Origin of the sequence: Bradyrhizobium sp. SSBR45G, assembly GCF_030159255.1 — a bacterium.
GTDB lineage: Bacteria > Pseudomonadota > Alphaproteobacteria > Rhizobiales > Xanthobacteraceae > Bradyrhizobium.
On sequence record NZ_BSCT01000032.1, the window covers coordinates 1 to 103517 of the forward strand.

Sequence of the window (103517 nt, forward strand, 5' to 3'; positions counted from 1 at the left end):
GAATCCACGCCATGCGCCTTGTCCACTCATTCTAAACCGGACAGCCGTGGGCTTGTCCCGGCCATCCACGTCGTCCGGCGGACCTGGATGGACCCGGATGCCCGGGCCTTCGCCGCGCCGAAGCGGCCTCGGCCGCGCAGGCGGGACAAGCCCGGGTATGACGAGTCATAAATGCGAAGGCACCCTCGTTGCACGAGTTCTGGCCATGAGCCGAAAATTCTCCTTTCGTTTTTCCAGAATCCGTGCTCTACTGCGTCCATCCTGCCTCACCGATGAGGGGCGTGCGCGCGGTCGTCACGAGACGCGGGGCAGGGAGGCGGTGGCCGTGACGGGTCGCAGCGTGGCTTTGCTGCGCCGACGAACGATCCGATGCGGACGGTCAAGCCGTGTGGTCCTGGCCTCCCGACGCTGAGGCCAAGCCGGTGGTGTCTGATGACACGCTGGCGACGGGGGCAAGACAGCCGGTCCCCGGGGAGAGCACGGAGCAGCCGTAAGCCCATCGCGCAGGGAATGCCGGATGATCGGCTGAACCTGTGGTACCTGCCGCCTGCATTTTTTTCCGCAGGCGGGCCATGGGTGAGGCCTTCACCCGGCATTCCCTGCGCCCTCACGTCTTCGAGGGTGTTCCATCCGGCAAGACTCGGGCTCAACCGGCCGCGGGAACGCGAGCGCATGGCGATGCGACGCCGCGATACCCATAACACGGCCGCCGTGCCGACTGCGCGATCATGCCATGCCAAAAAATGGGCGTGTGGGACGCCTGCGCATCACCTAGGCTCCGTGCAGCTTCTCCATGGGACGGCGCACATGACGACTATTGCGGACTACCAGATCTTCGAGGCCGGCGACGTCGTGCTGCAATCGGGCGTGATGGTCCCGTCGTTGCGGCTCGCCTACAAGACCTATGGTACGCTGAATGCGGCCAAGGACAACGTGATCCTCTATCCGACCTCGTTCGGCGCCCAGCATTATGACACCGAATGGCTGATCACACCGGGCGGCGCGCTCGATCCCGAACGCTACTTCATCATCATCCCGAACCTGTTCGGCAACGGCCTGTCGTCATCGCCGTCGAACACGCCGCGAAGCGACGCACCGTTCCCGGCGATCAGCTATCACGACGCGGTCGCGGTGCAGCGCCGGCTGCTCGAAGAGCAGTTCGGCATCAGCCGGATCGCGCTGGTCTATGGCTGGTCGATGGGCGGCATGCAGGCCTATCACTGGGCCGCCTGCCATCCCGACATGGTGGAGCGCGCCGCTGTCGTCTGCGGCAGTGCGCGCTGCTCGCCCTACAATCACGTCTTCCTCGATGCGGTGAAAGCGGCAGTGATGGCCGATCCGGCGTACCGCGACGGCCGCTTCGTCGAGAAGCCGGTCGCCGGCCTGCGCGCGATGGGGCGCATCTATGCCGGCTGGGCGATGTCCTATGAGTTCTATCGCGACGAGGCCTGGCGCGAGCAGGGCTTTGCCTCGCAGGAGGACTATCTCGCCGGCGTCTGGGACTTAGCCTTCGCGCATCGCGACGCCGACAATCTGCTGGCGCAGATCGCGATCTGGCAGAGCGGCGACATCAGCAGATGTGCCGCGTTCGGCGGCGATCTCGACCGCGCGCTCAGTGCCATCACCGCGCGCATGCTGCTGATGCCCGGGCGGACCGATCGCTATTTCGACTGGCGCGACAACGAGCGGGAGCTGCCCAGGCTCGTCAACGCCCGCTCCGCGGAGTTGCGGCCGATCCCGTCCATCCATGGTCACCGCGCAGGCAATCCGATCCGCATTCCGGCGGATCGCGACTTCATCAATTCCAACGTCTCGACCCTCCTCCAGAGCTAAGGTCCTGAGCCCGATCTGACCGATGTGCCCACTGACGAGTTCGCGCCCCGTCCGAAGCTGCTGACGCCGGTCACGCTGCAGGCCCTGTGCAGGCGCTCGAACCTGCAGGGTGCACTGCGCGCGCTCGCTCACTACGGCGCGATCGCCGCCGTGGGCACGCTGATCGGGCTGATCGCGTCCGCCTACGGCGTGCCGTGGGCGCTGCCCTTGATGCTGCCGCAAGGCGTGCTCGTCGCCTTCCTGTTCATGGCCGTGCATGAGACCGCGCACAAGACGGCGTTCGACAGTCGCGCACCCAACATCGCCGTCGGCACCCTCTCCGGCTTCCTCATCGGACTGCCGTACGAGTATTACTGCCTGTTCCACTGGGAGCATCACCGCCACACCCAGGATCCCGAGCGAGACCCGGAGCTGATCGTCGGCCCCAAGCCGCGGTCGGAGACGCAGCTCGCGATCGCCTATTCCGGCCTCGTCCAGGTGGCCGGCCGGCTCCGCCTGCTGCTGAAACACGCGATCACCGGCGAGGTGACAGTGCCTTGGGTCCCCGCCGGCCGCCGCGCCACCATCGTGCGCGAGGCACGCGCCTATGCGGCCGGCTATGCCGTGCTGCTGCTCGGCTCACTCGCGATGCACAGCGCGCTGCTGTTGTGGGTCTGGGTGCTGCCGCTGCTGCTCGGCCAGTTGATCCTGCGGCCCTATCTCTACGCCGAGCACACCGGCTGCGACCACGCCAAGAGCGCCTTCCACAACACCCGCACCACCTTCACCACCCGCGCCGTGCATTGGCTGACCTGGAACATGCCCTATCACGTCGAGCACCACGCTTATCCGGCGGTGCCGTTTCATGCGCTACCGAAGTTGCATGAGATCGTGGATGGCGAGATCAAGCACCGCGGGCAGGGCTACATCGAAGTGACGCGGCAGACGCGCGCGTGGTTTCGCGCGCAGTGGGAGGGGACGAAGTTCTGAAGCAGATGAGTTCGCTTGCCAGCTATCGCCGCGCAGACGGTGCACCCTCTCCCCTTGCGGGAGAGGGTGGCATAATCGAGCAAAGCTCGATCATGCCGGGTGAGGGGTTTGTCTCCGCAGAGATGGTGCATCTGTGGAGACAAACCCCTCACCCGAGTAAGCATGACGCTGGCATCGGCGAGGCCCTCTCCCGCAAGGGGAGAGGGCGCAGTCATCAGCACTGTGCGCACGCGGCCACGGATGCGGCGCCCGCTCACCGCCACCGCTCGCGCATGCGCGCACCCAAATCGATGCGCGGCCCCGGGCTGGCGTACGCCGCGCCAGGCTGCAGCCGCGGCCAACTCGTGCGCTCGAACAGCGGCACCAGGGCTTCGGGAATGAACCGCGTCCGCGAGGCATAGACATGACGATCGCCGCGCACCGGCTGGCCATGGACGAAGAAGCGCTGCGGCACCAGCAGGTGCAGATCGTCCTTGGCGCGGGTCATCGCGACATAGAGCAGCCGGCGCTCCTCCTCCAGCTCGGCGCTCGTGCCGGCGCCGAGATCGGACGGCATGCAGCCGTCGACGACGTTGAGCACGTGAACCGAATTCCACTCCATGCCCTTGGCGGAGTGGATGGTGGAAAGGATCAGATAGTCCTCGTCGAGCAAGGGCACGCCGGCCTGGTCGGAGGTCGCGTCGGGCGGATCGAGCGTCAGCTCGGTGAGAAAGCGCTCGCGCGAGGGATAGCCGCTGGCGATCTGCTCCAGTTGCAGCAGATCGGCGCTGCGGACCTCCGCGTCCTCGTGGACGCGCTCGAGATGCGGCTGGTACCAGTGCCTGACCCGCTCGATATCTGCAGGCCAGTCGGAGACGCGCAACTGCTCCAGCGTGCGCACGAACGCCGTCCAGTCGTCACCCGCTCGCGCCGGCGCTTGCTGCGCGCACAGGGCCGCGATCGGATCGGCGTGATCGCTGACGGCATCGAGCAGGCGCTGCGCCGACGCCGGTCCGATGCCGGGGATCAGATGCAGCACGCGGAAGCCGGCGATGCGGTCGCGCGGATTCTCGATGAAGCGCAGGCAGGCCAGCACGTCCTTGACATGGGCGGCATCGAGGAACTTCAGCCCGCCGAACTTCACGAACGGAATGTTGCGGCGTGTCAGCTCGACCTCCAGCGGCCCGCTATGCGACGACGTCCGGAACAGCACCGCCTGCTGCTTCAGCACGATGCCTTCCTCGCGCCTGGCCAGCACCTGCTCGACGATGTAGCGGGCCTGGTCGGCCTCGTCGCCGATGGTCACGAGCCGCGGCTTGCGGGAGCTCGTGCGATCCGTCCACAAATTCTTGGTGAAGCGCTCGCGCGCCAGCCCGATCACGCCATTGGCCGCCGAGAGGATCGGCTGCGTCGAACGGTAGTTGCGGTCGAGCGTGACGATGTCGGCGCGCGGGCTGAACTGATCGGGAAATTCCAGGATGTTGCGCACGGTCGCAGCGCGGAACGCGTAGATCGACTGCGCATCGTCGCCGACGACAGTGAGTCCGGTCCCGTTCGGCTTCAGGCCCAGCAGGATCTGCGACTGCAGCCGGTTCGTGTCCTGATATTCGTCGACCAGCACGTGATCGAAGCGATCGCCGATCTCGCGCGCGATGGTCGCGTCCGCCATCATCTGCGCCCAGTACAGCAGCAGGTCGTCGTAGTCGAGCACGGCATTGGCCTGCTTGGCCTCGACATAGGCTGCGAACAGCCCCTTCAGCTCGCCGACCCATTCCGCGCACCACGGAAAATGCCGCACCAGCGCCTCGTCGAGCGGCATGTCGGCATTGACGCAGCGCGAGTAGATCGCAAGGCAGGTTCCCTTTGTCGGGAAGCGCTTCTGCATGTTGGACAGGCCGCGCTCGTGCCGCACCAAATTCATCAGGTCGGCGGAATCCTCGCGATCATGGATCGTGAACACAGGATCGAGGCCGACGCGCTCGGCATAGTCGCGCAGCATGCGTGCGCCGAGTCCGTGAAACGTGCCCGCCCAGCTCAGCCCCGCGGTGATCGCTTCGGCCTGGCTGCCCAGCACCTTGCGCGCGATGCGCTCGACGCGCCGGCTCATCTCGCTCGCGGCGCGGCGCGAGAACGTCATCAGCAGCAGGCGGCGCGGATCGGCGCCGTTGACCAGCAGATGCGCGACGCGATGCGCCAGCGTGTTGGTCTTGCCGGAGCCGGCGCCGGCGATGATCAGGAGCGGCGGCCCAGGTGCGGCGCACGCACCGCCATGCTCGACGGCGCGGCGCTGCTCCGGATTGAGATCGTCGAGATATGTCGCCGTCGTGGCCTGCACGAATCGTCCCTCAGCCTGCAAGAATCGGCGATTTGCTTCGCTTGCGCAACGACATGGCTCGCTCGCTGCAGCGTTTTACATGATTCGCAACCGGTCTTTTTTGCCACGGTTGCCCACAGAGCGTCAGCCTGCCGCTTGCGCCGGCGCGCGCGGACTCCTATCCAATCAGCCCCGTCACGAATCTCGGAAGAACACCGTGCCGAATTTTGCGTCCATCATCGCCGCTGAACTCTCCGTCAGGGATGCCCAGGTCCAGGCCGCGATCGACCTGCTCGATGGAGGTTCGACCGTTCCGTTCATCGCGCGCTACCGCAAGGAAGCCACGGGGATGCTCGATGACACCCAACTGCGCACGCTCGAGGAGCGGCTGCGGTACTTGCGCGAGATGGATGCACGGCGCACCGCGATCATCGAGAGCATCAAGTCGCAGGGCAAGATGACGCCGGAGATCGAGCTGGCGCTCGCCACTGCCGATACCAAGGCGCGGCTCGAAGACATCTACCTGCCGTTCAAGGAGAAGCGCCGCACCAAGGCGCAGATCGCCAAGGAAGCCGGGCTCGAACCGTTGGCCGATATGCTCATCGGCGATCCGATGAAGAACCCGGAAGACGAAGCGAAGGCGTTCATCAAGAAGGATGGCGACAATCCGGTCAAGGACGTCAAGGCGGCGCTCGAAGGCGCGCGGGCCATCCTGGTCGAGCGCTTTGCCGAGCACGCCGATCTGCTCGGTTCGCTGCGCGAGGAGATGTGGAGCCGCGGCGCCGTCAAATCGTCGGTGCGCCACGGCAAGAAGACCGAGGGCGCCAAGTTCGCCGACTATTTCGATTTCTCCGAGCCCTTCAACAAGCTGCCCTCGCACCGCATCCTGGCGATGCTGCGCGGCGAGAAGGAAGAGGTGCTGCAGCTCGATTTCGGCGATGGCGAGCCGGAGGATTCGAAGGATCCGTCGCTCTATGAGAACCGCATCGCGGTGACGTTCGGCATCTCGCGCCAGGGCCGCCCCTCCGATCAGTTCCTGTCCGACTCTGTGCGCTGGGCCTGGCGCACCCGCATCAAGACCTCGCTCGCACTCGATATCCGCATGCGGCTGTGGCAGGAGGCGGAGAAGGAGGCGGTGCGCGTGTTTGCCACCAATCTGCGTGACCTGCTGCTGGCGGCGCCGGCCGGTGGCCGCGCCACGCTCGGGCTCGATCCCGGCTTCCGTACCGGCGTCAAGGTCGCTGTCATCGACCGCACCGGCAAGTTCGTCGACCACGCCACGATCTATCCGCACGAGCCGCAGCGGCAGTGGAACGAGAGCATGCTGACCCTGGCGCAGCTCTGCATCAAGCATCGCATCGAGCTGGTGGCGATCGGCAACGGCACGGCCTCGCGCGAGACCGAGAAGCTGGTCAACGATTTGGTGAAGCTGAAGCCGGATCTCAAGCTGACCAAGGCGATCGTGTCGGAAGCGGGCGCGTCGGTGTATTCGGCCTCGGAGTTCGCCGCGAAGGAATTCCCCAATCTCGACGTCTCGATCCGCGGCGCGGTCTCGATCGCCCGCCGCCTGCAGGATCCGCTCGGCGAACTCGTCAAGGTGCCGCCGGCCTCGATCGGCGTCGGCCAGTATCAGCACGACCTCAATCAGTACGAGCTGGCGCGCGCGCTCGATGCCACCGTCGAGGACTGCGTCAACGCGGTCGGCGTCGATCTCAATACCGCCTCGGCGCCGCTGCTGGCGCGCGTGTCGGGCATCGGCGAGAGCCTGGCGCAGAACATCGTTGCGCATCGCGATGCCAACGGTCCGTTCCCGAGCCGCGACAAGCTCAAGGAGGTGCCGCGGCTCGGACCGAAGGCGTTCGAGCAGTGCGCCGGCTTCCTGCGCATCCGCGACGGCGACAATCCGCTCGACGCCTCCGGCGTGCATCCCGAGGCCTATCCGGTCGTGAAGAAGATTCTCGAGACGACCAAGAGCGACATCAAGGTGCTGATCGGCGACAGCAAGACCTTGAAGACGCTGAACCCGGCGAAGTTCGCCGACGAGCGCTTCGGCGTGCCGACCGTCACCGACATCATCAAGGAGCTGGACAAGCCCGGCCGCGATCCGCGTCCGGAGTTCAAGACCGCGACCTTCCAGGAGGGCGTCGAGAAGATCACTCATCTCAAGCCCGGCATGATCCTGGAGGCGACCATCACCAACGTCGCCGCGTTCGGCGCCTTCGCCGATATCGGCGTGCATCAGGACGGCCTGATCCACATCTCGGCGATGTCCGAGAAGCGCATCAACGATCCGCGCGAGGTGGTGAAGCCGGGCCAGGTCGTGAAGGTGAAGGTGCTCGACGTCGACGTGCCGCGCAACCGCATCTCGCTGACCTTGCGCCTGTCTGATCCGCTCCCTGCCAAGGGCGAGAAGCGCACCAGCGCGCGGCCGCCGGCGGCGCGCAGCATGACCACGCGCGAGGAGAAACCGTCGGGCGGAGGCGCGTTTGCCGCCGCGATGGCGAAGGCCGCGGAGCGGCGGAAAGGCGCCTGAGGCGCGGCGCTCGATCCTGACGACAATTGCCCGCCGCGGGAGGCCATTCCGCGGCGTCGCGCCAAAAAAGACGCAGGCATCTTCCGGCTTGCCCTCGCGTCGCCTACCTTGAGCGGCAAGCGCCGCGCGAGGATGTGAGATGGCGAACCGCACCGTGATCATCGCCGGGGCCACCGGCCTTGTCGGACGAGAGCTTCTTCGCGGCCTGCTCGCGGATCCGACCGTGCAGCAGGTGCACGTCGTCGGCCGCCGGACGCCGCCTGTCGCCTCGCCGAAGCTGACGGCCCACGTCGTCGACTTCACCGCGTTGCCGCCCCTGCCGCCGGCCGATGAGCTGTATCTGGCGTTGGGAACCACGATCAAGGTCGCCGGCAGCCAGGCCGCCTTCCGCGCCATCGATCACCACGCCAACCTCGCCGTCGCCAAGGCCGCGCTGGCGAGCGGCACCAAGCGCACCGGCCTGGTCAGCGCCATGGGCGCCGATGCGACATCGAGCGTCTTCTACAGCCGCGTGAAGGGCGAGCTCGAGGCCGAATTGAGCGCACTGCCCTTTACCGGCCTCGTGATCGCGCGGCCGTCGTTGCTCGTCGGTAGCCGGGCGGAGCTGGGACAGCCAAGCCGGCCGGGCGAGGAGTGGGGCAACACGCTCAACAACATCCTCGGCTTCCTGATCCCCGCCAACTACAAGCCGATGAAGGCTGCCGACGTGGCGCATGCGCTGCTGTCCAGCGTTCCGTCGGCCATCGGGATCAAGGTTCTGAGTCGGGCGCGATGCGCCGGTGATCCCAGGCGTGGCTCTTGCGCAAGCTCCGTGTGACTTCCATTTATCAGAAGCCGCGCGCAGGCACTGAACGTCGACCTTTATGGTGAGCTTGGTGGTCCCGTAGTCTTACGGCCTGTGCCCGGCTCAGCCAAATACGTCGTCTCGTGACGCGAGAGCGAAGCAAGCCGAACTCGTTGTCTAACATGGGATAATGTTGAAAGCGGAGAAGCGGAGCTGAGTCCGCCTTTTAACATCTTAACCATATCTCCCTGTTAGGACTGATCGGAGAAGAACGGGCTCGGGACCTCATGCGCAGACAGCTTCGAGAGATTTTCTTCGTGGGATTGATCGCGGCTGCGTTGCCCGGCTTGCATCGGGTCGACGCATCACCACGCATGGTCTCGTTGGTGTTCAACTCCCAGCCGCAGAACCCGCAACAGATCGGGGCCGATGAGTTCCGCACCAGGCTGCGGACCCTCGCCGGCAAGCGGCTCATCATCGACGAACGCGCCGGCAATTCGTTCGGCAGCGAGGCGGCCATCCTGGCGGCAACCCGCACCGGAGCGGTCGATATCGCGGTCGTGTCAGGCGGCATCGCGAGCGCCGTCGTCCCCGAGCTCGGCGTCTTCGACATTCCCTTCCTGTTTCGCGACACCGCGCATGCCAAGGCCGTCGCCACGGGACCCGTCGCTGCCGCAATAGGCGCCAAATTCGCCGACAAAGGCCTGGTGCTGCTGGCCTTGGGAAAGCAGGGATTCCGCAACCTCACCAATTCGAAGCGGCCGGTGCGCAGCGTCGATGACGTCAGGGGTCTGAAGATCCGCGTCATCCCCAATCCGGTCTACCAGATGACGTTCAAGGCGCTGGGCGCTGACGTGCTGCCGATGGACTTTCCGCTGGTCTACGCCGCGCTCAAGGACGGGCGTCTTGACGGCCAGGAGAATCCCGTCGCGACCATCGCCGCCAACCGGTTCGAGGAAGTTCAGAAGTACCTCACCCTCACCGGCCATTTCTTCGCCCCGATCGCCTTCGTTGCCAATCGGGCGATGTTCGAGCAGCTCGATGCGAGCGAGCGCGAAGCACTGATCTCCGCTGCAAAGGCTGCAGCGGAGGTGACGTGGCAGGCGCAGCTCGATGCCCAGAAGCTCGATGAGCTGCGGAAGGGCGGGATGGAGGTCATCGAGACATTCGATCGCAAGACATTCGTCGACGCGGTCAAGCCGCTCGATCCGGAATTCGAAAAGCGCTTCGGCAAGGAGCTGCTCGCCAGCATCAGGTCCACGCCGTGAACAGTCGGGCAATCTCATGAGACTCTCTTCGTTGATGTCGTGGATCGGCATCCGTCCGCGGATCTTCGGCGGCTTTGCGCTGATCCTGAGCTTTCTGGTGCTGCTTGGCGGCTTCGCCATGATCCAGGTGGATCGTATCGGTGGAACGGCGGACGAACTCATCACCAGCGCTGCTGGCGATGCCGGCATGTCGCAGGTCAGAGCTGCGCTGCTCACCGCCAATGGCGCGGTGGAGAAGTTCATCCGGACCTGGAGCGTGGGTGACAAGGATGCGGCGGGCAAGGCCATCGACGCGGTTGCCGGGCTCGCCGACGAGGTCGAGAAGCAGTCGGGCAAGCTGAAGGTCATCGCTGACAGTGCAGGACCGGTGCGGAGCGCACTCGGGAACTATCGCGCGTCGTTCGTGGCTGCTGCCGCAGCCGTCGACGGCCTGCGTGCGGCCTCGACCAAGACCGAGACGCTCGGTGCCGTAGCCGGCGTCAACGTCGGTGGGATTCAGGTCGTTCTGGCCAATGGTGCCGGGCGCGAGCCTCTGCTCAACCCGCTGCGCCTCGCCAGCGTCGTGGACGCGCTCCGCATCGCGGTGATGCGCTACACCAGCACGTTGTCTCCGAACGATGCCGAGGACGCCAGGCTCACCTTCGCGTATGCGAAGCTCGCGCTCGCCGATACCGAGGCCGAACTGGCCGGTGTCGACGATGCCAAGCTGAAGGCCCTGGTCGCGGCCCTGAAGGACGCAGTGATGGCTGATGGTGCGGCGCTCGACGAGGTCATCAAGGTGGCGGCTGATCTGCGGGCCAAGCAGAACGAACTCGCCAAGGCCAGCGCATCGATCGAGGCGCAGGTCGGTCAGATCAACCGGCAGCTCGATGCGGCCCGCAAGGAGCAGGGGGCGAGGACGGGAGTGGCGGTTCAGGAGACGAGGCAGACCATCATCATCACGGCGGCGGGGGCGGTCGTGCTGGGCGCCGCGCTGGCGTGGCTGATCGGTGCCAGCGTGTCTGGCCCGATCCGCAGCATGACGGAACGCATGCAGTCGCTGGCCGCCGGCGAGCTTGAGCAGCCGATTCCTGGCGGCGAGCAGCGCAATGAGATTGGCCGGATGGCGCGTGCGGTCGATGTGTTTCGCGACAATGCGCTCGCCGTGCGCCGCATGGAGCAGGAGGCGGCCGCGCAGCGGGACGCCGCAGAAGCGGAACGCGCGCGCATGATGGCGAATCTCGCCGGCCGTTTCGAACAGGGCATGCAGGGCGTGATCACCGGCGTCGGCGGTCGCGCGAGTGAGATGGGGCAAAGCGCAAAGGAGCTCGCGCGCGTTGCCGAGCGCGGCCGCGGATTGGCGGAGGCGGTGGCGAGCCGCGCCGAGCAGGCGTCCGTCAACGTCCAGACCGTCGCGGCGTCGACCCAGGAACTCGCGGCGTCGATTCGCGAGATATCGTCGCAGGTGCAGCGTTCGGTCGCGGTGTCGACGCGCGCCACGCAGGAGACCGAGCGGACCTCGGAGCTGATCAACGGTCTGTCGAGCTCGGCCGAAAGGATCGGCACCATCGTGCAACTGATCCAGGCGATCGCAAGCCAGACCAATCTGCTGGCGCTCAATGCCACGATCGAGGCCGCGCGCGCAGGTGAGGCCGGCAGGGGCTTCGCGATCGTGGCGAGCGAAGTGAAGAGTCTCGCCTCTCAGACCGCGCAGGCCACCGAACAGATATCCAGCCAGATCGCAACCATTCAAAGCGCCACTGAAGAGACGGTGGGAGCGATCGCGCAGTTCGGCACGACAGTGCGCGAGATCGCCGAGATCTCCAACGCCATTGCGGCCGCGGTCGAGCAGCAGGGCGCCGCGACCACCGAGATCGCCCGCAACGTCGAGCAGGCAGCCAGCGGAACGGCCGCGGTGACGCAGGAGATCGGCGATGTCCGCACCGTCGCCGGACAGACCGATGCCGGGGCGGAAGCTGCGCTGGCGGCTGCTGCGGCATTGCAACAGCAGGCGGCATCGCTGAAGAACAATGTCGATGATTTCCTGCAGACGATTCGGACCGCCGCTTGAGCGAACGAGGCGGAGATCATCGTGGCGCTCGGTTGACGCCGAGGGCGGCCGGCCCGCATGCTGAGGCATGACCGAGCAAGCGCCACGTTCTCTCACCCTTCCCGTCGATGGTGCGGGCATGGTGTCCGCACTGTTGCTGGCGCCGCCAGGCGCCCGCGCCGGCTTCGTGTTCGCTCATGGGGCGGGCGCCGGCATGACACACGCCTTCATGAATCAGGCCGCTGCAAGTCTCGCTGCCCGCCGCATCGCAACGCTGCGCTTCCAGTTTCCCTACATGGAAAAGGGCAGCCGGCGTCCCGATCCCCCCGCGCTCGCGCAGGCCGCGGTGCGGGCTGCCGTGGCGGAGGCCGCGCGGCTCTGGCCGGGTCTGCCGCTGATCGCCGGCGGCAAATCGTTCGGGGCGCGGATGACGTCACAGGCCCAGAGCCTGGTCCCGCTGCCAGGCGTGGTGGGACTGGCCTTCCTCGGCTTTCCGCTGCACCCTGCCGGCAAGCCCGCGGTGACGCGGGCCGATCATCTCGATGCGATCGGGCTGCCGATGCTGTTTCTGCAGGGCACGCGCGACAAGCTGGCGGAGCTCGAGCTGCTCGAACCGGTCGTGAGGCGGCTGGGACGCCGCGCGACGCTGCATCTCATCCCGCATGCCGACCATGCCTTCCACGTGCCCGCGCGCTCCGGCCGAAATGATGAAGCCGTCATGGACGAACTGACGCAGACATTTTCATCCTGGGTCGACACCCTGACCCGACCCATCGGGACGGCCTGAACGTTCGCACCGGCAGATTGGTCCGACCCTGGGACGGCCGTTGCGAAAAATTCGAATGAGAACAAAAAAAGAACTTCCAATAAATCTCAGGTTGAGACATCATCGGGTGGAGAGTCCGAGATGGTGAGGCGTTCGTTGAAGTCCTGGGGATCAGGTTTGCATATTGTTGGACACCTCGCGCAGGCCCCGCAGATCGAGGATGCAGCGATGACATATCGTCTCCCCAGCGCATCTCATGTCCGGGCAAAATCCTGCCGGCGCTCAGAAGGTCTTCAATTCCGGCGTAGACCTGAAGCGTAACCGACCAACCCAGTTCCCGAGGGATCGATGAGAAGGATCGTTTCATTTCTTTCGCTGTTGGTTCTGATCCCGGCAAGCCTCGTCGCGAGACCGGCCCATGCTGACGATGGCTTCAAGGGCATCGATACCTTGCATGGGACATGCAAGAAGCTCGCGGTTGCGGGGAAGGAGCGGACGTCGGATTGCAGGGGCGTCTTGCTCAACACCCGCTACGCCGACCAGCGCACCGGATTTTACTTCGTGACGACCGACGGAGCCATGATCACCTTTTCAAGTCCCGGAGAACTCAGCCAGCGGGAGTCAAAGGTCGCGGGGGCCTATCCGGTCGATATGATGATCCTCAAGATTGAGGGGGATGTTCGCAGAGTGGCCGCAAAAGGAATGTGCCACACGTCGAAGCTGACCATCGCAACTGCGAAACTCAACTGCCTCGCCGATAGCGAGCTCGGCCGGTTCGAAGGAGAGTTCGTGCCGGGGACCAAGCCGCCGGGCTCGTAGGCCGCGATCTCCTCAAAGATTTGCCGCGACATCCGATTCGAAATATTGCAACAAGTCTGCGTCACCATCGGGCGGCGAGCTCGCGGTGGACGGGTCTTGGAGAGATGGATGTTCCGGAATGTAAACCTGGTCGCGAACCTGGTGCTGGCTACTCTTTTGTGTCTTGCGTCGGTCCCCGCCGCGCAAGCCGAGGACGCCAAGCTGCGGATCGGCGTTCTCAGGTTGTCGTCGTCCGCGCCGGTCTTCATTGCCCTGGACAAGGGCTATTTCCATGAGGCCGGCCTGAACGTCGAGCTGAAGTTCTTCGATGCCGCGCAACCGATCGCTGTCGCGACCGCCACCGGCGATGTCGATGTCGGCGTTACCGCATTCACGGCAGGGCTCTACAACCTCGCAGGCAAGGGAGCCTTGAAGATCATCGCGGGCATGAGCCGCGATCGCCCCGGCTTTCCGCTGATCGGCTACTTCGCCAGCAACAAGGCCTACGAGGCTGGTCTCAAGACACCGAAGGACATCGCAGGCAAGCGCGTGGCGATGACCCAGGTCGGGTCGAGCTTTCACTATTCGGTCGGGCTGCTTGCCGACAAATACGGCTTCAAGCTCGCCGACGTGAAGATCGTGCCGCTGCAGTCGATGTCCAACATGGCCGCAGCGATCAAGGGCGAGACCGTCGACGCCGCGCTGATGCCGGTCTCGGTCGCCCGAAAGCTGATGGAGGAGGGCGCCGTCAAGCACCTCGGCTGGGTCGGCGACGAGACGCCCTGGCAAGTCACCGGCGCGTTCGCCGGGCCAAAGACCTTGGCCAACACGGCGGTCGTGACGAAGCTGCTGGCGTCGCTGCAGCGGGCTGAGCGCGAGTATCATGACGTGGTCCTCGCCTCAGTGAAGGACGGCAATGCCGCCATCAATGACAACACTAAGCCGCTGCTCGAAATCATCGCCAAATACACCAACCTGCCGGTCGACCAGGTGGTCGGCAACTGCGCCTATATCGATCCCGACGGCAAGCTCGACGTTGCTAACATCGACAGCCAGGTCAAATGGCTGCAGGCGCAGGGTTTCGCCGATCCGGGCTATGACGCGGCGGCGATCATCGCGAGAGATTTTGTGAAGCCGGATTGAACTGGAGCGACGCGGAACTGCTGCGGATCGTATGACATGGACCTGATCGCCGAGACCATCAGCCACCGGTTCGACGCGCTCGACGTGCTCGATGGCGTGTCGTTCACGGCCGGTGCCGGCGAGGTCGTCGCCATCGTCGGCCCGTCCGGCTGCGGCAAGAGCACGCTGCTGGCCATCCTCGGTGGCCTGCTGCAGCCGAGCACAGGTCAGGCGCTGCTGCGCGGCGCGCCGCCGGCCGGCAGCCTGAATCCGCTGACCTTCGTGTTCCAGGATTTCGCGCTGCTGCCCTGGGCAAGCGTCGCGGACAATGTCGCCTTGCCGCTCCTGCACACGTCGCTGTCGGCGCAGCAGCGGGCTGCGGCCGTCGACGATGCCTTGCGGCGCACCGGACTCGTCGACTTTCGCATGGCCTATCCGAAGCAATTGTCCGGCGGCATGCGCCAGCGCGTCGGCATTGCGCGCGCGCTCGTCGTCCGGCCAGCGATGCTGCTGATGGACGAGCCGCTGTCGGCGCTGGATTCGCAGACCCGCGAACTCCTGATGGAGGATTTCGTCGACCTGCTTGCGGATGGCGCCATGGGCGCTGTCTACGTCACGCACAATCTGGAGGAGGCCGTCAGGCTCGCCGATCGCATCGTCGTGCTGTCCCGCCGCCCCGGCCGCATCCGGAAGGTCGTCACTGTCCCGGCGACGCGGCGCGCCCGCGGTGATCAGGCCATGCGCGCGCAATTGCTGGATCTTCAGAACGAGCTGTGGGCGCTGATCCGGACCGAGGCGATCGATGCCGAGCGCGAGGTCCAGCATGCTTGATCGCACGCCGAATGACGCGCATCGCAGCGTCGGTGACGCCGAGACCAAGCCGGTGCGCTTCCGCGGCGGCGGCTTCACGCCGGTCGCAAGCCGCTGGGCGGGCCTGCTCGCGCTCGCCGCGGCGCTCGGGCTGTGGCAGCTGATCGGCAGCCTCGCGCTGGTCAATTCGCTGTTCCTGCCGACGCCGCTCGGGATCGTCAGCGCGCTCATTCGGCTCGCCGAGAGTGGCGCGCTGTGGCAGCACGTCTCGGCGTCGCTGCTGCGCATCCTCTCGGGCTGGGCACTCGGCACGGCCTCCGGCATCGTCGTCGGCTTTGCCATCGGCCTGTGGCGCATCGCCCGCAGCATCGGCATCACCTTCGTCTCGGCGCTGTTCCCGATCCCGAAGATCGCCGTGCTGCCGCTGCTCATTCTCTGGCTCGGCATCGGCGAGCAGCCGAAGATCGCGACCATCGCGCTCGGTGTGTTCTTCTCGACCACGATCTCGGTCTATAGCGGCGTCGACGCCGTGCCGCGCAATTTGATCCGCATGGCGCAGAGCTTTGACGTGCCGTTCCCGACCATCGTGCGCAAGGTCATCTGGCCCGGCGCGCTGCCGTCGATCCTGGCCGGCTTTCGCATCACCGCGTCGGTGGCGCTGATGCTGGTGGTCTCGGCGGAGATGATCGGTGCCGAGACCGGTATTGGCACCTTCGTGCTGCAGGCCGGCAACCTGATGCAGACCGATCAGCTGATGGCCGGCATCCTGGTGCTGTCGCTGTTCGGCCTCGCCGTCGGCCGGCTGATCAGCCTGCTCGAAGCGCGGCTCCTGCACTGGCGCTGAACGCTTCACGCGTTGCCGCGATCTTCGCGGAACAGATCGAGCTTGTCCTGCACCGGACGATCCGAGAATGAGAACAGCACCGCATCCTCCTCGGCCTCGTGGCTCACCCATTGCCAGCTCGGCACGACGAACAGGTCGCGCGGCCCCCATTCGAAAATCTGGTCGCCGATGCGGCTGCGCCCCTTGCCCTCGATCGCCGTGAACACCGTGGCATCCGTCGAGCGATAGCGCGCGGTCTTGAAGCCCTTCGGCAGCAACTGGATGAAAGTGCCGATCGTCGGCATCGCGAAGTCGCCGGTCTCCGGATTGGAGAACTTCAGCTTCAGCCCATGGCACGCATCCCATTCCTCGCTCCGCTTGGCGCTCTCCAGCGCCTCGCGGGTGTAGGCATAGGGATAGTTGAAGATCGGCGATGTCCGCGATCTGCGCTTCGCATCGACCGGCAGCAGATTGTGGCCGTAGCGGGCGAAGCTGTCGCCCGGGGGGCGCGCGACCTTCTGCTGATCCTCCTGCGAGCCTTGCGCGAACGAGGCGTCGAGGAACTGCACCAAGGGAATGTCGAGGCCGTCGAGCCAGAACATCGGCTCGGAGGTTTCGTTGCCGTGATCATGCCAGGTCATCGATGGCGTGATGATGAAATCACCGGGCTCCATCAGCGTGCGCTCGCCGTCGACGGTCGTGAACGCGCCCTTGCCTTCGAGCACGAAGCGCAGCGCCGACTGGCTGTGGCGATGGGCCGGCGCGATGTCGCCGGGGATCACCATCTGGATGCCCGCATAGAGCGAGGTGGTGACCTTGGACTGCCCGCGCAGGCCCGGGTTCTCCAGGATCAGCACGCGCCGCTCGGCCTCCTTCGCCGTGATCAGCCGCCCGGCCTCGATCATGTAGTCGCGGATCGCCGCGAACTGCCACAGATGCGGCCGGCAGGCGCTCCTCGGCTCGGGCGTGATCAGATCGCTCATGACCGTCCACAGCGCGGTCATGTTCTCGCCGTCGATCTTCTTGTAGAACGCCTCGCGTTCCGGGGTCGAAACTGCGGCCATGCTCGCCTCCCTCGATCAGATGTCGTTATTGATTGACAGTATACTGTCAAATTGATTACCGTCAAACGCAACCAGAAATGTCATAATGGGAGGAGTGCCATGATGAAGCTGCACGGCTATTTTCGCAGCAGCGCGTCCTATCGCGTCAGGATCGCCCTCAACCTCAAGGGTCTCACGGCTGCTCATCTGCCGCATCATCTCCGCAAGGGCGAGCAGCGCGCGCCCGCTTATCTCTCCCTCAATCCCCAGGGTCTCGTTCCCGCCCTCGAGGATGATGGCGGTGTGGTGCTGATCCAGTCGCTCGCCATCATCGAATGGCTCGACGAGACCCACCCCGAGCCGCCGCTGCTGCCGACGGACCCGCTGCGCCGCGCGCAAATTCGGGCTTTCGCTCAAGTCTTGGCCTGCGACACCCATCCGGTCCAGAACCTGAAGGTGCTGGCGCGGCTGCGCGAGCTCGGACTGCCCGAGGACAAGGTCACCGCCTGGGCGGGATGGGCCAATCGTGAAGGCCTCGCGGCCTGCGAAACGCTGATCAAGCATGAGCCCGGCCCGTTCTGCTTCGGCGCGGCGCCGACCCTGGCCGATCTCTGTCTTGTGCCGCAGCTCGGCAATGCGCGCCGCTTCGGCGTCGATGTCGGGGCATTTCCGCGGCTGCTGCAGGCGGAAGCCGCCGCCAAGGCGCTGCCGGCATTTGCCGATGCTGCTCCGGAGCGTCAGCCCGATGCCGAGTAAGCCGTCTGACGTCACGATGGACGCGGTCTACACCAAGCCCGGCTATCTGTTCCGGCGGATGCAGCAGATCGCGGTCTCGATCTTCATCGAGGAATGCCGGGAGTTCGACCTGACGCCGGTGCAATACGCCGCGCTGGTCGCGATCCGGACCCATACCGGCATCGATGCCACGCGCCTGTCGGCCGTGATCGCCTTCGATCGCTCCACCCTCGGCAGCGTGATCGAGCGGCTCGAGGCGAAGGGGTATGTCGAGCGCAAGCCGTCGACCGACGACAAGCGCGTCAAGCTGCTCTATCTGACCAAGGCGGGCGCTATCCTGTTGCGCAATATTATGCCGTTTGTCGATCGGGCGCAGGCGCGCATGCTGGCGCCGCTGAAGCCGGCCGACCGAAAAACGCTGACGGCCCTGCTGTCGCAACTCGTCGACCTCAACAACGAGGTGTCGCGCGTGCCGCTGCGCGCCGAGGACGCGCTGGAGCATCTCGGCAAGACCGGCTGAGCGCAGCTGTTTGCGAAGGCTCCTCCGACGGCGTTTGCTCATAGCCGCATCACCGCCTGACGGTCGATCTTGCCGGTGCCTGTCTTCGGCAGCTCGTCGATGAATACAATCTCACGCGGATATTTGTAAGGCAGCAGCTTCGCCTTCACGTAGTCCTGAAGCGCCTTGGTCATGGCCGGCTCGTCATGGGATCGGCCGTTGGCCACCACGACGGCCTTGAGGCTCATGCGGCGGTCCGGCAGCTCATGTGCGAACACGGCGCATTCCCTGATATCAGGGTGTTCCGCAAGGCAGAGCTCGACCTCCAGCGGATAAACCCATTGCCCGGAGATCTTGACGAGGTCATCGGCGCGGCCGCGGAAGAAATGAAAGCCGTCGGCATCGCGGACGAAGCGGTCGCCGGTGTAGATCCAGCCGCCATCGCGGATCGTCTCGGCGGTCTTGTCCGGACGGTTCCAGTACAGTGGCGTGTTGGAGTCGCCGCGGACCCAGAGAATGCCTTCCTCCCCGGTCGCAACCTCGCGCCCCTCGCTGTCGCGCAGCGCGATCTCGTAGCCCGGCACGCGCAGGCCGGCCGCGCCGAGCTTCTTGCGGTCCTCGAGGTTGGACAGATAGACATGCAGCACCTCGGTCGAGCCGAGTCCTTCGACGATCTCCAATCCGGTGAGACTCTTCCAGCCGTTGAAGACTTCGGCCGATAGCACCTCGGCTGCGGAGACCGACAGGCGCAGCGATGAGAAATCCGCCTGTTTCGCCCCGTCGGCCTTTGTCAGCGCCGTGTAGAGCGTCGGCAGGCCGAAGAACACGGTGGGGCGGAAGCGGCTGATGGCATCGAAGATCGCCGCCGGCTTCGGCTGGCCCGGCAGCAGCAGCGTCGTTGCGCCGGCGGTGAACGGAAAGGTGATGGCGTTGCCGAAGCCGTAGGCGAAGAAGATCTTCGGCACCGAGAAGCAGATGTCGTCCGGCGTCAGCCGCAGCACGTTCCTTGCGAACGCCTGCTCGCTATAGGCCATGTCGTGCTGCAGATGGACGATACCCTTGGGGCGGCCGGTCGAGCCCGACGAGTACATCCAAAACGCCATCTCGTTGCGATGGGTGTCGGCCTCCGCCAACTCCGCGACGAAGTTGACCAGCCATTGATCGACGGCGACCGTCGATGGCGCCGCTGTTGCCGGCGCCTCGCCGTTGACGACGATGAGCGTCTGCAGCGCCGTCGCCGCGCAGGCCTGCGCGTCGAACCGTCCGGCAAACTCCGCATCCGCGACCGCAACCTTGGCGCCGGAATCGGCGAGATAGAACTGCAGCAGGTCCGGCGGCGTCAGCGTGTTGATCAGCAGCGGCACGAAGCCCGCGCGCACCGCGCCGAAGAACGCGGCCGGATAGGCCGGCGTGTCATCGAGGAACAGCAGGACGCGGTCACCGCGGGTGAGGCCGAGCGATGCGAAGCCGTTGCCCCAGCGACAGGCATCCGCGCACAGCTCGGCATAGCTGCGCTGGCCGGCCGGGCCGATCAGTGCCGGCTTGCTCGCATTGCCGTTGGCGAGATTGTCAAACAGCACACGGCTGGCGTTGTAGCGCGCCGGAATCGCAAAGCCGATTTCGCGCGCACCGGCACTGTCGGAAGGAACCTGATCGGCAATCTCTGTCGTCATGCCCGGTCTCCTTTCGTCCGAGATGCCTCGTAGCGCGCCATGAACTGCGGCGCCATCGCGCGCAGCCGGGTGTCGTCGATGCGGCCCGAGCGCGTGATGTAGCTGTAGGCAAACTCCATCAGCCCGAGCTTCATATGAGCCGGGAACGCCTCGTACCAGTCGGCGCTGGTGCGGGCGGCGGTGACCAGCTTCTTGACGATCGGCTGCCGCTCCGCCTGATAGCGCGCAAGTCCGTCGGAGAGGTTGCTTTCGCTGTCGAGCGCCTTGGCGAGCGCGATCGCATCCTCGATCGCCAGTCGCGTGCCCGAGCCGATCGAGAAGTGAGCCGTATGTAGCGCATCGCCGATCAGCACCATGTTGCGGTGCCACCAATGCTCGTTCCAGACCCAGGGGAAATTGCGCCACACCGACCGGTTCGAGACCAGCGAATGGCCATCGAGCGTGTCGGCGAACACCTGCTCGCAGATCCGCCGGGACTCGTCGACCGACATCTCGGCAAAGCCATAGGCATGCCAGGTCGCGCGATCGCATTCGACCAGGAAGGTGCTCATATCAGGCGCGTAGCGATAGTGATGCGCGTTGAGGGTGCCGCGGTCGGTCGTGACGAAGGTCTGCGACAGCGTGGCAAACGTTTTCGACGTGCCGTACCAGGCAAACTTGTTGCTGGAGTAGGAGACGGAGAAGCCGAAATCGCCCTCGAAGCTGCGCCGTACCAGCGAGTTGAGCCCGTCAGCGGCGACGATGAGATCGTAGCCTGCGAGCTGATCGAGCGATTGGATGGTGGTACCGTAGCGGGCGATGACCTCGACGCTCTCCGCGCGCGCCTGCAGCAACTTCAGCAACTCGAGCCGCCCAATCGCGGAAAAGCCGACGCCGTCGATCTCGACGCTTTCACCGTGCAGGTTGAGCGTGATGTTGCGCCAGCTTTCCATGTGCGGCGCGATCGCGTCGACAGTGTCGGGATCGTCGGCACGCAGGAAGTCCAGAGCCTGGTCGGAGAACACGACGCCGAAGCCCCAGGTCGCGCCGGCCGGGTTCTGCTCGAACAGGTCGACCACCGCGGCGGGGTGCCGCTTCTTCCAGAGATAGGCGAAATACAGCCCGCCAGGGCCGCCGCCGAGCACGGCGATACGCAAGGGCGATCTCCCAATTGACAGTATACTGTTTATTTTGGACGGACACTAATCCCTCGGGATGGAACGCGCCAGCAGAATCTGCGTGTGTGCGGTGGCCCACCAAACGGGACGGCGGCGGAACTCCACGTGTCGCTCGGCCGGTCCGGCCTGAAACGCTGTTCGGTCATCCGGACCTTGGGGGGCATCCGCTGTCTGCCTGCCGACGGATACGGTCTCCGTCGGCGGACGGTCGCGCTGCCGGTTCTTCATGCAAATATGCGCGCGGAATGTAGTCACTTGCCTGCGTTGTGCGCTGCAGGCCGATGCCATGGAGGCTCATATCGGAAACCCGCATCCCGGCTGGCTGCGACATGTTGCGCACTTGTCAAAATCTGCCAAACTCAACTCAGCCGGGAGTTCTGCTTGGGGGTGACGGATGTCGAACAGGTTCACGCAATATATCCTGATTGCGATGGTGCTTGGAATCGTGATGGGGACGTTGATCTTCAACCTCATGCCCGATAGCCGGGCAGAGCTTGCCGCCGACATCAACCTGATCGCCATGCTGTTCCTGCGCCTGATCAAGATGATCATCGCGCCTCTCGTGTTTGCGACCCTGGTCGGCGGCATCGCCCATATGGGATCGGGCGCCAAGCTCGGGCGCATCTTCGCCAAGACGATGGGATGGTTCCTGAGCGCCTCCTTCGTGTCGCTCCTGCTGGGCCTCGTGATGGTCAATCTGCTCCAGCCCGGCGCGAATTTTCCTGGGACGCTGCCGGACAAGGCTCAGTCGACCGGGCTGCCGGTCTCTGCGTTCTCGGTCGAGAAATTCCTGACGCACCTCATTCCGACCTCCATCGCGGATGCGATGGCGCAGAACGAGATCCTGCAGATCGTGATCTTCGCGGTGTTCTTCTCGATCGCGATGGGGGCGCTGCCGGAGCGATCGAAGGCACTGCTGCAGCTGATCGACGATATCGGCCACATCATGCTGAAGGTGACGAGCTACGTCATGCTGTTCGCGCCGCTCGCGGTGTGGGCCGCCATCACGGCGACGGTCGCCAAGAACGGTCTCGGGGTGCTCTGGAAGCTCATCGTCTTCATGGGTGGCTTCTATCTGTCGCTGCTGATCCTGTGGGCCATCCTGGTGGTGGTCGGCTTCGTTGTCATCGGGCCGCGTTACAGCCATCTGCTGAAGTTGATCCGCGAGCCGCTGATGATCGCGTTCTCGACGGCGAGCTCGGAAGCGGCCTACCCGAAGACACTCGAAGGCCTGAACCGCTTCGGCGCCTCGAAGCGGATTTCGAGCTTCGTGTTGCCGCTCGGCTATTCCTTCAATCTCGACGGCACCATGATGTATTGCACCTTCGCGAGCATCTTCATCGCGCAGACCTACAAGATCGACATGCCGCTGGGAACGCAGCTGGCCATGCTCGCCACCTTGATGATCACCTCGAAGGGCGTGGCCGGCGTGCCGCGCGCGTCACTGGTGGTGATCGCTTCCACGCTCTCGCAATTCGGGATTCCCGAGGCTGGATTGCTGATGATCATGGGCATCGACACCTTCCTCGACATGGGCCGGAGCGCCACCAACGTGATCGGCAACACCCTTGCGACCTCTGTGGTCGCGAAGTGGGAAGGCGAGCTCGGGCCGGAGCACGCGCTCGGCCCGTCCGACGTGGTCCCGCCCGACATGATCCCCGGCGAGGTTCCGGCCATGGCCGGACAGTGAGGGAGGAGGCGATGCGCCGTCGCACAAGCTTCGCAACGCTCGTGATCGGCGCCCTGGTGGCGTCTGCCTTTGCGCACTCGGCTGTTGCCCAGAGCGCAAGCAGCGAAGGCCTGTCGCCGACCCTTGCGGCGATCAAGGCGCGGCACGTCGTCAATCTCGGCTACCGCGAGAGCTCTCCGCCGTTCTCCTTCCTGGATCAGGCAGGGCGTCCGATCGGCTACAGTCTCGAGCTGTGCGAGGCGGTCGTGGAGGAGATCGGCACCGAGATCGACGATCCCGCCTTGCGCATCGCGTATGTGAAGGTGACCTCCGACGACCGCATCGCGGCCGTGGTGAACGGCACGATCGATCTCGAATGCGGTTCGACCACCGCCAATGCCGAGCGTGCCAGGCAGGTGGCCTTCTCGCCGCTGATGTTCGTCGCCGGCACCAAGCTGATGGTGCCGAAGGGGGCGGCGATCTCGGCGGCGACTGACCTCAAGGGCAAGACGGTGGTGGTGACCAAGGGCACCACCAATGAGGTCGCGATCCGTGACGTCGACCGGAAGTTCGCGCTTGGCCTCACTGTCGTGACCGCGCCCGATCACGAGCAGTCCTACCAGATGCTGGTCGACGGCAAGGTCGATGCGTTCGCCACCGATGACATCCTGCTCTCCGGCCTGATCGCGCGGCACAAGGCGCAGGATCGGTTCCGCGTCACGGGCGACTATCTGTCCTACGATCCGTATGGGATCATGTTCCACAAAGGCGAGCCGCAGCTCGCAAGTGTCGTCGAGCGGGCCTTCCGCAGGCTCGGCTCCAATCACGATCTGATTCCATTGTACAACAAATGGTTCGTTGCGCGTCTTCCGACCGGGGAGAGGCTCAATGTGCCGATTTCACCGCAGCTCGAACAGGCCTTCCACGCGCTCGACGACAGCCCGGGGGCAAACAACTGACGGTGGAGACATCCTGCCGCGACCGTAGCGGCTGCGACGCGTGCCCGGCTCTCCTTCATCGCGTTGGCTGAGCCCCGAAGACCTTGTCGAGCGCGGCGAAGTAGGCCATCTCGACCTGCTCCGGCGCGTGGCGGCCGAGCGCTTCCATCTTCACGCCCGAATTGATTTCGAGCACCTGCCAGCGTCCGTCGGCCATGATGACGTCGACCGAGGCGTAGCGGATGTCGATGGCACGCGCGGCCTCGCGGGCCAGCGCGGTGCAGGCCTCGCGCAGTGGGCCGTCCTCCAGCAGCATCGGCTTAGCCCCGAATTCGAGATTGTGCCGCCAGCTCAGCAGACGCTGCTCGCCTTGCGGGATGATGGCATCGAGCGTCGGTGCATCGAACTCTGCAGCGAGTCGTCGGATCAACGGCGCGTGCTCCTGCACCGGCACGGTCCCGAGCGCGAGCTCGCGCAGCGAATGGGCGCCGTCTCCCGTCACCACGGGCCGTTGCTTGCGATAGACGATCAGCGGTACGTCATCGAGCAGGATCACCCGGACTTCGTCCGCGATCTCCAGCAGCGGTGCGATCGCCGCGCTCGCGCCGGTGTCGAAGATGCGGGTGAGCGCGTGCTTGAGCTCAGCCGATGTCCGGACGCGCGTCACGGCCCGGCCCGACGTCCCCTCATTCGGCTTCACGACCAGCCCCTTCGGGTGCGTCTCGAGCCATTCCAGAATGGGCGTCCAGGCAGGCTCGCTCACACCGGTCAGCGCCGGTGCGAGGACGAATGCATGCGGGACAGCCGGAATGCCGGAAGACGCCAGCAGGCTCGCGGTCGCTGCCTTGTCGCACGCCAGTCTGTGCGCCACCGCACGGTTCAGGCCGAGATCATAGCCGAAAATGAAATGACGCCGGGGTGCATCGCCCAGCACCAGCAACCAGCCGTCCTCCCGGACGTCGAGGGCGATGCCCCGCTCGGCGCAGTAGCGGGTGACGGCGGCGAGCTGGAGTTCCGGATGGTTAATCATTGCTCAAGGAATGGGCCGGAGATGCGGAATTAAAGTGCTGGAAAATCGGAATCTCGGCAAGTAAATTACCCATATCGTTTGTGTACGAACGAATGGCCGATCGCGGCGAGCCGGCACGGGCCGGCATGCGTTTGATCGTGATCAATGGTGCATCCATGCGGGTTGATTATTTGCTGTTTTCACGTACATCAGGCGCCGAAATCGCTGGGATCTAAAGGGTTTTTGCGGTCCTGCCTCCGTCACGACTTGTTTCTTCCAACTTCAGCCCACGTGAAAAAACAAACGACATGAGCGCGTTCTATAAAGAGAAAGTTCTTTCCGTTCACCACTGGACGGACACGTTGTTCTCGTTCCGGGCGACCCGTGATGCGGGCTTCCGTTTCCAGAATGGCCAGTTCGCGATGATCGGCCTCGAGGTCGAGGGCCGCCCCTTGCTGCGCGCCTACAGCATGGCGAGCGCCAATCATGAGGAGGAACTCGAGTTCTTCAGCATCAAGGTGCAGGACGGCCCGCTGACCTCCCGGCTGCAGCAGATCAAGGAGGGCGACACCATCCTGGTCGGCCGCAAGGCCACGGGTACGCTGATCCCCGACAATCTGCTGCCGGGCAGCCGGCTGCTGCTGCTGTCGACCGGCACGGGCCTCGCCCCCTTCGCCAGCCTGATCAAGGACCCGGACGTCTACGAGCGCTTCGAGAGCATCGTGCTGGTGCATGGTTGCCGCCAGGTCGCCGAGCTCGCCTATGGCGAGAGCGTCGTCGCCAAGCTGCGCGAGGACGAGCTGTTCGGAGAGCTGCTCGACGGCAAGCTGCAGTATTATCCGACCGTCACCCGCGAACCGTTCCGGAACCGCGGCCGTATCACCGACCTGATCACGTCGCAGCAGCTGTTCAACGATCTCGGCCAGCATGAGCTCGATATCGCCAAGGACCGCATCATGATGTGCGGCAGCCCGGGGATGCTGGAAGAGCTGAAGGTCATGTTCGAGTCGCGCGGCTTCCTCGAGGGCAGCGGCAACCAGCCCGGCCATTTCGTGATCGAGAAGGCGTTCGTCGAGCGCTGAGCTGCCGGCCACCCGGCTTTGACATGTGTGAAAGAGCGCCTCGACGCAATCGGGGCGCTCTTTTCGTTGGCAATATCCTCCTTGCAGGCGTCCAAGCGGCTGTGCGATTTTCCCGTGCAGAAGCGGACCTTCAGACGTCCGACGCGAAACAGGGAGGGGACCCGGATTGCCCAAAGGGCGGCCATCCCCGCGACAACAAGGGGAACGGCCATGGATTCCATCGTTCGCAGGCAAACGCTCGGTGATCTCCTGCGGCGGAGCGCGGCGCGGATGCCGGGCAAGACGGCCGTGATCTGCGGCCACACGACCTGGACCTATGCCGAATTCAACGCCATCGTCGACCGCCTCGCGGCCGGTCTTGCGTCTCGCGGCGTCGGCAAGGGTGAGCGCGTCGCGATCCTTGCGCGCAATTCGCATGCCTTCGCCGCCCTGCGCTTCGCGCTGGCGCGGCTCGGCGCCGTCCTCGTGCCGATCAACTTCATGCTCAAGCCGGAGGAGGTCGCCTACATTCTCAAGCATGCCGGCGCGCGGCTGCTCGCGACCGACAGTGGCTTCGCCGGCGTGGCGCGCGCCGCCAAGGCGCTGGTGCCGGCCGTCGAGCAGCTGATCTGGCTGCCGTCGGAAGGCCGGAGCGAGCGGCAGGGCGACATGCTCGATTTCGCCGAGCTTGCCGCCTCGACGGCGCAAGTGCCCGCAGTCGAGATCGCGGGCAGCGACGTGGCGCAGATCGTCTACACCTCGGGCACGGAGTCGCTGCCGAAGGGCGCGATGCTGACCCATGACGCCGTGATCTGGCAGTATGTCAGCTGCGTGGTCGATGCCGGCATTGCCGCCGATGACGTCACCTTGCATGCGCTGCCGCTCTATCACTGCGCGCAGCTCGACGTGTTCTTCGGCCCGTCGATCTATGTTGGCGCCACCAACATCATCACGGCGTTTCCGACGCCGGACAATCTGCTGCCGCTGATCGCGAAATATCGCATCACCTCGTTCTTCGCGCCGCCGACGGTGTGGATCTCGATCCTGCGCTCGCCGCTGTTCGAGAGCACCGATGTATCGACGCTGCGCAAAGGCTATTATGGCGCGTCGATCATGCCGGTCGAGGTGCTGCGCGAGCTGGCGCAGCGGCTGCCGAAGGTGCGGCTGTGGAATCTCTACGGCCAGACCGAGATCGCGCCGCTTGCGACGATGCTGGGACCGGAAGATCAGCTGCGCAAGCCGGGCTCCTGCGGCCGCGCTGTTCTCAATGTCGAGACCCGTGTCGTCGACGACGACATGAACGACGTCGCGCCGGGCGAGGTCGGCGAGGTGGTGCATCGCTCGCCGCATCTGATGCTCGGCTACTTCCACGACGATGAGCGCACCGTCGCGGCCTTCCAGGGCGACTGGTTTCACTCCGGCGATCTCGCGACCATCGACGAGGAGGGCTACATCACCATCGTCGACCGCAAGAAGGACATGATCAAGACCGGTGGCGAGAACGTCGCCAGCCGCGAGGTCGAGGAGGCGCTCTATTTGATCCCCGAGGTCTCGGAAGTTGCCGTCGTCGGCCTGCCGCATCCGCGCTGGGTCGAGGCCGTGGTGGCGATGGTCGTGGTCAAGTCCGGCTGCGAGCTGACGGAGGAGGCGGTGCTGAAGCAGGCGTCTGCGAGGCTCGCGACCTTCAAGACGCCGAAGCGCATCGTGTTCGTCGATGCCCTGCCGAAGAATCCCAGCGGCAAGCTGCTGAAGCGGCAGCTGCGCGAGGCGCATTCGGGGCTGTTCGCGGAGGGGTGAGCGGCGCCGCCGGCTGGGGCCTTGCTCCGCAGCGGCTGGGGTCAAGGCCGCCGGTTCGCCCCAGGACCGCTGCCGCACCTGGCCATGCGGCGGGTTGATGGTGCAGTGCCGATGCCGATAGCCTGCGGCTATCGACATCGTGACATCATTGATGGCCGATCCCGCGCGCTTGTGTAACGATTGTTTCGTCAAGCGCGTAATATCGTCATTGTGGCCTGCCCTCGACCCTCCCTGAGGTATCCCATGGATACGCTGCTGCTTCCGTTCTCGCCGCGCTTCATCGTGCTGACGATCTGTGCCGTGGCGACGGCGCTGCTGCTCGTCCTCGGCATCTACGACCGCAAGATCTTCGATCTCGTCCTGATCCCGCTGTTGATCTTCGGCGCGCTGACCCTGCTTGGTGTCCGCGATCTCCTGCAGAAGAATCACGCGGTGCTGCGCAACTATCCGATCTCCGCGCATCTGCGCTTCCTGCTCGAGGAGATCCGGCCGGAGATGCGGCAGTATTTCTTCGAGAGCGAAAAGGACGGCATGCCGTTCTCGCGCGACACCCGCGCGGTGGTCTATCAGCGCGCCAAGATGGTGCTCGACAAGCGGCCGTTCGGCACCCAGGAGGACGTCTACCGCGAGGGCTATGAGTGGATGCACCACTCGGTGTCGCCCAAGCCGCATGCGGAGGAGAAGTTTCGCATTACGATCGGCGGCCCCGACTGCGCCAAGCCCTATTCGGCCTCGGTGTTCAACATCTCGGCGATGAGCTTCGGGGCGCTGAGCCCGAATGCGGTGCGGGCGCTGAATGGCGGCGCCAAGCGCGGTAGCTTCGCCCACGACACCGGCGAGGGTGGCTTCAGCCCCTATCACGCTGAGATGGGCGGCGACATCATCTGGGAGATCGGCTCCGGCTATTTCGGTTGCCGCCATCGCGATGGTACGTTCGATCCCGAGGCGTTCGCGCGGGTCGCGGCCACTGACCAGATCAAGATGGTCGAGCTGAAGATCAGCCAGGGCGCCAAGCCCGGGCATGGCGGCGTGCTGCCGGCGGCGAAGGTCTCCGAGGAGATCTCCAAGATCCGCGGTGTCGCGACCGGTGAGGACTGCATTTCTCCGGCGGCGCACCGCGCCTTCTCGACGCCCATCGGCATGATGCAGTTCATCGGCGAGATGCGGCGGCTGTCGGGGGGCAAGCCGGCCGGCTTCAAGCTGTGCATCGGCCACCCCTGGGAGTTCCTCGCGATCTGCAAGGCGATGCAGGAGACCGGCATCTATCCCGACTTCATCGTCGTCGACGGCAATGAGGGCGGCACGGGTGCTGCGCCGCTCGAATTCATGGACCATCTCGGCATGCCGATGCGCGAGGGCGTCAACTTCGTGCACAATGCGCTGGTCGGGATGAACATCCGCGATCGCATCAGGATCGGCGCCTCCGGCAAGATCGCCACCGCTTTCGACATGGCGCGCGCGATGTCGATCGGCGCCGACTGGTGCAATTCCGCGCGCGGCTTCATGTTCGCGCTCGGCTGCATCCAGTCGCTGAGCTGCCATACCGACCGCTGCCCGACAGGCGTCGCCACGCAGGACCCGTCGCGTGCCCGCGCGCTGGTCGTCCCGCACAAGATCGACCGCGTCTACAACTATCATCACGCGACCCTGCATGCGCTGACCGAGCTGCTCGCGGCGGCCGGTCTCGAACATCCGCAGGATCTGCGTCCCATCCACTTCTCACAGCGGACGTCGACCACCGAAGTGTCCTCCTTCGCGAAGCTCTATCCATCGCTGCGCCCGGGCGAGCTGCTCGACGGCACCCAGGACGTCCGCTTCCGCGATGCCTGGGCGATGGCGCGGCCCGATACGTTTGCGGCGGCGTGAGGATGTCGCACCACTCTTCGTGAGGTCGCACGCAGCATCCCCACCCTCGCTGTCATCCCCGCGCACGCGGGGATCCATAACCACAGGCGGTTGTTTGTGGCGCTGAAGGTTCAACGTGCCGCCTGCCTCAAGCGAGATCACGCGGTATGGGTCCCGGGTCGGCGTCCGCCAACGCTTCGCGTTGCCGGACTTGCCCGGGACGACGGCGGTGGTTGGAGTCATCAGCGCGCTAATGCGGGTTCTCCAGGCTAAAGGTCTCGGACTGCTCGTCATAGGCGAACAGTTCGGCGTAGCGGCCCCATGAGACGATGGTGTGCAGCGTCTCGTCGGCATAGTGCTCGGACATGTAGTCCTCGAGCTCGATGCGGAAGCGCGCGGCCGGAGCGGCGTGCGCGGGGCGGTCGTCGAGCACGCGGCGGATCAGGCCCATCAGCGGCACGTTCTCCATCAGATGCTGCGCGAACAGCTTCTTGCGTTCGTCGGTATCGAGATGGGCGAACCGCCGTCCGGCCTCGGTCAGGGTCAGATCGCCTTCGCTGAGCTGGCCGAAGCGCAGCAGCTGAAGCGCCTCGGCCAGCGGAAAGATCTCGTCGACCTCGAGCTGCAGATGCCCCGCCAGCACCGGCAGGTCGGCATGCCCATTATAGGGTTCGCCGGCGAGCGTCTCGATCAGGCCTGAGATCGAGTTCGACGAGACGTGGTTGAGCACCATGCCGACGCCGGCGCTCGCCGTGCTCGGCAGCTTCGGCTCGGGCCGCTGCGTCATGCGGGCGTAGAGGCTGTCGACGAGCTGGCGGAAGGCCGGATCGAGCCGGTTGCGCGGATGCGGCAGATCGATCCTGAACTCGGCGGCGACGCGGCCCGGATTGGAGGAGAACACCAACACGCGGTCGCACATCAGCACGGCCTCCTCGATGTTGTGCGTCACCATCAGCACCGATTTGATCGGCAGCCGGCCATCGGTCCAGAGGTCGACGAGGTCGGTGCGCAGCGTCTCGGCGGTCAGCACGTCCAAGGCCGAGAACGGCTCGTCCATCAGCAGCAGATCGGGATGCACCACCAGTGCGCGGGCAAAGCCGACGCGCTGGCGCATGCCGCCGGACAGCTCCTTCGGGTAGGCGGATTCGAAGCCGTCGAGGCCGATCAGGTCGATCGCAGCCAGCGCGCGCTTGCGCCGCTCGGCGCTGTCGATGCCGAGCGCCTCGAGGCCGAGCTCGACGTTCTGCAGCACCGTCAGCCAGGGAAACAGCGCGAACGACTGGAACACCATGGCGACGCCGCGCGGCGGCCCTGCGATGATCTCGCCGCGGCATTTGGCTTCGCCAGAGGAGGGCGACACCAGGCCCGCGATGATCCGCAGCAACGTGGACTTGCCCGAGCCGGAGCGGCCCAGCAGGCCGACGATCTCGCCGGCGCGGATCGTGAGGTCGACCTTCTCCAGCACCACGAGATCCTCGCCGCTGCCCTTCGGAAACAGCCGGCTCACGCCCTTGATCTCGATCAGCGATGTCTCTTTGACCTGGTCGCGCATGAACATCTCTCCCGGTCAGCCGAGCCGCAGCCGGCGTTCGCCGAAGGCGTAGAGCGGCCGCCACAGCAGCCGGTTGAACAGAGTGACGAGAAGGCACATCACGGCAATGCCAAGCACGACGCGCGGGAAGTCGCCGCGCTCCGTGGCGCCCGCGATGTAGGCGCCGAGGCCGCTCGCGGTCAGATGCGTGTCGCCCCAGCTCGCGACCTCGGCGACGATCGCCGCGTTCCACGAGCCGCCGGAGGCGGTGATCGCGCCGGTGATGTAATACGGGAACACGCCGGGCAGCACGACCTTGAACCACCAGCGCCAGCCGGTCAGCTGCAGGCTGGCGGCGGCCTCGCGCAGATCGGTCGGGAAGGCGCTGGCGCCGGCGATGACGTTGAACAGGATGTACCACTGCGTGCCCAGGATCATCAGCGGGCTGAGCCAGACATTGGCGTCGAGGCCGTAGCGCACGATCAGCACGACGAACACCGGGAAGGCGAGGTTGGCCGGGAAGGCCGCGAGGAACTGCGCCAGCGGCTGGATGCGCTCGGCGAGCTTCGGCCGCAGCCCGATCCAGACGCCGACGGGGACCCAGATCAGCGAGGCCAGCGCGATCAGCACGGCGACGCGGACCAGCGTGATCAGGCCGTAGCCGATCGCGGCGAGGATGTCGGCGGGCGCCAGCGTCGCCGAGAGATAGAGATAGGTCTTCCAGCCGGCATAGGCGCAGCCGACGATGACCACCGCAAGCCACAGCCCGTCGACCAGTTGTGACGGCGGCGCGTGGCGCACCGGGCCGCTCCAGGCCCGGGGCCAGTTGAGGCGCAGGTTCGAGAACGTGCGGTTGAGCGCGGCGAACGGCACGGACAGCTTGCGCAGCGCGCGGGTGCGGCGGAACAGGTCGAGCATCCACGAGCTCGGCGGATTGCCGGAGGCGGTCTGCTCGAAGCGGAACTTGTCGGCCCAGGCCACGATCGGGCGGAACAGCAGCTGGTCATAGGCGGTGATGACGAGCAGCATGGTCAGCAGCGCAGCGCCGATCGCGGCGAGATCCTGCTGCTGGATCGCCAGCGCGACATAGGAGCCGATGCCGGGCAGCGTCACCGTGGTGTTGCCGACCGTGATCGCCTCGGACGCCACGACGAAGAACCAGCCGCCGGACATCGACATCATCGCATTCCAGATCAGGCCGGGCATCGCATAGGGCACGTCGAGCCGCCAGAAGCGCTGCCAGCCGGAGAGGTGGAAGCTGCGCGTCGCCTCTTCCAGGTCCTTCGGGACGTTGCGCATCGACTGGTACATGCTGAAGGTCATGTTCCAGGCCTGGCTGGTGAAGATCGCGAACACGCAGGCGAGCTCGGCGCCCAGCACCTTGCCCGGGAACAGGTTCATGAAGAACACGACGGTGAAGGTCAGGAAGCCGAGGATCGGCACCGACTGCAGGATGTCGAGCAGCGGGATCAGCACGATCTCGGCGCGCCGGCTCTTGGCCGCCAGCGCCGCGTAGACAAAGGTGAACACCAGCGAGCAGACGATCGCGAGCAGCATGCGCAAGGTGGTGCGCAGCGCGTACAGCGGCAGGTTGGCCGGATCGAGCGACACCGGAGCCACGTCCAGCGCCGACAGCGGCTGCGTGGTCTGCTCGCCGCCATAGACGATCAGCACCATCGCGCCGACCACGATGATCAGCGCGACCACGTCCCAGACGTTGGGACGCACGGCGTCGCGCAGCACGGTGGTCCTGATGTCCTGAAGCATCATCCGCGTGTCTCGTCTTCTCGTCCGCAGCCGACGGCTCCGGACGTCTTGTTGTCGTGGCGCTGAGGGCTGGTTCGCGCCGGCAGGGCTGCCGGCCAAATCCGCACCCTAAGTGCCCTCTGTGATGGTTTGATTTCAAGCGGCGTCTGGCGGGATCCGGCCCCCGTGGTCGGGCCTATCAAAGGATACGCCGGGCGCGTCTTCACGTTCCCGCGACATCGGATGTCCGGGCTGTGCCTGATGCTCGGCCCTCGGCAGATGTGAGGGCGCAGGGAAGGCCGGACCTCGACTGAGGCCCGTGGCCCGCCTGCGAAAAAAATGCAGGCGGCAGGTACCACAGGTTCAGCCGGACGACCCGGCCCTCCCTGCGCGATCGGTTTTAACGGCTTATACGTGCTCTCCTCGGTGCACCGGGCTTTCTGGCCACCGTCACCGGCGCGATGCGTGAGCACCGCACTGATTTGACCCCAGCGTCGGGAGGTCAGGACCACACGATTTCACCGTCCGTGACGACAACGCTCGTCCAGCGCCGCCATCCCGTCCATCGCATTGCCGGTCCAACGTTCGTGACGACGCGTACGCCCCTCATCCGGACCGGAATGGGAGCAGCATAGAACATGATTTATGATTTTCGGAAGAGATTTATTTTTCGCGCAGGCTCTTGAAACGGGGCTCGTCATTGAGGCCGCAGGGGAAATGGGTGTTTCGGCGCAGGTTGTCGGAGTGGTGCATCTGCCATCTGTTGTCGTGTTGGAGATCCGCACTCTGCCCGACGGGCGAATCGGACAGGAGTTGTTGGTGCACGCAGAGCGCGCCGCGCTCGGTGCACCTCTCCCCGCTCTTTGCGGGGAGAGGTCGGATTGCGAAGCAATCCGGGTGAGGGGCATGGCACAAGCGGAGCCGCAGTGCAGGTCCATCGGACTCATGCGCAGGTGCTTGATAGCGAGCGCCGCCCGTGCGGCTGCCCCTCACCCCGACCCTCTCCCCGTGAAGAACGGGGAGAGGGGGCGCACCTGTCGGCGCCGAGACAGGTGGGCTCAGCTACCCCACGTTCGGCTCGCCGCCATCGGGGCCGAGCTTGGTGGCCAGGATCTTGTCGATGCGGCGGCCGTCGAGGTCGATGATTTCGAATCGCCAGCCTTCGAGCTCGAAGCTCTGGCCGACCTCCGGCACGCTGCCGAAGTGCTGCAGCACGAGGCCGGCGACGGTGTGGTAGCCGCGATGCGGCGGCACCTCGATCGCCAGCACGTCGGCGAACTCGTCGAGCGGCATCCAGCCGGAGACCAGCAGCGAGCCGTCGTCGCGGCGGACGCAGGCGGGCTCCGGCGGGCCTTCCTCGGACGAGAAGGCGCCGACGATCGACTCCAGAATATCAGCCGCGGTGACCACGCCTTCGAACGCGCCGTACTCGTCGTGGACGAGCCCCATATGCACGGGAGCAACCTTCAGGATCGCGATGACGTCGCGGGCATCGACGGTCGACGGGATGATCGGGACCTCGCGCACCAGGCCGCGCAGGTCCGGGGTCTCGTCGCGCAGATAGGCCGCCAGCAGGTCCTTGGCCTGCAACACGCCGATCGGGCGGTCGCGCTCGCCGTCGGACACCGGCAGCCGCGAATGCGGGCTTTTCGCGAGCAGCTCGCGGATCACCTTGGGATCGTCGTTGAGATCGATCACGTCGACCTCCGGCCGCGGCGTCATGATCGCGCCGACCGGGCGATCGCCAAGCCGCATCACGCCCGCGATCATCTCCTTTTCGCCGGGTTCGAGCACGCCGGCGGTCTCGGCCTCGCGGACGAGATGGTGGATCTCCGCCTCGGACACCTTCTCCTCGCCCTCGCCGGAGCGGCCGAGCAGCGCCAGGATCAGCTTGCCGGAGAGATCGAGCAGCACCACCAGCGGCAGCGACACCTTGGCGAGCACCTGCATCGCCGGCGCGACACGGACGGCGACGGCCTCGGGATCGCGCAGCGCGAGCTGCTTCGGCACCAGCTCGCCGACGATCAAGGTCGCATAGGTGATCGAGGTGACGACGAGACCGACGCCGACGATGTCGGCAACCGAGGCCGACAGGCCGGCTTCCAGCAGCCATTGCGTCAGGCGCTGCCCCAGCGTGGCGCCCGAGAAGGCGCCGGAGAGCACGCCGACCAGGGTGATGCCGATCTGGACCGTCGACAGGAACCGGCCGGGGTCCGACGCCAGCGTCAGCGCCCGCCGTGCGCCGGTAATGCCCTTTTCGGCCAGCATCGCCAGCCGGGCCGGCCGCGACGACACGATCGCGAGTTCGGACATCGACAACAGGCCGTTGACGACGATGAGGACGACGATGATCGAGAGTTCGACGGACAGCATTGCGACCTGTGGAGGTGCCCGGATGGGCAGGGAACGGGGACAGGTCCTAGCATATGGGGATGGCAACCGCCCAATGCCGCTGTGCGTTGGGCGCATGGCTGGGTGCGGGTGGGCGGTCAGATTGGGCACTTGCCGCGCCTGGACCCCCGCTGTCGTCCCCGCGAACGCGGGGACCCATAACCACCGGCCCTGATGAGGCGGGCAACTGGCAGTCACGTTCCTCGATAGCTTCCGCGGTATGGGTCCCCGCGTTCGCGGGGACGACAGCGATTTTGACGAGGCGTTGTGGCTCTACAGCGTCATTGCGAGCGCAGCGAAGCAATCCAGGGGCGCGGGCGGGACTCTGGATTGCTTCGTCGCTTCGCTCCTCGCAATGACGGCCGTGGAGAGGATCTGGCTTTATCCCGCGGCACTCGCCTCGGCAGGCGCTAACGCAGCAGCGACGTCACCCTCAGAAATCCCCGTGCAGGCGCCCCGAGAAGATCGACACCGGGCCGCGGTCGGCGTTGTAGGCGGGGTTGTTGACGAACTGGTAGTCCGCCGTGAAGGTCAGATATTTGTTGATCGCATAGGCGTAGTAGGCCTCGATGATGTTCTCGCGCTTGTAGTTCAGCGCGCCGTCGCCGATCAGCGGGCCTAGGCCGCCGGCGGCGAGGAAGGCGCGGTGGTCGCGCGACAGGCCATTGGTCACGCCGGCGATGCCGATGGTGTCGTCGGGCCGTCCCCAGCGGTTGCCCTTGATCGAGGTGCCGAACGACAGGCTGTTGTCGATGTCGGTGAACGCCATGATCTCGGTCTTGCCGTCGTTCCAGCTCCAGCGGCCGAACAGGCCGACCTCGTCCGACAGCGCCTGGTCGAAGCTGACCACGTAGCCGTATTTGCTGCGGCCGCGGCGGGTCTGGCTGATGTCGAGATTGAGGGCGGGATTGTCGAGCGTCTCGCGGTAGCTGCCGGAGAAGACGCTGTTGAACCAGCCGATGGTGCGCAAATGTCCCGGTTGCGAGAACAGCTGATAGCGCGTCTCCAGCTCGACGACGTAGCTGCCGCGCCGGAACACGTTCATGTCGAAATTGTTCGAATTCGACACGGCATCCATCAGGAAGTAGCCGGTGCGGAGCGCCCAGCTCTTCTGGTTCAGCTCGGCCGTCGCGCCATAGGTCAGGCCGAGCTTGTCGGCGGCATAGTCGAACGCGCCGGGCGCCCAGATCGACCAGTTCATGAAATCCTTCCGCGCGTCCTTGGCGTAGGCGTTGCCGTCGAACACGTCGAGCACGGGGAACTTGCCGATCTGGAAGGTCAGCCGCGAGATGTCCTGCTTGCCGGAGAGCTGCAGCTGGCCGCTGGCGAGCTGCTCCTGCTCGCCGCCGAAGCCGAAGGTCTGGCGCAGGAACAGCCGCGAGGTGTTGTAGTGCGGGTAGGGGAAGTCCGACTTCTGCGCCTCGCCGTTGGAGAAACCGCCGATACCGACGGTGTTGCTGAGGCCGAAGCCCTGCAGCAGCTCCGGATTGTAGTAGACCTCGCCACCGTCCCACAGACGCGCGTTGACGAAGAGGCTGTTGCTCCAGGTCTCCTGGAACTGGCGCGCCGGCGTCAGGCTGTTGGCGCCGGTATAGGCGGCACGGAACGCCGGATAGCCCTGGCCGATCACCGTGGCCTGGCCGTGGATCTCCCAGCGATCCGATTCGGTGTCCGACGGATCGTTCTTGAGCTTCAGCTCATTGCCGCCGGCGAAGTCGAGCTTGCGGTTGAGGCCGACGCGCAAGGTCTGGAATTCGAGCGCGGAATTGTAGCTGGCGCCGTTGCCGAAGCGGACGCCGCCGTTCTCGAACCGGTTGTAGAGATATTCCAGCCGCCAGCTCCAATGCGGCGCGAAGGCGCGCTCGATGCCGGCGCCGGCCACCCAGCCGAGCCGGGTCGTCAGCCGCTTGTCGTCATTGCCGGCGGCATCGGTGTTGATGAAGCGGCCGCCGGTCCAGGCAAGGCCGCCGGTGGCATAGACGAGCCAGTCGCCCTGGGCATAGCCGACGCGGCCGCGCGCGGTGGCGACATAGTCCCACAGCTCCGACACGTTCGATGCCGGCGTACCGAGCATCGCCACGGTGTGGTTGGAGGTGAGATAGTTCGGGAAGCTGAAATCGCCCTCGAGGCCGAGCAGCAATCCAGACCGCGTGACCCAGTTGTAACCGGCCTGCGCGCCGCCGGTGAGCCCGTTGAACGGGCTGCCGGTGCTCACCACGCCGCTCGGGTCCGTCAGCGTCGCCCTGGCATGATCGCGGGTGTAGCCGGCGTGGACGCCGACATAGAGCCCCGTCCAGTCGAACACGGTCTGCGCCATCCGCGCCTTGACCGGCAGGTCGGCCGCGACGGCAGGCGCCGCGAGCGGGCCGAGCGTGGCGATCATGGCGCCTGCCACGATCATCTCTCTGGTGCAGTTCGAGCGGATCATGGCGGCAAAGTCCCAGGCAAAGCACACGACACGGATGGTCCTCAGAACCTCATTGCCCGCGCACAGTCACGAGAAGAATACGGAATCGCCCATGTTCGATCGCCGCCGGGTGCAAAGCGTGGCAAATTGTGGATAACGTTTAATGCAAATAACTCGCAACAGGAAGCAGGCCTCAGACCCTGTGCCTTGTTTGCCGTGGCTGTGTGACGTCTGTGCAACAAAAAGCCCGCCCGGAGTTCGCCGGGCGGGCTGTTGTGACGCGGGTCGGGGCTGAGGGGGCACCCGCGTCCAGGGCGGGAGAGCAAGTGGGCGAATGGCTGCAGTGCGGGGACGGCCCTGCCCGGGCCGTTCGGCGAGGCTGATGCCCCGGCATCAATAGCCGCAGGCCCGGACGCGGCCGACATACTGGCCATAGACGTTGTACTGCGGCACCCAGCGGCAATAGCGATAGCCACCACCGTAATAGGGGCCGTCATTGCTGGCGGCGATCGCGCTGCCGACGACGGCGGCACCCAGGAGGCCGGCTCCGACGCCCCAGCCCCAGCCATGATGGAAGCCGTGGGCTTCGGCCGGCTTGGAGGTTGCAGCGATGCTGCCGGTCACGGCGAGCGCGGCAAGCGCGACAGCGGCAATCTTGGACTTGATCGACATGGTGGAGGCTCCTGTTGGCGTTGGGGCGGCCGGTCCTGGCCGCTTGCCCAATTGGACGGAGCCTTTTCGAAAGCGGTTCGATTCGCCCGAATGCGGGTCGGGCGAATGTAAGATTCATCTTTTTAGTCAGAGGCTTGATATCGATTTAGCGGCGCGCTAGCGGGCCATCGCGCAGCGTGTTCACGTCGAAGTTATCGACGTCCTGGAGGAGCGCGCAGAATCCGCGGGCGCCGTGCTCGAGCACGCGTTCGCCCTTCTCGGCCGAAGCCTGCGTGGCGTCGCCGACGGCGCCGCTCAGGTTCAGATCTTGCGTCTGCCAGGCCAGCGGCGCCGGCCGCTGGGTCGACAGCACGCGGTTGCTGCTCTCCATCGCAGCGCCCGAGGATGCGAAATTGGCAATGGCGTCGCTGCGCACCAGCTCCGGATGACGCGCCTGCATGATCGAGGTCTCGACGGCGCCGCCGTGGATGCCGTGGCGCAGCTCGTCGGACGAAAACAGGCCGTCGGGCGCGCCGAAGCGGGACCAGGACGTCGTCACCACCAGCATGCGATGATCAGCCCGCAGGTCCTGCGCGACCAGGGTCATCGCGGCGCTGTTGCCGCCATGGCTGGTGACGATCACGAGCTTCCTGATGCCGGCGCGCGCGACGCTGTCGCCGATGGCGCGCCAGCTCTTCAACGCCACGCTGGTCGGCACGGTCAGCGTGCCCGGATAGTCGATATGCTCGGTCGAGATGCCAACCGGCTGCACCGGCAGGAATGTCACCGGCAACGCCTGCGGCAGCAGCGCGCGGACGCGGGCGAGATAGGCTTCCGCGATGTAGACGTCGGTGCCGAGAGGCAGATGCGGCCCGTGCTGCTCGGTGGCGGCGAGCGGCAGCACCGCGATCCAGCGCGCCGTCCCGGGCGTTCCCGACACAAGCGTCTCAAAGGCGGGCCAATGCAGCTCGGTCCAGTCGCGGGGCGGCAGGGTCATTGCGCGGGCTGTTTCCTTCGTCCGTCGGGCAGGGTAGTTATCGCTCCATTGATCTTAACATGTTCATCGAGAAAGAACCGGGGAGACCAGACATGGCGCAGTCGCTTCTGTCGCGAACGTTAATGGCGGCATTGCTGGTCTTGGGCGGGAGTTTGGCTGGAATGGCCTCGGGCGCCCAGGCCCAGACCCTGGACAAGGTCTCGTTCGGCACCAACTGGGTCGCCGAGGCCGAGCATGGCGGCTTCTTCCAGGCCGTCGCCGACGGCACCTACAAGCGCTACGGGCTGGACGTGACGATCGTGCCCGGCGGTCCGAACGAGAACAACCGCATGCTGCTGATCTCCGGCAAGATCGAGTTCTTCATGGCGGCGAACACGCTGATGGCGTTCGATGCGGTCGCCAACAACGTCCCGGTGGTGTCGATCGCGGCGATGTTCCAGAAGGACCCGCAGGTGTTCCTGACGCATCCGGAGTCCAGGATCACCAAGCTGGAGGAGCTGAAGCCGCTGACGCTGTTCGTGTCCAAGGAGGGCATCTCCAGCTACTATCAATGGCTGAAGTCTGAATACGGCTTCTCCGAGAAGAACGTCCGCCCCTACACCTTCAACCCGCAGCCTTTCATCGCGACCGCGCAGAGCGCGATGCAGGGCTACGTCACGTCCGAGCCGTTCGCCGTCGAGCGCGCCGCCGGCTTCAAGCCCGGCGTGATCCTGCTCGCCGACAACGGCTTCAACACCTACTCGACCCTGATCGAGACAAGGCGCGACCTGATCGAGAGCAAGCCGGACCTGGTGCAGCGTTTCGTCGATGCCTCGATCATCGGCTGGTACAACTACATCTACGGCGACAACTCCGCCGGCAACGCGCTGATCAAGAAGATGAACCCGGAAATGACCGACGATCTGCTGTCCTACTCGGTCGCCAAGATGAAGGAATACGGCATCGTCGATTCCGGCGACAGCGTCGACAAGGGCATCGGCGCCATGACCGAGGAGCGCATCACCAGCTTCTTCGACAAGATGGTGCGGGCCGGCGTGGTCAAGCCGACGATCGACTACCGCAAGTCCTATACCACGCGCTTCGTCAACAAGGGCGTCGGCGTCGACCTCCGGCCGAAGCAATAGGACGACGCGCATCGACGCTGTCAGCAGATGAGTTCGTCCCCTTCGTCCGAGCGCGCCGCGGGCCTTGCGGTGCGCATGCGCGGCGTCACCAAGGTCTACGACTCCGGCGTTGCCGCGCTCGGGCCGATCGATCTTGCGGTCCGGACAGGCGAATTCGTCTCGCTGCTCGGCCCCTCCGGCTGCGGCAAGTCGACGGCGCTGCGGCTGATCGCCGGTCTCGCCAGCCCGAGCAGCGGCTCGCTCGATGTCGCGGCGTCCACGTCCACTACGCACGCGGGTCATCGCATCGGCTTCGTGTTCCAGGAGCCGACCCTGATGCCCTGGACCAGCGTGCGCGACAATGTGGGCCTGCCGCTGAAGCTGTCGCATGTGCCGGCCGTCGAGGCGCGGCCGCGGATCGATGCGGCGCTGGCGCAGGTCGGCCTTGCCGATTTCGCCGACGCCTTTCCGCGCGAATTGTCGGGCGGCATGAAGATGCGGGCGTCGCTGGCGCGCGCGCTGGTGACGCGGCCGGACATCTTGCTGATGGACGAGCCGTTCGCAGCCCTCGACGAGATCACGCGCTTCCGCCTCAACGACGATCTGCTGGCGCTGTGGCGCAGCCTGAACATGACTGTCCTGTTCGTCACCCATTCGGTGTTCGAGTCGGTGTATCTGTCGCAGCGCGTGCTGGTGATGACGGCGCGGCCCGGCCGGCTCAGCGCGGAGATCGGCATCGAGGCCGAGACGCGCGATGACGCGTTCCGCGCCTCGGCTGCTTATGCCGAGTACTGCCGTCGCGTCTCGGACGCGCTGGCGCCGGCCTACACCGGAGTGCATGCGCTGTGAGCGCCGGAGGGCAGCGAGGGACATCCACCGCGGGCACGCGCCTGGCGAGCCTGGCCTTTCCGGCCGTCGTCTTCGTCGCCGCGATGACGATTTGGGAACTGGTGGTCCGCATCAACGGTATCCCGCCCTATGTGCTGCCGGGCCCGCTGCTGGTGCTGAAGACGCTGGTCAGCGACTGGGACATTCTGGCGCAGTCGTTGCTCACGACGCTGATCACGACGCTCGAAGGCTTCATCGCCGCAGCCCTCGGCGGCATCGCGCTGGCGCTGCTGTTCAACCAGTCGCGCTGGCTGGAATGGGCGCTGTTTCCCTATGCCGTGGTGCTGCAGGTCACGCCGGTCATCGCGATCGCGCCGCTGCTCCTGATCTACCTGCCGCAGCAGACCGCGGTGGTGACGTGCGCCTGGATCGTCGGCTTCTTTCCGGTGCTGTCGAACACAGCGCTCGGCCTCAGCTCGGTCGACCGCAATCTCGCCGGACTGTTCCAGCTCTATGGCGCGTCGCGCTGGCAAACCCTGCGCCATCTGAAACTGCCGGCGGCGCTGCCCTACATTCTCGGCGGCCTGCGGATCGCCGGCGGCCTGTCGCTGATCGGCGCCGTCGTCGCCGAGATCGCGGCCGGCAGCGCCGGCGCGGGCTCCGGTCTCGCCTATCGCATCGCGGAATCCGGCTATCGTCTCAACATCCCTCGCATGTTCGCAGCATTGGTGCTGCTGTCGGTCGCCGGGATTGTCATTTATGGGTTGCTGGCGCTAGTTTCGCACCTCGTTTTGCGGCGCTGGCATGAGAGCGCGCTTGGAAAGGATAACTGATGGCGGCTACTTCGTCTGACAAGGTCGATGTTCTGATCTATGGGCCGTTGCGGCCGATCCTGGAAAAAGGTTTCCCGGACAGCTTCAACGTGCACCATGCGACGACGCAGGCCGATCTCGAAGCGCTGCCGGCGGACGTCAAGGGCCGGATCCGCGGCGTCGCCGTGACCTTCCACACCGTCAAGACCGATGCTGCCGTCATGGCGATGCTGCCGAAGCTCGAGATCGTCGCGAGCTTTGGCGTCGGCTATGACCACGTTGCCGCTGCCCACGCCGGCCAGCACGGCATCATCGTCACCAACACGCCGGATGTGCTGACCGAGGAGGTTGCCGACGTCGCGCTGGGCCTGCTGATCGCGACCTGCCGCGAGTTCATCAAGGCGGATCGCTTCGTGCGCTCCGGCGAATGGACCTCGAAACCCTATCCGCTCAGCGTCGGCTCGCTGCGCGACCGCACCGTCGGCATGGTCGGCATGGGCCGCATCGGCCAGGCGATCGCGCGCCGGCTCGAAGCCTCGCTGGTGCCGGTCGTCTATCATTCGCGCAAGCCGGCCGATGGCGTCGCCAACAAGCACTATCCCGATTTGTTACAGATGGCGAAGGACGTCGACACGCTGGTCGTGATCGTGCCCGGCGGCGCCAGCACCAACAGAATCGTCAATGCCGAGGTGCTGAAGGCGCTGGGGCCGCGCGGCGTCGTCGTCAACGTCGCCCGCGGCTCGGTCATCGACGAGCCGGCGCTGGTGGAGGCGCTGAAATCCGGCACCATCCTCGCCGCCGGCCTCGACGTGTTCGAGAAGGAGCCGGCGGTGCCGGACGCGCTCAAGGCGATGGACAATGTCGTGCTGCTGCCACACATCGGCTCGGCTGCCATCGTAACCCGCAACGCGATGGATCAGCTGGTGGTCGACAACCTCAAGGTCTGGTTTGCCGGCAAGCCGCCGCTGACGCCCGTTCCGGAAACGCCGGTGAAAGGCCGCTGATGAGTCGTGCTCGCCCGCTCCTGATCGCGCTTGTGTGGTTCGCGGCGAGCCTGCCGGCCTCCGCGCAGGACACGTCCGGCCTGAAGAAGGCGATGATCGGGCAGTGGGAGCTCGCGACCACCGAGCGCAGCAAGACCTGCGTCGTGACCCTGAAGCCCGACACCACGCCGCGCGGCATGAAGCTCGATCTGGAGCCGAGCTGCGCGGCGGCGCTGCCCTTCACCAAGGACATCGCCGGCTGGAACGTGAAGGGGCTCGACATCGTCAGGCTGCAGGATGCCAATGGCGAGGCGGTGCTCGACTTCACCGAGGTCGAGGCCGGCATCTTCGAGGGCCTGCGCCAGGGCGAGGGCGTCTACATCCTGCAGAACCTGGCGGCGGCGCGGTCGCTGGCCAAGTCGATGGACCAGATGATCGGCGACTGGGCCATGGTGCGCGGCAATGGCGCCGTGGTCTGCAGCCTGGTGCTGACCAACAACGATGCCGGCAACGACAATTTCGAGGTGTTCGTCAAGCCGAAATGCGATCCCACGGTCGCAGCCTTCGCGCCGACGCAATGGCGGCTCGAGCACGGCCAGATGATGCTCATGTCCGCCCGCGGCGAAACCTGGCGGTTCGAGGCCGACGACAATGCGCAATGGCGGCTGGTGCCGGACAGCGCCAATCCGCTGATCATGCTGAGGCAGTGAGGCGAATCACGCCGCGGCCGGCGTTGACGATCGCGAAGTCCAGGTTAATGGTCCGTTACCACTTGTCTCTGCGACGGGAACGTGTCGTTTACGGATTTTGCGTGTGATGGTTGTCCTCCGGGCCGGGAGCCAGCCATGCAGACTATGTTGCGCAGGTTCGCCAATTCGCTGCCGTCGTTCAGCCTCAACGACAAGATCTCCGTGGCTGCCGCCGCCTTCGCCGTGCTGGTGATGCTGTCGACGATGGGGGCGCTGTCGGCGCTCCGCGAGCAGCGCCTGTTCTACGAGCGGCTCGAAACGCTCTCCGTGGCGTCGCGCAACATCGAGCGCATCAATGCGCTGATCTACGCCGTGGTGATGGAGTCGCGCGGCATCTACATGTCGCCGGACCGCAACGTGGCGCGGCGCTACGCCGATGCGCAGCTTGCCAAGATCGCGCAGCTGAGCAAGGTGGTCGAGGAATGGAAGGCCCAGGTCGGCGAGGATGATGCGGCGCTGTTTGCCCCGTTCAAGGAGCGGATCGATCAATTCATCGCATTCCGGACTGAAATGGCGCGCCGCACGATCTCGGTCGGCTCCTCGGCGGCGCGCGAGCTCGGCGACAATGACGAGAACCGCGCGGTACGAACCGCGCTCAACGAGGATCTTGAGCAATTGTTGCGCCTCTATGCCGATCGCACCCGCGAGCTTGGCGAGGCCGCCGACGCGCGCGGCATCGCCTCGTTCTATCTGGGGGGACTCGGCCTGCTCATCGTCGCGCTGATCGCAGCCGCGGCGCTGGCGCTGCGCCGGGGCGTGCTGATGCCGCTGCTCGACATCGCCCGCGTCACCGACCGCATCGCCGCCGGCCGCATCAAGCTGAAGATCCCGCACGCGTGGCGCCATGACGAGATCGGACGCGTCGCCCATGCGGTCGAGACCTATCAGGACGGCGCGTTTCGCCTCCAGGAGCTGGAGCAGCACGAGGTCGAAATCGAGCGCCAGTACTCCGACATCCTGCGCCAGCATGAGCGGCTGGAGCTGGGCGCGCTGAGCAGCCAGCAGCGGCTGGATGCGGCGATCGCCAACATGACGCAGGGGCTGATCATGCTCGACAGCTTCGGCTATGTGCTGATGGTCAACGACCAGTACCGCAAGCTCTACGGCGTTCCCGCCTCGGTCGCGAAGCCCGGCGCTCATGTGCGCGAGATCCTCGCGCACCGCGCCAAGCTCGGCCTCCTGCGCGAGAAGCCGGCCGACTTCCTCGCCGCCCTGCGGCAGCGCATGAAGGAAGGCAAGGCGGAGGTCGTCGAGGTCGAGCTCGCCGACGGGCGCATCATCCGCATCTCGGAGCGTCCGATGGACGGCGGCGGCTGGATCGCCACCCATGAGGATTTTACCAAGCAGCGCCGCAACGAGCGCAAGCTCGCACGCGCTGAATATTTCCTCGCCGCGCTGCTGGAAAACATTCCGCAGGCGGTGCTGGCCAAGGATGCGCAGTCGCTGCGCTACGTGTTCGTCAATCGCGCCGCCGAAACCCTGTTCGGCGTGCCGCGCAGCGAGATCGTCGGCCGCACGCCGGCCGAGCTGTTCTCCGATCCGACCGGCGCGATCCTCGAGCAGGCCGCGCGCGACCAGCTCGCAGGGCTCGGTGACGATCAGCCGCGAGCCCATAGCATCGTCACACCCGGAAACGGGCCGCGCGACATCGTCGTGCGCCGGCTGCCGGTCTCGGCCGGCGAGGGCGAGCCGAAATATCTGCTCAGCATCATCGAAGACCGCACGCTGCAGCAGCGCGCTGCAGCATGATGAGAACCCAGGCGAAACCCGGGATTCTGCTGCCTTGACTGCGCCTTGATCTGCATCAAGAACGGCCAGGCCGGGCGGACTAGCGTGCCCGGAACGGAGGCCTTTTCATGATCCGACGTCTGGGGATTCCCTTTGCCGCCCGCCTTGGCGCTGCAGCGCTGCTGACCCTGGCGACGCTCGCGCCAATGCATCAGGCGGCCGCGCAGGACGTGCTGGGCGGCGCGATCCTCGGCGGTGCCGGCGGCGCCATTCTCGGCGGCGCCATCGGCGGAGGCCGGGGTGCGGCCATCGGCGCCGTGATCGGTGCGGGAACGGGCGCTGCGATCGCAGCCGACGGCGAGCGCCGCCGCGGCGGATACTACGCGTATCGCAACGGCTGCTACCTGCAGCGCGGCGACGGCGCCTATGTCCGCGTGCATCCGCGCTACTGCTACTGAGCGTCTCTCATCGGTCTGGACGAAGCCGCGCACCGCGCCGATGCGGTGCGGCTCGTCACGCCATCGCGCGCTCCAGCGCGACCATGACGCGGGCATCCTCGCAATGCGCGACGTTGAAGCGCATCATCGCGGCCGCTGATTGGGCTGCGCTGAACACGTCGCCCGGGGCCAGCACCACGTCGTCCGCCAGCGCCGCCTGGGCGACGTCGACCGCCGCGCATCCGTCCGGCAGCCTGCACCACAGATGAAAGCCGCCGCGCGGCATCAGCCAGGGCGTGATCCCGAGGCGCTGCAGCCGTGCGGCCACCCGCGGCCGCGCCCGCGCCAGACGCGCGCGCAACTCCTCGACGTGCTTGCGATAGCTGCTGCCGGTCAGCACCTGCGCCAGCGTCTCCGCGGCGAATTGTCCGGGGCCGCCGAAGCCGGTCGCGATCTGCAGGTCGATCAGCGGCTCGATCCAGTCGGCGCGTGCGGCGATGTAGCCGCAGCGGATCGATGCCGACAGCGTCTTGGAGAAGCTGCCGATCAGGATCACGCGCGTAAGCCCGTCCAGCGCCGCGAGCCGGGGCGACGGCTCCGGCTCGAAGTCGCCATAGATGTCGTCCTCGATGATGATCACCTCGTGCGCCGCGGCGGCATTCAGCAGCCGATGCGCCGTCTGCAATGACAGCGTCGCGCCGGTCGGGTTGTGCAGGCCGGAATTGGTGATGTAGAGCCGCGGGCGTTCGGCGGCGAGCACGGCCTCGAACTGTGCGATGTCGGGGCCGCCTTGCGTCATCGGCACGCTGACGATCCGCGCCTGATGCGCGCGCAGCAGCGCCAGGAAATTGAAGTAGCAGGGGTCGTCGACCACGACCGTGTCGCCGGGACGCAGCAGCATGCGGCAGATCAGGTCGATCGCCTGCGTGCCCGACGACGTCAGCAGCAACTGCTCGCTGGACGGCTCGATGCCGACGCTCGCGAGACGGGCCTGCAGCACGCGCCGCAACGTGGCCGATCCACGGGCCTCGCCGTAGTGGGTCAGGGCCGCGCCGTCGCTGCGCGCCACGGCGCGGATCGCGCGGCGCAGCGCGTCCTGCGGCATCCAGTTGGGCGGCAGCCAGCCGCAGCCCGGCGTCAGCGTCGCCGCCTCGGCATCGAGCGACTGCCGCGACACCCAGAACGGATCGACGGCGCGCGGACGGCGCGGCTCGCTTGCGGCAAGGGCGAGTGGCGGCAACGCGCCGTCCGCGACATAGAACCCCGATCCACGGCGGGCGCGGATGACGCCCTCCGCCGCCAGCCGGTCATAGGCCTCGACGACGGTGGCCGGCGCGACACTCATCGCCGCGGCAAACGCGCGGATCGAGGGCAGGCGCTGGCCGGGACCGAGCGCGCGCGTCGCCAGCCGCTGCCGGATGGCCTCGGCCACGGCGGCGGTCCGGCGCCCGCTTCGGCGCGCCTCGATCGGGTCTGACGGCAAAGTGTATTGCTCTTCGTTCCGATACAGTTTGTCGAAATCGTATCGATCTGTTCCTGCCGCTGCAAGGTGCGCCGGGCTATGCGGGAGGCGTCGAGGAGGAACCAAGCATGAGGGGATCGATCGCGGGCTGGGGCAGCGGCGCTGTCGGCATGACGATCTTCAGCGGCTCGCTGCCGGCGACGCGCGCCGCCCTGGGCGGCTTTGCGCCGCTGTTCCTGACCGGGGCGCGCGCTACCCTCGCGGCCATGCTCGCCGCGCTGTGCCTCGTCTGGCTGCGCCAGCCGCTGCCTGCGCGGCGCGATCTCGTCTCGCTCGCGATCGTGTCGCTCGGCGTCGTGATTGGCTTCCCGCTGCTCACCGCGCTGGCGCTTCAGCACGTCACCTCGGCGCATGCGATCGTCTTCATCGGCCTGCTGCCGCTGTCGACCGCATTGTTCGGCGTGCTGCGCGGCGGCGAACGGCCGCGGCCGCTGTTCTGGCTGTTCGCCGGCCTCGGCGCGGCGGCGGTCTCGGGCTTCGCGCTGTCGCAGGAAGGCGTGCCGTCGCCGATCGGCGACCTCGCGATGATCGCCGCGATCATCGTCTGTGGTCTCGGCTATGCGGAAGGCGCCGTGCTGACCCGGCGGCTCGGTGGCTGGCAGGTGATCTCATGGGCGCTGCTGCTGTCATCGCCGGTGATGCTGCCGCTGGCGCTGGCCACGATGCCGGCCGCAGCGCAGGACATCACCGCAGCGGCCTGGCTCGGCCTCGCCTATGTCTCGGTGTTCAGCATGTTCATCGGCTTCGCCTTCTGGTACCGCGGCCTCGCGCGCGGCGGCACCGCGACGGTGGGCCAGCTGCAGCTGCTGCAGCCGTTTCTCGGCCTCGTCTTCGCAAGCCTGCTGCTGCACGAGCCGGTGTCCGCGACTATGATCGGCGCGGCCGGTGTCGTCGTGCTCTGCGTCGCGATGGCCCGGCGCTGGGCCTGAGCTGACCGCCTATTTGCGATGATAAAGTCCGGTGAAGCTGACGCCGGCGCCGCCGCAATCATTGTTGTCCTCGACCAGCAGCCAGGCGCCGACGCGCTGCAGTCGGACGCGGCACTCATCGCCGGCGTTCGGCCGCTCGAACGGCGTCGTGCCATCGTCGACGAAGGCGATCAGCCCATCCTTCGGCTCGGCCGTTGCCGCGAGCGAGCCATTGTGCAGGTCGCGACCCGTCGGCAACACCTGGTCGCCTTCGATGCGCAGCCGCCCGACTGAAGCCTTGGTGATCGTCAGTCCGCCGCCGGGATGCTCCCAGCTTCCGATCCACTCCGAGAGTGCCGGCGTGGCCATCGGCTCCACCTTGGCCAGCGCCGCCCGCGGTAGCCAGCCGGTGGTCCAGGTCTGGCTTTTTGCATGCGGCGACTGGTAGCTGACGCAGGTGAAATCGCCGCGCGTCCTGCCCAGCAGCACGAGGTCGTCGCTGACCAGATACGCCTTCTTCCGGCAGGCGTCGGTCAGGGCCGGACAGCCCACGGCCTTGAAGTCGTCGTCATAGGGGCTCTTGACGAAGTTGACGCGCGGCTGGCCGCTCACCTTGGCAGCGGCGAGCGGCCGGGCATCATCCCACGCGATGCCGTTGCAATTGGCCGGGTCGTTGGCGTCGTAGGCTGCTGCCGGCGTGACGGTCAGGAGGCCGCTCAGTAGGATTGCTATCGAGGCTGCCCGCATCTGCCATTTCCTGCTCATGTTCCACGGACAATGAGTGGCCTGGCAGGCCAGGTCGGTTCAAGTGCATGCCGGCTGCCCAGCACTGGGACTGGCGAAGCTCATTGTCTGCTTAGTCAGAAGCAGGCATCAGCACGCAGGCCGCAATGCTGGCGATGGGCCGATCGACGACATTAAACCGTACGGGCTGAAGTCTTGAAAACTCGGCTATGTCCTTCCGATTTGTTTCGGCTCGTCCGGCCATGCACGTCCCTTCTTCACCCAGCGACGAGCCTGGCGAAGCGCGGCGGCTGTTGCGCCTCGCCCCAAGACAAGCCCGGCACCTATCGTCAGTTTCACCATGGATTGAACGATAGTCACGATTTCAAACCGGCTCAAATTCGTCCAAACGGACTTCAGTGTCACCGTGCCATCATGCCCATGGATGATCACTCCAAGGAATGCGAACCGAAACAACTCGGCGAATCCATCTGCCAGAAAATATAGGCCGATCACAGTGACGAGGCTGACCTCCATATTTTTCAGGTCACTCGACGCCGTAGGCAAGGTGCGATCCTCAAGGGCTTGGTCGGCTTTATCGACCAACCGGCGGCTCCACCACATGAGGCCGAGACCGAACGCTGCATAAACCGCAATTGGCCCAAAATGACTGGCTGCTATCATGACCAGCGCTGACGAACGATCGGCGACATTTGCCAACGTCCAATAGTACGTCACATCAAAATTGGAGATTGTCGCCGGCAGCGCAGCTACGGCGCTTAACAAAACGAGTAAGCCAAAGGCTTTGACGAAAAGCTGCGTAACGTCTCGGCGGGTGAACATTCTCTCGCCTTTGCGTGGAAGCTGGAGTTTTGCATAGGCAAACAGTTTCTTGGCATTCAGACTACGCGATTGTTTACTTGAAGCAAGTCGCAGGAGTGTGCTCGGTACCAGGTCCGAAATGAGCGATGGCTGAGACTCGGATCCATATCCTTCCGGTTCAGGCCTTAAAGTTGGACTGGAGAACCAGCTATCAGACGAACGGCATCAGCCGCGAGCCCGTGCGCTGCTTCCAGAGCCTGCGATCGCGCGAACGACGAGGGCGATGCGGTCGGCGCGGGCCGCGGGTCTGATCCGGCCGGAGCGTTCGAGCTCGGTGAGACCGTGAAGGGCGGCCCAGAACGTCTCGGTGACGACAGCGACATCGGTGCAGAACGGTTTCACGACCGCGGCAAGCGCGGCGAACGCGGCCTGCAGCTCCGGCCTGGTGTCGGCCTCCGCGAACCGCAGCTTCGTCGGCAGGACGAACATGGCCTCGTAGAGGGCAGGGCGCCCCATTGCGAAGGCGAGATAGGCGAGAACGACGTTTTCGAGCGCCTTGCGTCGTCCGATCGATTCGCTGGCCGCCGTCCGCAGCGCGGCCGTGATGTCCTTGAATCCCTCGACGGCCACGGCTGCAACGATCGCATCCCTGTTCTCGAAATGCGAATAGAGGACGGGCTGGCTGTATTCGATCTCGTCGGCCAGCCGGCGGATCGTCACCGCGTCCCATCCCTCACGCTCCGCAATGGCGCGCGCGGTCGCGACGATGCGGTGCTCACGCTCGGCCCGCTCCCTGCCTTTGCGCTCAGTGATTCCCAACCGTCGATCTCCCGAGTTCACGACGTTGTCATTTTACCGATGCTTGATGATCTAGCAACGCTAGAATATGGATCTAGCAATGCTAGATTTGTGGATGTCACTAGACCCGGAGAGATGAATGTTTCGGTTTGCACTGGGGATCGCCGTGCTCTTGGCCCTCGCGATCATCGTGATCGGAATCCAGTATGTGGCGCGCCCGTTGGCTGCGACCCGCAGCTTCGGGCTGCCGCTTCCGGAGAGCGGCGCCAATGTCGCCGGATGGCTTCGCCTCAAGGGCGTGCGCGACATCGTCTCTGGGCTGGCCGTGCTGGCCTTGATGATGTGGGGCCCACCCGGCGCGGTCGGCATCCTTCTGCTGGTGGAAGCCATCATCCCCGTGGGCGACATGCTGGTCATCCTTGCCGCGAACGGCTCTGCCAAGCTCGCCTTCGGCATGCACGGGGTGACAGCCGTCATCATGGTCCTGGCCGCCGTGCCTCTGATCATGGGCGCGGCCTGAGATGGCGCGTGCTTCTTCAATACCGTGCGGCTGTGTCGGTGAAACCGCCGACAGGAACGATGGCTGTGAAGGTCTTGGTCGAGGCGGCCGCAGCCTCACATCAGCCCCGATCCCTTCAGGCTGGTATGGCCGTTCTTGCCGACGATGATGTGGTCGTGAACGGTGATGCCGAGCGGCCTAGCGATGTCGACGATCGTCTTGGTCATGCGGATGTCGGCCTGCGACGGCGTCGGGTCGCCGGAGGGGTGGTTGTGCACCAGGATGATCGCGGTGGCGGACAATTCCAGCGCGCGCTTGATCACCTCGCGCGGATAGACCGGCGTGTGGTCGACGGTGCCGGTCTGCTGCACCTCGTCGGCGATCAGCTGGTTGCGCTTGTCGAGAAACAACAGCCTGAACTGCTCCTTGTCGGCGAACGCCATGCTGGTCCGGCAATAGGTGATGACCTCCTGCCATGAGGCCAGCGCGTGCTTCTGCCGGACCTCGCCCTTGGCGATGCGGTGCGCGGCGGCCGCAATCAGCTTGAGCTGCGTGATCGAGGCATCGCCGATGCCGTCGAACTCGCGCAATCGTGGCTCCGGCGCGTGGATCACTTCGGCAAACGAGCCGAAGGTCTTCAGCAGCGCCTTCGCCAGCGGCTTCATGTCGCGCCGCGGCTGCGCCGCGAACAGCACCATCTCCAGCAGCTCGTAGTCGCTCAGCGCATCGGGGCCCGCGCTTTGGAAGCGCTCGCGCAGCCGCTGCCGATGGCCATGATAATGCGGCGTCTCGGGCGGCCTGTCATCGGGTGGGAAAGCTTTGTCCGGCATCGGCGTCAGCATGCCGTGACGTGACGTTTTTGCAACCTCGAAGTGTCGGCGCCGCCCGTCGGACCTGCGTCAGGCCGCATGTCCGGACAGCACAATGGCGACGCCTGCGATCAGCGCGAATGCGGTGGGATAGAAGGTCAGCGCAAAGCCGAACGCGCGGCCCGCGGCGCCCCGGGCGTAGCCAACCCAGAACAGCAGCCGTCCGAGGCCGAACAGGACGACGAGCGTGACCAGCAGGACCTCCGGACGCGGCAGCGTCGCCGCCAGCCCGAGATGCACGGCGACCGCGAGCACAGCCTGCTCCAGCGTGTTCTGCAGGATCGCATTGCCGCGCCGGACGGCATCGCTGGCCACCGTCGCCGCCGCGCCGGCGATGTCCTGGGCCGAGAAAAAGCGCAGCCGGGCGACGTTGCCGATCGCGCCGAGCAGCCAGACGATCACGAGCAGATCGAGCCGCAGCGCCGTGGCCAGCCGCTCCGCGGCAGGCTGCGCCGCGCCGCCGCTCCGCCACAGCGCGAGGCCGATGGCCGTAACGGCGATCAGCGCGGCTGCGGCCATGCCGGCCGCGACGTGGCGCTGCTCGCGATGGAATGCTGCGTCATCCGCCATGACGATCGTGTCCTCCTGTCGCGACCGGCCAAGCGATGCGTCCGATTCCGCCATCCTGTCTACCCCGGGAGGCCTTCCAGAAAGGTTGTGATGCCGGCAAGCACCGTCTGCTGATCCCCGGCGAAGATCCAGTGATCGGCGCCGTCGAGCTCGACGAATCGCGCCTGCGGGATGTGGCTGGCGAGATGCCGGCCGGCCCCGACCAGCACGGCGTGGTCGTTGCGCCGGTGCAGCACCAGGGTCGGTGCAGCGATCCGTCCGAGCAGATGCCGGACGTCCGTATCCCGCAACGCCTCGAGCAGGCCCTTGATGGCACCGGGGCTCGAAGCGGCCCGCAGCAGGCCGGCCCACCAGGCCCGCGCCTGGGCGTCGCCGGCAAGGCTCGGCGCGAACGTCTCGATGCCGGCCGGGCCGCCCCATCCGGTCACGAGCTGCCGCAGCCACATGTCGTACTGCCTGGCCTGCAGCGCGTGCGGATAGTCTGATGTCGCGCTGCCCTTGGCCAGCGAGGCGAACAGGATCAGGCCGGCGACGCGTTCGGGATGGGCGGCGGCGAAGGCGATGCAGGCGGGTCCTCCTTCGGAAGCGCCGAGCAGCACCGTGCGTCGGCTGCCGGCGGCGTCGAGCACGGTCGCGATGTCGCGCGCCGTGGCCTTCAGGTCGGGGCTGAAGCCGACCCGGTCGGACAGCCCGACGCCGCGGCGATCGAACAGGATCAGGCGGCCCAGGCGAGCGAGCGCGGACAGGAACGCGCGGCAGCGCGGCTCCTCCCAGATCCGTTCGACATGGGAGACGAAGCCGGGCAGCAGCAGGATGTCGAGGGCGCCGCTGCCGTAGGTCTGATACGCGAGATGGATGCTGTCCTTGCCGACATAGCGGGTCGGCGGCGTCGGCTCGCTTTGGCTCGCGGTGCCATGCTTCAGCAGCGCCAGCGTGTCGGCTTCGGGCGCCACCCCGAGCTCGTCGTGCAGACATTGCGTCAGGGCCGCGAGATGGCGTTCGGCAGCGGCCCGGTCGCCGGAGAGCAGCAGGCTGCGGATCAGGGCGCGGCCATAGACCTCGCTCAGCGGATCGAGCGCGACGAGGCGCCGCGCATGGGTGACGGCGGTGACATGGTCGCCGGCCGCGCTCGCGTCCTGCACCACGCGCTCCAGCGCCTGCACCGCGCGGCCGCGCAGCGCCTCCCGCCGGAAGAACGCCCATTCGTCGAACTGCGGACTGTCGCCGGGCGCGAAGCCGTCGAGGAAATCACCGGTCGCGAGCCGGCAGGCCAGCGCGAAGTCGCCGCGATCGCAGGCGGCCTCGAACTGCAGCGAGTCCAGCTCGAGCTGGGCCGTCGCGGCCCACCGGATCGTGGCGCGGTCAACCGTCAGGGCGCCCTCGCCGAGCGCGAGCTGGATCCGGTGCAACAGCCGGCGCAGCCGTGCCCGCGCCGTCTCCTCCGGGCTGTCCGGCCAGAACATCGTCGCGACGATTTCGCGGGCCACAGCGCCGTTGGCCTCGGCCAGATAGACCAGCAGCGCAAGGCCCTTGCGCAGCGACAGCGGGCACGTCTGGTCGTCTCGGCGGATCTCCGGAAAGCCGAATGTGCGGACGCTGAACCGGGGCATCGTGACGGAACCTGTGATGGCGGCGTCCGGGGGACGCCCAGGGGACGGTCGCCTGATAGCGGTCAGGCTCGATCGCGGCGGGTGGTCTGGATCGAAACGATCCTGTCGCGCTCGATGCGCGGCCGGCCGCACAACCGGAGAGTCCTCATGTTCGCACGTCTCCTCATCATGTTCTACGCCATTGCGAGCTACGCCATTTTTCTTGTGTCCTTCGGCTGGGCGCTCGGGTTCGTCGACAATTATGGCCAGCTCGCCGCCAAGACGATCGACAGCGGCGCTGCAGTCGGCCTCGCCGAGGCGATCGTCATCGATGTGCTGCTGCTCACGCTGTTCGCGCTCCAGCACAGCGTGATGGCGCGGCCTGCGTTCAAGCGCTGGTGGACGCGTCTCGTTCCGCCGGCGGCCGAGCGCAGCACCTATGTGCTGCTCTCCAGCCTGATCCTGCTGCTGCTGTTCTGGCAGTGGCGGCCGATTCCGATGCCGCTCTGGCATGTCGAGGGGCTGGCCGCCAATATGCTGATCGGCCTGCATTGGCTCGGCTGGCTGATCGCGCTGACCTCGACCTATCTGATCGATCATTTCGATCTGTTCGGCCTGCGCCAGGGCTTCTTCGCGCTGCGCGGCACCGCTGCGCCGGCGCATCCGTTCAAGACGCCGCTGCTGTATCGCCTGGTCCGCCATCCGCTGATGCTCGGCTTCCTGATCGCGTTCTGGGCCACGCCCGAGATGAGCGCCGGGCATCTGCTGTTCGCGGCGCTCAGCACCGCTTACATCCTGGTCGGCGTGCTGCTCGAGGAGCGCGATCTGGTTGCTGCCTTCGGGGAGAGCTATGAGCGTTACCGCCAGCGGGTTCCGATGCTGCTGCCGCGGCTGACCGGCGCTCGCCGCAGCGCCGAATCCGAGTCCGAAGCGCATGGCGCGCGCTAGGACATCCCGCAGGACGCCGCCGTCGATCAGCCCCTGCTGCGGCGGCGGCCGACCGTGATCGGTTTCACTGTCGCATGCCCGAGGCGGCGCCCACGCAGACGTGAACTGGCAATGCGGACCTCTGCACCCATGTCTGGCTTGAATGCTGCGATGCAAAATCGTCGCTTCTCAGCATCACCGACTTGCCGCACTGAATGGTGTGCCGCCTGGGAGAGGTTTCCGTTGACCACCATCACGTCCGAGTCCGGCGACTCGCTGTCGGCCTGGATCACGCTGCTGATCGCGTTCTCCTGCGGACTGATCGTCGCCAACATCTATTATGCGCAGCCGCTGATCGGGCCGATCAGCGCCGATCTCGGTTTGCGGCCGCAACTGGCGGGGCTCTTGGTGACGATGAGCCAGATCGGCTACGGCGCGGGCCTGCTGTTCGTGGTGCCGCTCGGTGATCTTATCGAGAACCGCAAGCTCGTCATCACCTCGATCATCATCGGTGCGGCGGCACTCGCCTGCGCGTCACTGGCGACGAGTCCGTCGACCTTCCTGCTCTCGGCGCTGCTGATCGGCTTCGGCTCGGTCGCAGTGCAGATCCTGATCCCCTATGCCGGCCACATGGCGCCGGAGGCGATCCGCGGCCGCACCGTCGGCAACGTCACCACCGGCCTGATGCTCGGCATCATGCTGGCGCGGCCGCTGGCAAGCTTCGTTGCCGCGCATGCCTCCTGGCACGTGATCTACGCGGCCTCGGCGCTGGCGATGCTGACACTGGCCGTGGTGCTACGCATCGCGCTGCCGCCGCGCGAGCCCGAGGCGCGGCTGAGCTACGGCCAGCTGCTCGGCTCGATGGTCCAGCTGTATCGCGACACGCCGTCGCTGCGCCGCCGGGCGCTGTACCAGGCCGCGCTGTTCGGCAGCTTCAGCGTGTTCTGGACCACTTCGCCGCTGCTGCTGGCCGGACCGGACTTCCGGATGTCGCAGACCGGAATCGCCCTGTTTGCGCTCGCCGGTGTCGCCGGCGCGATCATGGCCCCGATTGCGGGCCGGATCGCCGATCGCGGCTGGACGCGGCCCGCCACGATCGCGTCGATGCTGCTGTGCGCGGTCGGCTTCGGGCTGACGCTGCTCGTTCCCCTCGGAACGCATTGGTCGCTGACCGCGCTCGTGATCGCGGCGATCGCGATCGATTGCGGCGCGCAGCTCAGCCTGATCCTCGGCTACCGCGTGCTGTTCGTGCTCGGTGCCGGCCAGCGCAGCCGGCTCAACGGGCTCTACATGACGACGTTCTTCGTCGCCGGCGCTGCCGGATCGGGCATCGGCGCCTTCGCCTACGCGCATGGCGGCTGGACGCTCGCGGCCGCGCTCGGCACGGCGCTGCCACTTGCTGCGTTGGCCTATCAGTTCACCGAGCAGGCCTGATCAGAACGGGCTGCGCTTGAGCCCGGGCACCAGCGCGGCCAGCCTGTCCTTGATCCAGGGCGCCGGCGGCAGCCGGCCCGTGGGCATCTCGACCGCGGTCGCAGGCTTCCGATTCACGGCCAAGGTCAGCGTCGCGAGATAGCGCTCACGTTCCTCCTTGATCGCGCAATAGGCGCGATGGTCGGGATCTGCGTCGGTGGCGACGCGGTCGTTGGCATTGATGACGAGCCGCTGCTTCGGCCGTCCGGTGTAGTCCGGCACGTTGCTGTAGATGAATTCGTTCAGCGCCTCGGGGAAGAAGGTCTGCCCGGTCAGCACGGTCGCCTCGTCAAGGAACACCCTGAAATGGATGTGGGTCGCGCGCCCCGCGTACCAGCCCGGATAGATCGTGTTGAAGCCGGCCCAGCCCGCGGCATCCGCCATCTGGGTGCCGCGCAAAAACGTCTTGCCGCTCTGGTCGACCTTGTGATTGTCGCTCTGGCCCGGATAGCCCGAATAGATGCCGCGGGCGTCGCAGTGCCAGACATCCACCCGCGCGCCGGGAATCGGCGTGCATGCGCCGGCCTCGATCACGCGCAGTCGGAACGCCAGCGGCACGCCCGGCCGGCCCTCGGCGATGTCGCCGCGCACCAGCTTGGGATCGAAATAATAAGGTCCGGATTCGGATTGCGGCGTCAGGATGCAGGCGTCGTCGGCACCGGCCGATGACGCTGATGTCTCGGATGCGGCGCGCGCCGGCGGCGCCAGCAGCGCAGCGCTGGCCGAGAGCAGGCCGAGAACCCCACGACGTGTTGCGATGGTCAGAGCAGCCTCCCGCAGTCGCATGCCATCGAAGCAATCGAGCAGCCGGGAATGGCAACAATCAGACGCCGGGTGGCGGCGCGGCGCAGAGGCCGCTCACACCTGCGTCAGCGGCTTCTCGCCATGTCGCTCCGACAGCGTGAAGATCTCGACGCCGTCATTGGTGACGCCGACCGAATGCTCGAACTGCGCCGACAGCGAGCGGTCGCGCGTCACGGCGGTCCAGCCGTCGGACAGGATCTTCACATGCGGCTTGCCGAGATTGATCATCGGCTCGATCGTGAAGAACATGCCGGGCTTCAGCAGCACGCCTTCGCCGGGACGGCCGACATGGATGATGTTCGGCTCGTCGTGGAACAGCCGGCCGAGGCCGTGGCCGCAGAAGTCGCGCACCACGCTCATGCCCTGCGGCTCGACGAAGCTCTGGATGGCGTGGCCGATATCCCCCGTGGTGGCACCGGGCTTTACCGCGGCGATGCCGCGCATCATCGATTCATAGGTCACCTCGATCAGCCGCTCCGCCTTGCGCGAGATCGGGCCGATCGCATACATGCGGCTCGAATCGCCGTACCAGCCGTCGACGATGAAGGTGACGTCGACATTGATGACGTCGCCTTCCTTCAGCGGCCGGTCGTTCGGCATGCCGTGGCAGACCACGTGGTTGATCGAGGTGCAGGTCGAGTAGCGGTAGCCGCGATACATCAGCGTCGCCGGATAGGCGCCGTGGCTGAAGGCGAAGTCGCGCACGACATCGTCGATTCGCGAGGTGGGCACGCCCGGCTTGACGATGTCGGTGAGCGCATCGAGGCACTTCGACACCAGCGCCCCGGCCTTGCGCATGCCGGCAAAGCCGCTCGCGCCATGCAGCTTGATCTGGCCGTTCTTGCGCGCAGCGGTGTCGGTCGCTTCGATATAGCTCATGGGCCTGTTTCGTTCTCGAAAATGTCGTGGGGTGATCGCCTAATTTAATGATCGTGCGCGCCGGTGCAAGCCGGGTCTGCACGGCAGTGCGAAGATGGTCCCGGCGGGGCCGGTTCCGCCAGGAATCTGCGAACGTTTCGGGTTGTGTTGCGACACACCTTGTAGGTGCATTTGCAAGTCCATGGTTCGTTGGTGAGGAGACCGCGCAGATGTACGAACAAGGCAGTATCATACCGGTTTTTGCCGGGGATCTGCGACGAAGCGCCCGGCAGGGCCGACCACGTTCTCGTCATGATTGCAGGGCAGATTTCGCCCAAAGGTTGTTCAATTCCCAGCATCATTTCATCTGCAATCCACCCAGTCTCTGCCAGGGCGAATCTTGAGCACGTCCTGCAGGACCGCTGCAGCCATTTTGCAATTGGGAGTTTCCAATGTCGCGACGCGCCGTCGAGTTCGACATGCTACCGGTTCCTTCCGTTGCGGCCGACATGGCCGACATGGTCACGGGCAAGACTCGCATCGTCATCGTCAGCGAGACCCGCTTCTTTCGCGAGGCTCTCGGCGCGCGGCTCGGACAGAACGACCGTCTCGAGGTGATCGACACGGTCGATCACTTCGGAGCCCTCAGACTGATCGCGTCGAGCCGCCCGGATCTGGTGCTGCTCGACGTCGGCGAATGGCACGGTCTGGACCGTGCCACCACGCTGCTCCGCGAGCAGCCGGATCTGGAGATCCTCGCCATCGGCGTCCCTGAGATCGCCGCTCCGGCGTTGTGCGCGATCGGCCGCGGCATCGCCGGCTGCGTGCCGCGCGACGGCTCGATCGACGATGTCATCGCCCAGGTCGACCGGCTGACGGCGGGAGGCCGCAGCGAGCAGATCCCGAGCGAGCAGATCTCCATCGTGGCCGGGCTCGAGGAGCCGCCCGGTCGCATTGAGCCTGTACCTGCGGCAAGGTCGCGGCTCGGCGAACTGACACCGCGCGAATGCGAGATCCTGCAGATGATCGAGGTGGGATTGTCCAACAAGGAGATCGCGCGGACGCTCCGGATCGAGGTCGGCACGGTCAAGAACCACGTGCACAACATCCTCGAGAAGCTCAACGTGCGGCGGCGCAACCAGGCGGCTCATCGTCTGCGGGCGTATCATCAGCGCTGAAGCCGGGACCCCGTCCGCTCATCAGTCCGTTTTGCAATCACCGCCTGCCGGGTGGACGCGGCTGCGCTGCGCGGCCGGCGCCGGAACGGCTTCCGCCGGCGTTGCCGCCGGCGGATCGTCATGTCCGTAACAGCCGCGATCGTCAGACCAGTCCCGCGTTGCGCATCTGCAGGAAGCTCTGCAGCAGCGCCGGATGGATCATCTGAGGCTGCAGATAGGCATTGGCGAACGGCGAGCCCTGGTACGGCACGCCGAAGTTCATATTGCCGCCGAGCGGAGGCGCGGTCGACGCGGTGGCCATGTTGCCGCTCTGGGACGCGGCGCCGAGGCCGGCCACGCGCTGCAGATCCGGCACGCCGACGCCCTCGCGGGTGGGGTCGCCGAGATAGCGGACGCCGGCGCTGGCGAGCAGCTGATACAGCTGCGACACGCGCTGCTCGTTGCGGCCCTTCGCGGTGTCACGGAACACCGGATGATGCGCGAGCAGCAGCGCGCCCATGCCGGTGATGTGCGGCGTCGCCATCGAGGTGCCGTCCCAGGCGGCATAGCCGCCGCCGGGCACGGTGGAGACGATGGCCACGCCCGGACCCGCGACGGCAACCTGCGGTCCGAAGCAGGTGAAGCGCGGCGAGAACATCGCGCCGGCGACCAAATTGGGCACGACGGTGCGGGCATGATAGCTGTCGTCGGGAAACTCGCCGAGCTTGCCGATCGCCGACACCGTCAGCACCGATGGCTGATTGCCGGGGAACTGAACCGGACCGCTGGCATTGCCCGCCGCCACGATGCAGGCCACGCCGTTCTGCCGCGCCTCGATCAGCTTGTGCGCGACGAGCTCGGAGGCCTCGCTGCTGCCGAGGCTCATGTTGACGACGTCGATGCCGCGCGCGATGCACTGGTCGAGCGCGTCGATCAGGTCGCTGAAGCGGCCGCCCGGGAACACTTTCAGGGCGTGCACCTCGGCCATCGGTGCGAAGCCGCGCACCGCCTTCAATTGACCGGACGTGGCTGCGGTGATGATGCCGGCACAGTGTGTGCCGTGAGACATCGTGTCTCTGGTCCAGCTCGCCGCATCCTTGTTGTTGGTGAAGTCCATGCCGCGGGTGACGTGGGTCAGCTGCGGATGGCCGCTGTCGCAACCGGAATCGATGATGCCGACCTTGACGCCCTGTCCGGTCAGCGACGGATCGAGCTGGTCGAGCTTCATCAGCTGCTGACCCCAGCCGACATAGGGCGCCTGCGGAAAGCCCTGGAATGTGGAAGAGAACGGCTGCAGCTGCAGCGTGTTCATGCCGTCGGACAGCGCCGGGCGCTCGAACATGCGGTCCCAGTAGTTCGCAGCCGGCTTGACGTAGATCGCCTGGATCGTCTCCAGCGGCCCGCCGAACACGGTGACCGTGACCTCGCCCTTGTCGTCGGTCGTGCCCTGGCCGGGGAAGCCGAGCCCATAGACGTAGACCGTCGTCCTCGGCAGCGGCTGGCCGCCGGTGCCGACGACGCGCAGCCGCACGTCGATGCCGATGCCTGGCGTCATCGTCATGGCGCTGTTGAAGGCCATCGACAGATCATCGGCGTGACGCAGCAGCGCATCGTGCTCGACGATGACGTTGGGCGGCGCGCTGGCCCGCAAGGCGGCGCCGCGCGCCGCATCCATCTCGGCCACCACGATCTCGGGCATGCCGCCGCCGCCACCGCCGGCCGACAGCGCGCCGAAGCCGCTTGGCCTGACCTGCTTGATGATCTGGACGTCCGGCATGTTGTTCAGGGTCGTCGCGATCGCGTCGGCCGCCATCGGCTGCACGCCGGGCATCGGGCGCGTCGCGACCAGGAAGCGTGACCGTCTCGCCTTCACCGTGGGCTCCACGGTCGGCGAAGCCGCATCGGTCTTGTTCGGTGCCGCATTGCTGCGGCCGTTCGGGCCCTTACCCTGGCCCGCGGAATTGTCGCTCGCATTGTTGTCGGCCATAGCGTCTCTCTCCTTGGATCTCTGTCGCTTGTTGGATCGGCGCATGGCGTTGACCGGTCAGAACGGACTGAGCTTGGCGTTCCGCTCGATGATCAGCGCCGTGCCGAAGCGTGATTTGAGGTGTTCGGCGTCTTGCGGTGTCAGGTTCACGACGAGGTGCGGCTGGTCCGGACGCCCGCCTCTTGCGACGATCGCGGCGCCGGAGATGTCCTTCAGCGCGTCTTCGAACGCGGTGAGGTGGGAGGTGTCGGACGTACTACGTCCCGCGACGATGAACTCATCGCTCGATCCGTCCTTGGCAAAGCTGTCGGTCATGATGGTCGTCCTCACTGTCTGGATGTCTCCCCCGGGCGACTATCGAGCCGCCCAGGGGAAACTTGCAACGTCTGAGTGCAGCCTCACGCCGGCTTGCGCGGGCTCAGTGGTAGGTCACGCCCTGGTAGGGATAGACCGGCACGTTGGCCCAGCCGTTCTGGGCCCAGCCGTTCTGCGCATACTGCGGACCAGCATCGAACGGCAGGATCGAGCCGAGGATTCCACCCGCGGTGCTGCCGATGGTGTGGCCGAGGTTGCGATTGCCGAGCGCCTTGCCGACGAAGCCTCCGCCGAGACCGCCGAGCGTGCTGCCGAGGAAGCCGCCGAGAATGCCCTGCGGGGCGAACTCGGGTGCTGCGTCGAACGGCAGGAATTGCTGCCCGGGGTGGCCCAGCACGCTTCCAAAGCCGGGACGGCTACCCGGAATGCCCCAGCAGTTGGTGATGGGCAGCGAGGTATGGCCGGGCAAATTGCCGAAGAAGCCCTGTGGGGCGAACTCCGGCGCCGCCTCGAACGGCAGGAAGCGCTGGGCGAGCTGACCGGCGTATCCGCCGATCTGATTGCCGAGGCCCTGATGGCCGAACGCTCCGCCGATCGCGCCGCCGAGCGGCGCGCCGACCTGTCCGAGCAGGTTGCCGAAGAAGCCTTGCGGCGCAAACTGCGGCGCGGCTTCGAACGGCAGGAAGCGCTGGGCGAGTTGGCCGGCGACGCCACCGATGGTGTTGCCGAGGCCCTGGTTGCCGAAGGCGTGGCCGATAGCGCCGCCGAGCGGTGCACCGACCTGGCCGAGCAGGTTGCCGAAGAAGCCCTGTGGGGCGAACTGCGGCGCGGCCTCGAACGGCAGGAAGCGCTGGGCGAGCTGGCCGGCGAGTCCGCCGACGGTCTGGCCGAGACCCTGATTGCCGAAGTAGTTGCCGATCACGCCACCGGCCGGCGCACCGATCTGGCCGAGGAAGTTGCCGATCGCGCCCTGCGGCACGAACTGCGGGGCCGCCTCGAACGGCAGGAAGCGCTGGGCGAGCTGGCCGGCGTATCCGCCGATGGTGTTGCCGAGTCCCTGATGACCGAACGCGCCACCGATAGCGCCGCCGAGCGGAGCACCGACCTGGCCGAGCAAATTGCCGAAGAAGCCCTGCGGCGCAAACTGCGGGGCAGCCTCGAACGGCAGGAAGCGCTGGGCGAGCTGGCCGGCGACGCCGCCGACGGTGTTGCCGAGACCCCGATGCCCGAACGCGCCACCGATGGCGCCGCCGAGCGGTGCGCCGACCTGGCCGAGCAGGTTGCCGAAGAAGCCCTGCGGGGCGAATTCCGGAGCCGCCTCGAACGGCAGGAAGCGCTGGGCGAGCTGCCCGGCGATGCCGCCGATCTGATTGCCGAGACCCTGGTTGCCGAACGCTCCGCCGATGGCGCCACCGAGCGGCGCGCCGACCTGTCCGAGCAGATTGCCGAAGAAGCCCTGGGGCGCGAACTGCGGCGCGGCCTCGAACGGCAGGAAGCGCTGGGCGAGCTGCCCGGCGATGCCGCCAATCTGGTTGCCGAGACCCTGGTTGCCGAACGCGCCGCCGATGGCGCCACCGAGCGGCGCGCCGACCTGTCCGAGCAGATTGCCGAAGAAGCCCTGGGGCGCGAACTGCGGCGCGGCCTCGAACGGCAGGAAGCGCTGGGCGAGCTGACCGGCGACGCCGCCGATCTGGTTGCCGAGGCCCTGATGGCCGAACGCACCGCCGATGGCGCCGCCGAGCGGGGCACCGACCTGGCCGAGCAGGTTACCGAAGAAGCCCTGCGGGGCGAACTGCGGCGCCGCCTCGAACGGCAGGAAGCGCTGCGCGAGCTGACCGGCGTATCCGCCGATGGTGTTGCCGAGTCCCTGATTGCCGAACGCGCCACCGATGACGCCGCCGAGCGGCGCGCCGTACTGGCCGAGCAGATTGCCGACAAAGCCCTGCGGTGCCAGCTGCTGCGCAGCAAGCAGACCATAAGGCATCGTGGTCTGTAGCGCACCATTCACTTGTTGTCCGTCCATGGTCTTCCTCCTCGGTCGCACATCGATTCAAATTGCTTGCGATCGCGATCCGTCGCGCGACAACGACGGGATCGCTGAGCACGCCGACGATAGAAAGGGCAGGACAGGCGGTGAATGGACCATGAGGTACACGCGGGGGCACAGGACCCTCACGTCGATACCGCGCGAACGGAGCGGGCGCGTGTGCACCTTCACTCTCGCGTGAACTATGAACTACTTCACATTTGCTGGGTCATGCGTCGATGCGACGCATGGTTCGCGCGGATCAGGTCGGCACTTCGACCGTGGTCTCCACCGGCAGTGCGCCGCCGCGCACGCGCAGCTCGCGCACCGGATAGGGCACGCGGATGCCTTCGCGCTTGAAGGCCTCCCACAGCGCCAGCATCACCTCGCTCTTGACGCTGTCCATGTAGCTGGGGTCGGCGATCCATGTCGTCAGCGAGAATTTCATGCCGGCCTCGGTGAACTCGGTCAGCAGGCAGTTCGGCGCCTTGGATTTCAGCGTGCGCGGCGTCTCGTTGGCGATGTCGATCGCGAGCTTGCAGACGACGCGCGGATCGGCGTCGTAGTTGGTGCCGAAATTGACCTTCACGAGCGTGTTCTTGTCGGTGTAGGTCCAGTTCGTCACCTTCTGCGTAACGAGGTCCTCGTTCGGGATCAAGAACTCGCGGCCGTCGCCGGCGGCGACCGAGATGTAGCGCGTGTTCATCGCGCTGATGCGTCCCGAGCTGTCGCCGATGGTGACGAGATCGCCCGGCTTCACCGATTTGTCGGCGAGCAGGATGATGCCGGCGACGAAATTGGCGACGATGCGCTGCAGGCCGAGACCGATACCGACGCCGGCGGCGCCGGAGAATATGGCGAGCGCCGACAAGTTGATGCCGACGGCGCTGATCGCGATCGCAACGCCGAGGATCATCAGGCCCATGCGGACCATCTTGATCAGCAGCACCTGGATCGACGGTGTCAGGTCGGTCGAGCGGGTGATCCGGCTCTCGACGAAATTGCTGGCGATGTTGGTGAGCCAGAGCACGCCGAGCAGCAGCACGCCGAGCTTGATGACCAGGAGCGGCGTCAGCCTGAGGCCGCCGAGCACGACGGACACGGAGTCGAGCGCGTCGACCACGTTGTCGAGCTGGCCGATGATGCTGAGCGCCGCCACCAGCCAGGCCGAGATCGACACGATCTGCACGATGAAGGTGCTGCGGATCACCGAGGTGATCAGCCGGATGACGAGCCAGGCCAGCGCCAGCTTGAGCGCGACCGCGAGCAGATAGGAGCGGCTCGGCCAGGTCCACAGCACCATGCCGGTGCGTGCGATCCGCATCAGGATCACGAACACGACCGTCGTCACGCTCTCCAGCAGCACCCGCAGCAGCTGCCGCAGCGGGCCGGGCCAGCCCATCGCCAGCGAGGTCACGTCGATGCGCGAACGCACTGCAGCGCTCGCCGCGAAGGCGATGCCAGCGCCACTCAGCACCAGTCCGAGCTGAAGGTAGAACCAGGGCGAAGTGACCTCGGCGCCGATCGAGCGGGCCACGGTCTGGAGGAAATCGAGAACGTCCTTTAAATCGAAGTCCATCAGCAGGGTCTCGGAGAGGAACAGGGGCGCGGGACATCCCGACGCTTACGATTTAGCTCGTTTTGGGCAGGTGCGATTGCCGCGAAATATACCCCGAACGCGGGCAAGGATGGAAAAATGGGCATATCGCCGCGATATGAGCAAATCCGGTTGGCGTGCAAGTGTGGCGACGATAAGGATGTAAAACCCGGATCCATCAACGTTTTTTCATGACATCCCTCGACGCCGTCAGCATTGCCATTCTCCTTGGCGCGGTCCTGGTCATGGCCGGGATCCTGTCCAGCCTGCTGGCGCTGCGCTTCGGCGCGCCGCTCCTGCTGGTGTTCCTGGTGATCGGCATGCTGGCGGGCGATTCGGGGCCCGGTCATATCGAATTTCAGGATGTCCGCACCACTTATCTGGTCGGATCGGTCGCATTGGCGCTGATCCTGTTCGACGGCGGCCTGCGCACGCGCTTCCAGAGCATCCGCACCGTGCTGGCGCCCTCGATGGTGCTCGCCACCGCCGGCGTGCTGATGACGGCATTCATCACCGCGCCTGTCGCGAAATACGCCCTCGACCTCGATTGGACCGAGGCGATGCTGGTCGGCGCCGTCATCGCCTCGACCGATGCGGCGGCCGTGTTCCTGCTGGTGCATGCCCAGGGCCTGCGGCTGCGCCCGCGCGTCGGCGCCACGCTGGAGGCGGAGTCCGGCAGCAACGATCCGTTCGCTGTGTTCCTGACCCTGATGCTGGTCGAGCTGATCTCGGTCGGCCACGGCACCTTCGGCCATTTCCTGTTCGAGCTGGTCCGCGAGGCGGTGCTCGGCGCGCTGTTCGGCATCGTCGGCGGCCGTCTGGTCGTGGTCGGATTGAACAAGGTGGCGCTGCCGCAGGGCCTGCATGCACCGTTCGTGACCACGGCCGCGCTCGTCATCTTCGGCATGGCCCAGATCGCCCATGGCTCCGGGTTCCTCGCGGTCTATCTCGCAGGCATCATCATCGGCAACCGGCCGACGCGCGCGCATAATTCGGTGGTCGCGTTCCTCGACGCGGCCACCTGGCTGGCGCAGATCGTGATGTTCGTGCTGCTCGGCCTGCTGGTGTCACCGCAGCGGCTGCTCGACAGCCTGCTGCCTGCGATTGCGGTCGCGCTCATGCTGATGCTGGTGGCGCGGCCGGCCGCGGTGTTTCTCTGCCTCTATCCGTTCCGCTTCAACTGGCGGGAGAAGGCGTTCATCGCCTGGACCGGCCTGCGCGGCGCGGTCGCGATCTTCCTCGCCTCGATCCCGATGCTGGTCGGGCTGTCCAAGGCCTACCTCTATTTCGACGTCGCCTTCGTCGTCGTGATCATCTCGCTGCTGGCGCAGGGCTGGACGCTCGGGGTCGCCGCGCGCACGCTGCATGTCGCGCTGCCGCGCACCGATCGCGGCCCTCGCCGCATCGAGCTCGATCTGCCCGGCCAGCTCGAGCAGCAGCTGGTCGGCTACGCGATCCGCTCCAAGAGCCTGTATTTCCGCCGCGGGCTGATCCCGTCCTGGTCGAAGCCGACGCTGGTGATTCGCAACCAGCAGATCCTGTCGCCGGCCGAGGCCGAGCCGATCGCGCCGGGCGACTATCTCTATCTGCTGGCGCCGCCGGAAAAGGCCGAGTCGCTCGACCGCTTCTTCGTCGACATGCCGCCATCGGCCGCGCCCGATCCGCATCTGCTCGGCGACTTCATGGTGTCGGCCGAGCACACGCTCGACGAGGTCGCCGGCATCTATGGCGTGAAGCTCGGCGAGGGCGAGGACAAGCTGACCTTGGCGGATTATTTCGACATTCACCTCGACAACGCGCCGAAGGAAGGCGCGACCGTCGCGCTCGACACCATCGTGCTGGTCGCGCGCTCGATCTCCGGCGGCCGCGTCAGCGTCGTCGGCCTGCGCCTGCCCGAGGACGAGGAAGACGAGCCGGTGTTGACGCGCAAGGAGCAGGTCAAGCGCAAGCTCGCCAATGTCTGGGCGTCAGTGGCGGGGGTCTGAGTCTGCTCCTATCGACGCCCCGTTTCTCCTCAGGCACGTCCTTGGTTTTTCCGCCGGATCAACTGCTCGATATCAAAGATCGAGCCGCGGCCGTCGTCGAGCGATTGCCAGCCTTTCCCAATCTTCGCACGAAGGTCTCGCCGCAGCCGAACATGCCGAATCAGCATGCGGCCGATACATTCTTGTTCTGCTTCCGGCAGTCGGGAAAGTTCTGAGATCGCTTGTTGCAGAGTCTTGTTCATGAACTGAGGATAGCGCATCTGCGATGAGTGCGCATGGCTTCTCACTCCGCCGGCAGGATCGCGATCGAGATTACAGCTTCCGGCGCGCTGCTGATCTGTAGCGCGAAGGGCTGTCCGCCAAGTTCGTACTTCACGGTCTTGCGGATGCCCTCGCAGTCGGTGGCGCCGCTGAAGGCTGTCGGCTTGAGGATCTTGCCGTCCTGCACGATGTCGATCCAGGCCGCGGCCGAAAGGCTCACGGTGTAGATGCCTGCCTTCGGAGCGGCACTCGTTCGCATGAAGCCGGCGAAGGTGCCGTCCTTCGGCGCGCGTTCCGGCGGGCTCGGCAGCTTGGCGTCCATCAGCGGCCGCAGCGTCAGCAGCAGGCCGGACGCCGGCAGCGCCGCGATCTCGGCGCCGGTGTCCAGCTTCTGGCGGTCGGCGGCCGTCAATGCGGCACGCTCACGCGCGATGTCCCATTTGAACTTGTCGCAGCCGCTCGGCTCGGCGGCGCGGGCAGCGGTGATTGTCAGCAGGCCGAGGAGAACGGCGGTTCCAGCGGGACGGCTCGGGATCATGACGGACTCGCACGGTTTGGGCGGCGCAGCGCCAATGCTGCACGCAGCCACCATCGGTGTCTGGAGGTGGGACCGTCATCCCGTTCGATTGCCGCGCTTACGGCGCGGGCATCATGATCCTAGCGTATTTTCGCGTCGCAGCTAATCGCGATCGCGTCAAACCCCAGCGCCTCAATTCCTGGCGTCCGGTGCATGCAGCACGGCGCGGCAGGCGGGCGGCAGCTGCGCCATGGTGATCGGCTGCGGCGGTTTCGGCGGCTCCTTCGGCGGCGGCGGATGCAGCACGGCGTCGGAGAACCAGTAGGCGAGGTCGTCGCAGCCGTCGCCGCCGTCCTGATCGGTCTGGCCATGGCAGTCCGGATTGCCCGGCGGGCACACCATGCGGATGTGGAAGTGATAGTCATGACCCCACCACGGCCGCACCTTGGTCAGCCAGCTGCGGTCGCCCCTGGCGTCGCGGCACAGCGCCTTCTTGATCGCGGCGTTGACGAAGATTCGCTGCACCGACGGCTCCAGCGCGGCGGCGCGGATGACCGCGACATGGCTCTTGGTGAACACAAGCGGATCGACGTCGAGGCGATCCGGGCGCACCATCATGACGGCGGACATCTCCTCGCGCTCGTTGCGCGACAGCCGGTGCTCCGGCATTGGCGTCAGCCAGATGTCGGCGTCCAGTCCGATCTGGTGGCTGGCATGGCCGCTCAGCGCCGGGCCGCCGCGCGGCTGGCCGATATCGCCGACCAGGATGCCGTGCCAGCCGGCGTCCTTGTGGGCCCGCGCGGCCAGGCGCTTGAGCAGCGCGATCAGGTTCGGGTGGCCGAAATTGCGGTTGCGCGACAGCCGCATCACCTGCCAGTCGTCGCCATTGATCGGCATGCGCTCGGCACCGGCGATGCAGCCGCGATTATAGGTGCCGAGCACCTTGGTCGGTTGCGCCGAGGGCTGCAGCCTGCGGGCGAACAGCTCCTTGGCGGGCGTGTCGGGATCGTCCGGGTGGGCCAGCGGCGGCAGGGCCTTCGGCTCGACGCTGCCCTTGTCCTGGGCCGGAGCGGGCGTCACGGCGATGACGGCCGAACTCATGATGGTGATCAGAATCAGGCGGACATGCATGGCGGCAGTCTAACGGCTGCCGGCGGGCAGGGAAGGGCGCCGGAGAGCACGATCTTAATCAACGCGTAACCCTGCCGCCGGATTGGCGGAACCGGCTGAACACAGCTCAATTGCCTGACTTCGTTCGGTAGATGGACGTCGTCTCCGGCCGAATTGCACGGTATGCGGGTCCTTTCCCGCAATTGCGAGCACGGCCTGCTTACCGGCGGTTGTGTGAAAACCTCTGGTTGACCATACCGGCGGTTCATTATTCCCGTGATGTGAGAATAGTTTGCCTTGTTCTCCTTTTTGGCGAAGGTAACTGTCTACATCAAGATACCATTTTTTCAGACACTTGGCCGAAAACCCGAAGCGTGAAGGAGAGTGAGGCGTGCGATGCGGCCTGTTCGGCCAACTAAGCCCAAGAAGCTGAATGGCGCGCCCCGCGCGCGCGGTTCCCGTCCGGTCAAGCCGACCCCGAAGCTTGGTCACCGCAACCTGCGGGCGGCGGCCGCGGTCGACGAGATCGCCGGCAAGCGCGCCGAGTGGGAGGCGGCCATCGCGGATGCGAAGAAGGCGCATGATCGCCTGATGGAGGCGATCGACATCCTTCCCGAAGGCATCGTCTTTCTCGACTCCGACGGCCGCTACATCCTCTGGAACAAGAAATACGCCGAGATCTACAATCGCAGCTCCGATCTGTTCGCGCCCGGTGCGCGGCTGCAGGACACGATCCGCGTCGGCGTCGCGCGCGGCGATTATCCGGAAGCTGCGGGGCGCGAGGACGCCTGGATCGCCGAGCGGCTCGACAGACTGTTTCAACCGAGCGGCCGCCACGAGCAGCGGCTGTCCGATGGCCGCACCATCCTGATCGAGGAGCGCCTCACCGGCGATGGCGGCATCATCGGCCTGCGCGTCGACATTACCGAACTGAAGCAGCGCGAGGAATCGTTCCGGCTGCTGTTCGACGGCAACCCGGTTCCGATGATCGTCTGCGCCAAGGACGGCGGTCGCGTGCTCGGCGTCAACGAGGCCGCGGCTCAGCATTACGGCTACAGCCGCGCCGCCTTCGAGCAGCTCAGCATCCGCAATCTGCAGGCCTATGAGAGCGAGCCGCCCTGGGCCGGCCAGCAGTCCGACGAGGAGCAGGCGGCGCGCACCTGGAAGCACGTCCGTGCCGACGGCACGCTGATCGATCTCGCGATCTACTCGCGCCACCTCGTTCACAACGACGAGCCCGCCGTGCTGCTGGCGCTCATGGACATCACCGAGCGCAAGCGCGCTGAGGCACGGCTGGCCTTCCTGGCGCAGCACGATGCGCTGACCGGCCTGCCGAGCCGCAACCTGCTGCGCCAGAAGATCGACGACAAGCTGACCCAGATGCGGCGCGGCTCGGAGAAGATGGCCGTGCTCGTGCTCGGGCTGGACAATTTCAAATCGATCAACGACACGCTGGGCCATGCCGTCGGCGACCGGCTGCTGCGCGGCGTCGGCAAGCGGTTGCGCTCGATCCTGCGCCAGGAGGACGTCGTCGCGCGGCTGAATTCGGACGAGTTCGCGATCGTGCAGGGCGGTCAGGCGCGGCCGGAGGATGCGGCGCAGCTGAGCCGCCGCCTGCTCGAGGCGATCGCCGATCCGTTCCTGCTCGACACAAACACGGTGACGATCGGCGCGACGATCGGCATTGCGATGGCGCCGAACGATGGCGACGACGCCGAGAAGCTGCTCAAGAACGCCGACATGGCGCTGTCGCGCGCCAAGACCGAGACGCGCGGCACCTTCAGCTATTTCGAATCCGGGATGGACGCGCGGGCGCAGAGCCGGCGTCGCGTCGAGATGGAGCTGCGCGACGCCATCCAGAACGACGTCCTGCAGCCGCATTATCAGCCGCTGATCGATCTCGCGACCGGGCGCATCACCGGCTTCGAGGCGCTGGTGCGCTGGCCGCATCCGGAGCGCGGCATGATCCCGCCGTCGGAGTTCATTCCGATTGCCGAGGAGACCGGGCTGATCTCGGCGCTCGGCCGCGCCATGCTGCGCCAGGCGTGCGGCCACGCAGCGCGATGGCCGGACGAGGTGCGCGTCGCCGTGAACATGTCGCCGCTGCAATTCCGCGCCGGCAACGTGCTGTCGCTGGTGATGGATGCATTGAAGCAGTCCGGGCTGCCGGCCAGCCGCCTGGAGCTCGAGATCACCGAGACCCTGGTGCTGGAGAAGAGCGGACAGGTGCTGGCAACCTTGCATGCGCTGCGCGCGCTCGGCGTGCGCATCTCGATGGATGATTTCGGCACCGGCTATTCCAGCCTCAGTTATCTGCGCAGCTTCCCGTTCGACAAGATCAAGGTCGATCAGTCCTTCATCCGCGACCTCGCCGCCAATCGCGAGGCCCAGGCGATCGTCCGCTCGATCGTCAGCCTGGGCAAGGGCCTCGGCGTCACCATCACCGCCGAGGGCGTCGAGACCGAGGCGGAGCTGCGCTGTCTGCGGGCCGAGGGCTGCCACGAGGCGCAGGGCTATCTGTTCAGCCGTCCCCGGCCGAACGCCGAGATCATCGGCCTGCTGCAGGCGCAGCGCGATGCCGCGGGCGGATCATCGCCGGGCAACGCCATGGTGGCCTGATATTGGCAGCTAGGCCGACCGCGTCCTGAAGCGCGCGCGATACGCGGCCGGCGAGGTCCCGACGCTGCGCCGGAATGCGACGCGGAAGGTCTCCAGCGACTGGTAGCCGCACTGCGCCGAGATCTCGGCGAGCGACAGCGTCCCGCTCTCCAGCAGCTCCCGCGCGCGCGCCATGCGCTCCTGCTGCAGCCACGCCGCGGGGCCCGACCCCGTGCTCTCGTTGAAGCGGCGCAGGAAGGTGCGCTCGCTCATCCGGGCGCGCCTGGCCATGGCGCTGATCGCGATCGGCTGTGACAGCCGCGCGCGCGCCCAGTCCATGACCTCGCCGATCGTCCGCCCGGGTCGCGCCTGAACCGGTGCGACGACATATTGCGCCTGTCCGCCGTCGCGATGCGGCGGCATCACCAGCCGTCGCGCAACCGCGTTCGCAACCTTGCTGCCGAAGTCGCGCCGGACCAGATGCAGGCACGCGTCGATGCCCGCTGCGCTGCCGGCCGAGGTGATGACATTGCCCTCGTCGACATAGAGCGTGTCCTCCTCGACGCGGATATCCGGATAGAGCCGCTTGAGGTCGGGCATATGCCGCCAATGCGTGGTGGCGCGCTTGCCGTCGAGCAGGCCGGCCGCCGCCAGGACGAACACGCCGGAGCAGATCGAGAGGCACCGCGCGCCGCGCGTGGACGCCTGCGCGATCGCCCGCAGCAGCCGCTCAGGCGGGCGCTCGCTGCGGTCGCGCCATCCCGGCACGATGATCGTCCGCGCGTCCTTCAGACGGGCCAAAGGCGCGCCGGCCTCGACCACGATGCCGCCGATTGCGCGTGACCGCCGGCCCTCGGCCGAGACCACCATGAACCGATACCAGGAGAAGTCGAACTCCGGCCGCGGCAGTCCGAACACCTCGACGGCGATGCCGAACTCGAACGTGCACAGCCCGTCATAGGTGATGACGGCGACAAGTCCCGGATCCGGGTGATGGGCATTGGCTGCGGCGCGTGGCATTGGCGGAAACTTACCGGACTTTGTCCGATCCGTCACTTGGGCCGCGTGGCGTCCCGCGCAAGACTGAGCCCGTTCACCTCAACGTCGCAGGGAAAAACCAATGACGACCCACGTCACCGAAGTGCCCGCAGCACCGTCAGCGCAGGCCCTCCAGCATTTCGAGGACATGCTCGCCTTCGAGACCGATTGCTGGGACGTTCACGAGAGCCTCCGCGCGCCCGATCCGGACTTCATCCTGGTGGACGTCCGCGGCCCAGCCTCGTTTGCGAAGGGGCACATTCCCGGCGCCATCAACATTCCGCACCGGACCCTAACGGCCGAGCGGATGGCGGAGCATCCGACGAACAAGGTCTTCGTCGTTTATTGCGCCGGCCCGCATTGCAATGGCGCCAACCGGGCGGCGATCCGCCTCGCGAGCCTGGGGCTGCCGGTCAAGATGATGATCGGCGGCATCACCGGCTGGCTCGACGAGGGCTTTGCACTCGAGCCGGGGTGCTCAGTGTGAGCAGCGCTCGGGGTCAGCCGGTGCAATCGTCAGTCTCGGCAAGCGGCTGGCCGCTACGAATGACGACGGAGGTGCCGAGATCGAGGCCGAGCTGCTTGCGCGCCGAAGGCTGTCACGAAGGCAGAGCTATCCATTCAGCGGCTGCTGGCCCGATGTCGAGATCGGCGCGCTTCGACGTGCTTGGCGTCATGCGGCCACGATCGGTCACGACACGCGCGTCGCCTGACCGGCTGATCAGCTATCTCGTCCCCATCCGGTGCTTGCTGCGGTGATAGGTTAGGGCCAGCGCGATGCAGTGCCGTAGCGCCTCTTCTGGTGGGGCGGCAGATTCATCGAGCAGGATACAACGATTGCCGACATAGGTCAGCTCCGGATAGAGCTCGCGAAAGGTCGCAATGAGATCGGTCTGGCAATGCACATAGAGCGCGTAACGGCCAGGCTCCGACTTGACCCGATCGATTCGGATGGTGCTGCCGCTGCCGGTTTCCGCGGTCAGATAGCTCGGCTGGCCCCATTTAAGAGTCTCTTCCAGAGCGCCGACTCCGGTCGTCGTCCTCGCGGTGTCCAGGATCAGTCGCCGTAGCGCCTCCAGTCGCGCGCGCAGCCGCTTCGGATAGGTCGCGAAGACGGCAGCGACGGCGGCCGGCATGGCCGGCTGCGCGCCAAGCTGACCTTGTCTGGCGCGAGAAGCCGTCGCCAGCATCGATGCCTCCAAATACCAGATGACGGCAGGCTACCACGGGCGTGTGACGATGGCCACGAGAGCGATCAGCGGAAGGCGGGCGGATTGCGACAGGTTTCGCGGGTCCGTCCCTCCGGCGCTACGCTGCCTTGCGCAGGCCGGCCAGGAACGAATCGATGCTGCTGGACAGGTCGGCGGCATGCTTGCCGAGATCGCGCGTGGCGACCATCACGTGCTCGGCGAGCTGGCGCGACTGTTCGGCCGCGCCGCTGGCGCCGACGACGTTCTTCGACACCTCGCTGGTGCCCGAGGCGGCCTGCTGGACGCTGCGCGCGATCTCGCGCGTCGCCGAGCCCTGCTGCTCGACGGCGGCGGCAATGGTGGCGGCGATGCCGCTGATCTCCTGAATGGTGCCGCTGATGCCGCCGATAGCGGCAACGCAGTCGGAGGTCGCGGCCTGGATCGAGGTAACCTGGCCGGCGATCTCCTCGGTGGCCTTCGCGGTCTGGCCAGCCAGCTCCTTGACCTCGGCGGCCACGACGGCGAAGCCACGGCCAGCCTCGCCGGCACGCGCCGCCTCGATGGTGGCGTTGAGCGCCAGCAGGTTGGTCTGGCTCGCGATGGCATCGATCAGGCGCAGCACGTCGCCGATCTTCTCGGCGGCGGCGGCGAGGCTGCCGACCATCTCGGTGGTCTGGCGCGCCTTGACCACGGCGGCATCGGCCACCTTGCTCGAATGCGTCACCTGGCGGCCGATCTCGGTCACCGACGAGGCGAGCTCCTCGGACGCGGCTGCGACCGTCGACACGCCGCTGGACGCTTCCTCGGAGGCAGCGGCCGCCGCCGCAGCCTGCTGCGAGGTGCCGTTGACGCTGACGGTGATCTCCTGGACGACCCGCGCCATGTCCGCGGTGGCCTTGGCCACTGACGAGACCACGCTCTTGACGTCGGCCTCGAAGCGGTCGGCCATCTGCCGCTGCAGCGCCTGCTTGTCGCGCTCGGCGCGTTGTTGCGTGGCCTCCTGCGCCTCGCGCAGGCTCGCGGTCTCGATCATGTTGCGGCGGAACACGTCGACCGCCTGCGCCATGGTGCCCAGCTCGTCCTTGCGCTGGCCGCCGGGGATCGCGACCTCGGTGTCGCCGCTCGACAGCCGGTGCATCACGGCGGTGATCGCGACCAGCGGGCGCGAGATGCCGCGGGCGACGAACAAGGCGATGATGACGGCGAGCAGCAGGATGACGACTGTGCCGATGATGAGCTGCTGCTGCGCGGCGGCGGCGGCGGCCTCATAGGCGGTGGTGTCCTTGATCAGCTCGAGCACGGCGATCGGGTCGCCGGCGTAGTTCCGGATCTGTCCGACGAAGACCGCCGCCGGCCGGCCGTTCAACGTGGCGTCGCGCTGCAGCTGATTGCCCTTGAACGCCGCAAGCACCTCGTCGGAGGTCGCCACGGTGTCGTCGCCGAAGGTCGACGACAGCCGCTTCGGCTGGCCGTCGTTGATCCAGTAGACCGCGAGGTCGATGCCGAAGCGCTGCTTGGCGCGGTCGACGAACTCCTTGCCGAACGCGGCGCCGACATCGACGGTCGCGATCACCTTGCCGTCGCGCATGATCGGCGTCATGCCGAAGATGCCGAGCGACAGCCGGCTCTGCTCGACGCCGGCGATCTGCCGCCCGGTCTGGTTGGCCTGCACCACCGTCAGCCGCCGCTTCGACGTATCGTCGCCGAACACTTTCGGCTCATGCACGCGATAGAAGTTGGTGGCGGGCGGCGCCCACACGTTCACGAGCGGAATGCCCTGCGCCTTCAGCGAGGTCATGGCGCCGCCGAGCAACGCGCCGAGCGCGTCGCGGTCGCCCTTGAGATAGGCGTCGCCGATCGGCGGCAGCGCCGCCAGCGTCGAGCTCACCGCCAGCGCCGCGCGGCCCTCATAGTCGATGCCGGCGGACACGCTGTCGAACTGCAGCTTGAGCTGCTGCTCCAGTGCGAGGCGGGTCAGCGCGCGCTGCTGGATGACGGAGAAGGTGCCGAGCACGGCACAGGCGGCGGCGACGGTGAGCGAAAGCGCGATGATGAGGCGGGCGGAGATCGATCGAAGACGGGACATTCCGGGCATTCCTTGCTTTGCAGCAAGGGTCCCAGAATACCATTAAGGAACAGATACCGTAGTTGTACGGGAGCCCGAACTTGCTCAACCGCGCGCAAAATCAGGCATCGCCTTCAGCCAAGCGAGGCAGCCTTGCCTCAGCTGTCGACCTTGAGGGCGGCGATGAAGGCCTCCTGCGGGATGTCGACCTTGCCGAACTGCCGCATCTTCTTCTTGCCTTCCTTCTGCTTCTCCAGAAGTTTGCGTTTGCGCGTGATGTCGCCGCCGTAGCACTTGGCGGTGACGTCCTTGCGCAGCGCGCGCACGGTCTCGCGCGCGATCACCTTGCCGCCGATCGCCGCCTGGATCGGGATCTGGAACATGTGCGGCGGGATCAGGTCCTTCATCTTCTCGACCATCGCGCGTCCGCGGCCCTCGGCGCGGGTCCGGTGCACCAGCATCGACAGCGCGTCGACCGGCTCGTTGTTGACGAGGATCTGCATCTTGACGAGATCGGCCGGCTTGTAGTCGGTCAAATGATAGTCGAACGAGGCATAGCCCTTGGAGACCGATTTCAGCCGGTCGTAGAAGTCGAACACCACCTCGTTGAGCGGCAGGTCGTATTTGACCATCGCGCGGGCGCCCACATAAGTGAGCTCCTTCTGATTGCCGCGGCGGTCCTGGCACAGCTTCAGCACGCTGCCGAGATATTCGTCCGGCGTCAGGATCGTCGCCTCGATCCAGGGCTCCTGGATCTCCGCGATCTTGACCACGTCGGGCATGTCGACCGGGTTGTGGATCTCGATCTCCTCGCCGTCGGTCAGCTTCATCTTGTAGATGACGCTTGGCGCGGTCGCGATCAAATTGAGATCGAACTCGCGGGAGAGCCGCTCCTGGATGATCTCGAGGTGCAGCAGGCCGAGGAAGCCGCAGCGGAAGCCGAAGCCGAGCGCGGCCGAGGTCTCCATCTCGAACGAGAAGCTGGCGTCGTTCAGCCTGAGCTTGCCCATCGCCGCGCGCAGGGTCTCGAAATCGTCGGCATCGACCGGGAACAGGCCGCAGAACACGACCGGAATCGCCGGCTTGAAGCCCGGCAGCATCTCGGTCACCGGCTTGCGGTCGTCGGTGATGGTGTCGCCGACGCGGGTGTCGGCCACTTCCTTGATCGCGGCGGTGATGAAGCCGATCTCGCCGGGGCCGAGCTCGTCGACCTGGGTCATCTTCGGCGTGAAGAAGCCGACGCGCTCGACGTCATAGGCCGCACCCGTGCCCATCATCCGGACGCGGCTGCCCTTCTTCATCACGCCGTCGACGACGCGGATCAGCACGACGACGCCGAGATAGACGTCGTACCAGCTGTCGACCAGCAGCGCCTTGAGGGTCGCGTCGCGGTCGCCCTTGGGCGGCGGCAGCCGGGTGACGATCGCCTCGAGCACGTCGGGGATGCCGAGGCCGGTCTTGGCCGAGATCATCACGGCGTCGGAGGCGTCGATGCCGATGACGTCCTCGATCTGCTGCTTGATCTTCTCCGGCTCGGCCGCCGGCAGGTCGATCTTGTTGAGGACCGGGACGATCTCGTGGTTGTTGTCGAGCGCCTGGTAGACGTTGGCAAGCGTCTGCGCCTCGACGCCCTGGCTGGCGTCGACCACCAGCAGCGAGCCTTCGCAGGCCGCCAGCGACCGCGACACCTCGTAGGCGAAGTCGACGTGGCCGGGCGTGTCCATCAGGTTGAAGATGTAATCCTTGCCGTCCTTGGCGTGGTAGCGCAGGCGCACGGTCTGCGCCTTGATGGTGATGCCGCGCTCGCGCTCGATGTCCATCGAATCGAGCACCTGCTCCTTGCCCGCCATCTCGCGGTCCGACAGACCGCCCGTCATCTGGATCAGGCGGTCGGCCAAAGTGGACTTGCCATGGTCGATATGGGCGACGATGGAGAAGTTGCGGATGTTGGGAATGGGGACGGTCGTCATGGGTCGCGCAGATAGCATCCCGAGCCCCCAACCAGCAACCATATTGCTGAATTTCCAGGGCCTTTCTTCACGCCAAGCTGATTCCCCGTAGCCCCAAAACAGGCTACCGAGGGCGGATGTCGAGTACCTCTCTGCCGCATTCCGCGCTCCGCCCGCGCAGCCGCCTCGGACCGCAGCGGCTGGCCGCATGGCTGGTCGCCCGCGCCTGCGCGCCTGCGACGTCGTCCTGGGTCGTGATCGGCTTTGCCGTCGTCCACGCCGTGCTGTGGACGGCGATCCTGACCAATCTGAAGGCCGCCCAGGACATCCATATGGATGTCGCCGAGGCCTATGCCTGGGGCAGCCGCCTGCTGTTCGGCTATGGCAAGCATCCGCCGCTGTCGGGCTGGATCGCCGGGCTGTGGTTCAAGGTGTTTCCGGTCAGGGACTGGGCGACCTATGCGCTGGCGATGGCGGTGGACAGCGCCGGGCTCGTCATCATCTGGTTCGCCAGCCTCAAGGTGGTCGACCGTCGGCGGGCCTTCTTCGTCGTGGTCATGGTCGCGCTGTATCCGATCTTCAACTTCAAGGGATTCAAATACAACGCCGATCTGCTCCAGCTGCTGACCTTGCCGCTGCTGATGCTGGCCTATCTCCACGCCTTCGAGAAGCGCAGCGCGGTGTCCGGCGTCTGGCTCGGCCTCGCCGGCGCGGCGGCGCTGCTGACCAAATATTGGGTGCTGACCATGATCGGCGCGATCGGGCTGGCGGCATTGCTGCACCCCGAGCGGCTGCGCTTCCTGGCCTCGCCCGCGCCGTGGGTCGCCATCGCCACGATGCTGGTCGCGATGATTCCGCATTTGGTCTGGCTGTGGAGCGTCGATTTCGTCACCGTCACCTATGCCGGCGACGTCTATACGCTGTCGGATCGCGGCCGCGCCGCCGAGCTGGTGATGGGCTATGTCGGGCACAATGCCGCGCTGCTGGCCCTGCCGGTCGCGCTGGCGGCGCTGGTGCTCGCCTGGCCGCCGCGCTTTGCCTTCGACAACTGGCGCCGCGGGCCCAATCCGGGCGTCAATGGCAGCCAGGCGCTCAATGTGTGGCTGGTGCAGGCGATCGTCGCGGTCGGGCCGCCGCTCGGTGGCCTCGCCCTCACCATCTATATGAAGACCGATTGGGGCATCTCGCTGTTCTTCCTGGTGCCGCTGGCGCTGGTCGCGATCCCGGCGCTGCGGCTGCGGCGGGTCATGCTGCCGCGGCTCGCGGCGGTCTGGCTGGTGCTGTCGCTGCTTACGCTGGCCGCATCGCCCTGGATCGCGCGGCGGGAGATGGCCGCCAATCCGAACGGCGTCACCGGCTATGGCGCGCGGTCGCAGCTCGCCGAGCAGCTGACCAAGGCCTGGCGCGCCCGGTTCGGCTCGGCCTGGCCGCATGTCGCAGGCTTCTCCGAGATGGACACGCCGATGACCTTCTACAGCCCGGACCACCCGCGGCCGTTCACCGTGCCCTATTCGGCGGCGGAGACCTGGGGCTCGGGCCTCAGCTCGCTCGCGGATCTGAAACGTGAGGGCTTCATCGGCGTCTGCGACACCACCGACAACCGGATCGCCGCCTGCGAGGCCTGGATGGCCAAGGAAGCGCCCGGCGCCGAGCCGCTGGTGATGACCACCCAGCGCTTCTTCCACGGCCTGGCGGGCCCTGCAATCGTTTGGAAGGTGTATATTCAGGGCCCGGGGAGGTAACTGGCGCGCAATGTGATTCGAGTCTGTCGCCGGGGAGAGGGTCGTCATTCCGGGGGCAGCCCGAAGGGCTGAGCCCGGAATCCATAACCACAAGCCGTTCTGATGGAGCCCGCTGTTGGACGAACGGCGGCACGAACGCAGCCCCGGGGTTATGGATTCCGGGCCCGCGCCTCTAACGAGGCGCGTCCCGGAATGACGGCGAAGCGAAACCTCACACGCCTTCTTCGTGGAACTTGTCGTTGACCAGGTCGGTGATCGCCTGCAGCGCGGCTTGCGCCTCCGGGCCGGTCGCGGACACCAGGATCTTGGTGCCCGGTGCGGCGGCCAGCATCATCAGGCCCATGATCGAGCGGCCGCCGACGGTCTCGCCGCCGCGCGTCACCCAGACCTCGGCCTGGAACTTCTCGACCATCTGCACGAACTTGGCCGAGGCCCGCGCATGCAGGCCGCGCTTGTTGGTGATGAGGAGCTCGCGCGACAACGCGCCGGCGGGCACGGCCGGGCCGGCGATGTTGTCCTGCGGCGCGTCCTCATCGCTCATTTGCCGGCAAGCACCCGGCTGGCGATGGTGACGTATTTGCGCCCCGCCTCCTGCGCCATGGCGATGGCATCAGGCAGCGAGCGCTCCTCGCGGACCTTGGCGAGCTTGACCAGCATGGGCAGGTTGATGCCCGCGAGCACCTCGACCTTCGGCCGGCTCATGCAGGAGATCGCCAGGTTCGACGGCGTGCCGCCGAACATGTCGGTCAGGATGGCGACACCGTCGCCGGTATCCACACGGTTGACGGCTTCGATGATGTCGCTGCGACAGAGATCGGAATCATCGTCGGCGCCAATCGTAACCGCTTCAATTTGTTTTTGAGGACCCATGACGTGTTCGAGCGCTGCTCGGAACTCGTCGGCGAGGCGCCCATGGGTCACCAGTACCAGGCCAATCATCGGATACTCCTCGCGGGCGCCTTGGGTGCACCGCACGAACGCGCCACTTTGACCATCCGGAGCCCCCGCGCAAGAGGGCATATTCGCGATTCTCCCGGATTCAGGCGGAGGGAAAGGGGAGCTGGCGACGGTCTATCGGGTGGCGATAGTGGGGGTGATATGGTTACCAATTCGCTTCACACAATTGGCCGAAAGATTACCGGGTCATGAACTCTTGGTCGTGGTTAGTGCGGCCACAACCAGGGGGAGGGGCTGGTACCCCTTGCCGACCGGTATCCGCGGCAATTCAATACCGTTTTCATTCCAGGACAGCGCGTGCGGGGGTGGAAGCCGTTCCGCGTCCTCTGCCATCAAATCGACGACGAGGCCGACTCGTGCCTCGGACACGTAGTCGCAGGAGCGGATGCCGAGCCCGCGAATCTCGATCAGGCCGGCCAAAGCGGGGGCAGGGCTGACCCACATTTCTCCGCCACGTGTGGCGAGATGAACACGGTCGTCGCCGACCAGAACGGCCGGCGGGATCTGCCCGGCCCGTCCGGCGAGAATCAGATCGAACGCCAGGCGTGATTTTCCGGAGCCCGAGGGACCGCGGACCAGCACCGCCTGGTCCCCGACCTTGACGGCCGACGCATGGATGCTCGCAGCAGCGGTGGTCACGACGCCGGAAGCCGGACGATGAAGCGGGCGCCGGCCGAGGTCGGATTGCCGTCGGCATCGACCGGGCCGGGCCGATTCTCGGCCCAGATCCGCCCGCCATGGGCGTCGATGATCTGCTTGGAGATCGACAGGCCGAGACCGGAGTTCTGGCCGAAGCCCTGGTGCGGGCGGTCAGTGTAGAAGCGCTCGAAGATGCGCTGCAGGGCATCCTCGCGAATGCCCGGACCGTCATCGTCGACCGTGATCTCGATCTCGGAGCGCACCCGACGGCAGGTGATGCGCACCTTGCCGCCGGCCGCCGAGAACGACTGCGCGTTCGACAGCAGGTTGGAAATCACCTGGCCGAGCCGCGAATCATGGCCGGGCACCGAGAAGGTGTCGCTCGAGCCGCGGCCCTCGAAGCGGACCTCGACGGCGACGTCGGTGCCGAGCTTGGTGGTCTCGTTGGCGACCGAGGTCAGCGTGTTCAGCAGCCGGCGCAGGTCGACCAGGGTCATGTCCTGGCGCTGCAGCTCGGCGTCGAGCCGGCTGGCATCGGAGATGTCGGAGATCAGCCGGTCGAGCCGCTTGACGTCGTGCTCGATCACCGCGAGCAGGCGGGCGCGGCTGTTATCGTTGCGCGCCAGCGGCAGCGTCTCGACCGCCGAGCGCAGCGAGGTCAGCGGGTTCTTGAGCTCATGGGCGACGTCCGCGGCGAACATCTCGATCGCCTCGATGCGGTTGTAGAGCGCGTCGGTCATGTCGCGCAGCGCGCCGGACAGATGGCCGATCTCGTCGCGGCGGCGGGTGAAGTCGGGAATCTCGACACGCGTCTTGATCCGGCGGCGGACGCGCTCGGCGCTGTCGGCGAGGCGGCGGACGGGACCGGCGATGGTGCTGGCGAGCAGCAGCGACAGCACGATCATGACGGCGGAGGCGACGCCGCCGACCTTGAGAATCGCGAGGCGCTCGGCGGTGACCATCTGGTCGATGTCGTCGCCCTGGGTCGACAGCATCAGGGCGCCGTGGATGGTGCGCGAGCGCTGCACCGACACCGCGACCGAGACGATGACCTCGCCGCGCGAGTTGACGCGGACCATGCTACGCTTCTGCCCCTTCAGCGCGTCGGCGACTTCCTCGTAGCCGTTGCCGTTCTCGGGGCTGTATTCGCGGTACAGCGGCAGGTCGCCGCGGTTGAGCCAAGTGCGGACCGAGATCAAGGCGCGCTCCACCAGGCCCGGCTTTTCGCTGGACGGCGGCGGCAGATCGAGGCGCAGCACGTTCTCCAGGTTTCGGCTGTCGAGCAGCAGCCCCCCATTGGGGTCGTAGATGCGCGCGCGCGTCTTGGTCGGCGAGATCAGCGTGCGCAGCACCGGCGCGACGCGTTCCGGATTGATCGGGAAATCGAGCGGCGAATATTCGTCGGGCGCGCCGTAGCTCTCGCCCAGCTTGAGGTCGAGCAGACGATCGGGGTCGATCGTGATGGTGTTGGTCTGCACCGTGGCCGAGGCCGCGATCGCGCCTGCGATGATCTCGGCCTGGACAAGCAGGCTCTGCGCGCGGGCGTCGATCAGGCCGGCGCGGAACTGCGAGAGGTAGAGGATGCTCGCAACCAGCGCGAGCAGGCCGGCGATGTTCAGCGAGACGATGCGGCGGGTCAGGCTCGAGAACGACAGCGCGAACAGGAACTGCCCGGCGCGGCGCAGCCAGCTCAGCGGACGCTGCCAGCCGGACACCTGCGGGGTCTCGTCCGCCACCTCCGCGGCGATCGCGGCTGCGGCGTCCTCAGCGTTCAGTGCCGGATCAGGATGCGTGCGATCGAGCAATGTGAGCGCTCCGATTCCGAACTTGGTGAGGCATGTGCGGCGTGCTCCTGCGAGACCTTAAAATCCGCCGCACCCATCGCCCCATTCCGGCGTCTGCGCTCGACCATGCGCAGGCGTTGCAGTCTAGCCAATCCCGGCTGCGACGTCAGCGCGTAAAATTGCATGACGCCGCGGGAGGCAATGCGTCAGGTTTCCTTGAAGCGATAACCGACGCCGTAGAGGGTCTCGATCATCTCGAACTCCTCGTCGACCATCTTGAACTTCTTGCGCAGGCGCTTGATGTGGCTGTCGATGGTGCGGTCGTCGACATAGACCTGGTCGTCATAGGCCGCGTCCATCAGCGCGTTGCGGCTCTTGACCACGCCCGGGCGCTGCGCCAGGGCCTGCAGGATCAGGAACTCGGTGACGGTCAAGGTGACCGGCTCGTTCTTCCAGGTGCAGGTGTGACGCTCCGGATCCATGCGCAGGAGGCCGCGATCCAGCGCCTTGGCGTCGTTCTCCTTCGGCAGCGCCGTCGGATCCTTCGGCTGCGAGCGGCGCAGCACGGCCTTGACGCGCTCGACCAGGAGGCGTTGCGAGAACGGTTTGCGGATGAAGTCGTCCGCACCCATCTTCAGGCCGAACAGCTCGTCGATCTCCTCGTCCTTGGAGGTGAGGAAGATCACCGGCAGGTCGGACTTCTGGCGCAGCCGCCGCAACGTCTCCATGCCGTCCATGCGCGGCATCTTGATGTCGAGGATGGCAAGGTCAGGCTGACTCGTCCGGAAGCCGTCGAGCGCCGACGCACCATCGGTGTAGGTCATGATGCGATAGCCTTCAGCCTCGAGCGCGATCGAGACGGATGTCAGAATGTTACGGTCGTCATCGACCAAGGCGATTGTGGGCATGAGCCTGCTTTCAGAGTCTGTTTAGCTGAGACAGCGAGAATCGAGCTAAGGGCCGCTTATATGGGCTTCGAACATGGTCAACGAGCAATGCAAGCTGGGCTGAAGTGTGACCGAGTTCCACAAATAGCATGGCAAAGTTTTGTGCCCCGCCCAGGTTTGAGGCTCGTTTAGCCGAAAAAAGGCCTTCATTGCAACAGGTTGAACGAGGGAAAGACGATGCCTCCGAGCTTTAACCCTAACCGCGTCACGCAATCTCTTCTGCGCCGAAGTCGCCAAGGCGCACTTGCCAGCTTGATGACGGGCTCAGGCGATCCCTATTGTTCTCTGGTCAACGTTGCGTCCGCGCCCGATGGTGCTCCGATCATCCTGATCTCGCGTCTGGCGGTGCACACGAAGAACGTGCTCGCGGATTCGCGCGTGTCGCTGATGCTCGATGAGCGCGCACCCGGAGATCCGCTCGAAGGATCGCGGATCATGTTGTCGGGGCACGCCGAGCAGGCGACTGATGAGAACCGCGACATGCTGCGCCGTCGGTATCTCAATGCGCATCCTTCCGCTGCAGACTACGCCGATTTCGCCGACTTCTCGTTCTTCCTCATTCGTCCTGCAGGCACGCATCTCGTTGCCGGCTTCGGCCGCATCGTCGATCTCAAGCCGGAGCAGTTCCTGACCGACGTGTCGGATGCTGCCGATCTCATCGCCTCCGAGCAGGGCGCTGTCGATCACATGAACGAGGATCATCGCGATGCACTCGGCCTCTACGCGACGAAGCTGCTCGGCGCCGAAGCCGCCGAATGGCGCTGCAGCGGCTGCGATCCAGACGGACTCGATCTGATGGCCGACGGCCGGACGTTGCGGCTGGATTTTCCCGAGCGCGTTACCACGCCAGGGAGCCTGCGCAAGATGCTGGTCCGGCTTGCTGATGAGGCCAGGGCGAAAGGCGGCAGCTAATTAGTTTGAGTGTCGCTTCCGCTTGAGTCGATGTCGCGCGGCAAATGCGATGCGCCTCCTCTCGTCGTTCCTCACGAGGTGCGACGAGCTTCGCTCCCGCTGTGACAAATGGGGTGAGGCACACTTGCGGCACGAAGTGCTGCCAATGAGTTGCTCCGTCATGCCCGGGCTTGTCCCGGGCATCCACGTCGTTCCGAGTCCGCCGGACGACGTGGATGGCCGGGACAGGCCCGGCCATGACGAAATGGATCCAGACGAGTGCGATAATTAGAACGTCAGATGCGATTGTCCGGCCGCGTCGAGGCGAGGCAGATCGCGCAAACGGCGGGGTCTGACGAAGATCCGCACTTTGAACGCGACCGCGCGCGGTTGCGACCAAATCTCCGTCCCTGGCGGAGATCTGAGCATGCCCTCCTGCAAGCGCGTGGCAATTGCGTTCGCAGCTATTCTGGCGGGCAGCGCGCTGCTCCATCCAGCCCTCGCGACGGCCGATCTCGCCGCCGAGAGCGGTCGCATCATCGCGCTGAGCCGCGCCGGCAAATATCGCGAGGCGTTGCCGCTGGCGCAGGCGATGGTGGCGAGCCTCGAGGCGACGTCCAACAAGCGCGATCTTGCGGCGGCGCTGACCAATCTCGGCCAGGCGCTGGCCTCGCTCGGCCGCGATGCCGAGGCCGAGCCGAACTACAAGCGCGCGGTGGCGCTCTATGAGACCGCGCTCGGGCTGGACAGCGTCGAGATCGCCCCGGCGCTGAACAATCTGGCAGCGCTGTATCAGCGCCAGCAGCGCTACGCCGAGGCCGAGCCGCTGTTCGCGCGTGCGCTGGCGATCCGCGAGAGGGCGCTCGGAGCCGCCCACCCCGACGTTGGCCAGGCCCTGAACAATCTCGCCACGCTCTACGAACGCCAGGATCGCCATGGCGACGCCGAACCGCTGTTCAGGCGTGCACTCGCGATCTACCGCAAGGCCGCCGGCCCTGACAGCGCGCCGGTCGCAACCCTCCTCAACAATCTCGGCCAGCTCACCAAGAGCGACGGCCGCTATGGCGAGGCGGAGCCGCTGATCCGCCAATCCCTGGCCATTCGTGAGAAGCTGCTCGGCGCCGATCATCCTGATGTTGCGCGCTCGCTCAACAATCTGGCCGATTTGAAGCAGCGTCAGCAGCGTTACGACGAGGCAGAGCCGCTGTTCGTCCGCGCGCTCGCGATCCGCCAGCGGGCGCTGGGGCCGGATCATCCGGATGCGGTGACGGCGCTGAACAATCTCGCCGGACTCTACCAGGCTGCGGGACGCATCCCGGATGCGCTGCCGCTGGTCGATCGCGCCATTCAGCGCGGCCAGGCGCAGCCGAAGGTGGCGCTGCCGGTGCTGTTTGCGGCCGGGCGCGACGGCAGCCTGGCGGCGGGGAAGGCGTTTGACGGCGCCATCGATGTGATCCAGCGCAGCGCCCAGTCGCAGGCTGCGGCCGCGGTCGACAAGCTCGCCGTCCGGCTCGCCGCCGGCAATGATCGCCTCGCCGAGCTGGTGCGCAAGGATCAGGATCTCGCGGCGGAAGGCGACACGCTCGACAAGAGTGTTATTGCCGCGGTGTCGCGCCCTGCGGCACAGCGTGATCTCTCCGCCGAGAAGCGCGACAAGGCACGGCTGGCGACCGTCACGGCCGAGCGCGCCGACCTGCGCGCTACCCTGGCGCGGGAGTTTCCGGAGTTTGCGGCGCTGTCGAATCCGGCGCCGATGAGCCTTGCTGAGATCCAGCCGCAACTGGCCGAGGACGAGGCGCTGGTCGCCTACGCGGTGCTCGACCACAGCGCCTTCGTGCTGGCGATCACGCGCGATCGCTTCGAGTGGTATCAGATCCCGCGCGGCGCCGATGCGCTCGCGCGCGACGTCATGCGATTCCGCCATGGTCTTTCCCCGGGGGTGGCGACCGAAAACGCCGCGACGTCCGATCTGTTCGACCTTGCCGTTGCCAATGAGCTCTACGCGTCCCTGCTGGCGCCGGCGGAAGCGCTGACGAAGGACAAGCGCAGCCTCTTGATCGTGCCGTCGGGCGCGCTGACCGCGCTGCCGTTCCATCTGCTGGTGACGGCGCCGCCGGCCCGAGCCGTCCCCGACAGCATGACCGGTTACCGCGATGCGGCCTGGCTGTTGCGACGGCAGGCGGTCGCGGTGCTGCCATCGCTCGGCAGCCTCAAGGCGCTGCGCGGCCAGGCCCGCAGCGACCGCGGCGGCAGGCCCATGATCGGCTTCGGTGATCCCGTGTTCGATCCTGCCGCCGCCGGCGTGTCCCGTGGAGGCGCCGGGAAGCAGGCCGCGCGCAGCATCGCGACGCTGGCGTACACGGACTTCTGGCGCGGTGCAGGCGTCGACCGCGCTCAGCTCGCACGCGCGCTTCCTCGGCTGCCCGATACCGCCGACGAGCTGAACGCGGTCGCGGGCGATCTCGGCGTGGCCTCCTCGGACCTCCACCTCGGCAACGACGCCAGCGAGACCACCGTCAAGCGCGCGCCGCTGGCGGACTACCGGATCGTGTATTTCGCGACCCATGGCCTCGTGGCCGGCGACGTCAAAGGTATCGCCGAGCCGTCGCTTGCGCTCAGCATTCCTGCGGTCCCGTCGGCGCTCGACGATGGGCTGCTGACGGCCAGCGAAGTCGCGCAGCTGAAGCTCAGGGCCGATTTCGTCGTGCTGTCGGCCTGCAACACCATCGCAGGTGACAGGCCGGGCGCGGAGGCGCTGTCGGGTCTCGCGCGGGCGTTCTTCTATGCCGGCGCGCGGGCGCTGTTGGTGACGCATTGGGCCGTCGATTCGGCCGCCGCGACGCGGCTGATGACCGACACGTTTCACCGGCTGAAGGATCGTCCGACCATGGGACGCAGCGAGGCTCTTCGACAAGCGATGCTGGCGCTCCTCGATGACCAATCTTCGCTTGGCAATGCGTATCCTTCGGTTTGGGCGCCGTTCGTGCTGCTCGGCGAAACCGAAGTGCGCTGATATATCTGTTGCGTTGCAGCATGCACGGGACTGCATGCCGATTGCTGCTCTGCTGAGCAAATGTGCGCATAAAATGAGTGACGCGCATCAGCCGCCGGCAATAACCAATTCGATCGGATCGTCTTGGCAAGACCGGCGTTGATCAGTATTAGGTCGGCGACCGCGCTTTGGTAAGGCGATGTAAACGGTAACGGTCACCGCGCAACGCGCCACGAATTTCGCGCGCAACTGGTGCGGGCTCTCAGGAGGGTTCTTCGTGCAAGAGACGGGTATTCGCAACGGTGCCTTCGGTGCCGACAAGTTCGGCTTAAAGAATCTCAAGCAGCTGCATTGGAATCTCGGCGCTCCCCAGCTCTATCAATATTCGCTGGCGGCGGGCGAGGCGGTGCTGTCGGCCGATGGGGCGCTGTGCGCGGATACTGGCGAATTCACCGGTCGCAGCCCGAAGGACAAGTTCACGGTCCGCGACGCCTCCACCGAGAAGATGTGGTGGGCCGGCAACCAGGCGATCACGCCCGAGCAGTTCGAGGCGCTGTATCAGGACTTCATCAAGCACGCCGAAGGCAAGAGCCTGTTCGCGCAGGATCTCTATGGCGGCGCCGATCCGAGCTTCCGGATCAAGACGCGCGTCTTCACCGAACTCGCCTGGCATTCGCTGTTCATCCGCACCCTGCTGATCCGTCCGCAGGCGATCGAGCTCGACACCTTCGTGCCGGAGCTCACGATCATCGACATGCCGAGCTTCCGCGCCGACCCGAGCCGTCACGGCGTGCGCTCGCAGAACGTCGTCGCGATCGATTTCGCCCGCAAGATCGTCCTGATCGGCGGGTCCTATTATGCCGGAGAGATGAAGAAGAGCGTGTTCACCACGCTCAACTACTACCTGCCGGAGCGCGGCGTGATGCCGATGCACTGCTCGGCCAATGTCGGCCCGAAGGGCGACACCGCGATCTTCTTCGGCCTGTCCGGCACCGGCAAGACGACGCTGTCGGCCGATCCGAACCGCACCCTGATCGGCGACGATGAGCACGGCTGGGGTCCGTCCGGCGTGTTCAACTTCGAGGGCGGCTGCTACGCCAAATGCATCAAGCTGTCGCAGGAAGCCGAGCCGCAGATCTTTGCGGCGTCGACCCGCTTCGGCGCCGTGCTGGAGAACGTGGTGCTCGACGAGGACAGCCGCGTTCCCGATTTCGACGACGGCTCCAAGACCGAGAACACCCGCTCGGCCTATCCGCTCGACTACATCCCGAACGCCTCGCGCACCGGCCGCGCGCCGCATCCGAAGAACGTCGTGATGCTCGCCGCCGACGCTTTCGGCGTGCTGCCGCCGATCGCAAAGCTGTCGCCGGCGCAGGCAATGTATCACTTCCTGTCCGGCTACACCGCCAAGGTCGCGGGCACCGAGCGTGGCCTCGGCAACGAGCCGCAGCCGGAATTCTCGACCTGCTTCGGCTCGCCGTTCCTGCCGCTCGATCCCTCCGTCTACGGCAATATGCTGCGGCAGCTGATCGCCGACCACAATGTCGACTGCTGGCTGGTCAACACCGGCTGGACCGGCGGCAAGTACGGCACCGGCTCGCGCATGCCGATCAAGGTGACGCGCGCGCTGCTGACCGCGGCGCTCGATGGCAGCTTGCGCAACGTCGAATTCCGCACCGACAAGTATTTCGGCTTCGCGGTGCCGACCGCGCTGCCGGGCGTGCCGAGCGAGATCCTCGATCCGGTTAACACCTGGAAGGACAAGGCCGAGTTCGACAAGACCGCGCGTGCGCTGGTCGGCATGTTCCAGAAGAACTTTGCAAAGTTCGAAGCCCAGGTCGACGCCGACGTCCGCGCCGCCGCGCCGGACCTGAAGCTGGCCGCGGAGTAGGCTGGCTCGCTTTTCCGGGTCAGCCGCATTGCGACTGACCCTTCGCCTATCCGCCAACGCGGAGCGGCCGAGGTCGCGCCACACCCACCGCTGTCGTCCCGGCGAACGCCGGGACCCATAACCACAGGACGGCGTGGTGAGTCGTGCAGGTAGCTCCAGCCTTCGCCAAATTCGATACGGTGGCTATGGGTCCCGGCTCAAGGCCGGGACGACACCGAGGTTGTTGAAGCGCCCTGGGCCTTCACGCCTTGAAATACGCAATCTGCGTCGTCGTCGCGAGCAGGCGGCCGGATGGTGACCACAGCTCGCCGTGCTGGTCCTGATAGCTGCGGTTGAACACCTTGGCGTCCGCGGTTGCCAGCACATGCGTGATGTCCTCCGCCGCCAGCTCCTCGCGGCTGACGTGGAAATACGTCGTCAGTGACACCGTGCCGAACGGCACCAGCTCGCCGCGGGCATGGAAGACGCGGCCGAAAAACGCATCCGACATCGACAGCAGCGACAGGCAGTCGAGCGTGCGCGGCTTGCGGTCGGAGATCCACAGGCGCGAATAGCTGCTGTGCGGCTCGCCCGACGACGAGGCGCCGAACGCCGGGCGGCCCGCGATGAAGCGGAAATCGTACTGCTTGGTCCAAGACATGTTGGTGTCGGGATGACGCTTGACCTGCTCGAACGGCGGCGCGTCGGGCTTCGTCGCCGGCTGGTGCGACCAGGACGGCCGCCGCTCGGCGAACACCGCGGTGGCGAGCGTCGCCGCGTCGGCATCGCCCTGGCTCAGCTCGACGCACCAGTGCTGCGACGAGCGGTTGGCCTTTACCAGCCGCACGTCGAGATCGAACGGTCCTTCTGCAATGGGCGCGCAATAGTTCACCGTGAGCGCCAGCGGATCGCCCTGGATTTGCGGATGCTCGACAAGCGCGCGCAGCACGGTCGCCGCGGTGGCGCCGCCGAACGGCCCGACGAAGGCCCAGTAGTCCGGGCTGGTCCGCCCCTGCCAGCGGCTGTCACCGGCAGTGACGCGGGTGGCGTCGTCGAACAAATGGCTTGGCGGCGTCTCGGTCATGCGTTGCTCCTGACGATCATCGTATGATGGCCGTCAGGAGAAACGCAATGCAGGTGCTGACAATGGCGTACCCTGCCAGCCAGCTACTCCGTCATGCCCGGGCCCGTCCCGGGCATCCACGCGGTTCCCAGGATGCCGAACGACGTGGATGGCCGGGACAAGCCCGGCCATGACGACCAACTAAGTACCTATCGTCCCTCACGCCCGCTTGGCTTGCGCCGGCGCCGTGGCGAGCGGGCCGACCGGGACGTTCCAGATGTCGTCGGCATATTCGCGGATGGTGCGGTCGGAGGAGAACCACGCCATGCGTGCGACGTTGAGGATCGAGGCCCGGGTCCAGTCCGGCTCGGACTGCCAGCGTGCATCGACGCCGCGCTGGGCCTGATAGTACGAATCGAAATCGGCTGAGACCATGTAGTGGTCAAGATGGCGCAGCGCGTGGGCGATCGGCTCGAACCGGCCGGGCTCGCCCGGCGAGAATGCGCCCGTGGCGATGGCGTCGATGGCGCGCGCCAGCCGCGGCGAGCGGCGGATCACGTCGCTCGCGTCCAGCCCCTGCTTGCGGCGGAGCATGACGTCGCCGGCCTCCATGCCGAAGATCGCGATGTTCTCGGGGCCGACATTGTCGCGGATCTCGATATTGGCGCCGTCCAGCGTGCCGATGGTGATGGCGCCGTTGAGCGCCAGCTTCATGTTGCCGGTGCCGGACGCCTCCATGCCGGCGGTCGAGATCTGCTCGGACAGGTCGGCCGCGGGAATGATCGTTTCCGCCAGGCTGACATTGTAGTCGGCCATGAACACGACCTTCAGCTTGCCGCCGATATCGGGATCGTTGTTGACCACCTCGGCGACGTCGTTGATCAGCTTGATGATCAGCTTGGCGTAGCGATAGCTCGCCGCCGCCTTGCCGGCGAAGATCTTGACCCGCGGCACCCAGTTGGCCTGCGGGTCGTCCTTGATGTCCTGATACAGCGCGACCGCCTCGAGAATGTTGAGCAGCTGCCGCTTGTATTCGTGGATGCGCTTGATCTGCACGTCGAACAGCGCGTTCGGGTCGAGCCGCACGTTCATGCGCTCGCCGATCAGCCGCGCCAGCTGCACCTTGTTGTGGTGCTTCACGGCACGGAACTTCTGATGGAAGGCGCTGTCGGTGACGTAGCTCTCGAGGCTCGCAAGCAGCGTCGGATCATCGACGATGGCGTCGCCGCAGGCCTCGCGCAGCAGGGTGGTCAGCTTGGGATTGGCGAGCGTCAGCCAGCGGCGGAAGGTGATGCCGTTGGTCTTGTTGGTGATGCGGCCGGGATAGAGATGGTTGAGATCGTGGAACACGGTCTCCTTCATCAGATCCGAATGCATCGCCGAGACGCCGTTGATGCGGTGCGAGCCGACGAAGGCGAGCTGGCCCATGCGGACGCGGCGGCCGCTCTTCTCGTCGATCAGGGACACCGAGGCGCGGTAGTCGATGTCGCCGGGCGCGCGCTGGTCGGCGAGCGCCAGGTGCTGCGCGTTGATGCGGTAGATGATCTCCAGATGCCGCGGCAGGAGTCGCTCGAACAATTCGACCGGCCAGGTCTCAAGCGCCTCCGGCAGCAGCGTGTGGTTGGTGTAGGACAGGGTCGCGACGGTGATCTTCCAGGCCTCGTCCCAGCGGAAATTATGCAGGTCGACCAGGATGCGCATCAGCTCGGCCACTGCGAGCGAAGGATGCGTATCGTTGAGCTGCACGGCCGCCTTCTGCGACAGGCTGCGCAGCTGGCCGTCGGAGCCGAGATGGCGCTTGACCAGATCCTGCAGCGAGGCCGAGACGAAGAAATATTCCTGGCGCAGCCGCAGCTCGCGTCCCGCCGGGCTCTCGTCGTTCGGATACAGGAACTTGCAGATCGCTTCCGCCCGCGCTTCCTCGGCCGAGGCGCCGAGATAGTCCCCGGAATTGAACACGTCGAGCTTGAGCGGGTCGGGCGAGCGCGCCGACCACAGCCGCAGCGCATTCACATGCTGGCCGCGCCAGCCGACGATCGGCGTGTCATAGGCGACCGCCTGCACGGTCTCGCCGGGATGCCAGACCGCGCGCGCGCGGCCCTTGTCGTCGACATGCTCGACGCCGCCGCCGAAATGGACATGGTAGACCACCTCGGGGCGCTGGAATTCCCAGGGGTTGCCGAACGACAGCCAGACGTCGGGATATTCGTGCTGCCAGCCGTCGAGGATGACCTGGCGGAACAGGCCGAAATCATAGCGGATGCCGTAGCCGATCGCCGGGATCTGCAACGTCGACATGCTCTCCATGAAGCAGGCCGCGAGCCGCCCCAGGCCGCCATTGCCGAGCGCGGCATCCGGCTCGCATTTGCGCAAATCCATCAGGCCGACGCCGAGATCGCCGAGCGCGGTCTCGAACACCTTCATCAGCCCCATGTTGTTGAGCGCGTCGGTGAAGAGACGGCCGATCAGGAATTCGAGGCTGAGATAGTAGACGCGCTTGCGCCCGGCATCGTAGCTCTCCTTGTCGGCGGTCAGCCAGCGATGCACGATCCGGTCGCGCAAGGTCAGCGCCGCGGCGTGGTACCAGTCCTGCTGCGTCGCCTGGCTCGCTTCCTTGCCGATCGTCAGCCGAAGCTTGGCCAGGACGTCGTTCTTGATCTCCGCAACCGCCAATTCGTCGACGGGCTGGCCGGTGCTTACGAAGCTGCGCTGGGACGGCTGATCTGTCACCTTGGAAAACCTGTGATGCTACGAGGAACCAGGAAAAAGCATACGATGGTTGGGCGCGGATCGAAACCCGGGCAAGGGCGGCCCCGCACAGGTCGATGACCGAAAATTATGCAAAGTTCGGGCCGGGTTCCGCGAGTCGAATGGGGGCATCATGCTGCAGGTGCACACGGCTCCCTTGGGTCATCCCGACGGGCCGGGATCGAGAATCGCGAGCCGAAGCGGGCGCAGAACCGTTCCTCGATCCGCCGGCGCCACGCAGGTTCCAGCTCCGGGTCCATGCCTTCGGCCAGCAGCACGGCGTTGGCGAATTCTCGCGCACCCAGTGCCTGTCCTCCGCACAGCAGGGCATCCGCCGTCAGGCGAGTGCAGAAGCCGAGGTCGACGCACAGCTCCCGCAGGAGAAAGCCAAGGCGCTTGCGATCGGCGGCGTCTGCTTTCGGGGTCGGAGGCTGCATCGGCGGCGACACGTCCTGAGGAGGGGATGGACAATCGATGAGGAACAAATTAAGAACAATTTAGCACGCGATCGTTATCTCTATTGCGATTCGATCCGCTCACACCCCGGCATCAGTGCATCACGCGAGGACGCCATGTCCACCATCGCCTTCGATCCCCTGGCCCTGACCCGCATTGCCGATTTTGCGCGCACCCTGACGCGGCTGCACAAGATGGCGCGGCGGCGGGCCGTCGACGACGACCAGATCGACCGCGCGTTCAACGCGGTCTGCATGTCGGTCTGGGGCTACACGACAGACGACATCTCGGACGACCTGTTCTCCGCCACCGACCACACCTTTCTCGACGGCCTGGACGAAGCGCGGGCGCGCATCTTTGCCGCCGAGCAGGGCTATGACCTGGTCGATGACGAGGGCATGCTGACCGACTGGTGGGGCTTCTGCTGGATGATCCTCGCCGAGAAGCGCGGCCTGCTGACGCCGGACAACCGCGCCGCCGCGCGCGCGGCGATCGAGGACAAATATCTGACCGCCCCGAACGTCATCGGCGTCATCGTCGGGCGCTAGTTCTGGCAGTCGTTTGGGCCGTCGCGCCGGGGCGTACGAGCCGCTCTTCTGAAATCCCGCTGCCGAGGTGCGGAAGCAGTCCAGCATGATGGCGGGGTTGCACGCCGGCGCACTCTTGTGCGCCGTGGCGCACGGCCCGTGCTCAGTCCACATCCGCCTGTTTCACCCGGCTCCTGGCCGGCTTTGGCGCGATGGTCATCGGCGGCGCGGTGCTGACATTGACGTCAGCCGGCAGGGCCATCGCCTGTGCATCGGCGCCGATCATGTCGGCGCGCACCGGCGCCACCTTCATCTCGCCGAGCCGCGCCCGCGTATCCGCGTTCAGCCCGGGATAGGACGCCACCGGCTTGAAATCCGCCGGCTGGCCGCCGCTGCCGCGCGTGCCGGAATAGGCGACAAGCCCGTCGCTGGTCGCGACCACGTCGCCGGGGCGCAGCGAGGTGTCGAGCGACAGGTCGACCGGCGCCAGCCCGGCCGGATCGCGGCCGTTGCAGGTGCAGTCGGCGCGCAGCGCCTGGCGATAGGCGAACGCGGTCTCGCTGTCGGCATAGCGTTCGCCGTTCGCAGCGGTGGCGTAATCGATGTTGGAGCCGAAATAGACCTTGGTCGGGCTGGCCGGGCAGAACGCCTGGCACATTTGCACCGGCGAGGCGAGGCCGCGCGTCAGCGGAAAGTAGCGGCCGTCGCAGCTGCGCACGCAGAACGCCGCGCCCGATCCGCTCGACGTCACACGCGGCTGCGCCGGGGCCTGCGGATTGGTGCCGAACGGATCGGCGAAGAAGCCGCCCTGCGTCGCCGGCCGCTGCGCCTGCGGCTTGTTGAAGCCGCCGAACAGCAGATCGAACAGGCCCTGGGCCCGTGCCATCTGCGGCGCCAGCGCGCCGGCCGCGACGAGGCCGATGGTGCCCGCGACCACCATGCGGCAGGCTGTCCGACCCAACGACGACACGCTACGCAACGCCCGACTCCATCGCCAACAGGTTCACCGCAAAGCCTCGAGTGGACGCGGCCTGCGTCCCGCCGATCATGTACGATCGAAAGGGCCATGCCCCAAAGCATGGCGCCATCTGCTTTGCAGTAACCTTAACGGGCGTTGGTAAATGAGCGGTGTGCGCGGCGGTGAAATGCGCCGCGCGCGCGCGCCTCAGAGGAATTCGCGCGCCTTGTACAGCGCCTGGAACGGCAGGCCCGCCGCCGCGAAGGCCTCCGCGGCGCCTTCCTCGCGGTCGACCATGGTGAACACCAGCGCCACCTCGGCGCCGGACTCGCGCAAGGTCTCGACCGCCTTCATCGCCGAGCCGCCGGTGGTGGTGACGTCCTCGACCACGACGATGCGCTTGCCGGCCAGGGTCTCGTCGCGGGTCAGGCCCTCGATGGCGAGCTTCGCGCCATGCTCCTTCGGCTTCTTGCGCACGAAGAAGGCCGCGATCGGGTGGCCCTTGATCCACGAGATCTGGGCGATCGCGCCGGCCAGCGGCACCGCGCCCATCTCCAGCCCGCCGATATAGTCGTAGCCGTCGTCCTTCAGCGCCTCATAGGTGAGCTCGGCGAGCAGCGTGGCGCCCTCCGGGTCCATCATGGTCGGCTTCAGGTTGAAATAGAAATCGCTCTTGCGGCCGGAGGCCAGCGTGACCTCGCCACGGCCGAACGAGCGCCTGCGGATGATCTCGAGGAGGCGGGCGCGGGAGGCGGATTTGGACACGGCGTTTTCCCCTGAGGGTCGGTTCTTGGGTGGATTCTTGGGTGGCGCAATCTATCGGGCTCGGACGCCGGAGGCCAGCGGCCACGGCGTCCCATCAACAACGCTACGTTTGGAGCGGCGCGCAGTTTCGAGCTAATGGGGGAGCGACCCAGCAGGGATAATCGGGAAGGACGCCCATGACGATCGAGCTGCACACATGGAACACCCCCAACGGCCGCAAGATCTCGGTCGCGCTGGAGGAGATGGGGCTCCCTTATCGCGTCATCCCGGTCGACATCACCAAGGGCGCCCAGATGGCCCCGGAGTTTCTGGCGATCAGCCCCAACAACAAGATCCCGGCGATCGTCGATCCCGATGGCCCCGCGGGCAAGCCGGTCAGCGTGTTCGAATCCGGCGCCATCCTGCTCTATCTCGGCGAGAAGACCGGACAATTCCTGCCGAAATCGCTGGCGGAGCGGATCCCGGTCTATGAATGGCTGATGTGGCAGATGGGCGGCTTCGGCCCGATGCCGGGCCAAGTGCACCATTTCATCGCGCTGTCGAACGAACAGGACCGCGCCTATGGCCTGAAGCGCTACATGGCCGAGACGGTCCGCCTGTATGGCGTGCTCGACCGCCGGCTCGCGTCCCACGAATTCGTGGCCGGGCCGCTGTCGATTGCCGATTTCGCCATCCTCGGCTGGGCCTGGCGCCACCCGCGCCACAAGGTCGACCTCGCCGACTTCCCCAACGTCAAGCGCTGGTACGACACCCTGATGGCCCGCCCCGCCGTCAAGCGCGGCATGGAGGCGAAGCTGGATTGAGGGTTTACCGGCGCCTCTCCGCCAGTGGCGCGACGCGGTCTCCACATCGGCGGTGCGCTCCCTCTCCCGCTTGCGGGGGAGCGAGAGCCACACGGGCGGTACCACGTCGACGAACGAATTCCCCACCCGTCTCACGCTCGCGCGAGCCGACCTCCCGCGAGCGGGCAGGCGAAAGCCGTTATCCCCGCCGCGCTTCCAGCGCCATGCGCACCGCGAGCCCGGCGAGCACCGTGCCCATCAGATAGCGCTGCACCAGCGACCAGGCCGGCCGCGTCGCCAGGAACAGCGCGATCGAGCCCGCGGCCATCGCGATCATGGCGTTGACGCTGACGCTGATCACGATCTGGATCGCGCCCAGCACGATCGACTGCGTCAGCACGCTGCCGGAAGCCGGATCGATGAACTGCGGCAGCAGCGCCAGATACAGCATCGCGATCTTCGGGTTCAGAAGGTTGGTGACCAGCCCCATCAGGAACAGCTTGCGCGGGCCGTCGATCGCGAGCTCCTTCACCTGGAACGGCGAGCGTCCGCCCGGCTTCACCGCCTGCCAGGCGAGATAGAGCAGATAGGCGGCGCCGGCGAGGCGCAGCGCGTCATAGGCGAACGGGACGGCGAACAGCAGCGCCGTGATGCCGAACGCCGCGGCGAGCATGTAGGCCACGAAGCCGACCGCCACGCCGCCCAGTGAGACCAGTCCCGCCGCGCGGCCCTGCGTGATCGCGCGCGAGATCAGGTAGATCATGTTCGGCCCGGGCGTCAGCACCATGCCGAGCGAGACCAGCGCGAAAGCGAGCAGGGATGAGCTGTGCGGCATGGCCAATGCGATGTCGTGGATCTCTCACCGCCAGCCTAGCGCAGACGATTCCCCATCGTCATCCCTTGCATTGCACCGAGAGCAATCAGCCCGCAGCCGGCGGCGCGACGTTCAGCGCCGGCAGTTGCCGGCCGAACCGGTCGCACGCGCCAGCGACGCTCAGCACCAGCAGCATCAGCAGAAGTGCCGCCACGAACGGGAGCGCGTGACCGATCATCGCGAGCAGGCAAGCGGCGAGCACGATCACGACGCCGATCTCCAGGGCGGAGATCGGCGCCCCCGCATCGATCCGCGCCTTCCAATGGATCGCAATTCCTGCGGCGACCATCGGCATGTCGTAGATCATCGCATAGGGCGTGGCGACGATGCTGCCGATCGCGACCAGCGCGATGGTCCGGTCATCGATGCCGCGCCGGCTCGCCCGCCAGATCAGCACGGCGACGGCGAATGAGACCGCGAGCTGGATGCCATAACCCACCCATGGCGGCGAACCGATCGCGTGCACGCCCGCCATCCATGTCGGCATCATGTGATCGAGGCTGGACTGGTTGGCCCGCAGCAGTGCCTGATAGTCCGAAAAGCGCGCGATCCATTGCAGCCAGATCGATTCGTCGATCGCAGCACTGGTGATCGCTGCGACGATCCCGGTCGTGGCGATCGCGCTGAAGATGGCGCGCCAGTTGCGCGACGCCAGCAGGACCACGGGCATCAGCAGCACGAATTGCGGCTTGTAGGCGAGCAGGCCGAGCAGGGCGCCGGCTGTCATGGGGTGGCTCGCGAGCAGGCGCAGCCCGCCGATCAGCAGCGCCGCCGACAGAAAGCCGTTCTGGCCGGTGATCGCGTTGATCAGCGTCGTCGGCGCGGCGAGCAGCGCGAGGCCGGACAGCGAGCGCCAGTCGCGGCCCAGGGTCGCGATCACGTAGGCTGCGAAGGTGACGGAGATCCAGCAGACATAGGCGACGGGCAGCGCCATCTGGCCTAGCGGAATCAGCGCCAGCAGGAAGGTCGGCGGATAGGGATATGGGAAGCCGCCGCCACCGAGCGCGGGATCCAGCCTTTGCTGATAGTCGGCGAGCGCGAACGGATCGTAGATCCCTGCGCCCGACAGCGCCGCGAACTTGCCGAACGACCACAGGCCGGAGAAGTCGCCGAACGCCGGCTGCGGCGACGACAGCCACCAGCTGACGAGATAGATGCCGTTGTAGAGGGACAGCGCGATCAGCAGCAGCCGGACGGCGCGGAGCTCGCGCTTCTCAGGGAGCGCAGAAGCTGAAGCTTTGTCCGGCGCCCGGCCCGCGCCGAGCGTCTCCGGAAGGCGCGCGGAGAATGCTGCTGGCGCATATGGATCGTCAGTTCGAAGCGTCATGCCGCAAGCTTGAGAGAAGCTCCTGCATGTTGTCTTACCGGCCCGTTTGTCGTGGGCGAGGCGATCGCATCATGTTGAACGGAGTGTTAAAGGCGCGGGGCGGCATCGGATCGCTCGCAGCGACCCGCCGTCGATCGAGAACCTGACGCAGCAACGCGATCCGCGTCAGACTCTGGTCGCACTGTCATCGCGGATTCGCCGTCAGCCGGCGCATGGGGTTGGTGACGAGGCGGCGGCGTTCAGCGTTCGGCCGAGATGCGGCATCTGCGCCGCCGACCTCTCGTGCGGCCCTCGACGCGAGGCACCTCTCCGATAGGGCCTGTCACGGACATGATCGTGCCGGCGGGAGGCTGTACCGCGCCCGCGCCATGGGCTAGGTCCATGGCCCCCTTCACTTTCCCTGCATCGTCCCCAAATAGGCGCCATGACAGCCTCCTCCCCCGACAACGACATCCATCTCGACACCAGCCGCGCGCCCTCGTCGGTGCCGGTCGACGACGCCGTGCTGCCGTTCGAGGTCGCCGCGCTCGACCTGCGCGGCCGGCTCACCCGCATGGGGCCGGCGCTCGACGACATCCTCACCAAGCACGCCTATCCCGCGCCGGTCGGCAAGCTGCTCGGCGAAGCCATCGTGTTGACGACCTTGCTCGGCTCGCAGCTGAAGTTCGACGGCCGCTTCATCCTGCAGACCCAGACCGACGGGCCCGTCTCGTTCCTGGTGGTCGACTTCCAGGCACCGGATCGGCTGCGCGCCTATGCGCGCTATGACGAGGCGCGCCTTGCGGAGGCGAAGGATTCCGGCGGCCTGCTCGGCAAGGGCCATCTGGCGATGACCATCGACCAGGGTCCCGACATGAGCCGCTACCAGGGCCTCGTCGCGCTCACCGGCGGCAGCCTGGAGGAGGCCGCGCACGAATACTTCCTGCGCTCCGAGCAGATCCCGACCCGCGTCCGCCTCGCCGTCGGCGAGGAATGGAGCGGCGGCAAGCACCGCTGGCGCGCCGGTGGCCTGCTGACGCAGTTCCTGCCGCAGGCGCCCGAGCGGCTGCGCCAGGCCGACCTGCATCCCGGCGATGCGCCCGAAGGCACCGAGCTGCACACGGTCGAAGAGGACGAGGCTTGGGTCGAGGGCCAGTCGCTGGTCGCGACCGTCGAGGACGTCGAGCTGATCGATCCGGCGCTGTCCGGCGAGCGGCTGCTGTACCGCCTGTTCCACGAGCGCGGCGTCCGCGTGTTCGACACCGTGCCGCTGCAGGCGCGCTGCTCCTGCTCGCGCGACGCCGTCGCCAACATGCTGAAGAGTTTTTCGCCCCAGGATCGCGCCGACATGGTGCAGGACGACAAGGTCGTCGTCACCTGCGAGTTCTGCTCCTCGGTCTATCAGTTCACCCCGCACGAAGCCGGCGTGACGGAGAACTGACGCTTGAGACTGCTGCGCTCGCACCGCGCGTCGTCGCAAGCGTGGTGGAGCGACGCTCCCTCCGCACGTCATCGCGAGCGCAGCGAAGCGATCCAGAGTGCCTGCTGCAGCCTTTGGATCGCGTTGCCTCATAGCTCCTTGCTATAACCATCTGCCCTTATTTGGGCGGTCGCGGCAGCTGCTTTGAACGGACCAGGGCAGCCGCAGCCATTTATTCTTTCTGCTTTTTACCTTCGGTCCTGCGCTCGCAGGCCAGCGGAAGTTTAGAGGGCAGGTTCATCACGACTGTCTGGCCGTTGGTTGTGAAACCCAAAGATGCTCTGGACTCAGCTTTTCCTTCCCATTGGGAAAGCAATTGGAGGAAATTGCAAGGATCTTTGCCTACGTCAGCGCCTGGTCTGCTGATGATGCTGCTACGCCTAGCAGGATGGTCGTTCTTCAGATCGCTTCACTCCACATACCTTACTCGCGCCTACGGGATTACCTCTGGCATTGGCAACTTCTGCGCGCAAATTCGTCTTGCCGCAGATTTCGTTAGCTGCTTTGATTCGGTGGGCTCGGGGAAACGTGCGATGCCGTTTTCTGTGAGAAGCGCATTCGTCGAGCAAGGCCTATATCGCGAGACGTTGGGCATTCACCACCGGACTTAGTTGCTGAATACACGGCAAGTCAGGAAATCGCGGGTGGGAAGGTGAGCACTCAGGACCCAATTCGAGTTGCTCACAAAGGTGTCCCATCGGGGACGCGGCTCAACGGCATCTATGAAGTGGACCGGCTGATTGGTGTTGGCGGGGTTGGCGAGGTCTACCGGGCACACGAGATCCAGACCGGCACGAGTGTGGCCATCAAGATGCTGCTCCCGGAAATGGCGGAGCATCCTTTGGCACTGGAGTTGTTTCGCCGAGAGGCTGCGGCTCTCCATTATCTGATGCACGACGCCATCGTTCGATATTTCGTGTTCACCGTCGAGCCCGTGCTGCAGCGTCCTTATCTAGCAATGGAATTCGTGGAAGGCCGGTCGCTCGCCGACATGCTGGACGTGGCCCCCTTGAGTTTTGATTCACTGCTGCTTTTAACTAGACGAGTTGCGTCGGGGCTTAGGGCTGCGCATGAGCGTGGAGTAATCCATCGCGATCTATCACCCAGTAACGTCATCGTTCCTCAGAATGATTTTACGAAGGCTAAGATCATCGACTTTGGCATCGCTCGTTCGACGCGGTTGAGTGATGTCACAGTTATCGGCTCGGCTCTCGTCGGAACGCACAATTACGCTTCGCCGGAGCAAGTCGGTCTTCATGGTGGCGAGGTCAGTTGGGCATCTGACGTTTACAGCTTGGGACTTGTGTTGTTCTATGCTCTGACCGGCGAGAAGCTCAATATGAGTGGTACCATGTTTCAACTTGTCGAGAAGAGACGGCGAGTGCCGGATCTTCGGGGTATTGATAAGCGGATCCGTCCACTGCTCGACCGGATGCTGCAGCCCAATCCCAAGGATCGCCCGACGACGGCCGAGATCGAGGTCTGGGCGATTGACATGTCGAATCTCAAGCCGGTCAAGGCTACCGAGCGCTTGGCTTCTAGTGAATGGTGGAATCCTTTCAGGCGGCGTCGGCAGCAACCGAGCAGGGACAACAGGCTTACTCAAATAGAGGACAAGCGCTTAGCAGAGGAGCGGCCTCCAGAATCGAAAATCCCACCGTCAACAACGGATATGGATAGACGAAGAGACACGCTGGAACGTTTGGCTGAGCTTGCGAGTCCTCAGCCATCAATTAACTTGAACGGACGGTTAGACGTACATCCAAATCAAGCTTACGATATCCCTAGCGTCGAAGGCGATATTGCTCTGCTTCCTCTGCGTCAACGGAACCTTGTTAAGGTCATTTTGGGCGATCTGCCAAAGAACGCGCCCGGGTATCTTAGGAGTTCACTTCGCTCGTACGACAGAGAGCTAAAGGTTCGTGGCAGCCAGCCAATACTAGGACTCTTGAAAGATGACGCGGGAATTATTGCGGCGGCCGTGAGTGCTCGCCATGCCGAGGACGAATGGTTAGAGCCCGGCATGCGCACAGCCTTTGATCTTTTCGACGAAAACCATCGTCGCATAGTTGAGCATTTTCCGCTCGATGCGACGCGCGAAGCCGTTTACGGGGCAACTCAGCTTCGGGAAGATCAGGCAGAAGGCAATAGGCTCACTGAACCATTTGAGACGGTGTCGAAAGCGGCGCTTGAAGCACATAAGGCCGGCGCGACGACGGACGAGTTCTTGGCGGTTATCGACAAGATGACGGAGTTCGCTCGAGTAATTTCAACCCAACCGAGCGAAGCGCTTGGCGGTAGATCTCGGCTTCCTCTGTCCTCACACGGCCATACTGTCGCGGACGATCGACTGTCGCCTAGTGCCCCGGTGACAATGAAGAAGCGAGTCATCCTAGGTGCTCTCGGCTTTTTCGAGCGGACATATAATCTGATTGGGACGAGTGTCACCATTGCGACCGCGTCTTACGGAGGCATCGCTGCGGCGTTGCGGTCCGCGATCGAACAACTCGTGCGTCTTCTCGGTTAAAGACGGCTGGATCTCTGGTCGCGTTGGCTCTAAAGGCGAAAGTGGACGGGATCGCGCGATCTTCGTTATTTTCATTCTATCGCTCGGGAATCTGCCCGTCGCGCTACTCTGTCGCAGCAACAAAGCGCTTGTGTCGTCGGGCAAATCACTGGCACATTTCCGCGCGTCCTGGTGCCGCATGAGCAACTGTGCTGTTGAGGTAGGCCGGCGATCGGCCGGCCTCAAGGCTGGCGCG

General features: G+C 66.1%; 85 protein-coding genes. 42 read left to right on the forward strand and 43 right to left on the reverse strand.

Going from position 1 to position 103517, the window contains the following annotated elements:
• Window positions 1–807: 807 nt before the first annotated feature.
• Both QQL87_RS28290 and QQL87_RS28295 read left to right on the forward strand, forming a co-directional pair.
• Window positions 808–1833 (forward strand): alpha/beta fold hydrolase, encoded by a 1026-nt coding sequence (locus QQL87_RS28290; protein ID WP_284422346.1) that lies wholly within the window; start codon window positions 808–810, stop codon window positions 1831–1833.
• Between the two features lie 24 nt (window positions 1834–1857).
• Complete coding sequence (locus tag QQL87_RS28295) at window positions 1858–2802, forward strand: fatty acid desaturase (protein ID WP_284422344.1); 945 nt, start codon at window positions 1858–1860, stop codon at window positions 2800–2802.
• 253 nt (window positions 2803–3055) lie between these two features.
• Here QQL87_RS28295 and QQL87_RS28300 read toward each other — a convergent pair whose 3' ends face one another.
• Window positions 3056–5116, reverse strand: a complete 2061-nt coding sequence (locus tag QQL87_RS28300; protein WP_284422342.1) for an ATP-dependent helicase — start codon at window positions 5114–5116, stop codon at window positions 3056–3058.
• 196 nt (window positions 5117–5312) lie between these two features.
• On the opposite strand from QQL87_RS28300, the gene QQL87_RS28305 reads away from it, so the two are divergent.
• The 9 genes from QQL87_RS28305 (at window position 5313) to QQL87_RS28345 (ending at window position 16049) form a co-directional block, all read left to right on the forward strand.
• Window positions 5313–7628, forward strand: a complete 2316-nt coding sequence (locus QQL87_RS28305; protein ID WP_284422341.1) for a Tex family protein — start codon at window positions 5313–5315, stop codon at window positions 7626–7628.
• 139 nt (window positions 7629–7767) lie between these two features.
• Complete coding sequence (locus QQL87_RS28310) at window positions 7768–8445, forward strand: Rossmann-fold NAD(P)-binding domain-containing protein (RefSeq protein WP_284422340.1); 678 nt, start codon at window positions 7768–7770, stop codon at window positions 8443–8445.
• Window positions 8446–8699: 254 nt separating this feature from the next.
• Complete coding sequence (locus QQL87_RS28315; RefSeq protein WP_284422338.1) at window positions 8700–9680, forward strand: TRAP transporter substrate-binding protein; 981 nt, start codon at window positions 8700–8702, stop codon at window positions 9678–9680.
• Between the two features lie 34 nt (window positions 9681–9714).
• Entirely contained in the window at window positions 9715–11730 is a 2016-nt protein-coding gene (locus QQL87_RS28320; protein ID WP_284422352.1) for a methyl-accepting chemotaxis protein, read from the forward strand.
• A 67-nt stretch (window positions 11731–11797) separates the two neighbouring features.
• Window positions 11798–12496, forward strand: coding sequence for an alpha/beta hydrolase family protein (locus tag QQL87_RS28325; RefSeq protein ID WP_349817300.1), 699 nt, complete (start codon window positions 11798–11800; stop codon window positions 12494–12496).
• A 327-nt stretch (window positions 12497–12823) separates the two neighbouring features.
• The gene (locus QQL87_RS28330) at window positions 12824–13294 is read left to right on the forward strand and encodes a hypothetical protein (RefSeq protein WP_284422336.1); all 471 of its coding nucleotides are present in this window, start codon (window positions 12824–12826) and stop codon (window positions 13292–13294) included.
• Window positions 13295–13402: 108 nt separating this feature from the next.
• Window positions 13403–14416 (forward strand): ABC transporter substrate-binding protein, encoded by a 1014-nt coding sequence (locus QQL87_RS28335; protein ID WP_284422335.1) that lies wholly within the window; start codon window positions 13403–13405, stop codon window positions 14414–14416.
• Between the two features lie 36 nt (window positions 14417–14452).
• The gene (locus tag QQL87_RS28340; protein WP_284422333.1) at window positions 14453–15226 is read left to right on the forward strand and encodes an ABC transporter ATP-binding protein; all 774 of its coding nucleotides are present in this window, start codon (window positions 14453–14455) and stop codon (window positions 15224–15226) included.
• Window positions 15219–16049 carry an ABC transporter permease gene (locus tag QQL87_RS28345; protein WP_284422332.1) on the forward strand — a complete coding sequence of 277 codons (831 nt, stop codon included), beginning with the start codon at window positions 15219–15221 and terminating at the stop codon, window positions 16047–16049. The genes QQL87_RS28340 and QQL87_RS28345 overlap by 8 nt, the downstream gene beginning before the upstream one ends.
• A 5-nt stretch (window positions 16050–16054) precedes the next feature.
• On the opposite strand, the gene gtdA is transcribed toward QQL87_RS28345, so the two are convergent.
• Complete coding sequence (gtdA, locus tag QQL87_RS28350; protein ID WP_284422330.1) at window positions 16055–17092, reverse strand: gentisate 1,2-dioxygenase; 1038 nt, start codon at window positions 17090–17092, stop codon at window positions 16055–16057.
• Window positions 17093–17194: 102 nt separating this feature from the next.
• Here gtdA and maiA point away from each other — a divergent pair, with 102 nt between their 5' ends.
• Both maiA and QQL87_RS28360 read left to right on the forward strand, forming a co-directional pair.
• A complete protein-coding gene (gene maiA, locus QQL87_RS28355; protein ID WP_284422350.1) occupies window positions 17195–17827 on the forward strand; it encodes a maleylacetoacetate isomerase in 633 nt (210 codons plus the stop codon).
• Window positions 17817–18326: a MarR family winged helix-turn-helix transcriptional regulator gene (locus QQL87_RS28360; RefSeq protein ID WP_284422329.1), complete on the forward strand. Its 510-nt coding sequence runs from the start codon at window positions 17817–17819 to the stop codon at window positions 18324–18326. The genes maiA and QQL87_RS28360 overlap by 11 nt, the downstream gene beginning before the upstream one ends.
• Before the next feature lie 38 nt (window positions 18327–18364).
• On the opposite strand, the gene QQL87_RS28365 is transcribed toward QQL87_RS28360, so the two are convergent.
• Both QQL87_RS28365 and QQL87_RS28370 read right to left on the reverse strand, forming a co-directional pair.
• Window positions 18365–19978, reverse strand: a complete 1614-nt coding sequence (locus QQL87_RS28365) for a benzoate-CoA ligase family protein (RefSeq protein ID WP_284422328.1) — start codon at window positions 19976–19978, stop codon at window positions 18365–18367.
• Window positions 19975–21114 (reverse strand): FAD-dependent monooxygenase, encoded by a 1140-nt coding sequence (locus tag QQL87_RS28370; protein ID WP_284422327.1) that lies wholly within the window; start codon window positions 21112–21114, stop codon window positions 19975–19977. The genes QQL87_RS28365 and QQL87_RS28370 overlap by 4 nt, the downstream gene beginning before the upstream one ends.
• Window positions 21115–21529: 415 nt before the next feature.
• Between QQL87_RS28370 and QQL87_RS28375 the strand changes: the two genes are divergently transcribed.
• Together QQL87_RS28375 and QQL87_RS28380 are read left to right on the forward strand one after the other, a co-directional pair.
• Window positions 21530–22825 carry a dicarboxylate/amino acid:cation symporter gene (locus tag QQL87_RS28375; RefSeq protein ID WP_284422326.1) on the forward strand — a complete coding sequence of 432 codons (1296 nt, stop codon included), beginning with the start codon at window positions 21530–21532 and terminating at the stop codon, window positions 22823–22825.
• An 11-nt stretch (window positions 22826–22836) separates the two neighbouring features.
• On the forward strand, window positions 22837–23763 hold the full coding sequence (locus tag QQL87_RS28380; RefSeq protein ID WP_284422325.1) for an amino acid ABC transporter substrate-binding protein: 927 nt from the start codon (window positions 22837–22839) through the stop codon (window positions 23761–23763).
• Between the two features lie 55 nt (window positions 23764–23818).
• Here the strand turns inward: QQL87_RS28380 and QQL87_RS28385 are convergent, their stop codons facing one another.
• Entirely contained in the window at window positions 23819–24772 is a 954-nt protein-coding gene (locus QQL87_RS28385) for an ATP-grasp domain-containing protein (RefSeq protein ID WP_284422324.1), read from the reverse strand.
• On the opposite strand from QQL87_RS28385, the gene QQL87_RS28390 reads away from it, so the two are divergent.
• The 4 genes from QQL87_RS28390 to QQL87_RS28405 all read left to right on the forward strand — a co-directional run bounded on the left by QQL87_RS28390 (window position 24772) and on the right by QQL87_RS28405 (window position 29475).
• Window positions 24772–24987, forward strand: coding sequence for a hypothetical protein (locus QQL87_RS28390; RefSeq protein WP_284422323.1), 216 nt, complete (start codon window positions 24772–24774; stop codon window positions 24985–24987). The two genes, QQL87_RS28385 and QQL87_RS28390, sit on opposite strands and share 1 nt — an antisense overlap.
• A 72-nt stretch (window positions 24988–25059) precedes the next feature.
• Complete coding sequence (locus tag QQL87_RS28395; protein ID WP_284422321.1) at window positions 25060–25833, forward strand: ferredoxin--NADP reductase; 774 nt, start codon at window positions 25060–25062, stop codon at window positions 25831–25833.
• Between the two features lie 210 nt (window positions 25834–26043).
• Window positions 26044–27609 (forward strand): acyl-CoA synthetase, encoded by a 1566-nt coding sequence (locus tag QQL87_RS28400; protein WP_284422319.1) that lies wholly within the window; start codon window positions 26044–26046, stop codon window positions 27607–27609.
• 243 nt (window positions 27610–27852) lie between these two features.
• The gene (locus tag QQL87_RS28405; protein ID WP_284422317.1) at window positions 27853–29475 is read left to right on the forward strand and encodes an FMN-binding glutamate synthase family protein; all 1623 of its coding nucleotides are present in this window, start codon (window positions 27853–27855) and stop codon (window positions 29473–29475) included.
• 229 nt (window positions 29476–29704) lie between these two features.
• Here QQL87_RS28405 and QQL87_RS28410 read toward each other — a convergent pair whose 3' ends face one another.
• The 6 genes from QQL87_RS28410 to QQL87_RS28435 all read right to left on the reverse strand — a co-directional run bounded on the left by QQL87_RS28410 (window position 29705) and on the right by QQL87_RS28435 (window position 39177).
• A complete protein-coding gene (locus QQL87_RS28410) occupies window positions 29705–31006 on the reverse strand; it encodes an ABC transporter ATP-binding protein (RefSeq protein ID WP_284422315.1) in 1302 nt (433 codons plus the stop codon).
• A 15-nt stretch (window positions 31007–31021) separates the two neighbouring features.
• Entirely contained in the window at window positions 31022–32755 is a 1734-nt protein-coding gene (locus QQL87_RS28415) for an ABC transporter permease (protein ID WP_284422314.1), read from the reverse strand.
• Window positions 32756–33793: 1038 nt separating this feature from the next.
• Entirely contained in the window at window positions 33794–35104 is a 1311-nt protein-coding gene (locus QQL87_RS28420) for a hemolysin family protein (protein WP_284422313.1), read from the reverse strand.
• 451 nt (window positions 35105–35555) lie between these two features.
• Window positions 35556–37550: a carbohydrate porin gene (locus QQL87_RS28425; RefSeq protein ID WP_284422349.1), complete on the reverse strand. Its 1995-nt coding sequence runs from the start codon at window positions 37548–37550 to the stop codon at window positions 35556–35558.
• 372 nt (window positions 37551–37922) lie between these two features.
• Window positions 37923–38201, reverse strand: a complete 279-nt coding sequence (locus tag QQL87_RS28430) for a hypothetical protein (protein ID WP_284422312.1) — start codon at window positions 38199–38201, stop codon at window positions 37923–37925.
• Window positions 38202–38346: 145 nt separating this feature from the next.
• Window positions 38347–39177, reverse strand: a complete 831-nt coding sequence (locus QQL87_RS28435; protein ID WP_284422311.1) for a creatininase family protein — start codon at window positions 39175–39177, stop codon at window positions 38347–38349.
• Window positions 39178–39269: 92 nt separating this feature from the next.
• Here QQL87_RS28435 and QQL87_RS28440 point away from each other — a divergent pair, with 92 nt between their 5' ends.
• From QQL87_RS28440 to QQL87_RS28470, 7 genes are all read left to right on the forward strand, one after another.
• Window positions 39270–40301 carry an ABC transporter substrate-binding protein gene (locus QQL87_RS28440; protein WP_502871227.1) on the forward strand — a complete coding sequence of 344 codons (1032 nt, stop codon included), beginning with the start codon at window positions 39270–39272 and terminating at the stop codon, window positions 40299–40301.
• A gap of 27 nt (window positions 40302–40328) precedes the next feature.
• Window positions 40329–41129 (forward strand): ABC transporter ATP-binding protein, encoded by an 801-nt coding sequence (locus QQL87_RS28445; RefSeq protein WP_284422310.1) that lies wholly within the window; start codon window positions 40329–40331, stop codon window positions 41127–41129.
• Entirely contained in the window at window positions 41126–41941 is an 816-nt protein-coding gene (locus QQL87_RS28450) for an ABC transporter permease (protein ID WP_284422309.1), read from the forward strand. The genes QQL87_RS28445 and QQL87_RS28450 overlap by 4 nt, the downstream gene beginning before the upstream one ends.
• Window positions 41941–42924: a 2-hydroxyacid dehydrogenase gene (locus QQL87_RS28455; RefSeq protein WP_284422308.1), complete on the forward strand. Its 984-nt coding sequence runs from the start codon at window positions 41941–41943 to the stop codon at window positions 42922–42924. Before QQL87_RS28450 ends, QQL87_RS28455 begins: the two co-directional genes overlap by 1 nt.
• Window positions 42925–43016: 92 nt before the next feature.
• Window positions 43017–43613, forward strand: a complete 597-nt coding sequence (locus tag QQL87_RS28460; protein ID WP_349817301.1) for an AprI/Inh family metalloprotease inhibitor — start codon at window positions 43017–43019, stop codon at window positions 43611–43613.
• Between the two features lie 135 nt (window positions 43614–43748).
• Window positions 43749–45401: a PAS-domain containing protein gene (locus QQL87_RS28465; protein ID WP_284422306.1), complete on the forward strand. Its 1653-nt coding sequence runs from the start codon at window positions 43749–43751 to the stop codon at window positions 45399–45401.
• A 107-nt stretch (window positions 45402–45508) separates the two neighbouring features.
• The gene (locus QQL87_RS28470) at window positions 45509–45838 is read left to right on the forward strand and encodes a YMGG-like glycine zipper-containing protein (protein WP_284422305.1); all 330 of its coding nucleotides are present in this window, start codon (window positions 45509–45511) and stop codon (window positions 45836–45838) included.
• Window positions 45839–45893: 55 nt separating this feature from the next.
• On the opposite strand, the gene QQL87_RS28475 is transcribed toward QQL87_RS28470, so the two are convergent.
• The gene (locus QQL87_RS28475) at window positions 45894–47249 is read right to left on the reverse strand and encodes an aminotransferase-like domain-containing protein (RefSeq protein WP_284422304.1); all 1356 of its coding nucleotides are present in this window, start codon (window positions 47247–47249) and stop codon (window positions 45894–45896) included.
• A 158-nt stretch (window positions 47250–47407) separates the two neighbouring features.
• Here QQL87_RS28475 and QQL87_RS28480 point away from each other — a divergent pair, with 158 nt between their 5' ends.
• Complete coding sequence (locus QQL87_RS28480) at window positions 47408–48268, forward strand: DMT family transporter (protein WP_284422302.1); 861 nt, start codon at window positions 47408–47410, stop codon at window positions 48266–48268.
• Between the two features lie 9 nt (window positions 48269–48277).
• On the opposite strand, the gene QQL87_RS28485 is transcribed toward QQL87_RS28480, so the two are convergent.
• The 3 genes from QQL87_RS28485 to QQL87_RS28495 form a co-directional block, all read right to left on the reverse strand.
• A complete protein-coding gene (locus QQL87_RS28485) occupies window positions 48278–48994 on the reverse strand; it encodes a hypothetical protein (protein ID WP_284422300.1) in 717 nt (238 codons plus the stop codon).
• Window positions 48995–49198: 204 nt separating this feature from the next.
• Complete coding sequence (locus QQL87_RS28490) at window positions 49199–49813, reverse strand: hypothetical protein (protein ID WP_284422299.1); 615 nt, start codon at window positions 49811–49813, stop codon at window positions 49199–49201.
• 204 nt (window positions 49814–50017) lie between these two features.
• Window positions 50018–50611 (reverse strand): TetR/AcrR family transcriptional regulator, encoded by a 594-nt coding sequence (locus tag QQL87_RS28495; protein WP_284422298.1) that lies wholly within the window; start codon window positions 50609–50611, stop codon window positions 50018–50020.
• Window positions 50612–50729: 118 nt separating this feature from the next.
• On the opposite strand from QQL87_RS28495, the gene QQL87_RS28500 reads away from it, so the two are divergent.
• On the forward strand, window positions 50730–51110 hold the full coding sequence (locus QQL87_RS28500; protein ID WP_284422297.1) for a DUF4267 domain-containing protein: 381 nt from the start codon (window positions 50730–50732) through the stop codon (window positions 51108–51110).
• A gap of 95 nt (window positions 51111–51205) precedes the next feature.
• On the opposite strand, the gene radC is transcribed toward QQL87_RS28500, so the two are convergent.
• The 3 genes from radC to QQL87_RS28515 all read right to left on the reverse strand — a co-directional run bounded on the left by radC (window position 51206) and on the right by QQL87_RS28515 (window position 54138).
• Complete coding sequence (radC, locus tag QQL87_RS28505) at window positions 51206–51919, reverse strand: RadC family protein (protein WP_284422296.1); 714 nt, start codon at window positions 51917–51919, stop codon at window positions 51206–51208.
• Between the two features lie 69 nt (window positions 51920–51988).
• Complete coding sequence (locus QQL87_RS28510) at window positions 51989–52528, reverse strand: MAPEG family protein (RefSeq protein WP_284422295.1); 540 nt, start codon at window positions 52526–52528, stop codon at window positions 51989–51991.
• A gap of 59 nt (window positions 52529–52587) precedes the next feature.
• Window positions 52588–54138 (reverse strand): bifunctional AfsR/SARP family transcriptional regulator/alpha/beta hydrolase, encoded by a 1551-nt coding sequence (locus QQL87_RS28515; RefSeq protein WP_284422294.1) that lies wholly within the window; start codon window positions 54136–54138, stop codon window positions 52588–52590.
• Between the two features lie 147 nt (window positions 54139–54285).
• Between QQL87_RS28515 and mddA the strand changes: the two genes are divergently transcribed.
• Both mddA and QQL87_RS28525 read left to right on the forward strand, forming a co-directional pair.
• Window positions 54286–55065: a methanethiol S-methyltransferase gene (mddA, locus tag QQL87_RS28520; protein WP_284422293.1), complete on the forward strand. Its 780-nt coding sequence runs from the start codon at window positions 54286–54288 to the stop codon at window positions 55063–55065.
• A 222-nt stretch (window positions 55066–55287) separates the two neighbouring features.
• Window positions 55288–56478: an MFS transporter gene (locus QQL87_RS28525; protein ID WP_284422292.1), complete on the forward strand. Its 1191-nt coding sequence runs from the start codon at window positions 55288–55290 to the stop codon at window positions 56476–56478.
• Here the strand turns inward: QQL87_RS28525 and QQL87_RS28530 are convergent, their stop codons facing one another.
• Window positions 56479–57282, reverse strand: a complete 804-nt coding sequence (locus QQL87_RS28530; RefSeq protein ID WP_284422347.1) for an intradiol ring-cleavage dioxygenase — start codon at window positions 57280–57282, stop codon at window positions 56479–56481.
• Window positions 57283–57375: 93 nt separating this feature from the next.
• Complete coding sequence (map, locus tag QQL87_RS28535) at window positions 57376–58200, reverse strand: type I methionyl aminopeptidase (RefSeq protein WP_284422291.1); 825 nt, start codon at window positions 58198–58200, stop codon at window positions 57376–57378.
• 431 nt (window positions 58201–58631) lie between these two features.
• On the opposite strand from map, the gene QQL87_RS28540 reads away from it, so the two are divergent.
• Window positions 58632–59357 carry a LuxR C-terminal-related transcriptional regulator gene (locus QQL87_RS28540; protein WP_284422290.1) on the forward strand — a complete coding sequence of 242 codons (726 nt, stop codon included), beginning with the start codon at window positions 58632–58634 and terminating at the stop codon, window positions 59355–59357.
• 142 nt (window positions 59358–59499) lie between these two features.
• Here the strand turns inward: QQL87_RS28540 and QQL87_RS28545 are convergent, their stop codons facing one another.
• The 4 genes from QQL87_RS28545 to QQL87_RS28560 all read right to left on the reverse strand — a co-directional run bounded on the left by QQL87_RS28545 (window position 59500) and on the right by QQL87_RS28560 (window position 65243).
• Complete coding sequence (locus tag QQL87_RS28545; RefSeq protein ID WP_284422289.1) at window positions 59500–61323, reverse strand: S8 family serine peptidase; 1824 nt, start codon at window positions 61321–61323, stop codon at window positions 59500–59502.
• A 57-nt stretch (window positions 61324–61380) separates the two neighbouring features.
• Window positions 61381–61638 (reverse strand): hypothetical protein, encoded by a 258-nt coding sequence (locus QQL87_RS28550; protein WP_284422288.1) that lies wholly within the window; start codon window positions 61636–61638, stop codon window positions 61381–61383.
• 103 nt (window positions 61639–61741) lie between these two features.
• A complete protein-coding gene (locus QQL87_RS28555) occupies window positions 61742–63661 on the reverse strand; it encodes a hypothetical protein (RefSeq protein ID WP_284424134.1) in 1920 nt (639 codons plus the stop codon).
• A gap of 265 nt (window positions 63662–63926) precedes the next feature.
• Window positions 63927–65243, reverse strand: a complete 1317-nt coding sequence (locus tag QQL87_RS28560; RefSeq protein WP_284422286.1) for a mechanosensitive ion channel family protein — start codon at window positions 65241–65243, stop codon at window positions 63927–63929.
• Between the two features lie 209 nt (window positions 65244–65452).
• Between QQL87_RS28560 and QQL87_RS28565 the strand changes: the two genes are divergently transcribed.
• Complete coding sequence (locus QQL87_RS28565; protein ID WP_284422285.1) at window positions 65453–67246, forward strand: potassium/proton antiporter; 1794 nt, start codon at window positions 65453–65455, stop codon at window positions 67244–67246.
• Between the two features lie 29 nt (window positions 67247–67275).
• On the opposite strand, the gene QQL87_RS28570 is transcribed toward QQL87_RS28565, so the two are convergent.
• The 3 genes from QQL87_RS28570 to mepA all read right to left on the reverse strand — a co-directional run bounded on the left by QQL87_RS28570 (window position 67276) and on the right by mepA (window position 69155).
• Window positions 67276–67488 (reverse strand): hypothetical protein, encoded by a 213-nt coding sequence (locus tag QQL87_RS28570; protein WP_284422284.1) that lies wholly within the window; start codon window positions 67486–67488, stop codon window positions 67276–67278.
• A gap of 41 nt (window positions 67489–67529) precedes the next feature.
• Window positions 67530–68045, reverse strand: coding sequence for a hypothetical protein (locus tag QQL87_RS28575; protein WP_284422283.1), 516 nt, complete (start codon window positions 68043–68045; stop codon window positions 67530–67532).
• Window positions 68046–68216: 171 nt separating this feature from the next.
• On the reverse strand, window positions 68217–69155 hold the full coding sequence (mepA, locus tag QQL87_RS28580; protein ID WP_284422282.1) for a penicillin-insensitive murein endopeptidase: 939 nt from the start codon (window positions 69153–69155) through the stop codon (window positions 68217–68219).
• 375 nt (window positions 69156–69530) lie between these two features.
• On the opposite strand from mepA, the gene QQL87_RS28585 reads away from it, so the two are divergent.
• Window positions 69531–71753 carry a putative bifunctional diguanylate cyclase/phosphodiesterase gene (locus QQL87_RS28585; RefSeq protein ID WP_284422281.1) on the forward strand — a complete coding sequence of 741 codons (2223 nt, stop codon included), beginning with the start codon at window positions 69531–69533 and terminating at the stop codon, window positions 71751–71753.
• A gap of 9 nt (window positions 71754–71762) precedes the next feature.
• Here the strand turns inward: QQL87_RS28585 and ftrA are convergent, their stop codons facing one another.
• A complete protein-coding gene (ftrA, locus tag QQL87_RS28590) occupies window positions 71763–72752 on the reverse strand; it encodes a transcriptional regulator FtrA (RefSeq protein ID WP_284422279.1) in 990 nt (329 codons plus the stop codon).
• A 100-nt stretch (window positions 72753–72852) separates the two neighbouring features.
• Here ftrA and QQL87_RS28595 point away from each other — a divergent pair, with 100 nt between their 5' ends.
• Entirely contained in the window at window positions 72853–73257 is a 405-nt protein-coding gene (locus tag QQL87_RS28595) for a rhodanese-like domain-containing protein (RefSeq protein ID WP_284422278.1), read from the forward strand.
• Window positions 73258–73495: 238 nt separating this feature from the next.
• On the opposite strand, the gene QQL87_RS28600 is transcribed toward QQL87_RS28595, so the two are convergent.
• The 3 genes from QQL87_RS28600 to lepA form a co-directional block, all read right to left on the reverse strand.
• Window positions 73496–73960 (reverse strand): DUF1801 domain-containing protein, encoded by a 465-nt coding sequence (locus QQL87_RS28600; RefSeq protein ID WP_284422277.1) that lies wholly within the window; start codon window positions 73958–73960, stop codon window positions 73496–73498.
• A gap of 118 nt (window positions 73961–74078) precedes the next feature.
• Window positions 74079–76046 (reverse strand): methyl-accepting chemotaxis protein, encoded by a 1968-nt coding sequence (locus QQL87_RS28605; RefSeq protein WP_284422276.1) that lies wholly within the window; start codon window positions 76044–76046, stop codon window positions 74079–74081.
• A gap of 137 nt (window positions 76047–76183) precedes the next feature.
• Window positions 76184–77995 carry a translation elongation factor 4 gene (lepA, locus tag QQL87_RS28610; protein ID WP_284422275.1) on the reverse strand — a complete coding sequence of 604 codons (1812 nt, stop codon included), beginning with the start codon at window positions 77993–77995 and terminating at the stop codon, window positions 76184–76186.
• A gap of 116 nt (window positions 77996–78111) precedes the next feature.
• Between lepA and QQL87_RS28615 the strand changes: the two genes are divergently transcribed.
• The gene (locus QQL87_RS28615; protein WP_284422274.1) at window positions 78112–79716 is read left to right on the forward strand and encodes a glycosyltransferase family 39 protein; all 1605 of its coding nucleotides are present in this window, start codon (window positions 78112–78114) and stop codon (window positions 79714–79716) included.
• A 211-nt stretch (window positions 79717–79927) separates the two neighbouring features.
• Here QQL87_RS28615 and QQL87_RS28620 read toward each other — a convergent pair whose 3' ends face one another.
• The 5 genes from QQL87_RS28620 to QQL87_RS28640 form a co-directional block, all read right to left on the reverse strand.
• Window positions 79928–80257, reverse strand: coding sequence for an HPr family phosphocarrier protein (locus tag QQL87_RS28620; RefSeq protein ID WP_284422273.1), 330 nt, complete (start codon window positions 80255–80257; stop codon window positions 79928–79930).
• Window positions 80254–80655 carry a PTS sugar transporter subunit IIA gene (locus tag QQL87_RS28625; protein ID WP_006611446.1) on the reverse strand — a complete coding sequence of 134 codons (402 nt, stop codon included), beginning with the start codon at window positions 80653–80655 and terminating at the stop codon, window positions 80254–80256. The genes QQL87_RS28620 and QQL87_RS28625 overlap by 4 nt, the downstream gene beginning before the upstream one ends.
• A 204-nt stretch (window positions 80656–80859) precedes the next feature.
• Window positions 80860–81312, reverse strand: a complete 453-nt coding sequence (locus QQL87_RS28630; RefSeq protein WP_284422272.1) for an HPr kinase/phosphorylase — start codon at window positions 81310–81312, stop codon at window positions 80860–80862.
• Complete coding sequence (locus QQL87_RS28635; RefSeq protein WP_284422271.1) at window positions 81309–83117, reverse strand: sensor histidine kinase; 1809 nt, start codon at window positions 83115–83117, stop codon at window positions 81309–81311. Before QQL87_RS28635 ends, QQL87_RS28630 begins: the two co-directional genes overlap by 4 nt.
• A gap of 185 nt (window positions 83118–83302) precedes the next feature.
• The gene (locus QQL87_RS28640) at window positions 83303–84004 is read right to left on the reverse strand and encodes a response regulator transcription factor (RefSeq protein WP_006611449.1); all 702 of its coding nucleotides are present in this window, start codon (window positions 84002–84004) and stop codon (window positions 83303–83305) included.
• 216 nt (window positions 84005–84220) lie between these two features.
• Between QQL87_RS28640 and QQL87_RS28645 the strand changes: the two genes are divergently transcribed.
• The 3 genes from QQL87_RS28645 (at window position 84221) to QQL87_RS28655 (ending at window position 89817) form a co-directional block, all read left to right on the forward strand.
• A complete protein-coding gene (locus QQL87_RS28645; protein ID WP_284422269.1) occupies window positions 84221–84955 on the forward strand; it encodes a HugZ family pyridoxamine 5'-phosphate oxidase in 735 nt (244 codons plus the stop codon).
• 406 nt (window positions 84956–85361) lie between these two features.
• Window positions 85362–87947, forward strand: a complete 2586-nt coding sequence (locus tag QQL87_RS28650) for a CHAT domain-containing tetratricopeptide repeat protein (RefSeq protein WP_284422268.1) — start codon at window positions 85362–85364, stop codon at window positions 87945–87947.
• Window positions 87948–88203: 256 nt separating this feature from the next.
• The gene (locus tag QQL87_RS28655) at window positions 88204–89817 is read left to right on the forward strand and encodes a phosphoenolpyruvate carboxykinase (RefSeq protein ID WP_284422267.1); all 1614 of its coding nucleotides are present in this window, start codon (window positions 88204–88206) and stop codon (window positions 89815–89817) included.
• Window positions 89818–90058: 241 nt separating this feature from the next.
• Here the strand turns inward: QQL87_RS28655 and QQL87_RS28660 are convergent, their stop codons facing one another.
• The 3 genes from QQL87_RS28660 to QQL87_RS28670 form a co-directional block, all read right to left on the reverse strand.
• Entirely contained in the window at window positions 90059–90880 is an 822-nt protein-coding gene (locus tag QQL87_RS28660; RefSeq protein WP_284422266.1) for an acyl-CoA thioesterase, read from the reverse strand.
• A 198-nt stretch (window positions 90881–91078) separates the two neighbouring features.
• Window positions 91079–93589, reverse strand: a complete 2511-nt coding sequence (locus tag QQL87_RS28665) for a glycogen/starch/alpha-glucan phosphorylase (protein WP_284422264.1) — start codon at window positions 93587–93589, stop codon at window positions 91079–91081.
• Window positions 93590–93738: 149 nt separating this feature from the next.
• Window positions 93739–94044, reverse strand: a complete 306-nt coding sequence (locus tag QQL87_RS28670; protein ID WP_284422262.1) for a hypothetical protein — start codon at window positions 94042–94044, stop codon at window positions 93739–93741.
• Between the two features lie 135 nt (window positions 94045–94179).
• Between QQL87_RS28670 and QQL87_RS28675 the strand changes: the two genes are divergently transcribed.
• Window positions 94180–94611, forward strand: a complete 432-nt coding sequence (locus QQL87_RS28675) for a hypothetical protein (RefSeq protein ID WP_284422261.1) — start codon at window positions 94180–94182, stop codon at window positions 94609–94611.
• Between the two features lie 142 nt (window positions 94612–94753).
• Here QQL87_RS28675 and QQL87_RS28680 read toward each other — a convergent pair whose 3' ends face one another.
• The gene (locus tag QQL87_RS28680) at window positions 94754–95569 is read right to left on the reverse strand and encodes a DUF2865 domain-containing protein (RefSeq protein ID WP_502871228.1); all 816 of its coding nucleotides are present in this window, start codon (window positions 95567–95569) and stop codon (window positions 94754–94756) included.
• 186 nt (window positions 95570–95755) lie between these two features.
• Complete coding sequence (pyrE, locus tag QQL87_RS28685) at window positions 95756–96313, reverse strand: orotate phosphoribosyltransferase (protein WP_284422259.1); 558 nt, start codon at window positions 96311–96313, stop codon at window positions 95756–95758.
• A gap of 176 nt (window positions 96314–96489) precedes the next feature.
• On the opposite strand from pyrE, the gene QQL87_RS28690 reads away from it, so the two are divergent.
• Window positions 96490–97116, forward strand: a complete 627-nt coding sequence (locus QQL87_RS28690; RefSeq protein ID WP_284422258.1) for a glutathione S-transferase family protein — start codon at window positions 96490–96492, stop codon at window positions 97114–97116.
• Window positions 97117–97294: 178 nt separating this feature from the next.
• On the opposite strand, the gene QQL87_RS28695 is transcribed toward QQL87_RS28690, so the two are convergent.
• Window positions 97295–97930 (reverse strand): LysE family translocator, encoded by a 636-nt coding sequence (locus QQL87_RS28695; RefSeq protein ID WP_284422257.1) that lies wholly within the window; start codon window positions 97928–97930, stop codon window positions 97295–97297.
• Window positions 97931–98015: 85 nt separating this feature from the next.
• Complete coding sequence (locus tag QQL87_RS28700) at window positions 98016–99296, reverse strand: glycosyltransferase family 87 protein (RefSeq protein WP_284422256.1); 1281 nt, start codon at window positions 99294–99296, stop codon at window positions 98016–98018.
• A 424-nt stretch (window positions 99297–99720) separates the two neighbouring features.
• Between QQL87_RS28700 and QQL87_RS28705 the strand changes: the two genes are divergently transcribed.
• Window positions 99721–100716 (forward strand): Hsp33 family molecular chaperone, encoded by a 996-nt coding sequence (locus QQL87_RS28705; RefSeq protein WP_284422255.1) that lies wholly within the window; start codon window positions 99721–99723, stop codon window positions 100714–100716.
• A 691-nt stretch (window positions 100717–101407) separates the two neighbouring features.
• Window positions 101408–103282: a serine/threonine-protein kinase gene (locus QQL87_RS28710; protein WP_284422254.1), complete on the forward strand. Its 1875-nt coding sequence runs from the start codon at window positions 101408–101410 to the stop codon at window positions 103280–103282.
• Window positions 103283–103517 lie beyond the last annotated feature (235 nt).

Bases quoted from the DNA above. Each gene is read 5' to 3' on its own strand.
- QQL87_RS28585 (WP_284422281.1), top strand. From the start codon at position 69,531: ATGCGGCCTGTTCGGCCAACTAAGCCCAAGAAGCTGAATGGCGCGCCC.
- QQL87_RS28385 (WP_284422324.1), bottom strand. From the start codon at position 24,772: ATGATTAACCATCCGGAACTCCAGCTCGCCGCCGTCACCCGCTACTGC.
- QQL87_RS28540 (WP_284422290.1), top strand. From the start codon at position 58,632: ATGTCGCGACGCGCCGTCGAGTTCGACATGCTACCGGTTCCTTCCGTT.
- QQL87_RS28400 (WP_284422319.1), top strand. From the start codon at position 26,044: ATGGATTCCATCGTTCGCAGGCAAACGCTCGGTGATCTCCTGCGGCGG.
- QQL87_RS28545 (WP_284422289.1), bottom strand. From the start codon at position 61,323: ATGGCCGACAACAATGCGAGCGACAATTCCGCGGGCCAGGGTAAGGGC.
- map (WP_284422291.1), bottom strand. From the start codon at position 58,200: ATGAGCTATATCGAAGCGACCGACACCGCTGCGCGCAAGAACGGCCAG.
- QQL87_RS28320 (WP_284422352.1), top strand. From the start codon at position 9,715: ATGTCGTGGATCGGCATCCGTCCGCGGATCTTCGGCGGCTTTGCGCTG.
- QQL87_RS28650 (WP_284422268.1), top strand. From the start codon at position 85,362: ATGCCCTCCTGCAAGCGCGTGGCAATTGCGTTCGCAGCTATTCTGGCG.
- QQL87_RS28595 (WP_284422278.1), top strand. From the start codon at position 72,853: ATGACGACCCACGTCACCGAAGTGCCCGCAGCACCGTCAGCGCAGGCC.
- QQL87_RS28405 (WP_284422317.1), top strand. From the start codon at position 27,853: ATGGATACGCTGCTGCTTCCGTTCTCGCCGCGCTTCATCGTGCTGACG.
- QQL87_RS28490 (WP_284422299.1), bottom strand. From the start codon at position 49,813: ATGTTCACCCGCCGAGACGTTACGCAGCTTTTCGTCAAAGCCTTTGGC.
- QQL87_RS28420 (WP_284422313.1), bottom strand. From the start codon at position 35,104: ATGCTGTCCGTCGAACTCTCGATCATCGTCGTCCTCATCGTCGTCAAC.
- QQL87_RS28380 (WP_284422325.1), top strand. From the start codon at position 22,837: ATGCGCCGTCGCACAAGCTTCGCAACGCTCGTGATCGGCGCCCTGGTG.
- QQL87_RS28515 (WP_284422294.1), bottom strand. From the start codon at position 54,138: ATGCCCCGGTTCAGCGTCCGCACATTCGGCTTTCCGGAGATCCGCCGA.
- QQL87_RS28440 (WP_502871227.1), top strand. From the start codon at position 39,270: ATGGCGCAGTCGCTTCTGTCGCGAACGTTAATGGCGGCATTGCTGGTC.
- QQL87_RS28365 (WP_284422328.1), bottom strand. From the start codon at position 19,978: ATGACGACAGAGATTGCCGATCAGGTTCCTTCCGACAGTGCCGGTGCG.
- QQL87_RS28670 (WP_284422262.1), bottom strand. From the start codon at position 94,044: ATGCAGCCTCCGACCCCGAAAGCAGACGCCGCCGATCGCAAGCGCCTT.
- QQL87_RS28315 (WP_284422338.1), top strand. From the start codon at position 8,700: ATGCGCAGACAGCTTCGAGAGATTTTCTTCGTGGGATTGATCGCGGCT.
- QQL87_RS28500 (WP_284422297.1), top strand. From the start codon at position 50,730: ATGTTTCGGTTTGCACTGGGGATCGCCGTGCTCTTGGCCCTCGCGATC.
- QQL87_RS28555 (WP_284424134.1), bottom strand. From the start codon at position 63,661: ATGGACGGACAACAAGTGAATGGTGCGCTACAGACCACGATGCCTTAT.
- QQL87_RS28435 (WP_284422311.1), bottom strand. From the start codon at position 39,177: ATGACCCTGCCGCCCCGCGACTGGACCGAGCTGCATTGGCCCGCCTTT.
- QQL87_RS28360 (WP_284422329.1), top strand. From the start codon at position 17,817: ATGCCGAGTAAGCCGTCTGACGTCACGATGGACGCGGTCTACACCAAG.
- QQL87_RS28335 (WP_284422335.1), top strand. From the start codon at position 13,403: ATGTTCCGGAATGTAAACCTGGTCGCGAACCTGGTGCTGGCTACTCTT.
- mddA (WP_284422293.1), top strand. From the start codon at position 54,286: ATGTTCGCACGTCTCCTCATCATGTTCTACGCCATTGCGAGCTACGCC.
- QQL87_RS28695 (WP_284422257.1), bottom strand. From the start codon at position 97,930: ATGCCGCACAGCTCATCCCTGCTCGCTTTCGCGCTGGTCTCGCTCGGC.
- QQL87_RS28425 (WP_284422349.1), bottom strand. From the start codon at position 37,550: ATGATCCGCTCGAACTGCACCAGAGAGATGATCGTGGCAGGCGCCATG.
- radC (WP_284422296.1), bottom strand. From the start codon at position 51,919: ATGCCGGACAAAGCTTTCCCACCCGATGACAGGCCGCCCGAGACGCCG.
- QQL87_RS28570 (WP_284422284.1), bottom strand. From the start codon at position 67,488: ATGAACAAGACTCTGCAACAAGCGATCTCAGAACTTTCCCGACTGCCG.
- mepA (WP_284422282.1), bottom strand. From the start codon at position 69,155: ATGCATGTCCGCCTGATTCTGATCACCATCATGAGTTCGGCCGTCATC.
- QQL87_RS28465 (WP_284422306.1), top strand. From the start codon at position 43,749: ATGCAGACTATGTTGCGCAGGTTCGCCAATTCGCTGCCGTCGTTCAGC.
- QQL87_RS28565 (WP_284422285.1), top strand. From the start codon at position 65,453: ATGACATCCCTCGACGCCGTCAGCATTGCCATTCTCCTTGGCGCGGTC.
- QQL87_RS28330 (WP_284422336.1), top strand. From the start codon at position 12,824: ATGAGAAGGATCGTTTCATTTCTTTCGCTGTTGGTTCTGATCCCGGCA.
- gtdA (WP_284422330.1), bottom strand. From the start codon at position 17,092: ATGGCCGCAGTTTCGACCCCGGAACGCGAGGCGTTCTACAAGAAGATC.
- QQL87_RS28510 (WP_284422295.1), bottom strand. From the start codon at position 52,528: ATGGCGGATGACGCAGCATTCCATCGCGAGCAGCGCCACGTCGCGGCC.
- QQL87_RS28705 (WP_284422255.1), top strand. From the start codon at position 99,721: ATGACAGCCTCCTCCCCCGACAACGACATCCATCTCGACACCAGCCGC.
- QQL87_RS28700 (WP_284422256.1), bottom strand. From the start codon at position 99,296: ATGACGCTTCGAACTGACGATCCATATGCGCCAGCAGCATTCTCCGCG.
- QQL87_RS28620 (WP_284422273.1), bottom strand. From the start codon at position 80,257: ATGAGCGATGAGGACGCGCCGCAGGACAACATCGCCGGCCCGGCCGTG.
- QQL87_RS28645 (WP_284422269.1), top strand. From the start codon at position 84,221: ATGCCTCCGAGCTTTAACCCTAACCGCGTCACGCAATCTCTTCTGCGC.
- QQL87_RS28690 (WP_284422258.1), top strand. From the start codon at position 96,490: ATGACGATCGAGCTGCACACATGGAACACCCCCAACGGCCGCAAGATC.
- QQL87_RS28310 (WP_284422340.1), top strand. From the start codon at position 7,768: ATGGCGAACCGCACCGTGATCATCGCCGGGGCCACCGGCCTTGTCGGA.
- QQL87_RS28675 (WP_284422261.1), top strand. From the start codon at position 94,180: ATGTCCACCATCGCCTTCGATCCCCTGGCCCTGACCCGCATTGCCGAT.
- lepA (WP_284422275.1), bottom strand. From the start codon at position 77,995: ATGACGACCGTCCCCATTCCCAACATCCGCAACTTCTCCATCGTCGCC.
- QQL87_RS28470 (WP_284422305.1), top strand. From the start codon at position 45,509: ATGATCCGACGTCTGGGGATTCCCTTTGCCGCCCGCCTTGGCGCTGCA.
- maiA (WP_284422350.1), top strand. From the start codon at position 17,195: ATGAAGCTGCACGGCTATTTTCGCAGCAGCGCGTCCTATCGCGTCAGG.
- QQL87_RS28460 (WP_349817301.1), top strand. From the start codon at position 43,017: ATGATCGGGCAGTGGGAGCTCGCGACCACCGAGCGCAGCAAGACCTGC.
- QQL87_RS28375 (WP_284422326.1), top strand. From the start codon at position 21,530: ATGTCGAACAGGTTCACGCAATATATCCTGATTGCGATGGTGCTTGGA.
- QQL87_RS28625 (WP_006611446.1), bottom strand. From the start codon at position 80,655: ATGATTGGCCTGGTACTGGTGACCCATGGGCGCCTCGCCGACGAGTTC.
- QQL87_RS28340 (WP_284422333.1), top strand. From the start codon at position 14,453: ATGGACCTGATCGCCGAGACCATCAGCCACCGGTTCGACGCGCTCGAC.
- QQL87_RS28480 (WP_284422302.1), top strand. From the start codon at position 47,408: ATGAGGGGATCGATCGCGGGCTGGGGCAGCGGCGCTGTCGGCATGACG.
- QQL87_RS28410 (WP_284422315.1), bottom strand. From the start codon at position 31,006: ATGCGCGACCAGGTCAAAGAGACATCGCTGATCGAGATCAAGGGCGTG.
- QQL87_RS28485 (WP_284422300.1), bottom strand. From the start codon at position 48,994: ATGCGGGCAGCCTCGATAGCAATCCTACTGAGCGGCCTCCTGACCGTC.
- QQL87_RS28660 (WP_284422266.1), bottom strand. From the start codon at position 90,880: ATGACCGAGACGCCGCCAAGCCATTTGTTCGACGACGCCACCCGCGTC.
- QQL87_RS28445 (WP_284422310.1), top strand. From the start codon at position 40,329: ATGAGTTCGTCCCCTTCGTCCGAGCGCGCCGCGGGCCTTGCGGTGCGC.
- QQL87_RS28395 (WP_284422321.1), top strand. From the start codon at position 25,060: ATGAGCGCGTTCTATAAAGAGAAAGTTCTTTCCGTTCACCACTGGACG.
- QQL87_RS28600 (WP_284422277.1), bottom strand. From the start codon at position 73,960: ATGCTGGCGACGGCTTCTCGCGCCAGACAAGGTCAGCTTGGCGCGCAG.
- QQL87_RS28575 (WP_284422283.1), bottom strand. From the start codon at position 68,045: ATGATCCCGAGCCGTCCCGCTGGAACCGCCGTTCTCCTCGGCCTGCTG.
- QQL87_RS28415 (WP_284422314.1), bottom strand. From the start codon at position 32,755: ATGATGCTTCAGGACATCAGGACCACCGTGCTGCGCGACGCCGTGCGT.
- ftrA (WP_284422279.1), bottom strand. From the start codon at position 72,752: ATGCCACGCGCCGCAGCCAATGCCCATCACCCGGATCCGGGACTTGTC.
- QQL87_RS28345 (WP_284422332.1), top strand. From the start codon at position 15,219: ATGCTTGATCGCACGCCGAATGACGCGCATCGCAGCGTCGGTGACGCC.
- QQL87_RS28615 (WP_284422274.1), top strand. From the start codon at position 78,112: ATGTCGAGTACCTCTCTGCCGCATTCCGCGCTCCGCCCGCGCAGCCGC.
- QQL87_RS28560 (WP_284422286.1), bottom strand. From the start codon at position 65,243: ATGGACTTCGATTTAAAGGACGTTCTCGATTTCCTCCAGACCGTGGCC.
- QQL87_RS28430 (WP_284422312.1), bottom strand. From the start codon at position 38,201: ATGTCGATCAAGTCCAAGATTGCCGCTGTCGCGCTTGCCGCGCTCGCC.
- QQL87_RS28640 (WP_006611449.1), bottom strand. From the start codon at position 84,004: ATGCCCACAATCGCCTTGGTCGATGACGACCGTAACATTCTGACATCC.
- QQL87_RS28550 (WP_284422288.1), bottom strand. From the start codon at position 61,638: ATGACCGACAGCTTTGCCAAGGACGGATCGAGCGATGAGTTCATCGTC.
- QQL87_RS28605 (WP_284422276.1), bottom strand. From the start codon at position 76,046: ATGTCCCGTCTTCGATCGATCTCCGCCCGCCTCATCATCGCGCTTTCG.
- QQL87_RS28455 (WP_284422308.1), top strand. From the start codon at position 41,941: ATGGCGGCTACTTCGTCTGACAAGGTCGATGTTCTGATCTATGGGCCG.
- QQL87_RS28325 (WP_349817300.1), top strand. From the start codon at position 11,798: ATGACCGAGCAAGCGCCACGTTCTCTCACCCTTCCCGTCGATGGTGCG.
- QQL87_RS28290 (WP_284422346.1), top strand. From the start codon at position 808: ATGACGACTATTGCGGACTACCAGATCTTCGAGGCCGGCGACGTCGTG.